Source organism: Planktothrix serta PCC 8927, assembly GCF_900010725.2.
GTDB lineage: Bacteria > Cyanobacteriota > Cyanobacteriia > Cyanobacteriales > Microcoleaceae > Planktothrix > Planktothrix serta.
Window position 1 is genome coordinate 57,672 of the sequence record NZ_LR734878.1, and the last position, 115,343, is coordinate 173,014.

Consider the following 115,343-nt stretch of genomic DNA (forward strand, 5'->3'; position numbering starts at 1 on the left):
CCACCGTCCGCAACGAAAGTTGGCTCAATTTGGAGATCAAATCAGTTTAATTTTTGGTGTATTTTTAACCAGTTTATCGATATTAAATCCAGCATTGCGATCGCTAAATTTATTAGCCTCTACTATTACTTTAGCTGTTATTACCCACCGTCGTCAACCCCTAAAACCCCCTCTGGTTTTAGCAACTCATATTTTAGGTTTAGTCACCGTTTGTAATCTGGTTTACTGGCAATTTCCCGCCTTAACCCTAGAACTTTGGGCGATAATTTTATTAGGATTAATGGTCGGTGAATTTTTATTATTTACGGTCAATAGTCCCCTAGAGAATATTATCCGCAAAGATGCCTTAAACCTAGGAATAGTATTATCAGAACTCAGTTATATGTTATTCTTAACTAACTTTTATTTTGTTAACAAAACCTTAGAAATTACTTGGTTAATCACACCCTTAGCCTTAACTGTTGTAGCAACAAAAACCACAGATACTCAACGAATAAAAGCCAGTCAATTCAGTTTTGCAGCTTGTGGTTTAGTTCAAATTTTAACCCTCCCCCATCCCCAAATCCGTTTATTTAGTTTAGGCTTAACAACACTATTAATGGTTGTTAATACTCAACTTCTAAAAACCCTATTTGCATCAGTTTTTACCATCGGTTTAGGATTAGGATTTTTATTATTATCAGTACAAGACTTAGTAACAAGAGAAGGATGGTTAATGCTATTGAGTTTAACCGTCACAGGATTATGGATATTTCGGTTAATGTTATGCCGTTATGGTTCAATTCAATCCACTATTATTAGACTTTATAAACAAGCCCTTGATGGTTGGGCAATTGCCTTATTAGGGTTTGAATTATCTGTCATCACCCTGCATTCATTTGGCTTATATTCGGCTGGATTTCCTGGAAATTTCAACCTAATTTCAACCCTGATTATTTTAATCATTGCCTTAATTTTTAGAGGGTTAAATTTAGGAGAACTGCAAAGAACGGCTGAATTTGGATTTTCCCCTTGGATATTATATAGTTTAGCTTGGACTGTCGAATTACTAATTGTTGAAATCCTGATTTTTAACGACCGTTCTCTTGTGAGTTTAGCCGTTGCTAATATTACTCTAGGACTAATGACGCAACTTTTGGGAGACTGGTGGAAGCGTCATTATAATATTCAAAAACTACCTAATCCTTTGCAAATTATTCCCATTGTTTACGGTATTTTAGGGGTTATTTTTCGCTTCCAAATTTTCGCCAATTGGACAGGATTAACCTCTCTCGGATTTGCCTTAATTTTAATCGGAATTGGACGGCGAAATCGTCAAACTAAAGCTCTTGTTTATTTAGGGCTTTTAGGAGTTTCTGTTTCTACCTATGAAATTCTATTCTATCAAATTCAGTCTCAATCTTTAGCAGAACAATGGATTGCTTTTGCTACATTAGGAACCAGTTTAATGTATATTTATCGGATTTTTAGTTCTGGGTTAAGCGTTTATTTACGACTTCCCGAAACTGAAATTAAACCGATTGCTCATCTTCACTGGTTGATCAGTAGTGTATGCTTATTATTAGCCAGTTTTAATCAAAGTCAATCTCAACCCCTTTTAGCCATTGGAACCAGTGTTTTATTAGTGCGTTATGCCATTTTTCAAGGTCGTCATAACCCCAACCTCAAAGCCTCCGAAATCTGGATTTATCTGGGTTTAACAGAAGCAACCGCCTTAATTATTTACCTGCAAAATCTATATAATTTAAACGGATTTTTTATTCCTTGGTCAGGGTCAATCGTATCAATTATATCCTGGTTCTTTTATATTCTGCCTTGGAATAGTTGGGGATGGTCGGTTAAACCTTGGAAAACAGTCGCAATTATTCTTCCTATCATCACGGTTATGAGTTCCCGTTTTCTCTTACAACCGGAACAACAGTTAACGTGGTATTTTTCAGCTACTTTTGCAATTTTATTCTATATTGCCTTATCCCACTTGACTCATAATATTCGCTTCAATTACCTGAGTTTAATTTTAATTAATTTCATCTTTTATGATTGGCTATTTTCAACCTTTTATCAATGGGATGCGTTTATTTTTACCCTCCCTCTAGCCTCATCATTGCTCTATTTTTCCCAATTTGAACCCATTTTAAACTTAGAACAAAATCGCCCTTGGCGTCATGGGTTTCGCCTCGGTGCAACGGGACTTTTGTGTGCAACTTCCCTTCTCGCTCACTCAGCCACAGGAATTCTCCCTGGAATTTTAAGTTTAATCATAATTTTTGCTGGGTTAGGATTAAAAATTCGAGCCTTTCTCTATATGGGAACCGCAACATTTTTGATCAACATTGTGAATCAACTAATTATTCTTAATTCCATTTATTCGTTTATGAAATGGGTAATTTCTTTTATTTTAGGATTAATTTTAATTTGGATTGCGGCTACTTTTGAAACCCGTCGTGAACAATTAATCACCCTTTGGAATAACTGGATGGCAGAATTAGAAACCTGGGATTAAGTCATAAATTTAGATTCGACTTTGACTCAAACCCTTATACAGAAGCATTTTTGGGCATAATAAAAAGTTAATCAAACTAAGAATAGCACGAACCCTATCTTTTTTGAAAAAAAAGTGTTAAATAATGTAAAGGAGTCTTTCTGCGAGTCTAAGTCTTAGGGATGACTTCTCAATCAATGCTGGACAGTAGATTAAGTGACGGTGCATTTAAACAGGAGTTTCCGCATTATGACATTAGGCTTAAATAGTCAACGCTTAAAACGCTTAATTTTATGGGGATATCCCCTACCTCAAACTGCAACTTTAGTCTTTCTAGGACTAATAACATTTATTAGTGTTATTACCATCGCTTGGTTTACGGGTGAACCCCATATCACAAAATTTTTTAGCATCCTTGGTGAATTTCAAAATAATTCCCCCTGGTGGTCTGAAATACCTGAATTTTCTCCTCAATATTTATTCCTACCCAGCTTGGTTTTTGTGGTGATTGCAGGTATCATTACTAAATTTTCTCCTCAACCTCAAACCGCAACCAGAACTCTAATTATTAGTATTAATTTAGCGATTATTATTCGATATTTATTATGGCGTTCCGTTTCTACTCTAAATTTAACGAATCCTGTAACAGGAACGTTAAGTTTAGGATTGTTTTTAACGGAATTAATTATGCTATCGGTTAGTAGTTTACAACTGTATTTATCCCTGAGAATCAAAGATAGAAGGTTCGAGGCTGAGAGAATGTCTCAAGCGGTTTTAGACCAAACTTTTACCCCTTCCGTTGATATTTTTATTCCTAGCTATGATGAACCAGAATTTATTATAAAACGCACAATTATCGGTTGTCAAGCCTTAGATTATCCTGATAAAACGATTTATCTTCTGGATGATACTCGTCGCCCTGAAATTAAAAATTTAGCTGAAACTTTAGGGTGTCAATATATTACACGGGTTGATAATCTTCATGCTAAAGCGGGAAACTTAAACCATGCTTTAATGCAGACAAAAGGGGAATTAATTGTTGTATTTGATGCCGATTTTATTCCAACTAAAAACTTTTTGACTCGAACTCTAGGTTTTTTCCAAGATTCTCAAATTGCTTTAGTACAAACTCCCCAAAGCTTTTATAATTTTGATCCTAATGCTCGAAGTTTAGGTTTAGAAAACCAAATGCTTCCCGATGAAGAACAATTTTATCGTCAACTGGAATTAATCAAAGATTCGGTAGGAAGTACGGTTTGTTCAGGAACATCTTTTGTGGTGCGCCGCAGTGCATTAGAAACCATTGGAGGATTTGTTACTGAATCTATTTGTGAAGATTATTTTACAGGAATTCGTTTATCGGCTAATGGCTATCGCCTGATTTATTTCAATGAAAAATTAAGTGCAGGTTTAGCCGCAGAAAATATTAACGCTCATTTAACTCAGCGAGAACGATGGGGACGAGGAACATTACAAGCCTTTTTTATTGAGTCTAACCCCTTAACAATTCCCGGCTTAACGCTATTACAACGGTTAGCTCATTTAGAAGGGTTAGTTAGTTGGTTTATGTTTGGATTCAGAATTTATTTACTGATGATACCGTTAATTTATGCCTTCTTTAATATCCTTCCAGTTCAGGCTTCTTTAAACGAATGGTTATATTTTTTTGGCCCCCTTTACCTATTCCAAATGATGGTATTTTCCTGGTTAAATTATCATAGTCGCTCTTTTATTTTTAATGAAATCTGCTCCGTTCAACATTGTTTTCATTTGGGTTTAATGGTATTTAAAACTTTATTAAGTCCTTTCGATAAAGGCTTTAAGGTCACTGAAAAAGGCATCGCTCAAAATCGCTTTGTGTTGAATAAAAATTTGGCTCTACCTTTAATTTTATTCTGGATATTAACAGCTTTAGCATTAGTTAAACTTTTGATAGGAGGAACACCAGAATTAGGAGAAATCAAGACAGAAACCGGAATTAGTTTAGGAGTGATTTGGAGCACTTACAATTTAATTATTATTACGCTCTCTATTTTTATGACAATTGATCCTCCTAAACCTGATGGTTATGATTGGTTTGAATTGCATCGGGTTATACAGCTTAATATTCAAAATCAAACCTTCTGGGGAATTACCACAAAAGTATCAGAAGCCGGTGCAGAAATTCAGATCATCACAAAACATAACCCTGATTTTCCTATTGATGAAAAGCTTAAACTCGATTGGGTTGAAGAAAATTTAAGCTTACAGGGACAGATCAAAACCTCTGAATATCAAGAAGAACAGTTAACGATACAGGTAGAATTTGAAGCCGTGAGTTTATCCCAATATCGTCAACTGGTTGAACTATTATTTTGTCGTCCCGGTCAATGGAAAAATCAAAAAGTTCCTGGGGAATTGCGATCGCTTTTTTTAGTCTTAAAAGCCTTGATTAAACCCAGATTTTTATTTGATAAAAACCCCAAAATTAAAGCGATGAAAGTCTCTCAATTTTAAATATTGTAGGGTGCGTAAGCTCCGCGCACGCACCCCAGAAGATTAAGGCTCTAATTGAGCCACTAACTTTAACCCATAGTTGGTTTCAAAGGCTTCTTTTTTCAAGCCCAAACTCCACAATTCTAAAGCACAATCATCCTCAGCATGGGTGGGTTTTAATTTTAAGTAAAATTCCCGTGTCATGGGTTTATACTCACAAACTACTTGGGAAATTGCCCCAATCATGCGCCGATCTAATGCCACTCCTAACCGTAATAAAGGATGTAATTGATCAATCACTTGTCGAAACCGTCGAGGCAAACTTTGATAGGCTTCGTGCTTCTTTTTGGGACTACTTTTGCGGTGATATCGGGCTAAATTTGCGATCGCCTCAATTTCCGTTTCAGCAAATCCTAATAACTCCCCATAGCGAATTAAATAATAGGAATGTTTGTGATGAGCAGAATGACTGACATATAATCCACAATTATGTAGAATACTTGCCGCCCATAATAACTCTCGTTCGGGTAATCCCCAATTATGTAATAACCCCTTCGTTTGATCAAATAAACTTAAGGCAAAACCAGCAACCCGTTGACTCGATTCTAAATCAACTTGATATTTTTGAGCATTTTTGATCACGCTTCTTTCTCGAACAGAACTACCATAATGGAGACGATCATCAATTAACCCATGAGTTAACATCCAATCGACAATTACCCCTTCTCGGAGACTGCGTTCACAGACCGTTAAAGAGCGCAGATTTAATAAAGTCATTGCTTCTTGTAAAATCAAAGCTCCGGCTAAAATAATTTCGGCTCGACGGTCAGCAACTCCCGGAATTTGTAATCGTTCTTGATAGGATAATTTACGAATTCGATTGACAAATTCCTGTAATTCTTCTAACGTTAATTCATACCCACCCAAACGAGTTGGGTCTATTCCTGATTTTTCTCTAACTTTAATTCCAACTAAGGTTTCAATCGTTCCAGAAGTTCCCACTAATCGAGGAGTTTCACCCGCTTTTAAACAGGAGGATAATTCATCAACAACCCGTTCTAATGTTCCTCGAATATAAGCTTGTAGATATAAAAATTCTGTGCGACTAATCGGATCAGTATTCACAAACTCATGGGTTAATCGAACAGCACCCACTTTTGTACTACTCAAAAATCGAGGTTCCCAACCATCTCCTAAAATTAATTCTGTAGACCCCCCGCCAATATCAATAATAATATGGGGTTGGTTGTTAAATTCCATCGCCGAAAGCACCCCTAAATAGATGCGTCGAGCTTCTTCCTGACCGGAAATTAAACTAATTTCTAAATTCAGTTCATCCGCAACTCGACGAATAAAATCTCGGCCGTTGGGCGCCTCTCGTACCGCACTGGTGGCGACAGCAACAATTTGTTCAGCGTTAAAAGTTTTAGCCACATCTTGAAACCGTTTTAAACAAGTAATGGCCCGTTCCATCACCTCCGGTTTGAGATTCCCCTTCTCTCCACAATCTCCCAAACGAACGGTTTCTTTTTCCCGTGCAATAATCGTAAATGTGGGCAGTTTGGGCTGAACTTTCGCCACAACCATGTGTAGAGAATTCGTTCCTAAATCAATGGCGGCTAAGATTCGATCTCGGTCATCTATGGGTTCAGAACTCTCCACCAAAGGCATTGATGTGACCATAATCACTCTCTCAGAAGCTATTCCTCTTAATTTTAGACCGATTGCGGATATGTGTTAAAAAATATTGTGAAGATTCAATCCAATTCTCTCGATATCAACGCGCAATGCTGACCCAATCTAATCCACCGGAACCGACTTGGCAAACGATTATTCGGCTGTTGCGATGGGATAAACCCGCCGGACGTCTAATTTTGATGATTCCCGCCTTGTGGGCAATTTTCTTAGCCACCCATGGCACACCTCCTCTGAGCTTAATTTTAGTGATTGTGGTGGGAACTCTGGCCACCAGTGCCGCTGGATGCGTGATTAATGATTTATGGGACAGAGATATTGACCCGGAAGTCGAACGCACTCGCACCCGTCCCCTCGCCTCCCGTGCGTTAACGGTAAAAACGGCTATTGTCATCGCTGGGGTTGCCTTTGCTTGTGCGGCGGGACTGGCTGTATATTTAAACCCCTTGAGCTTTGGGTTATCTGTGGCAGCCGTTCCTATAATTATTGGTTATCCCTTAGCCAAACGGGTGTTTCCTGTTCCGCAATTAATCTTATCAATAGCTTGGGGATTTGCTGTATTAATTAGTTGGACGGCGGCGGTGGGAAGTTTACAGACTGCCACCTGGTTTTTATGGGGAGCAACGGTATTATGGACGTTAGGATTTGATACCGTTTATGCTATGAGTGATCGAGATGATGATCAACGTTTAGGCGTAAATTCAAGTGCGATCTTTTTCGGGGAACAATCTGCCAATGCCGTTGGTATCTTCTTTTTAGGTACAGCTATTTTATTAGGAATTTTAGGAGGGTATTTTAATTTACATTGGGAATATTGGCTCACCCTGAGCATTTCTATTCTGCTTTGGTCTGAACAATATTCTCAACTGCGAAACCCTGATCTTCCTAAACCGATTTATGGTAAAATCTTCCGTAACAACGTGGGGATTGGTTTTGTTTTATTAGGAGGAATGATTAGTGGCTTTCTTCTGTAGAGACATTGAGGGGTAAGTTTTAACATTCAAGTTTCACTCCCCAAACCCATAATGTTTACAGGATCATACAATTAAGTTTGAATAAAATCGTGTTGAGGATATAAATCTCAGTGGCTAATCCGTTTTTAACTGTTAACGAAGAACCCATTCTGTTGAGTCAAGCTCTGAAATATTTGCAAACGGCTGGAAAATTACAGCCCTTGATAACAGATATTCTACGAGAATATATTCTGGATCGGGAATTGCAATCACGGTCTGATTTGGATATTCCTCCTGCTAGTATTGAACAAGCGGTGGTGAACTTTAGATTAGAACGTAATCTCAGTGACCCCCAGGCTTTTCAACAGTGGTTAGAAAGTAATCGCATGAGTTATGAAGCCTTTCAACAACAAATTGTTTCTGGGTTCAAACGAGAAAAACTTAAACTCTCCGTTGTCCAACCGCAACTTGAAGAGTATTTTCAACAACGTAAGCCCGCTTTAGATGCGGTGGTTTTGTCCCGGATTTCTTTAAATGATTATGAACTAGCAGAAACATTATCATTGCGTTTGAAAGAACAAGACACCCGGTTTGAAGAATTAGCAAAAGAGTATTCGATTACTAATGAACGCTCCTTTAATGGCATGATGGGAGCCGTTGCTTGGTCAACTTTACCGGATGCTCTCAAGGTTGTTTTACAGCAAACAACAGCCGGACAAATTGTTGGCCCCCTGGAAGTCGAAGGCGGCTGGTGTATCTTCCGCGTCGAACAATTTTTAGAAGCGTCCTTAGACAATCCTCAACTCAAACAACGGTTGCAAAATGAATTATTTGAACGGTGGTTAAATCAACAACTCCAATCCGCTAAAATCTCTCTGAATATTCAAGATTAATTCTCTAATAGTAGGGAACAGGGAACAATAAAAATAGAGGAGTTAGAATTAATTCTAGCTCCTCTATTTTTGCTGGATAGTTTAGTTGAGTGCAACGTTCGGAGTCAGTACGGATGAAGCTAATCCTTCTCTTTTCGGTTTCTTTCTCAAGAAATTCAGTAATATTACTGAATTTACGGGTAAAAATTTGACAGATTAATTGAGCAAAATTCAGTATTTCTTCTAATTGATTAAGTGGCGTATTCAAAGTTAATATTTTGTCTAATAAAAAGATTACGGAATCATTCACTAGGTCGGCGATTGGATTGCTCCTGATTTCAGGGCAATGAGTGCTGATGTCATCTTCTGAATCGCAAAACCAGCTTTAGGGTATAAGCGATTGTACGCCTAAATAGAAAAGCTTCTATGTTGCACTCTCATGTTGTGTTAAATCTAGGACTGACCCGATGAGTCGCTATTTCAGAGGGATTCTCATGCGTAACTTTTTGATTTTCTGTTTGGCTTTGGCTTTAGTTTTAGTAGGGCAAATAACGCATTTTCTGATGCCAACCGAGTTAAGTGCGACGGAAGATTTAGGCATGAAGAAATTCGCTAACTTGATATCTGTTGAATCGACTGACAGCAATGCAGTTGAAGTCGATGGTATCCGGTTTGAAAGCTTAATACCCCAACGGGTGCTAACTATCCCCCCTAACAGACCTGATGCCCAAATTCCCGTGCAACTTGGTCTTCGCATTACGAATCAATCCCAAAAACCCGTTCGCTTTACTCGGTATGATACCCTTTTCCCACTACTTCTAGAGCCGAATGGTCAACGATTACAGCTTGGAGGAGGTAGGAATTGGAGTGCCTCGCCTGGTGTATCCGATTGTCCGTTACTTCAGCCTCAAGAGAGTGTGACATTCTTTCTCGACGCAAGACTTTTCTGGCAAGATAATCTGCTTCGACTCGAATGGGCTGATGGATTTGGTGGTATTTGGTTTTTTGACGACCTCAAGCCGGGTACATATCGAATCGCTCTCGGTTACTCCAACTCTTCTACGCCAGTGCTATGGGCGTATGACCCAGAAATAAAGACATTTAGAAAATTAACCGATCTCTGGAGAGTTCCAGTAGCTACGCCCTTGGTAGAGTTTCGCTTAGTCCAACGCTGATTTGTGTAAAAAGGAACAAAAAATGCAATTACGACAATATCCCTTAGCTTTCTTGGCAACCACTTTGCTACTCACCATAACCGAGCAGCAAGGGTGCGATTAAAAAAATTATGTTTAGTAGGAATATGCACAAATTCAATTGAATCAATAGAGGAGGGCGGTCAACATGACATCTTTTGAGTCTACTAACAGCAATAGCGTTGAAGCAAATGGAATATCTCTAGAAATAGTAAATCCTAACTCAATGCTGTTTTCTACTAGGGTTTATCCCCTTCCCAAAAATGAGCTTGGGGCTACTACTAACATGGAATTTACTGTACGTATTATTAATAATACTTTAAATCCAATTCGCCTCAACCCATACCAGACATTTATTCCAGAGCTTTTAACAGCAGATGGTCAGCCCCTACAAAAACAAATAGCTACTGTGCAGCCTGTTAGCAACACTCAAACAAACGAAAATTGTTCATCAATACAACACCCCCATGAAACCAGAAAATTTACTCAATGGGAAGTCAAGCCTGAATTACCGACAACTACTTCTCTAACTGCTAAACTCTCTTGGCACGACAACTTGCTCCAACTTAAAATTCCTACTGTTCCTCATTTCTTGCTGAACTCTAATAACATCTGGTGTTTCAATTTAATCGAGTCAGCAAGCTATCAGTTTCGATTCATTTTGAACACTAACCACGAGACAACATCCATCGTGGAATCAAAAAGAAACGAAGTAAAAACTGCACAGCCAATTGGGTCAGAAGTCGTGGCAACACCTTGGATTAATCTTCGCCTAGTTCAACCCGTAGCGACTGATAGCAGTGCAATTGAAATTGATGGTCTCCAATTCAAAGTTGAGATGCCGGAGACTGTATTGACGATTCCCCCTAGATTACCTAGTGCACAGACTCCTGTAAAACTAGGTATTCGCGTTACTAATAATACATCAGCCGTTCTTCGCTTTGAGCAAATAGGTTCTCTTGGCTTCAATCTAATAGACTCCGACGGTAAAGAAATACAATTCACTGAGGCGCAATGGAGACGTTGGATAGACAAGGGATTAGAGTTTTACATCGTTCAGCCTGGAGAAAGCGAAATCTTAGTTTTAGATGCAACGCTTTCCTGGCATTGTTCTCAACTACAACTTGTAATTCCTAATAAAGCTGGTGGGTTTTATTATTTTCGGGGGCTAAAGCAGGGTAGATATCAAATACAAGCCATCTATCATACTTCTGAACACAGAGCAAACTACCTCAATGAAAAGGGAGTGGAAAATGTCTGGAGTGGCTGGATAGCGATGCCCTTTGTAAAATTTTGCATTGTTTAATAAACATCAAAAAGCTATGAAAATCTCATTAAGGCAACTTCTCTTTGTTGGATTTGTGTCAACCTTCACAGTTACGCTAACTGAACGTTCAACTGTTGCATTTACTCTTGTACCTGCACAACCAGGCGCTACTTCTAATTGGAGACCAGTTTCACCCTACCTTATACAAGATAATTTGGGCAACTTCTATGAAGGTAGTACAGAAGTAGATACTAGATTATGGATGCAGCCTATATCTCCAGGAGGAACTGGGACATTTAAGATCACGCTTGGTCTCTGGGCAACTGCCTCTGAAAGAGGATTTTTTGGGTGGAATTTTCAGCCAGCAGAGCAGGAATTAAAAGGTAGCTTTGATATCGTAAATTATCTCGCCTGCGGTTATAGCGTACTTTGTGGTATTGAAAACCCAGGGGAACCTGATCCCAGGGATAATGGAGTTGGCGCTACTTTTTATTTAAAGTATCGTCCAGCACCTGATGACCCTCAACCTGGACAACAAGGTAGACAACTCCATTGGATTCAAATGGTACGAGCTAACTACGGTGTAGGTTTCCCAGGTGGCCCTATTTTACCTGGTCTTCCGTTCATTGACAATTTGGCGAAAAGGGACGATCCATACTACGATACTGCGGCGTTTCCCGGTGAAGCAGGCGAAGACTTTTTTATGGACAGACCTTATAGCCCCGGTGAAATAGCAGCTTTATCAGAGAATTATTTCGAGGCAGAACTTTACCTAGTTGAGGAGACCACACCTGTAGGAAATCCGGTAAGGGAAGTCACAATTTATAATGGCATCAAATGGGGCTGGATAAATAAAATCTCCCCTATCTGTCCAAATAATACTATTAAATTTAACGGAGTCTGCCTTCCTCCTCAACCCACCCAAACATTTTCCGGCACTCTCACCGCCGGCTTCAACGAAAACCAACATCAAATCAACGGCTTAACTCCAGGAAACTACTTTTATGCCTGGACTAAAAATGACCTGCCCTCAAATCAATGCAATCCCAACACCTACTTAACTACATACAACAACAATAGCTCTTGGGATGACGACGACAGCAGTTTAGTCGGAGACGGCTTCGCTTCTGCACTCGCAGGTATCGTAGCCGATGACGGTACTATTAATCTAAGTGTCCGTGCAGCCAATCCAGGGGGTCGCGGAGAAGACAGCGGCGACTACGAACTTTATACCACAGTCTACGACTCTAACTCTGCCCCACCAGAGATCATCGTCGGAAGCAGTGGAGGTGGGGGAGTCGTCTTTCCAAGACCCCGGCCAGGTGGAACCCAACAAAATCCCATCCTACCCACCAGCAGTAGTTCTGGGGGTTGGCAAATCTTCAACAACGTACCCGGTTGTCGGTGGTATGACCCCCACACCACCTACGGTTTTGAATTTCAAGCCTTAGAAAATACCTTATTTACCGAAATTCTCGACTTCCCAGTGGGTCAGGACAACCGCTTCACTGTCTCGGTCGCAGACACTATTCTGGGAGAATTCAGTCCTGGAGATCGCCTCAATTTTGTCTCTCTATTCGGTGCAGGAGTTTCTAATTTTAGAATTACCGATATCGATCCCTTAATTGGTAATACAAAAGAAACTGCTTTTCCCATTCAGTTGGCATTCAATCAGCAAGTCGGCAGCTTCCAAATGCGTGCCATTGAAGAAACACCATCACCAAAGGAGATACCCGAACCTAAAGCAATTGTGGGTTTATTCATGTTGGGGGGATGGGGGATCTTTCAATGGCGAAAAATTCAGCAGGACAAAGAGCCATGAAACATCTCTATACTTTGTTGTTGGCTCTGAGTCTGATTCTGATTAATCCTTGGGGTGATAATCGAGGCGAAATCTGGACTTATCCCAAAGTTTTCGCGGTTCTACTGATAACGCTATTAAATCTTTCAATTCTCTGGACAGAAAGACTTGATTTAACGATTCCCAAAAACTGGAAAATTAGCAAATTGCTCTGGGAAATCTTTCTAGGTATTGGGTTACTTTCAACTCTGTTTAGTCCTTTTCCGCTTCGTTCCCTATTCGGTCAGAATGAGATGGGTGATGGATGGCTGTATTGGTTGCTGATTGCTGTATTTACCCTCAGCAATACCCTGGTGTTAAGACATAAATCCTCAATTCTGCGTTTCCAAATTAACGGTTTAATCATTGGTGGAGTTATTATAGCTCTCAGTATTTTTCCTCAAGTTATTAACTGGAAAATTGACTATACAGCCACATCAGGTCAACTTTTACAAAACAATATTTTAGCTAGTACAATTTTCCAAACCCATCAACCGATTGGTTTGTATTCCCATCGGGGACACGCTGCATTTGTGTTAGCAGCAGTGGCGGTATTAGCAGTCACCTGTTGGCAGAAAAGATGGCTCAGTCATCGCAGATTAGCAATTTCTCTCATCCCCATTATTTTAGCTTTATTGTGTACTCAAAACCGATCCGCTTTATTAGCTTTAATCGGAACAGTGATTTACCAACTCGGACGCAAATCTTATCAATTCTTAATTCCGGCTGTCCTAGTTGGTTTGCTAGTCATTGGTATGAATACAAGTACCCGTAAAATCGAGAATCTACCTTTAATCAAACAAGTTACATCAGGCCGTATTTATTTAGGGCAGCTATCAGGAGCGGGAATTGTTCAGCGTCCTCTATTGGGATGGGGAATGAATGGTTTTGGAATTGCTTATCCCTATATTTTCAATCCTAAGTGGAAACCGAGAATTGTTCATCTGGGTGATTTTAGTTTTGATTATGTGAATAAAAAAGGCGTAATTGACAGAAAAGCGATCGCATCCCATAAAGCTCACAATTTAATTTTAGATAGCTGTTTATCGGTTGGTATTTTGGGGATGGCGTGCTATTTGGGACTGTTTGGTTTTAGCTTATGGCAAGTTATGCAGTCACCTTACCGTGGAATGGAAGCCATGGCAATCTGTTATTTAATTTTTACTCTAACCTGGTTTGAATGTGCCCAATTTACCCATGTATTCTGGTGGGTGCTCAGTCTGTGGGGAGCTTCCTACTTTCAAAACTGCTCGAAGTCTTTCAACCCATCGCTTGAAGAATTTACACCCATAGAACCCCCAATTGAAAAAAGATTGTTGGGATATTAAAAAAAAAATGCGGTCGATGAATGATTTTATCAAGTAGCGACCGCTTTTTCTTTACTCTTTCTGACCCGACGCATGAAACAGCCCTATCCCCTGCTTACCCTGCTTTTTAATCCTCTTCCTTGGGCCCAAACACCATTTGCACGAGCATCGGTTCTCCTCCCTTTTCATGATATCGATCAGCCCATTGCCGAATAATTTCATCTAATTCTTCAATGGCTTGATCAATGCGATCGGGAGGAATATCTAATTCTTCTAAAACCCTCATTACCCTAGACTGACGTTCAGCCCAGTTCTTCATGAATTTGAAATATCTAGCCGTATCTTCAACCATAATATAAGTTCGTTCTTCCTGATCTTCTGGAGAATAGGAGGAACGGTTGAGGGCATAAAAAGGCATCCCCCAAGGAGATTCTATCTTAATTACCGTTTGAGAATAAGTTAAACGGCGCTTAATATGTTCCGCTAGGGCTTCACTTAAAGGCATTCTCCGATTGGGTTCTAAATCTTCCTGGGAACGCCTATGTAAAAACTCAATTAATTCCATAAATTGAAAGGAATTAACTAATTGAGCATCGGGTAAATATTTCGGGAGTTTACTTTCAATTAACCGCTTTTCTTCTAGGGTCAAACTACTTCCGGCAATTCGAGATCGCCCCGGTTGCCAAGGATAATGTTCTAACCAAACATAGGGAAACTGAATCAAATATCGAGGTTCTTGAGACCCCAACATTTTTAATAGTTTACCTTCTGTTAATGCTTGTTGAACTTCCTCAACAATCACCTTAACTCGCTTGGGTTCAATGTGGTGCAGGTGTCCTGTCATTCGCAGGTTTTTTCCCTGCTCCATATAAGTCATGTAGATAGCGCATTTTGCCGCAGTTGCGGCAGCGTCCAGGAAAGCCCCATGTCGATGTCCACTGGTTCGCATGGCGCTAAAAGCCAGATATAACATGATCTGATCCATGGCGCTGGGGCTAAGACTTTTGATCAGATCGGTATCTTTTGTCATAATCATCCCTGAAATCGCCTACCTTGGAGGCATGGTATCATCCTCCATTAATTGTGAGAAATTCTCTGACTTGGAAATCCTAAGTTTTTTAGGTTAAGTCAGTTTTCTACTCAATGTCCACCAGTTCCTATCCCTGAGATGAGTGAGGATTTGGCTCTTGAGTAGGGTCTGTTAATCGAACACCGGATGTGACTGCATCATTAGTCGATTAGCCCAGAAAAAATTAAGTAGATTATTTTGCACCCTTGGCACTCAGGGTTCCAATATTCATGGATGTGTCACACGACTCTATTATACAAGACTACTTGATTTCTACAAGAGAGAAAAAAAAGCAAAGCTTTGTAATTCGTTTAATTCTTAATAAAATTTCTACTTTTTTTGAAGGTCTTTAATCCAGAAGATAGATGCAATACTACCCATTTTAACTGTCGATATCAGATTGGGTCAGGGGTGAGATGGGTATAGGGTACAAAACGCCACTATACAATTGACGGGCTAATCATCGGACTTGATTTTATTTGATTTTATTCACAAAATCACAAGACCCCCCTAGGCTTATTCAGCCACTTAGGAGGGTCTAATGACTCTATAAATTGTTCTGAGCGAATCATTAAGAACGATTCATCTGACTGGCCATATCTGTAAACATTGCCATACTTGGCCCTGGGCCACGACGGGTGGTTGTGGGTTGGGGCATTAAATAGTCTGTCGCAAAGGTCATTCCGGCGGGTGTTTTTACCTGTCCGGGGTTGATGGATGCAGGTTCCTTCGCGGGTGCGGGTTTAGGAGCAGGGGGAGCAACGGCCGTGGTCTGGGGTTGCGCTACTGGAGAGGCTTTAGCTTTGGCAGCTTTAGCTTTGGCTGGTTTTACTGATTCCGTTTCCGCTTGAGGTGCGGGTTTAGACTCGGCTTGAGGTGCTTGAGCATCTTTAGAATCGCCAAACTCTACAACATATTCAGCTTTTTTAGAACCAAAAAGTTTATTTAACATTATGCTTACTCCGTCCGTATTTTTAACAAATTTAAAGCTTTAGCCCTAACGATAGATTAAGGAACAATGAAAGATTTGTCTATAAAATTTTACATTTCGTAATATTTTTCTCAACATAACCCCCAATATTGGGAATTTTTTAGCACAATCTCCTCAAATCTTTTCATTTGTTTACAGATTTCTCAGAATGACGGTTGACTGTTGACGGTTGATTGTGTAGAGACGTGCCATGGCACGTCTTTACTGAATGTTGAGGTGTTGACACCCGAAACCCGACAAATAACACCCAATTTCTTGAGTGTCATACAAAGTCAATCAACCATGGGCTGTGATAGTCTAAGTTGGAACCAGATTAATCCAGCATTGATTCTGATGAATAACAGCACCCTTCGCAATCCGGTTTTATTGATTCACGGTATTTTTGATACCAAAGCTATTTTTAAGACCATGACGGCCTATCTAACTCAACGGGGATGGAACGTTCATAGTTTGAATTTAATTCCTAATGATGGTCGATTAGGATTAGAAGTATTAGCCAAACAAGTTGCAGATTATGTGGCTCAAACATTCCCCTCCCAACAACCCATTGATTTAATCGGGTTTAGTATGGGGGGAATTATCACTCGCTATTATCTGCAACGGCTAGGGGGAATTGAACGAGTCCAACGTTTAATCACGATTTCCTCCCCTCATCATGGCACTGTAACGGGATACCTTTACCCCACATTAGCCGCATCTCAAATGCGTTCCAACAGTCCGTTTTTACAAAACTTAAATCAGGATATAGAAGTTTTAGACCGAATTAATTTTACCTCAATTTGGACACCCTATGATGGCATGATTGTCCCGGCTCAAAGTTCTCATCTACCCATCGGTCAAGAATTCACCGTTAATGTTCTGGTTCATGCTTGGATGGTGAATGATCTAAAATGTTTAGTTCGGGTAGAAGAAGCTTTAAATACCCCTGTAAAAACCCTTCCGAGTCCGGTATCACCCGCTATGATTTCAAATCATAACGGGTAACAAACAACAATTTAAGCGTCTCCGACTTGGGCGTATTCGTTACAACCGAACACCGCTTCGGGATAACAATAGTATTTGAACTCTAAAAGATTCTGAAAGGGATCTTCTAAGAAAAATGTGCGGTGTTCCGTGGGTAAGCTGGGAAAACGTCGTTTAGGTTGTTGGTAAAATTTGAGGTGGTTTTGTTGGGCACGGTTTAACAGGGTTTCCCAGTCGGCTTCGGAGGTAAAGACTAACCCAAAATGTCGGGGATAAATCCCGTTTTGGGGTGTTAGGGGTTCTTTGCTGACATGGGCAACAATTTGATGGCCATAAAGGTTCATAATCATAGAATTGGCGGTTTCTCGCCCCAGTTCACAGCCTAACCCTTCTCCATAAAAGGCTTTGGTTTCTTCAATATTGTTCACGGGAAAGGCAAGATGGAATAAAGTTTTGTTCATCGTTTTGAGATCCAGATCATGATTCATGAATTAGTGTGGCTTAATCCTTGGCTATTTGCGATCGCTTTAAATACAGTTTTAATTAGTATAGGGATACTTTTAGCCAAAAAGTTATTAACAACCGCCGGATGGCTTCATGCTTGGCTATTGGGGGTGTTAATTTGGGGGTGTTTAGGTTGGCAAGGTTATGTGATTGTTGTATTTTATTTTTTAGTGGGTTCGGGTGTGACTCGGATTGGAAAGGCCCAAAAGGAAGCGGCTGGAATTGCGGAAAAACGAGGAGGTGCTAGAGGGCCAGAAAATGTCTGGGGTTCGGCGTTAACAGGAATGTTATGTGGGTTAGGGGTATTTTTCCTCCAGAGGGTTTTTCCTGATGCGGTTGAAATCCTATCCTGGATTCCGTTATTATTATTAGGGTATGTTGCTAGTTTTAGTACCAAATTATCTGATACCTGTGGGAGTGAAATTGGCAAAGCTTATGGGAAAAGTACGTTTTTAATTACGACCTTAAAACCTGTTCCTAAAGGTACAGAAGGGGCGGTAAGTTTAGAAGGGACATTAGCAGGTGTTTTCGCTTCTATTCTGGTTTCTGTTTTGGGTTGGAGCCTAGGTTTAATTGATGTTTGGGGGATTCTTTGGTGTGTGATTGCGGCGTTTATTGCGACTAATTTAGAAAGTGTGATTGGGGCAACATTACAAACAAAGTTTAGATGGTTAACGAATGAAATTGTGAATTTTATTAATACTTTAATGGGTGCGATCGCTGCTATTATTTTCGCATATCTTTGGCAACTTTGATCACGGATTTAAACGGATTTGTAGGGGCGGGGTTTCCCCGCCCGTATCCGCTTATTCAATTCTTAAATTAAAGGGTAAACGAGTATAAATTCCTTTGGGATCATTCATCCCTTTGATAATAGATAATTCCTCTTGAAGTCTGAGAAATTCACGAGTTAAAGGATCAAGGGGAGTTGCTGTTACTGTGGTATTTTCTCCGGCTAAATTCTCTAAAATTCGTTCTTCTAAACTTCGGGGTTTTGGGGCTTCTTGTAATTTCCAATTATCCCCTAAATTGGCTTTTTTAACGGCCGCCGCGATGGCTGCATCTAAACCTCCAATTTCATCAACTAACCCGATTTCTTTCGCTTGTAAGCCTGACCAAACTCGCCCTTGGGCAATTTCTTGAACTTTATTTTTGGGTAATTTGCGATGGGTTGCTACGTTGGAAATAAATCGATCATAAATTAAGTTGACAATATTTTGTATTTTTGCTAATTCATCGGGGGTTTTCGGGCGACTAATTGTTTTAATATCGGCAAATTTACCCGTTTTAACAATATCCCAAGTAATCCCATTTTGATTAGAGATATCTTGAATATTAAATAACAATCCAAACACCCCAATTGATCCGGTAATGGTATTGGCTTCGGCAAAAATTTGATCCGCTCCCATTGAAATCCAATATCCCCCAGAAGCTGCAAAATTTCCCATCGAAACAATCACAGGTTTTTGCTTGCGTATCAGTTCTATTTCTCGTCCAATTACCTCTGATGCAGTGGCGCTTCCCCCTGGACTATTAACCCGGAAAACCACCGCTTTTACCTTCTCATCTAAGCGAAGTTTTCTTAATTCTTTGGCTAACCGCTCGCTTCCAATTTGAGTTGAGGTTCCTTTTCCATCAACAATTTCACCCTCAGCATAAACAATGGCGATTTTATTATCACTATTTTTATCCCCACTATTGTTTTTAGCAACTTCGGGTATTTTTGAATAGGAATTGATACTGATTTGACGAAATTGCTGATCTTTATCTGGGGATTCTTCGGTAATTTTTTTGAAGTTAGTAACCACTTCATCAACATAGGCGACCTTATCTACCAGTTTTGCTTTTAAAGCTGTATTTGCTAATAGAATCCCTTCGGTATTAGAAAATGCTTGTAACTGTTGGGGGGTAACTTTCCGACTGGGAGCAATTGTTCTTAACCATTCTCCCCAGAGTTCCCCTAATAATTGTTGGGTTTGTTCTCGACTTTCTGGACTGATTTTTTTTAGTAAAAAAGGTTCAACAGCCGCTTTATATTTCCCGACCCGTGTAACTTGCACCCCAATGCCATATTTTTCTAATGCACCTGTTAAAAACATGACTTCAGAACTTAACCCTTTAATATCTAAAGAACCTAATGGGTTAACAATTACTTGATTGGCAACGGAAGCTAAATAATATTCTGGTGCTGTCCATTCCATATCATAAGCAATAATGGTTTTTCCACTATCTCTAAACCGTTGTAAGGCTTGGCGAATTTCTTTTAAATTGGCTAATCCTGCGGAGGTGGGACTATTTGTTCCTTGCAAATAAAGGGCGACAATATTATCATCTTGGCTGGCTTGATCAATACTTTGAACTAAGGTTCTTAATTGAATTTCACTGGGACTATTTTCGGATAACAGTTGTTGTAATGCTTCCGAACTGGAGGGGTTAGGGCCAGTATCACTCACACTTAAGGATAAATCAAAAACTAATACGGATTTCTCCTTAACTTGTGGCCCTGAATCTTGACTCGCACTCATAATAATTAGGAAAATCAATCCGCCAATTCCCATAGTGGTAATCAGAACAAGTCCGATTAAGTTTCCTAATAAACTGGCAAATGTAAACTTGAGAAAATCTTTCATATTACGATTAATTAATTATGATTAATTTTAGGTTGGGTGTGTGAGCGTTGATGGAGTAGCTGACAGATGGGTTTATTTTTTCAGGGTTAATGCTCCTGATGTTTGCAATTGATCGAAGCTGCGATTATTGGTACAAAAGAGAACGGTAATCAGTTCGGCTTTTAAGATCTCAACTAAAGTATAGACGGCTGCTTCAGATTCCGCAGCAGCTTGTAGAAACGGCCATGCTAACCCGGCTAAATTTGCACCCAAAGCGATCGCTTTTGCCGCCTCTAAACCATTGCGTAATCCCCCGGAAGCAATTAACGGAATCTCAGGTGAAATTTCTCGAATATTGCTAATACAATCAGCCGTCGGGATTCCCCAATTGGCAAAGGTTTCTCCGAGGCGACGTTGCAGGGGGTCTTGAGCGCGTTCTCCTTCAATTTTAGCCCAGGATGTTCCGCCTGCACCTGCAACGTCAATAGCGGCAACTCCGGCTTCTATTAATTGTTTTGCCATCTTGGCATTAATTCCATTTCCAACTTCTTTGGCAATCACAGGAACGGGAAGTTTAGTACATAATTGTTCTATTTTATGGAGTAATCCTCTAAAATTAGTATCCCCTTCGGTTTGAATACATTCTTGTAAGGGATTAAGATGTAAAATTAAGGCATCGGCTGCTAATAAATCAATGGTTTTTAGACATTCTTCTAAACCATATTGATAATTTAACTGCACGGCTCCTAAATTAGCAAAGAGTAAAATATCAGGCGCGAGCGATCGCACTGCAAAGGTATCTGCAACATCAGGATTTTCTACCGCTACCCGTTGGGAACCCACCCCCATAGCAATATTATAATATTGAGCCACAGCCGCTAACCGATCATTAATTAATTTTGCCTGTTGTGTTCCTCCGGTCATGGAGGAAATTAATAACGGTGCTGCTAATATTTTGCCTAAAAATGATGTGGTGATGTCAATTTCACTCCGGTTTAAATCGGGTAAACAGCAATGGGTAAAATCATAACGTTCTAATCCCGTTGTTGTTTGTCGAAACTGCACATCTTCTTCTAAGCAAATCCGCAGGTGATCCGCTTTCCGGCTTTCAATTTGATTAGAACCAGTCATACAGATATTTCGTTTCAACAGGACTCAACTTTTAACAGTATCATTTATTTGGGTTGGCTGTTGATGGTTGAACGATGGTAATGGTGTGTGCGCTTGTCGCTTACACACCCTACACCCTAAGAACGATGGTAATGGTGTGTGCGCTTGTCGCTTACACACCCTACACCCTAAGAACGATGGTAATGGTGTGTGCGCTTGTCGCTTACACACCCTACACCCTAAGAACGATGGTAATGGTGCGTGCGCTTGTCGCTTACACACCCTACACCCTAAGAAATCGGAGATAACAACTCAACGGCGTCTCGTCCATCCAGGTCTTCTAAATAGACTTTCACCTGTTCTTCTTTGGCGGTGGGGAGTGTTTTCCCAATAAAATCGGGGTGAATGGGAAGTTGACGATGACCTCGATCTACAAGTACAGCTAACCCAATGGTTTCAGGACGGCCATAATCGATCACGGCGTTAAGGGCGGCGCGAATGGTTCTCCCTTTATAAATGACATCATCGACTAAAACAACGGTTTTCCCGGTCAAGTCAAAGGGAATGGTGGTTTTTTCTGGGGTTCGCATTCCGACTTGATCCAAATCATCTCGATAAAACGTAATATCTAACGCACCGACAGAAACCTGTACCTGTTCTAAGACTTCAATTTGGTGAGCCAAAAGTTCAGCTAAGGGAACCCCTTTGGTATAGATTCCCAGTAAGACTAAATTTTCTAAATCCCCATATTTTTCTATAATTTGGGAAGCCATCCGGGTGAGGGTTCGCCGGAGTTCAGCCGCAGATAGAATTTCAACAATTTTTGTCATATTGGATTAAAAATTAAAAATCTTGAGTTTTTTAAAGAGATTCGAGATTAGTTCCCAAGGTGCCAAAGGATAAATCCGACTGTAAATAATCCTAACTCGATTAAGAAACAGGATCGAGTTAGTTGTAATGCGTGTTCAATGGTGGTAGATGTAATCGGTTGTTGGGGATCTCCCAATAAAGGTTTGTGTTTGATCACGCCTCGATAGGAATTTTCTCCTCCGAGTTGTACACCTAATGCGGCAGCATAAGCGCATTCACTCCATCCAGCATTTGGACTCGGATCAAAAACGGCATCTCGTTGACAAATGTTTAAAACATATTTAGGTTTTCCTGATAAGATAGCAATCGTGATTACTGTTAATCGACAGGGAAGCCACGTTAAAACATCGTCTAATTTTGCACTAAACCATCCCATATCCTTGTAAGGTGCTTCTCGATAACCCACCATAGAATCGAGGGTACTGGTGGCTTTGTAGGCAAAAGCAAGAGGGACGCTACCGATTCCGGGCAGTACCGCACCAATTAGGGCATAAAATAAAGGAGCCATGACGCCATCGGTGGCGTTTTCTGTGACGGTTTCTAAAACGGCTCTAAGGATTTCTGACTCGGATAGGGTTTCGGTATCTCGACCCACATAACAACTTAATCGTTGACGAGCCGTGACTAAATCTCCTTGATCAATCCAGTATAAAACATCCTCTGCGGCATCCCTCAAACTTCGACCTGCAAAACAACTGGCCAAGAGAAGACTTTCTACTGTAATGCTCAAAATTGGATTCCAGGGAAATTGAACGACTAATGCTTGTACCCCATATCCAATTAAAGCCGTTGTTAAGGCACTCCCTAACACTACAATTAGGGTGAGGAATACCCCTGCAACCCGCAGAATTCTCGGTTGATTCAAGTGTTTAAAGAAAATTTGCGTATAGTGAGTAATTACCCACCCCATTACCTGCACTGGATGTAACCAATTTTGGGGATCTCCAATGAGATAATCTAATCCAGCTGCAATCAATAGAATGATCAGGGAATTAAAATCCGTCATGGACAATGGATAAATAGAACAGGACAAGAGATCTTTAGGGAAACTTCTAGGGCTAAAAATTCCCTAAACCACAAAGCTTGTTTCTTCCCCCTGTGCGGCTTGCCAACTGCGAGCATCATAATAGAGATCTTCGAGAGAAATCCCATACAGTGCTTCTTTCAGCTTTTGGTGTAAGCGATTCCACAGGGTAAAAGTTACCCAATCTTCTGCTTGTTCAACATCGGCTTGATGGCGGGGTAAAGGCTCAATAGTTTCTCCCACTGCTTCTAAGATCTGTCCGAGGGAGATCTGGGCTGGAGATTTTGCCAATAGATAGCCTCCTTGAGTACCTCGAACTGATTCAACTAACCCTGATCGTCGCATCTCAATTAACAGCTTTTCCAGATAGGGTGCAGGAATATTTTGGCGCTGTGCGATCGCGTTTACAGAAGTCGGCCCGATCCCTCGTTGTAAGGATAGATCGAGCAAGGCTTTAACGCTATAGTGTCCCCGTGTAGTTAACTTCATCCTGGGTAATAAAATAGATAACTTGGCAATGGAGTTTTAAAGGGTAAAGATGGTCTTGACAGATTCTACCAAGTTGAGCATACCTAAAGGGAATTCGTTACAACTTGCAGGAAAATGGCAGTACGATCCCCCTCTCAAGAGTTTAGTCTGGAGTTGATAACTTCTTATCAGTCTGGACAGTGAGTTTTTGATTTAAAGGGGGGTTGGACTTGATGTAATGGGGATTGATACTATTCTTGACAAGCTGATAGCTGAACGTGATCGGGAGTTGTTGGATGTCCCACCCTTCCACTCAACTGCTTGACTTGAATTAGATCTATTAAAAAATTTCAGAAATAGGTGAACAATTTCGTTAATTAGTGTATTATAGTTTTTCAAGTAGCGATCTAGCTAAACAATCTGGGCGACTTATCAGCCACCCAGGATAAAAGTCAAGACCTTTTGCAAAAAATTTACAGGAACAGTTAATGGCTAAAAAGAAAAGTTCTGATCCTCAACCTCAGCCTCTGACCGGAGAAGCTTTACTCGATAAAGTCAAAGGACTTGAACATCTGAGCAAAGAAGAGAAAGCTAGAGAATGTGGTTACTACACCCTGACTAAAAACAATGTTGAGCGCGTCAACATGATGAAATTCCTGAATGCTCTGATTGATGCAGAGGGAATTGAGTTAGATGGCAAACAACAAGGAAATGGACGGGGTGGACGCTCCGCTAGTTATCGAATTAGTGTTCAGTCAAATGGTAACTTGCTGATTGGTGCCGCTTATACAAAACAAATGGATTTGAATCCTGGTGATGAGTTTGAAATTTCTCTCGGACGTAAGCATATTCACCTCAAACAAGTGGAAGCTGGAGACGAAGAAGAAGAATCATAAGAGATGGTCTACAGCTAAATCCTGAGACTGAATTTAAACAGAGTTGTACGCGGTTTTAACGTACAAATTCTTTAGACTGGCAATGGCTCTTTTTAAGTCGCTGCCAGCTATTACTATGTTAATTCTAGATTTATAGTTAATCTATCAACTGCTATAATATTGGCGTACTAAGAATACATCCTCAATATGAAGCTTCACCAATTATTAGCCTTAATCCCAACTGTTAAAAACAAGGTCAATAAAGCCAAAACAGAGGTTTCCCATCTGATTCAGAAAACGGATTTGTTTAAAGGGTTGAACAGAAGCTATCAACCCCGCGAAGAGGAAGGGTTTGTCTACCCTTCTGAAAGTAAAATTGTTCAATTAAAAGCTATTGATTTAATTCAGAAGTTTAAACAAGCTAACCGAGAGTTAATTGATTTATGCGCCACTCAAGATTACACCAACTGCAATGCTAAAGCCAATGTTATAATTGATGGGATAACGATTCTTGAGAATGTTCCCGTCTCTCATTTGCTATTCCTTGAAAAACAAATCGAAGAAATCAAGACATTGATCCAGTCCTTGCCCACATTGGATTTAGATAAGGAGTGGGAATATTCGCAAAATAGAGGTTATTACACCTCTACCCCGAAAGAAACGGTTAAAACCAAGAAGATAACAGAATTTGTGGTAGCTTATGAGGCAACTAAGGAGCATCCCGCACAAATCAAGGAAGTCTCTAAAGATATTATTGAAGGGCTTTGGACTGCGATTGAGTTTTCAGGGGCATTGCCAGCAGATACGATTCGAGGATATCTTGAACGAGCCAACAAACTTTATGCTGCAATTGTGGTAGCCAGAGAAGAAGCCAACAGTATTGAAGTACAAAACCAACAAGTTGCTGATAGATTGTTCGATTATGTTTTTCCTGCTAATATGAATTAGAGCGCAAGTTCAAGTTTAGCGAATGGGGTGATTGTGTGGTTCAAATCCCACCCTGCCCCTATTCAATAAGGGCAGGTAGGCTAACTGGTAAAGCCACCTCTCGCATCAAGATTAAGTTTAGGTTCAAGTTATCGCTCCAGACTTAATCTCAACCCTTACTCTTTACATCGAACGCGACTAACAAGATTAGGGAACAACGGTTCAAATCCGTTATCCTGCTTTTAATTATGAATTATGCGGGATTAGTTTAGGGGTAAAACGCCCTAATATAAGTGTGATTAGTTCGCTACCGGAAATCAAAAAGTAAAGACAGTAAGTTTAATCTCTATCGCCCCGTCAAATGGATATTTTGGTGGGGCTTAAAGTTTTCGTGCAATTGCTTTAATACTTCACTTGCGTTCATCGGGCGGATAATTGGGATCACCCAGTCCCCCCACCCGGTCAGGGGGCCAAAAACGAACCGTTGCTCGACCGATAATATTTTCACGGGGGACAAAACCCCAATAGTGGCTATCGTAACTATTATTGCGGTTATCACCTAAAACTAAATACTGGCCTTCGGGAACTGTTCCTGGCCCCCAATTATATTCAGGTTTTTCCGCAATATACTTTTCTGGGAGAGGTTCACCATTGATGAACACCAAACCATTTTTGACCTCTAGCGTCTCACCGGGTAAACCGATGATTCTTTTAATAAACGCATCCTTATATTGTTTTTTCAGTTCGTCGGTGGGACTAAACACCACCACATCACCCCGATGGGGTTCTCCCAACCGATAACCAACTTTATCAATAATCAATCGATCATTAATTTCTAAAGTCGGTAACATTGAGCCAGAGGGAATGTAGCGAGCTTCAGCAACAAAGGTGCGAATGCCTAACGCCAAAAAGATACTCAAACTAACAGTTTTGAGGATCTCTACCCAAGGGTTCTCTTGTTGTTGAGGGGAAGGTTTAACTGGATCTGGCTCTTGATTAGGCAGGCTACTCATAAATGGTCACAAGACTAGAAACTAGATTCATCATATCAAATTTGTCCGAAATAGGGAGATGATAGTTCCCTATAATTAGAAGACAAATTCAAGGTTAAATAGTTTTATAGCAGATTGGATGAAGAAAATTATGTCTAATTCTGATGGTGTATTAATTAATCAAGCTCGGATTTTGTTACCGAATGGTGATTTTTTACTGGGAGATGTCGCCATTATTCAGGGTAAAATCGTTGAGATTGCTCCAGAAATTGATCATCACGCTCTGGGGATAGATGATTGGGAAATTATTGATGCCAAAGGGTTAACTTTATTACCCGGTGTGATTGATCCGCAGGTGCATTTTAGAGAACCGGGTTTAGAATATAAAGAAGACTTATTTACGGCGAGTTGTGCTTGTGCAAAAGGTGGCGTCACTTCGTTTTTAGAAATGCCTAATACTCGACCCTTAACCACAACTCAAGCCAATTTAGATGATAAATTAAGACGAGCTTCAGAAAAATGTATGGTTAATTACGGCTTTTTTATTGGAGCCACAGCCGAAAATTTACCCGATTTATTAGAAGCAAATCCGACTCCGGGGATTAAAATATTTATGGGGTCGATGCACGGAGATTTATTAATTGATCAAGAGGAAATATTAGAGACTATTTTTGCCAAGGGCGATCGCTTAATTGCAGTTCACGCCGAAGATCAAGCTCGAATTAATCAACGTCGTCAAGAATTTGCGGGAATTACTAACCCGGCAATTCATTCTACCATTCAAGATAATTTAGCAGCCTTACAAGCCACTCAACTCGCCTTAAAACTCTCTAAAAAATATCAACGACGGTTACATATTCTGCATCTTTCAACGGGGGAAGAAGCGCAATTATTACGTCAAGATAAACCAGACTGGGTAACAGCAGAAGTCACCCCTCAACATTTATTATTAAATATAACAGATTATGATAAAATTGGAACCTTAGCACAAATGAATCCCCCCTTGCGATCGCCCCAAGACAATCAAATATTATGGCAAGCGTTATTAGAGGGTGTGATTGATTTTATCGCAACAGATCACGCCCCCCATACCTTAGAAGAAAAGGCGAAAGGCTATCCGAATACCCCATCAGGAATGCCGGGAGTTGAGACTTCTTTACCCTTAATGTTAACACAAGCAATGCAAGGAAAATGCACAGTTCAACAAGTCTCAAATTGGATGTCTACGGCTGTAGCAAAAGCTTATAAAATTCCCAATAAAGGGAAAATCGAAGTAGATTATGATGCGGATTTAGTCTTAGTGAATTTAGAGAATTATCGTCCGGTATTGCGGGAGGAAGTATTAACAAAATGTGGTTGGAGTCCCTTTGAAGGCTGGGAGTTAACCGGATGGCCAGAATATACAATTGTGGGGGGAAAAGTTGTTTATGAAAATCGGAAAGTCAATACAGAAGTTCGGGGTCAGGCGTTAAGGTTTGAGAGTTAAATAATTATATTGCTGTCTGGGGTTTAATTGATTAAAAAGCCAGTCTAAATCAGTGTTAATTTAAGGAGTAGGGGCGGGTTGAGTGGGGTTGGTGTCAACTTAACGCCAAAAGCCCGGAACTAAAGTTCGGGCTAAAAGCTCAAACCCGTTAAAACGGGTTAAGAAAGAGAAGTTTTGAGTCATCTTTAGATGACTTTAGCTCTTAGCCCGAACTTTAGTTCCGGGCTAACATGGGTTAAGTTGACACTAATGGTTGAGTGGGGTTGCAGTTAATCAGGAAAGATCAAGCACTCCCGCCGCCCTTACACACTTGCTAGACGTTAATTGATCAGCCCTCTCTAAAACCACTTAATCCTAATAATTCTTGAGCAGAAGCTAAGAGTTTAATCGTTACTTCTTCAATTTCTCCCTGTTCAGTTAGTTCAGTTAAGAGAAATTGCCATCCCACATTGACACTAAACAAGACCGTTTGAACATTCCCCAATACTTGCACAACCTGTTGACCATTTTCTAATATTTTGATCTGAGCAGTGTTCGGTTTTAGCTTCATTCCTTTGGCTTCCGTTTCCAGATAATTTTGAATAGCCTCTTGACCTGTAATTAATTCGGCAAAGGGCGCGTAAAGTTTTCCCTGGGGAATAAATAAAGAAGCCGTTGTTACAAAATCTTCATCATTAAAGCTTTCAAAATAACGAATTATAGCGATCGCATTAACTCCATCAATAGACAATATAGATTGACAATCTAAGGATGTTGTTGTCATTTTTTTATCCTCAACCCTAAACTTTTTCTAAATTATAAATTTGTTTAAACCCTAAAATTTGCTAGAACTCAAAAATCTATCTATAGCATGACTATCTATTTGCTAAAATACAAACTGTAGTAATCAATAATCAGCCAGCCGTTAACCATCAACCGTCAACCAATATGGATTCAGAACAAATCAAGCAAAAAGCCCTATCTTTGGGATTTCATAAGGTTGGGATTGCTACTATTCCTGATAGGCAGGACAATAATCAACGGTTAAAAACTTGGTTAAATCAAGGATATGCTGCGGACATGGCGTGGATGAATAACCCCAAACGCCAAGATATTCGTCAATTGATGCCAGAAGTTGAGTCTGTTATTTGTGTAGCGTTGAACTATTATACTTCTGAACAATATCCTCAAGGAAAAGAATTTGCTAAAATTTCCCGCTATGCAAGAGGACGAGATTATCATCGAGTTCTACACAAAAAGCTGAAAAAATTTTCGCAATGGTTACAACAACAAGGAGAAGGAATTCAAGCGCGATATTATGCCGATACTGGGCCTATTCAAGATAAAGTTTGGGCACAACAAGCGGGTATTGGATGGATTGCTAAAAATAGTAATCTGATTACCAGAAACTATGGTTCTTGGGTATTTTTAGGGGAAATTTTAACAAATTTAACTTTAACACCCGATCCTCCCCATACTCAACATTGTGGTACTTGTACCCGGTGTTTAGAAGCTTGTCCAACCCAGGCAATTACTCAACCCTTTGTCGTCGATGCCAATCTTTGTATTGCCTATCATACAATAGAAAATCGGGCTGAAACCTTACCGGAAAATATTAGTAAAAAGTTAAACAGTTGGGTCGCAGGTTGTGATATTTGTCAAGAAGTTTGTCCTTGGAATCAACGTTTTGCTCAGGAAACAGACGTTGCAGAATTTCAACCCAATCCTCAAAATCTTGCCCCTAAATTAAGCGAATTAGCAGAACTTTCTGAGGAAGAATGGAATCAACGCTTTCGTGGGTCTGCCTTACGACGGATTAAACCGCAAATGTGGCGTCGCAATGCTAAGGCGAATTTAGAGTTTTAAAAAATTCTCTATTGCCTTAATTGATAACTTAGTGGGTACATTAGAAAATGTAAAAGTCCCCCTAAAAAAGGGAAATTTTTAGGATCTAATCTAATGTCTAAGTCCCCTTAATACTCCTTCTTTCTTTCTTCGTGTCTTAGTGCCTTTGTGTTTCCTTCTTTCCGATACCATTGAGATAATATGATCGGGGAAATTCCCCAATAATATCCAATAATCATGAATTGATTAATTAATGTCGTTTGAAAGACTCCTAATTTTTGCCACCGTCGTCCTGATGTAATTACAAAACTCGATAAAATCTCAATTTTCCCTAAACGATTTAAACGACGAATCAACTCAAAATCCTCCATAATGGGTTGTTCAGGAAATCCCCCAATATTCCAAAACGTTGAAGCCTTAATAAAAATAGCTTGATCTCCATAGGGCATTTGTAAATATTTTGAACGCCAAAACACCATTTTTTCAATTAACCTTAAACTCCATTCAGGCGCATTAATTTTTAATTGAAATGCTCCGGCAATTATGTTATAATCTATAAGAGTTTTTCGGACTTCTATTTCAAATTCTAGGGGTAATTGCGTATCTCCATGCAAAAACAATAAAATCTCACCCGTTGCTATCTTTGCTCCGGCATTCATTTGCAACCCCCGTCCTCGATGGGTAACTATCACATTCACCCCCAAATTTTGAGCTATTTGAACAGTATTATCCTGACTTCCCCCATCCACAATAATAATCTCTATATTTTCTGAATTTTGAATCCCAGAAATCACCGATTCAATATTTTCTGCTTCATTTAAAACGGGAATAATAATTGAAATTTTTGCCGATTCAGGATTAAAATTCATCAAGGGATCACTGAGCCAATTACGTCTATTTATAAAATCCTTGATAATTTATCACGTTTTCTGAGATAATAATAACGAGATCAAAAATGGGTTTACAGCGAGTAACAACGCTACAAAAAAACGTCGTTGAACCGTTGGAACATAACCCACAAGCAACAGAGGAACTATCAATGTCCGATAACGTTAGAAGTCAAGCCATTACCCAAGGAACCCAACGCACCCCCAACCGTGCAATGTTGCGGGCGGTGGGATTTGGTGATCAAGATTTTACCAAACCCATCGTTGGAATTGCCAACGGTTACAGCACCATCACCCCCTGTAATATGGGGATTAACAGCCTAGCATTACGCGCAGAAACCGCCCTCAAACAAGCGGGAGCGATGCCACAAATGTTCGGAACAATTACCGTCAGCGATGGCATTTCTATGGGGACTGAAGGGATGAAATATTCCTTAGTTTCACGGGAGGTAATTGCTGACTCTATTGAAACCGCTTGTAACGCCCAAAGTATGGATGCGGTTTTAGCCATTGGGGGTTGTGATAAAAATATGCCGGGGGCGATGATTGCAATTTCTCGGATGAATATTCCGGCGATATTTGTATATGGGGGAACGATTAAACCTGGACATTATAATGGGAAAGATTTAACCGTTGTTAGCGCTTTTGAAGCCGTCGGACAATATAGCGCTGGAAAAATTGACGATACCGAATTAATTGAAGTCGAACGTCGGTCATGTCCGGGGGCGGGTTCCTGTGGGGGAATGTACACTGCAAATACCATGTCTTCTGCTATTGAAGCGATGGGAATGAGTTTAATGTATTCCTCAACAATGGCAGCAGAAGATGAGGAAAAAGCCGAAAGTACAGAAAAGTCAGCTTATGTGTTACGAGATGCTATTAAAAACCGCATTCTTCCCCGTCAAATTCTAACTCGAAAAGCCTTTGAAAATGCGATCGCTGTAATTATGGCCGTGGGCGGTTCAACGAATTCAGTTTTACACTTATTAGCGATTGCAAATGCCATCGGAGTTGAACTAACTATTGATGATTTTGAAGTGATTCGGGCTAAGGTTCCTGTGTTGTGTGATTTAAAGCCCAGTGGTCGTTATGTGGCGATAGATTTACACAAAGCTGGGGGCATTCCGTTAATCATGAAAATGCTATTAGAAAAAGGCTTAATTCATGGGGATGCGTTAACAATAACTGGAAAAACCGTAGCCGAACAATTAGCCAATGTTCCCTCCGAACCCAGTCCCGACCAAGATGTAATTCGTCCTTGGAATAATCCCATGTATGCTCAAGGACATTTAGCGATTTTAAAAGGTAATTTAGCCACAGAAGGTGCGGTTGCTAAAATTACTGGCGTTAAAAATCCAGTGATTACTGGCCCAGCGCGAGTTTTTGAATCGGAAGAAGAATGTTTAGATGCAATTTTAGCCGGAAAAATTAGCGCTGGCGATGTGATTGTGATCCGTTATGAAGGGCCGAAAGGCGGGCCAGGAATGCGGGAAATGTTAGCGCCAACTTCGGCAATTATTGGGGCTGGTTTAGGGGATAAAGTTGGATTAATTACCGATGGTCGTTTCTCTGGTGGAACTTATGGAATGGTTGTCGGTCACGTCGCCCCAGAAGCAGCCGTTGGCGGGAATATTGGTTTAGTTCAAGAGGGGGATAGTATTACCATTGATGCCCATCAACGGTTATTACAAGTGAATATTTCTGATGAAGAATTAGCCCAACGTCGTCAAACTTGGCAAGCTCCAAAACCCCGTTATACGAAAGGAGTTTTAGCCAAATATGCGAAGTTAGTTTCATCTAGCAGTATTGGGGCTGTGACAGACTTAAACTTAAGTTAATTCTCCCCTTATTAATCCAGGCGTGAAACCTCGTAGTGAGCCCTTCAGGGCTCATTTAATTATTTACTCTAATTGTGTTACTAAAAATGGATTTATAATTATTGTTTTTTGTTCAATAAGTTGATTAGCTTGCATATCTTCTGAATATAAAATATTACAATTTTGTTGTAAAGCTGTAGCCAGAACCAGACTATCCCAATAAGTATAACCGTATTTAGAATTAATGTCTAACGCTGTGATCACTTTTAAAACATCTATTTCCACAATAGTAAAATTTGTCACCATTTCCAGAATAATCTGTTTAACTTCATCTTTGGGTTTTACCTTCTTTTTAGTCATAACATTATAGAATTCACCCAAAATCTGAGTGCTAACAATGATTGAGGTAAAGTTATTATTAACCAACTCTCTCACCTTAACAGACTTATTCGGTGAATTTTGGGAGTAAAGATAAACCCAGAGGTTAGTATCTAATAGAACCTTATTTTTCATAAAGTTCCTCTCTATTAAATTCATAGTTATCTGGGAGAGTAAAGGAATGTTGATCTACAAACTCAAAAAATCTTTGCTTTTTGACTTCAATTTCATCTGTTTCCACAAGAATAACTTTAAAACTTTTTCCTTCCCATTCATCACTCAACTTTTCAGAGAGGATCAAATTACCATTATTACAAGTTGCTTGGATAACTTTGTACATTGTAGTGATGATCTCCTTATAAAGCTTTATAAATATTTTTTCAGCCTTGTTTTGGGGATTAAAATCAGCTAAATCAACATCTCCCCGCATCAAACCCCTTATTCAATTGTAACCAATATCATCAATTCTTGTCAATTATAAAATAGCGATCGCCCCGATCTCCAGTTTAAAAAATTGGATTAAAGAGCGATCGCTATCAAACATTTATTATTAGGCTTTAGCCCTAAATTCCAAGAAACTACAGGCTAACAGCAGCACCCGTTGAAGGTTTAGCAGCTTCAGGAGATTTTGACCCCAACATCGTCTGATAAAGTTTCACTAATTGTTGTTCTTGTTCGGCTAAATGTTGTTCAATTTCGGTAAATAATGCCGTTGAAACGGGGTCAGTGGTTTGAACTCGTAAATTAAAAACATCGACAACCCCCGTTTGAATATCCCCTAATGCTTGTTTAGCGATCGCAATATCATCACTAGACTGTAACCAACTTTTTAACTTAGCATAAGGTTCCGCCATTGCTGAAGGTAAACTCGGTTTTTCTCCTAACTCTTGTAAACGAGTTTCTAACTGCTCAATATGTTGCCGTTTAATGGCAATAAAATCCTTCAACATTAACTTTAACTTCAGATAATCTGCCTTTTCTGAATACTGTTCTAACGCTTCTAAAGAATAATGTTCTCCCCCTAAAGCCGTATTCAACGCTTTAGTAATTTCTCCTTTGGTTGAACCTCCCCAAGCATCCGCTAATTTCCACCATTCCGCTAAATTATTATTTTCATCAGGAAGACCCGCCTGTTTTCCCAAACCTAATTTGTTTAAAATAGCAGTGGTAAAAATTGCTAAATCTCCCGGTTGACGAGAGGTAATTAAATTGCCATCAACCACTAAAGCTTTATTCAAATAAATCGCCCCAGAATTCATCATATCTTTGCGAATAGCGACAAACCCCGTCGCATTTTTTCCGCGTAATAAATCCCCTTCAATTAACAACTGGGGCCCATGACAAACCGCAGCCACCCATTTTCCTTGTTCCATCATTTTCTGCACAAATTTAACCGTATTCGGGTTACAACGCATTTTATCCGGTGCCATTCCCCCCGGAATAATTACAGCATCAAAGTCTTCTGGACGCGCTTCTGTGGTTGTTCCATCGGCGGAATGAGTCATTTTTCCTTGTTTACCTTTGTATTTTTCATTCATCCGAGAACCGAGAACAACGGTTTCTACTTCGGACATTTTCAAGGCATTATAAGGAATCAAAAACTCTGAATCTTCGACCCCATTCTCAATTAAAATGGCAACCCGTTTTTTAGATTTACTGTCATTGTTCAATGTCATGATCTTTCTCCTTTCAATGATGAATTCACTATTAAAGTTTGAATCAACAATCTGAGCTTTAAAAAGATTTTTTTTATGGCTCTATAAGCTCAATAGATTGATTAGCCATTTCGTTATTTTAATAATTTCAAACTCTAAGATTCATCTGTCAAAGGTTGGAGAAATGATCAGGGTGTAGAGTGCGTTGGCTAAAATCCCATAAATGAGTTAGGAGTTAGTTCGTGGAATTTAGCTTATACACCTTACTATTCTGATAATGATAATAATTCAGGAATGGTTACAAACCGATAACCTTGTTTTTGTAATTCAGGAATCATAATCTTTAAGGCTTCTATGGTTTGAAAACGATTTCCACCGCCATCGTGCATTAACACAATATCCCCTGGACGTGCTTGATTTAAAACGCGATTTGCTAAAATTTCAGCAGATGCTTGTTGATAGTCTTTCGTATCAATAGACCACATAATAACGGCATAGTTTTTACTGCGAGCATACTCCGCAACGCCATTATCTAAAATTCCTCCAGGGGGACGAAATAACCGCGTTTTTAATCCTGTCATTAACTGTAATTTTGCTGATGTATTTTCAATTTCGGCTTTAGCTTTTTGGGGTTCCATTTTGGGATAAGAATGTGTCCAACTATGATTCCCAACTGCATGATTTTCTTGAACCACTTGTTGTATAATTTCCGGGTATAATACTAAATTGCGACCTAAAATAAAGAATGTGGCTTTAACATCAAACTGTCGCAAAACCGCTAAAATTTTTAACGTTTCTAACCAGGGGCCATCATCAAAAGTTAAGGCGATTACTTTTTCTTGATTTCGGGGATAAACATTATGAACTGTTTTACCTTGATAGCGTTCTGGAATTAAAGAATAATAGGGTTTTTCCGGTTTCTTTAAACTCGGAGGGGGGAAAGGTTTTCTAGGAATAAAAGGGTCTGGTTTTCCTAACGGGGGAAGTGGTGGTTTTTCCATCCCATCTTCAGAAGAATTCATCGGTTGTATGGGAACCGAATTTTGAGCTTGCGCTTCAATAACAGACAAAGAGACAGCTACTTGTCCATGATTAAAGCTTAATATAAAAATTCCACTCACACCACAAAGTAGAATCTGTGAAAACCGTTTAGAATGTTGGGAACCTGTCATCGATTTTAAGCGTCAAAATAATCTGACTCTAGTTTACGAGACTTTCCCACAAACTCGCGTAAATCTTAATTAAATATGAGAATGTTCATGATCAGAAACAATCTCCGCTTTGTTGGGTGTTAATGCGATCGCAAATAAAAACGAGACTAACGGCCCTACAATAAAAATAGCCAATTCTAACCCTGTCATAATCTACCCCCTATGGGTTGCGGTATTTATGCAGCCCTATTCCCATTGAATGCAGCGTTAATTATTAGTCAGGTTTTTAACGAACCCAGGCTGAAAAACGGCTTCTGCATCAGAAAATTTGCTGATAATACTCTCTATATTCTTAAATATACTATAATCATCCTCATCCAGCACCCCTCTATAGGATCATAGGTCTTCCTTTAACTCAATCTTTATATTCAAAAAATCAACCTTTGCAAAGCCTAAATTTTATTCATAAATCTTTATATAGTAATCTTAAAAGGGAACAGGGAACAGGGAACAGGGAACAGGGGGAAAATAGTTGATTGTCTGGGTTTCATCGTGAGTCTATATTCTCACTTTTTTAGGATTTATTATATCTCGTTAAACCCAGAAAATAATAACTTTTTAGAAGATTGTAAAACTGAAAAATATAGATTAAAATCGGAAAACAGAAACAATCTCAGCCAAACAGAGGGGAGCAAGACCATGAGTGGCGAAAAACGGCGATATGTTAGTGTTGAAGAACAGGAATTGCGACGTCTGAAAGAACAGGAAAGTCGTTTGCGTTCTGTACAACAGGATCTCCCAGAACGGTTAAATGCAGTCCGAGAACAGGCGCGGCAAGAGTTCCAACAACGTTTTGCACCCCTCGAACAACGTGCCCAACGGCAGGAACAGGAAAGCCAACGTTTAAAAAGTAGTTTAGCCGATTTAGAACGCAATACCCAAAAGCGGTTACAGCAACAGCGTCAAGAATTTCAAACCGCAGTCCGAGACTCGGAAAAACGTCAACAACAGGCGCTACAACAGGAAACCAACCGTTTAGAAACTGCAATGCGTCAAGGGTTTCGAGAACAGCGTCAGGAATATTTAAAAATTACCCAACAACAACGTCAGGAATATACCCGTTTAATAACAGAACAGGATCAGAAATTCACTCAATTAATTATAGAAGAACGCAATGAACGTAAGCAAGGACAACGAATTTTACAACAACAAATTGATCATGTTGTCAATGATTTAAAACAGGAACGTCAACAAAAATCCCAACTTGCTCAAGATTTGTTAGCCGATGTAGAAGCGATTTGGCAACAAATTGATCGAGATTATCAACATCAGAAGTTTGCCCCTGGACGGTTAGCAGAATTGCATCGGGGATTAGAATTAGCGAGAACGAATATTCAAAATGGGGTGATGGAAGCTGCGATCGCAACTACCCAACAAACCTATTTAGAATTAGCGGATTTACGCTTAGAATTAGAACAAAAAGAGCAAGAATGGCTATTACTTTATCAAGCAGCTTTAGAAGATTTAAAAACTCTAATCACAGAGGTACAAGCAAATCGAAACTGTGAGGTAGAAGTGGGACAGGGAGATGAAACAGAAACCTTTAAATTAGAAGTCGATTATTGGGTAAATGGTCGATTAACCGAATATGAACAACAGTTAAAACAATTAGAAACTCAACTCCAAACCCAATCAGAAACCCTAACAACCGAACAGATAAAACAGTTAAGTGATCAAATTTTAGCCCAACAACCGATATTAGGAGAAATTGTAGAACAGGCGAAATTATCAATTTTAGGATCTCAACTCCGGGTAGAAATTGCCGACCGTGTAGTTGATGTTTTAGAATCTTTAGGATATCGTCTTCTTGATCCTGAATCTGATGCAGTTTACGAAGGTTCAGATCAACGTAATGCTTTTGTAGTAAAAGTTAAAAATGTTGCTGGTGATGAAGTGGTAACGGTGATTAGTCCTGAAGCCGAATTTGGTGCTAATTCAGTTTCAATTAATACCTTTAGTGAAATCTTAATTGATGAACAGACAACCACACAAAATGCCGAGGCAATTTTTACCGCTTTAAATGACTCCGGTGTCCAAGGAAATCGGCCGACAGAATGTTATGAAAAACCTCAAGACGACTATAAAGATTTGGAGAAAGTTAAACAGCGTAATCAAACACAAACCAAGGGTCTGTAGGGGCGGGTTCGAGTTAACCTTTGAAACCCACAAATAATTGATCTAAACCCGCCCCTGACCCTGCCCCAAAATTTCATCAGCAATTAAAAATTAATGGTGGGGTTGGGCGGGTTTATGATAGTTATTGGTGGAAATCATAAATTTGTACAGAACCCGCCCCTACGGGTTTAGGGAATATTTGATCACCCCGACAATGATATAATTTTATCTAAGATTGCAAACCCTAACGTTATGGCTAATTGTCCCATCTGTCAAACAGAATATACAGAAAATCAAGTTAGCTTCTGTACAACTTGTGGATGGGATTTAACGCCCTATCCCGTGACTTTCCCTGGACATATCCCCGATGAATTTAGAGCTAAGGAAAAAGCTAAATTCAAGTGGGCAAAACAAGCATGGTTAAAATTAAAAACCCAGCAAAAACAGTTAAAAGAACAACAACTTGCCTCTCAACAACAGTTAACCGAAATTTTAACTAAATTTGATCAATTTTCCCAAGTTCCCAGTCAACAATTAACAGAATCTATCTCTACTCTCACCCAACAGTTAGCAATAATTCAACAACAACTGACCACCGCCACCGCAGAACGTCAGCAACTCCAAACCCAAGTTAATCAGTTAAACCAATCTCAAATAGAATATCAGGAAAAATTAGCCCAAGAAATCGTTACCCCGCAAACCTTACTCAATTTTTTTACCCCCATTAACGAAAAGTTAACGGCGATTAAAACACAACTCGAAGCAGCTAAAATAGAAGCATCAATTCCTCAAAAAAAACCATCTTTAAAGATAAAACTGCGCGAAGTTAGCTTTGTAGGCGTTACTGTTAATCGTCAAGGACTAATTATTAATTCTCAACCTCAAAAAGCTCAAGAATTTCTGGAAGATTTAGACACAAAAAAAATGTTAGAAATGGTGTCTATTCCGGGTGGGACGTTCCTGATGGGTTCACCCCAGAGAATAGGAAATGACAGCGAAAAACCCCAACATCAAGTTACCGTTTCAGCTTTTTTGATGGGCAAATATCCCATTACTCAAGCCCAATGGAAACGGGTTGCTAATCTACCGAAAGTTCGCCGTGACCTAAAACCAGACCCTTCTAACTTTAAAGGCGAGCGCCGACCCGTAGAAAATGTCAACTGGGATGATGCGGTGGAATTTTGTGCCAGACTATACCAATACACAGGAACAGCCTATCGCTTGCCCAGTGAGGCGGAATGGGAATATGCCTGTCGCGCTGGAACTACGACTCCTTTCCATTTTGGCGAAACCATTACAGCCGATTTAGCTAATTATGACGCGAGTAATACTTACGACAATGGGCCAAAAGGAATCCATCGTCAACAAACTACCGTTGTGGGAAGTTTTCCCCCCAATGCTTTTGGTTTATACGATATGCACGGTAATGTCTGGGAATGGTGCGCCGACCCTTTGCATGAAAATTATCAGGGTGCGCCGACTGACGGAAGTGTTTGGGAGTCTGGGGGAAATACTGATTTCCGGGTGGTACGCGGAGGTTCGTGGTACGATAACCCCAGGAATTGTCGTAGTGCCAATCGTTTCAAGAGCGTGCCGGACAGTCGGAACTTGTACTTCGGATTTCGTGTTGTTTCCTCCCCGCCTGGGTGGACTTTGTAACCCTTTTTCCTAATTAAAAATCAATGGCGGGGTTGGGCGGGTTTATGATAGTTATCGCTGGGAATTATAAATTTGTACGGAACCCGCCCCTACGGGTTTAGGGAATATTTGATCACCCTAACGCCACCCCAAAATTTCATCAGCAATTGAAAATTAATGGTGGGGTTGGGCGGGTTTATGATAGTTATTGGTGGAAATTATAAATTTGTACGGAACCCGCCCCTACGGGTTTAGGGAATATTTGATCGCCCTGACCCCAGCCTAAAATTTAATCAGCAATTAAAAATCACTGGCGGGGTCGGGCGGGTTTATGATAGTTATTGGTGGGAATTATAAATTTGTACGGAACCCGCCCCTACGGGTTTAGGGAATATTTGATCGCCCGTAGGGGCGGGTTCGAGTTAACCTTTGAAACCCACAAATAATTTATCTAAACCCGCCCCTGACCCCGAAAGAGATCCCCCCTAACCCCCCTTAAAAAAAGGGGGGGATCAGAAATAAATCAAAGTCCCCCTTTTTAAGGGGGATTTAGGGGGATCTAATCTATCGGTTTTATTCCTATATTCATCCTTACTAATATGACTATTGAACGAATTACATCGGGGTTAAATTTAGATTCAGGCGATCGCTTTTTTATCTTCTACGGAACTAATACTAGCGATACCTTCTGCACTCCAGATTTATTATTACAAGATATTGAACAGGTTTTACATCGTTATTTACAATCTCAAGGTTATCAAAGAATCCTGTTTTATTCAGGAGTGGAAAAACTGTATTTCTTAGATCAACTATCCCGCGATCGCTGTCTTCCCCAAACTCAATCTAACAATAATTCTACCCCTTGTCAAGAACTCAGATTCTCCGGTTCATTAGGAAGAAAACGCGGATTATTAGGGCGAAAAACACCCGCCACCCCGACCGAAATTCCACCAACAACCCGCAATACTCCAACTCGATTACAAGATGTTAATATTCTGCCTATTTTTGAAACTGTGATGCAGGATATTAACCAAAAATCCGTAATTATTTTTACCAATACGGAAGATTTAGGACAATTTGATCATCGCCGCGAACTATTTGGGCGGTTTGTTAATTGGTTACGTTTACCGCCGCAAAATTCTAACCTGTGTATTTTTATTTCTCACCATGAAACCAGTGCTAAATTGCAAGAATATTGCGATCGCATTGGTTTCACTCTCCTATCTAATTATATCAGCAAACGAGATGATTCTACAACTCAATCTCTAAATTTAGTTCGCCTAGCATCTCCCGATATTCAAGAAATTAATAACTTACAACAGTATTTTAGGTTACAGGAACAAAAAACCCTAGTTTGGAAAAATCTTAATCAACTCTCCCAATGGATATCGGCGGAAAACCAATCTCTAAAGACTTGGTATCATCGGTTTAAAAGCGTTCCTGAAATTTCCCTAACTCAAGCAAAAGCAAAGCGTTGGTTTACTGCGGATATTAGCACCCAACCTGCTTTAGAAAGGTTAAATCAAATGATTGGTTTATCGAGTGTCAAAACCTTAATTAGTCAACAAATACCCCAGCTAATTGTACAACAACAACGTCAAAAACAAGGACAACAAACCGACCCACCCCGTCTACATTTAATCTTTACCGGAAATCCGGGTACAGGGAAAACCACCGTAGCGCGATTAATTGGGGAAATATATCGAGATTTAGGATTATTAAAACGGGGTCATGTTCGAGAAGTTGCTAAACAGGATTTAGTCGCTGGATATGTGGGACAAACCGCAATTCAAACTAATGAAGTAATTGATAAAGCCTTAGATGGGGTATTATTTATTGATGAAGCTTATACCTTAAGTCAAGGGGGAAATAATGATTTTGGTCAGGAAGCAATTGATACTTTGCTGAAAAGAATGGAAGATGAACGTCATCGACTGGCGGTAATTATTGCGGGATATCCTGATAATATTAATGAATTTTTGGAAAGTAATCCAGGGTTAAAACGTCGCTTACCTACTACGATTATTTTTGAAGATTATACTCCCTCGGAATTGTTAGCGATTTTTCAACAACGGTTATCGCGGGTACAATGTTCGATGACATCGGAATTAGAATTAGCTTTAGTTGGTTTGTTCACAGATTTGTATAGACGACGGGATCAAAATTTTGGTAATGCGGGGGTAGTGGAAAATTTATTTGATAAAATGGATCAATTGCGTTCTCAGCGTGTAATTCAGCAGAATTTAGAACCGTTACAAGAACCTTTTCAACTCCAAGATTTACCCCCAGAATATCGCCAAGAATCTCGAAAAAATGAGCAAGTTTTACAGGAGTTATTACAACAATTAGATCGGTTAACGGGATTAGATTCTGTTAAACAGAATATCAGAGAAATTGTGAATGAACAATTAGCCAATCAACGGTTAAGAGAAGCGGGAATTGCTATTAATGAAGGTCAGCAAACGCGCCATCTATTATTTACCGGAAATCCAGGGACGGGAAAAACAACGGTAGCGCGATTAATTGGACAAATTTTTAAAGCCTTGGGACTATTACAAAAAGGGCATTTTATTGAAGCAAATCGCAGTAATTTAGTCGCCGGATATGTGGGACAAACGGCTTTAAAAACTAAAGAAATGATTGAATCTGCGTTAGATGGGGTATTATTTATTGATGAAGCTTATGGGTTAAGTCGCAGTGATTCCGGTCAAGATTTTGGACGGGAAGCGATTGATACGTTAGTACCCATGATGGAAAATGAACGCGATCGCCTGATTGTTATTTTAGCAGGATATACCCTAGAAATGCAAGGGTTTATGAATGCAAATTCGGGGATTAAATCTCGAATTGGTAATATTATTGAATTTCCTGATTATACCGCAGAAGAATTACATCAAATTTGTTTAGGAATGGGTCAGCAAGGGGGGTGGATAGTTACCCCAGAAGTATCGACAAAATTGTTAACTATATTTCGAGATCTGTATGAACATCGGGGGCGAAATTTTGGCAATGGTCGAGAGGTCAGAAACCTTTATGAAAAAATGGTACAACGTCTAAAAAGTCGGATTGTTCGAGAGCATTTATCTGGGGAAGGGATGAGAACTTTTAGATTAGAAGATATTCCCAATTATGAAGGGAAAGAATTATAGGTTTTTTTGTTAATCACTAATATTTGATTTCTTAACCCGCGCACCATCCGGGTTTTGTCTGTGTAGCGACAGATTTCAATCTGTCGGAGGGGAACTAGGGGGAATGGTGCGTGCGCTGCGCTTACGCACCCTACTTGGTGGCGGTATCGATAGCAGTTTTAAAATGATTGGAAAAATTTAGAGGGGGAACACCAACCATTAAGGCTTCATTGGGGCGCAGATGAATTTCTACATCTCGCTGACGTTGTGTAAATAAACTGGCTTCGGGTAAATGACGAGAAGTTAAAAAATGTACGACTTGATTTGATGAACCTCGCCAACCTTGATTATCATTTAATTCAGGAAGATATTGTCCATCAATTAAAACATCAATTAAGGTTAAAATTTGATCAATAGTAGGGTTGTTTTGGGCTTGCAGTTGTGTTAAAGTAAACCCAGTAAAACAAATAATAGAAATATCCCGTTGTTGACGTAAATTATGGAATAATTCACTCAATGCTGATGCTTGTAACATCGGTTCACCCCCGGAAACGGTTAACCCTTCTGTACCCGGAATTGATAATATATAATTAGCTAATTTTTGGGGATCAATTTCTGTGGCTTGTTTCTGGGGTATCCACTCAGGAGAAACACAACCCCGACAGTTAAAACAACATCCCTGCACCCAAATTACAAACCGTTGACCTGGGCCAAGGGTACGAGTTGAAGGGCAAATTTCAGCAATATTAATTAAGGTCATGTTTGAATGTTATTTTTATTTAATTATAATTAAACAGAGCCCGCTTTAGGAAGAATTCTAATGACACTGCAAGAATTACAAAACCAAGCATTACAATTACCAATTAGCGATCGCTGGCAGTTAGTCCAGTCTGTTTTAACTTCAATTCAACAAGAAACTTTGTTATCTATTTCTCCGACTCCAAGCGTTGAATTTATTACCGATCTTGATCCTTGGACTCAAAGTTTGATCGGTGTAATTCAACTCAATGCAGATGATTCTATTGAGTCCTATAGCACTACGCATTACAGTTAGGACATTTCTAAATCATGAAACTTCTTTACCGCTTACTGTTCCCTGTTCCCTGTTCCCTGTTCCCTAGTGCTATATTAAAAAGTAAAGCGAGTTTTTTGTTGTATCTGTTCTTGTTTTTGTCGAGATGTTGATAATTCTTGGTCAATTTCTGCTAAGGTTTCCTGTACGGTTTTGAGCAGATGATCAATTTTTTGACAATTCACAGGTAAGAGTTTTCCTAATACCGCATTGGTTTGATAATGGCTATTTAAAATCGTGATTAATTCCTGGGTTATTGTTTGATAAGTTTCAAAATCAGTTTGAGTTTGTTGGATTTGTTGCTGCACTTGGGTATAGGTTTCTTGTTGTTGAATGAGTTGTTGTTTCTGAGTTTCTAAATGAGCTAATTCTTCGGCGAGTGCTTCTGATAATCGTTGACGTTGAAGTTGGGTTAGGGTGATTAATTCTGATAGGGAATTGCGGGTACTTTGTTCTAAATAATTTTGTCGAGATTGCCAATAGGTGATTTCTTCTTTTAATAGGGTTTGTTGTTGTTGTAAGGCGGTAATTTGGTCGTCTAATTGAGTTTTTTGTTGTTGTAAATCAGTGAGAATTTGTTGTTGGGGTTCTAGTTGGGCGGATTTTTCTGCAATCGTTTTCTTGAGTTGTTCTAAGTTGGTGGTTTGCAATTTTGCTTCTAGGGTCGTTAACTGTTGAATTTTAGATTTTAAGGTTTTTAATTCTTGAGTTTCTTGACGAATTTGTTGCTCTTGTGATAAAATTAAGTTAGCTGATTTTAATAGTTCTGATTTTTCAGTAATTAGGGTTTTTAGGGATTGATTGCGATCGCTAATTCTTTGTTTCAAATTGACAGAAAGCGGAAAAGAATCTAGTAGAGGTTGCCAAGAGTTAAGTAGTTCTAATTGAGTTCCTAGGGTTTTAGAAAGAGCGATCGCCCAAGCTTCTAAGGTTTCCGGCTCCGTTTCTGATAACTGTTTTAAGACTTCAGGAGGAAAGGTTAATTGACAGTCCTCCAAGAGTGATTGAATTAACTCAAAGGGTAGGGAAATATGATCAAATTCCAATAAATTTTGACAGGTTTTAATTTGTTCAATTAAGTTCAGACTTTTTTGATTTTGCAGCATAATTTCTATTTAATATAATTTAATAAAGTAGTGCGAGCGTCCCCGCTCGCTAGAATAGCGTCCCCGCTCACTCCGATATTATTCCATCAATTAAAACATGACCAGGGAACATCTCAGAAACGACATTTCCCAAGGGATATTCTAATCGGTTTCCGCTTCCGAGTTCTTCGAGAACTAAATAAGCAATTTGAGATCGATCGACTTTCATTCCGATTCGATATTTAGCATCAGGTGAACAATAGGGTAACTCAATCATATCAGGAAGGGGATGTTGATGTTTCTTTCCTTTCGATAATAATTGTAGCCAAAGGGTGATCGAAATTTTATGATCAATGGGGGTAAGGGGTTGAGAATAAAAATTAGGTTGTGCTAAATCTTCTAAATTCGACCCTCCTTTAATTAACGAAATATCTAATTTTTCGAGTTCATGGGTTTGAGTATTGATTGTTTCTAAAATAACTCCTACAGTATGAACATATTTTTCAATGGGATTAACTAACCCATTCGCAATTAAACAAGCTCCGTAGGAAATTGCATAAGCACTGTTAGTAATATTAAAACTGCGATCAATTCGAGGATCATTTTTATCAATTTTTAGAGCATCCATAATCGCTCTTTGCACTAAAATAAACTGACAAAATCCTCCCACCATAAACAGTTTATCAATCTTGATATCCTGTTGTTTTAGATAGGATTGAACTCGGTTTAGTATTGTTTCAATTCCTTGTTTAATCGGTTGAAATGCCTCCTCAACTTCTCCAAAAGTTACAGAATAGCCACTAAATTTATAAACTTCATTAGCTATTTTATCTTGCTTATCTTCCAGATTTAGATAGTTAATAAACAATTTTGTAACCCGATCATGAGTATTAATTTTAACTCGTTCAAAATCTCCCATTAAACTCATCAATTTTGAATCAGATTCTTTTAAAAATTGACCCTGTTTTTTACTATAAGCTTGCTGAACAATTCGACGATCAAAAGCGACTCCGGCGGATTCTAATCCTTTATCTCCTTGTCCATCAAAATAGAGAACTTCAACTTTATGATCTCCATAAATCCGACAAAGACTAACATCAAATGTACCGCCTCCCATATCACAAACTAGCAAATTTCCCTGAAAGGGTTGACTGTTTTGTTGATCAGCAGAGCGTTGATTCATCCAAGCATAATAAGCCGCCGCAGCTACGGGTTCACTTACCAGTTGTAAGAGTTGTTTTTCTAATCCTAATTCTTGTTTAATTAAAGTTTGTAGACGTTCCCGACCTAAATTATAAATATCTCGTTGCCAAATTTCAGGAACAGAAACAACTAGGGTTTTAATTTCACCTTTTTGACTCCTAAAACTATAGGAATTGTCAACAGAAATTAATAGTTCTTGTAGATAATCTGTTGTTACACTTATGGGCGTGCGATCGCAGGAAAAATATTGAGAAAATTCAGATGAATCTAAAGGTAATCGCATCTTAAAATGGCAGTAAGTTTCGACTTGGGGGTCTTGAGTTCCCGCATTGCAAGCCGCATTACCAATTTCTATATAATTATCATCATGATAGGCAATAAAAGAAGGAATATATTTAGAACCATCTGGAGGAGGACAGGAATAAGCTTCTGGTTCTCCATTGGAGTTGAGATAGGAAATAATCGAGTTAGTTGTACCAAAATCTAAACCGATATTAGACATTTTACTAAACTGGAGTGCTTTTCGATTTTATTATACTCCTGCCTAAGAAAAAAGAGTATAAAACCCCAAAAATTCGGTAAACTTGAATACTATTAATCAGCCAAATCCCCTAACTGCTTTCCCGTCAATCTCTGTCCCTCTTGCCTTCAGATACCAATTAATGTTATAGGATGACAGAACATTTTAATCTGGCTGAGAATCTAACACAGATGAACAAAAAACTTGCTGTTTCTCTCTTGAGTCTTCTCTTTAGCGTTAATTTTCCCCTTGCGGGTTGGGCCGAAACCGTGTTAGAAAAAGTAAACCGGACGGGGGTACTGACAGCAGGGGTGAGGACGGATGTGGCTCCCTTTGGCTATACGGACAAAAATAACGCCTTACAAGGGTATTCTGTGGATTTAATTAAATTAATTCAACAGCGCCTGGAAAAACAATTGAATAAACCGATTAAATTAGAATTAAAAACTGTTGACTTGAAAAACAGATTTAATCAGGTAGAAACAGGTAAATTAGATATTGTTTGTGAAGCCACCAGTATTACCCCAGAACGAGAACAAAATGTTGATTTTTCCGTTCCTTATTTTACCACTGGAATTCAACTTTTAGTCCGAGAAGCTGATGGGGAACGTTTAGATCCAACTAAAGCCTCAGAAACGCAATTAGAAGCCGTCAAAGAAAGTAATATTACCGTTGGATTTTTATTAGGAACAACGACAGATGATGAATTTCGTCCGATTTATCCTGAAGCGAAATGGCAAGTTGTCGGAAGTCGTGCGGATGGAATTCGTCGCTTAAGAGCAGCAGAAATTGATTTAATGGCGAGTGATGGAATTTTATTGTTAGGTGAATTGTGGAAACAACAGCTAGACTTTAAAGAATTTCGTTTACTTCCCGAACAACCCCTAACTTTTGAAGATTACGGTTGTATTTTACCTAAAAATAGTTCTCAATGGGGAACAATGGTTAACCAAACGATTACCAGTGAAGATAATACTCAACTGTGGAATAAATGGTTTGACGCTAAAACTGGGCGTTTTCCCTATCAAAGGTTTCAAACCAGTGTCAAACCTTAAATTGCTGAAAATATATAGCAATTCTATTTGATCTGAGTAGTAGAGACGTTGCCTAAAACCACAGTAGAGACGTTGCATAGAACGTCTCTATTACTCAATCAACAACGTGAATTAGTCCTCGTCGCAGCCGTTCAAATACTTGATCAATGTATGAATGTTCTTCTAAACTTAATGCTTCTTTAGAAAGTAATAACGACATCAACACCCGTTGGTCATGGCGGGTAATTTGGCGGGAACAAAAGATGTGATTGACCAATTTTTCGACACTAACTGTGGGTTCACTCACTAACATGGGCATCACCTACAATCTAAATGCACCTAATCTTAACCGTTATTATCCCCTGAATTTTCCCCCTTGGCAGTGACAGAAAAACTCAAATGCGTGTGATTAAATTCACTCCTTAACTGTGATTGTGATCAATATCTCTTACCCAGTCTACCCTCCTTTCCCGACAAATAAACTGACCCCAGGCAGAAAAAAGGGGTAATTTGTGGTATAATTTAGGCGGTTAATTGAAACTCCGACCCCACAAAAACTCAGTGGAAATAGGGATTAAGTAATGATCAAATTTATCAAAAAGAGCATTATAACGAGTGTTTCCTTGTTAGTGGCACTCAGTCCTCTAACTCCAGCAAAAGCAGAAAATTTAGAACAAACCCAACAACTTCTGGCGACGAAACAATGTCAGAGTTGCGATCTCAGTGGGGCGGGTTTGGTACTGGCGAATTTAGTCGGTGCGAACCTCAGTAATGCGAACCTGGTGGGGGCAAACCTCAGTCGAGCGAACCTTACAGGTGCAGACCTGCGGGGGGCGAACTTAACGGGAGCCAGCTTATTTGGGGCGAACTTAACCGGAGCTAATTTAACGGGGGCGAACCTCAATGGTACAGATTTAAGAAGTTCCTATCTCACTAATGCGATGTTGGATGTCCAAAGCCTGAACAACGCTCAATTAGTTGGTGTGGTAGGACTTTCGGCGAGTAGTGGGAGCGCTGAAGATTTTTATCGCTTTGGGGTGACGGAAGCAAAAGCGGGTAATTATGTGAATGCAATTGATTTTTATAATCAAGCTTTAAGATTAGACTCGAATTTAGCCGCTGCCTATTTTGCTCGGAGTATGGCTAGGGCTGATTTAGGGGATTTAGGATCGGCTATTGCGGATGCCAAACAAGCCCAACAACTTTATAAAACCTTAAATTCCCCAGAGGGAGAACAACTATCTCTCCAATTAGTAGAAGTTTTGGAATATCGACAAAATCCCGAACAAAATAAACCTAGGGGTGGATTTTTGGGAATGTTAGAATCAGCAGCCCCGATGTTATTAAAATTACTATTCTAAGGAAAAAACGCCTAAAATTAGGATGAAGTTCAACTATATTGATCAGCGCTTCAAGGGAGTGTAAGAGGGAGTTAATTAATGAGCGATCGCAAACATAAAAATAAACCGCTATGGAGTTCTATTACTCAAAAAGCCGAGGGTTGGAAAGACAGTGTAAGTCAAAAAGCAACAAATGCCAGCAAATCTCTGACGGATAAAGCGACAGAAGCGGCAAAACATTCCGTGTCTAATGTGGGAGAAGCCATTAGCCATAAAGCCACAGAAGCCGGGAAAGCGTTAACAGAAAAAGCCACAGAAGCCGGAAAAACGATTCGGGATACCACAACCCATTCGGTAGAATCTACTTGGAAAAAAGGTCAAGATTGGATGGATTATTGGGGTGCAGATGGGGAAGAACCCTTATCTAATTCTAATGCGCCGGATTGGAGTTTAGATGAACTCTATCATATTTTTGTGGCTTATCAAACCGCCTATCAAGGGGGAAGTCAAACCGTTACATTAAAAAGTGGAAAAACCTACACGGTTAGAATTCCTCCCAACCGCACAGAAGGGGAAAATTTACGCCTTAAAGGAGCAGGTATTCAAGGAAATGATGCCTTTTTAGTGCTGCATAGTTTTTATAATTCGGAAGTCAATTTAGATCGACAGGTGAATCGTTTAATTAATCAGGCTCCGGTCTATGAACAAACTAAAATTAGATGTTTAGAAGCTTATAATCGTCTAAATAATGTGCAAGCAACCCAAGATTTTATGGCGTTGGATTTGTTGGATTATTTAGTGCTCACGTCTAAACTCTATTCAGATATGGGTCAACGCTATATTATTGCGAGTCATCATTCCCGTTCTTTAACGTTAGAACAATGTTTAGGAAAAGCGTTAGAAACCTCGGATTTAGATTTAGATGAAAAAATACGATTGAAAGGAATCTATCAATATGTTCGTTCTGGGGAACCCGTTTCTGATTTAGAAGCGTTAACAAAAATTGATGCTATTATTCTGAATTCATCCTTGAAACCAGATTTAAAAAAATACTATTTACGGGGAAGTGTGACCTCCAGAGTCTTAACTTTGGATATTCTGATTATTAATACAATTTATAATCAATCCCTGTTGTCGGAAGCGGATAAAAAAAGATACGCTAAAACCTATATTCAACTGCGAGAAGGACAAACTGTTGTCGATACGTTAACCTTAGTAGCGTTAGATGAATGGATGATCAAGGCTGAAATTCCTGCTATTGGGAAGGTGATCTATCAGTTAATCCGTCAATCGAATTCAGCCTTAAATAATGAGTTTGATAGTGATGATTATTTAGAAGCTTTTAAAATCATTCAAGAAACCCTACAGTCTATCTTGAATAATACTCAAGATTATCCCGCAACGGGGATTCAAACAATTGATATTGCTGAAGTCAAAATTGACCGATTAGCAGAAAAATGCTATAATTCTGTTGCCCGAGGCGGACTGGGATTATTATCAGGAAATATGATCATTAAAGGCGCCGTTTCTTTAGTGGAAATGACCGCAAAAGTGGCGATCGCGCAAGTCGCCCAAGGGTCAATTCCAGATAAAATTAAATTAGGAATTCCGGCGGTTTCAGAAACGGTAAATCAGTCTACAGCCATCGGAAACAATTGGATGGCGGTGGGTTCCTTTGGAGACGGTGAAAAACCGATTCATCATTTATTGGGGGCTGCATTTTATCGGACAATTATGGATGATATAGATGGGGTGAGTGGTTTGGCTGAACCCGCAACTAATAAATCCATTCCTCAAGGGTTAGGACTGTTAAAACTGTTAAAAGGACAACCCGATAAACAACGGGTGATCAAAGACTTAGAAACTCGAATGTATCGTTAAACTTTTCACGGTAGAATAGGAAGGTTTAAAGATTAAATTGGAATTATCTCATGTCTTCAGAAGCTAATACAACCCCTGAATCAACAACGGGCGCAGATGCAATTGATGTGGCGATCGCCAAAGGAATTGACTTTGATGGTACACCCATTCCTCAAGTTAAGCTCGATCTTTATAATCAAGTTATGGGATTAGAAGCCGGACGTCAACGCAGTGGGGTTAGTAATACCATGCGTTCTCGAATTGTTCGCATTGGTGCTAAACATATCGCTCAAGATGAACTGAATCAACAGTTAATTGATGCGGGATTTCAAGGGTTAAAAGATAAAGAAATTTTGTTTTATTATGGGGGGAAATAATAGGGAACCACAAAGACACGAAGACACGAAGAAGATCATCTTTATAAAGGAATATTAAGATTTTCCGGGTTTATAGGAGGTTTTGACCCTGATTTTATCAGTAAATTGGGGTGAAGCGTCCTATTTGATTAAGCTTAAATGGCAGAAACTTTTCCTGCGGAAGAGAACATCTAATTTGTCAATGTATAAGTCCTAAAATGCTCAGGATTGATTATCCACTATTTTGAAGCCAAACCATAGGTTTTAACAATTTCTGTTACTTCTTCTTGGGGACTCACTTGATCGAGTAGAAGCAACTGGATAACAGTAGCTGCAATATTGCGGAACATTTTTTTAGAAGAACTAATTTCTCCGTGTGCAGCTTGTTCTATTTTGATTATTCCTGAACCTAGAGTTTGTATCATTTGATTATTGAGAGAATTGACGATTCCGTCGATAACACTCTGGCTATACTCTTCTGGCAATCCAATTTTTACTGTATCAAATTCGGCAGCAATTGAACTGGGAAAAATGGATTCATTTTCGGTTGATACTCGTACCTCTACAGATAGTTTCCCCAAATTATTGGGGATAAATTCTGCACCTAAAAGTCCATAGCAAACTCTAGGCCCCACAGGGATAATGATTTCCAGGGCTGTTTGTCGGCTGCCTGGTTTGCAGGCTAAACCCGTTTGTATATCTTTAGTAATCATATCCAGAGTAATAATATCCAGGGCTGGATATATGATAGATGGGCTATCTTTTAGCCAAACACGCGCTTTACTATGAAAGTCTAAATTGATAGTTTGCATTTTATGTAATTCCCCAAGCTCTTTCCCAATTTTTATTAAATTCATCAGGGCAAGCCCTAATTACGTCAGGATGATAGACACTAAAAGGCGATACTTCATAATCTTTTAAAGCTTGTTTGTGAGCTTCATTATAAATTAATCCTTGCTCCATTAATTCAGCTTCTCTTAATTCATGGAAATAAAAACTAGCATCAGCACCCGATATTTTTTTATGACCATTCAGAGCTAATTCTAGCCTCTTAATCATCATTTTATTGGGGTGATAATCATAAAAATTATCAGCAATGTGTTGTTTGATCATTTCTAGTTTTTCTTGTTCAACTATGAATTCTTGACCTTCTAATTTACCAAACAAAGTGCTTTTGAGATTATGGAATACAGTTATTTAGGCTTGGATACATACTGCTAAAGGTTTATTACTAACTATACCACTAATATTAATTATAAGCAGTTCATCAGCATCCTGCCAAGGAGTGAAAACCATGAAAAGAATCTGTAAGCTAGGCTACGGTTTAATATTTAGCAATCTGAGTCAGTAAATCTAATCCGGTAAGCGGAGAGAATGATAGGGGTGTTAGTTTCTACCTTTTCCCCACCAGGGAACGGAAACATAAAATATCTTATACAGTCATCGCTTAGGTGCTAGAATACAATGATATGTTAGTTTTTAACTTTTCCTCACAAACGGGTAAAAATATGTAGTTTTTATTAAAACCCTTATGACATCACCCCAAAAATTTGATTGGATTACTTTTATTGCTCGATTTGGCTGTGGTTTTGTGATTGGCGGCTTTTTGTCTGCGTTGCGGTTTCCTCAATCTTTTCTTATCGCTTTTTTGATCGGTGGACTCCTCTGTGGCTTTTTGGCTTGGCGTTTAGGCGATCGCTTCTGGACATCCCGTTGGTGGTGGTAGTATTAGATAGAAACAAGAATTTACCCATTACAAATCAGCCGTTAACCTATTTATTTTTCCCATAAAAGCGCGATCGCAAATCGAACTAATTCCCCCATTACTGATACTCGCTCCGTTGGACTTGCGGTTTGTTCCCAACGAAATAAATTGTCTTTAAATAGGGGTTCCTGTTGAGCGCGTTGAACAATTCCTTGAATAATCACTTGATGTTGAAGATCTTCGAGTTCTACGCCATTTTTAGTTAGGAAATCTAATAGTCTTTGGACGCTGATTACAAATTTTTCAGGTTCCTGCGATCGCAAAATCGATTGAATTTGACGAGAAATTTCTTTATACAAAGCTTCATGGTTCTGACGTCCTACCAGTGGAGGAGGTGGTAAAGCGGGTGCGGGAATCTGTTTCAAATCGATTGAGGCGTTGAAAATAGGAACTTCTAAATTTAATAGCTCCAAAATCTCGGATCGCTTCTGTACAATCTTCTCCTTCATGGACAGATAAGAGGTTAAAATTTGTTCCGCCAGTAGTTTAGAATTGACTAAATAATTGGCTTGAACTTGTAGTAAAAATAGATCCGGTTGGGTTTCAAACCCTTGAATGATTAATTGCAATTCCGGGCTATTCTGTTCAACCTTAACTAAGGTATAGACTAACGCTTCCCAATTCGGATATTCCGTAAATTCCACCGTAATTAAATTACTATCTTCCGGTGATTCATGGGCTAGTTCTCCGGGTAAAAAATCTCGATCACTGGGATAACGATTTTTAGGCTTTTTAGTGGTATAATCAAACTGAGTATACACATAATCACACTCAATTTTTGCCAGTTCAACGTCCGATTTTTCCCAATTATGAATACAACATCCGGTTAATTTCGCCCCTTCTAAATTCGTGCGAATCAAATGGCTTTCAATTAATAACGCTTCGCGCAAATCTGCTTCACTTAAAATAGTATCGCTTAAATAAGCTCCGCTTAAATCCGCCTTGCGTAAGTTCGCCCCCCTTAAGTTAGCTTCACTTAAATCTGACCATAAGAGATAGACTTCCTCTAAATTTGCTCGTAATAAATAAGCTTTCTTAAAACTAGCTTTTAATAAGTAAGCTCCCATTAAATTTCCTCGACTTAAATCGGCACTATCAAGAACAGCTTCCGTTAAATCTGCCGCCGTTAAAATAACCCGGTGCATATCAGCCCCACTTAAATTAGCAGACCGCAACATAGCCCCGTTTAAATCCGCCTCGGTTAAATTTGCCTGTGTTAGAATTGCATCTTTTAAATTTGCACCACTTAACCGTGATTCTCGTAAATTTGCTTTGGTTAAATTCGCAGAAATTAAACTCGCACGAGTTAAATTCGCCTCCATTAATTCTGTTCCCATTAACAAAGCATGATTCAATTTAGCTTGTTCTAAATTAATTTGATCTAATTTCGCGCCTGTTAAATCTGTATTACTTAAATCGGCTTCTATCAAAATCGCCCAATTCAAATCCGCTTGTTTTAAGGTTGCGAACCGCAAATCCGCTTTGGTGAGATTTGCACCACTCAAATTGCTTTGATTGAGATTACTCCTTGTTAATACTATATTGCGTAAATCAGCCCGACGAAAACACGCCCCGACTAACTGAGTTTGGTTTAACACCGCCCAACTTAGGTTTACGCCCGTCAGGTTCGCGCCTGTGAGGTCAATCTCTTGCAAATTGACACCGCTTAAATTTGCCCCACTTAAGTCGATATAGGTAAAATTGCGCTCCCCCGCTTGATATCGATCCAAAAATTCTTGTCTGTTCATGGGACAGCTTCAGAAGAAAAAGGCTAAAAAGGGTTAGCTTACAGTCTATCTTGAATTCGCATGAGGACTCTCGTTACCGCGTCAGCTTAACGGTGAAGGGGAATTGTGCCTCCTAACAGAAATTTTTTGAGTCAACCCCTAGACGTGCGGAGAATGATCTGTTAAGATGTTTAATTGTCGATCCTGGAGAGGTGGCTGAGCGGTCGAAAGCGACAGATTGCTAATCTGTTGTACGGCAGGTAACTCCGTACCGAGGGTTCGAATCCCTCCCTCTCCGTTGATAAAAGTTAAGCAAGAAACCTTGAGAAACCGGGTTTCTTTTTCCATGTCTAATTGCTCAACCCTCAAATTTTTGCCAGAAACCCGGTTTCTTTACCGAGAATAGAGCCAATCTTGAATTTCCTGGGTTAACCAGGCGCACTCCTCGGCCACAAAGACTTCACCAAGGCGGTGAGTTTGGGAAGTGGTGCGAATTACCACCTCATATTTAGATTGTTTTTTTTCCATAAAAACCCCAATAATATTGGATAGAGAACCTGACTGTAAACGATATTGAATTCCCCTAGATTTTCGGATAATTCTAAACTCATAGTGATCAAATTCAACAAATGTTTTTTCATCAATTAAAAAGAATAACCACAGGAAGCCTGAAGCGAATAGGAGACAACATAACAGCCAAAATAAAGAGGGATTTGTTAAGGACATTGACATAAAAACAGAAAACAATAAACTACAGGAAAAATAAATGATGAATAAGTGCAAACACCCCATTTCTAAATGAAACAATTTCCCCAACCCTTTAGGAGGAAGATAAATATCTAAACGATTAGAAGTTTTATGAAGATAAAGGGTACTGTGAAACGGTTTATGGAGTTTTTGAATTAAAGCGGTTTGGGGAGTGGTATTGGGATTTTTTCGATGACGAATTTTGTCTGATTTTAACAATTCTAAAGCTTCCCGTGCAGTTTGTAAACGTTTTTCTAAAGAAATTTCGGTCATTTGTTCAATCCATAAAACAAAATTCCGATTGACACTCACCCGATCTGCAAATAGAATTCGAGCATTTTTTTGTGGTAAATCCGCCGGAGAAGTATTGGTTAATAAATGAATTAATGTGGCTCCTAACGCATATAAATCTGATGAAGCAACCGCCCGTCCCCAAAATTGCTCTAAGGGTGCATAACCACTGGTTCCAACAACGGTAAAGGTTACGCCTGTAACACTGGCTTGCGCTTGTACGGCTCCAAAATCGACTAAATAAATTTGTTCTGAATCATCTAAAATTAAATTACTCGGTTTAAGATCTCGATGTAAAACCGGAGGACTTAATTCATGCAAATAAATTAAGATTTTTAAGATATCTTTAGCGATTTTTTTGACTTGAGCTTCTGTAAAACGATGTCCTTGATCTAACAAGTCTTGTAAGGATGAACCGGGGATATAATCTTGTACTAATCCAAACCAAGGTAAACCCCCCCCAACACTTTGATCTAGGGAAAAATAATCTCGATAACGGGGAATTCGAGGATGATTTAAGGCTTGTAAAACCTGCGCTTCTCGTTCAAAGAGTTTTAATTCTTCCCATGCCATTTGGGGGCTAAAGGCTAACAACTTGATGATCACTTCTTCTTGAGTTTGTTGATCCGTTGCTAACCAAGTTTGACGTCCGGCGGCAGTACGTCCACATTGGCGTTGTAGTTGATAGCGGTCTTGGATAAGTTGCCCTGAGTTTAACATATTCAACTCAAAATCAAGCGATCGCATTATGTTTAGGGTAACACGCGATCGCTGAATGTCAAAACAACTTTCTCCAAGATTTGGGTAGTATAAATAACACGATCAGGTTGTTAGGTGAATTCTGAGTCTTCCTACAATTTATTACAAAACTTTACAATTATTTCCAGCCCTGAGTTATCAACCCTTGGTTAATATGCCATTTCTGGTTAAAATATGTGGGATTTTAATACAGCAAAATCACCCTTGCTGTAGCTTCCCATAACACCTCTCAAAGATGAAACAGGTTCAGAAAGTTGTCGTGCAATTTCTCGTTGCGGTCACAATTGGTTGTTTAGGATGGTATGCTACATCACCATCAGTACCCATTGAAGCCGCATCCCCCCAAAAGGTAACTCCCCCCTCGACCCCTCGCCCTCCTCAACCCGCTCAACCCCCCTTACCCCAACCCGTCATCGAACCCCAACCGGAAGCGTTACGCAATAAACATCGAATTGTGGTCGTTGGGGATAGCATTACCCAAAGTGGAGGACAATATGGCGGTTATGTCTGGTTACTACAACGCTATTTGAATTTTTTGTATCCTCAACAACCCCTTGAAATCATCAGTTCAGGAGTTTCTGGTAATACCTCAACCCAACTGTCGGAACGATTTAAACGAGATGTTTTAGATCAAAAACCCGATTTAATTACAATTAATATTGGGGTGAATGATGTTTTGCAAAGTTTTCAAACCCCAACCCCAGCCAGACCGAGTATTCCCACACCCCAAGAATATCGGCAAAATTTAACCGCAATGGTAGACATAGCCACAGCAAAAGCCATTCCAGTTTTGTTATTATCGCCAACCATTATTTATGAAGATCTAAGCGGTCGAGAAAATCAACGAATTGCAGAATATATTGCCGTTATGCGGGATGTCGCCTTACAATATCGCTGTCAATTTATTGACTTAAATATTCCCTTTCGTCACGTTATTAGTACCTATCAGCGTTATGGGGGACAAGGACAAAATCTGTTAACTCGTGATGGAATTCACCCCAATATTGCGGGTCATCAAATCATTGCCTATACTATTCTTAAAGGCTGGGGTGTTCCTGAACCCAAAATTCAAAGCCTAAAACTCAATGATTAATAAATTTAGGTTTTATCCTGATTTGAGCCTATATTTTCACAAAAGAACAGTTAACAGTTAACCGTCAATCATTAAACCTTATCCCACTTGGGAATCTGGATATTCTTTGAGAATTGTTAATTTTAGGAGGGGAGTACCCAATTATGCTAATCTACAGGATAATCATTAACCTCTGAAAATTTCAGAAGTATTGAGGGGTCTAAACCCACAGAACTCCAGTCAAGTTATTGCATCGTCATTTATTTTTGTCAGCATCTAAATTTATAGCATTCATTACTGAATATGAAATTACAAGACATCCTAGGAACCGAACAACGTTATGATGTGAAGGTGATCTCAACTGATGAGGAATTAACTCGTCAAATTCAAGTTATTTTAATTAATTTGACTTTGCTTGATCCTCCAGCAGATGGCAAATTCGGCTCGAAATCTACCGCAGCTTTGCATCGATTTCAAACCTTAATGGAATGTGCAGAACCCGGATTTTTGGGATTAAAAACCGCCAAAAAACTGATTGAAACCAAGCCAGAAGAAATTCCGACCGATGTTCCGGTACTTAAAATTACTAAAGAAACTATTTTAAAACTTAGACCCGTTGCTTCCTCTCAACTGAGTGATACAGAAAAGCAAGGAATTAAACCAGGTCAAGAATTTAAACTCCTCGCCTATGAACCCCTACGCGGTCATATTCGAGTTGCGTTTCGGGGGGATGAATTTGGAGAACAATCTGTTTGGTATGTCTTTGATCAACACGGGGAAATTTATCAAGGGAAAAATTTAGTTTATCCTAAACCCCGTCCTAAAAGTATCAAACTCGCTAATTTTCCCTATCGATCTCAACTCGATAACTTTTATAATCCTACAGGTTCCTGTAACGTCACTTCCATCGCCATGTGTTTGCAATATTTAGGCGTTCGTCGGCGTACCAGTAGCGGTCAATTTGAAGATGAACTCTATGAATATGCTTTACAAAAAGGCTATAGTCGTTGGAGTCCTTATGATTTAGCTAAAATTGTTAAAGATTATGGCGCCAAAGATTACTTTTCAGAACGGGCGACCATAGAGGAATTACAAGACTGGTTAGCGGATGGTAAACCTGCGGTGCTTCATGGTTATTTTACCGCCTTTGGTCATGTTATGCCAGTGGTGGGTTATGACGAAAAAGGTTTACTGGTACATGACCCCTATGGAGAATGGTTTTCATCAGGATATCGTACAGATTTAAATGGTGCTTATTTACGTTATACCTACAATTTAATCCGTCGAGTTTGTATGCCGGATGGAGATTTTTGGGTACATTTTATTACAACTTAATCTATCAGAAAAATGGGTTTAAAACCTCGTCCTAGAAGGACGAGGTTTTATTAAGATCAATAACTTTTACATTTGATTACGGATGCGTTCTAAATAGAATTTAGCAACTCGGTCAGTGGAATTTAAGATTAAGCACGCTTCAAATTTTTCTATAGCTTCCTGATAGTTTTGGAGATTATAAAAAGAAACAGCTTCTTCAAATATTGTTTTAGTCGCTAATTTTCCCGCCTTAATTTCAGGTAAATCTGCATCAAATACTTCAAAAACAGACACCATTTCCGATTTGCCTTTAACATTAACTCGACCCATTAACCGAATTGCATAGAGATCGGGATTTTTTAACGCTTTTAAAGTATATTCAGAAATCAATAAGGGTACACCAAAATATTTTGTTACTCCTTCAATTCGAGATGCTAAATTAACGGCATCACTAATCACGGTACTATCCATTCTATTTCCTCCCCCTACTGTTCCTAACATCAAAGATCCCGTATTAATGCCAATTCCAATCGCAACTTGAGGTCGTTCAGGCCGCCCTCTTTTAGAATTATATTCAGTCAGTTCTGTTAACATGGTAATTCCGGCTTTAATGGCATCATCTGCACCCCCATTAAATAAAGCCATAATCGCATCGCCGATATATTTATCAATAAACCCTTGATGTTGCGTAATCGCAGGTTCCATACGCGAAAGATAGGAATTAATAAATTGAAAATTATCTTCCGGGGTCATCTTTTCACTGATGCTGGTAAAGTCGCGGATATCGGAAAATAAAATTGACATTTCATGCTGTACACCTTCTCCTAACTTGACTTCTGCAATACTGTTATAACCCAGCAGAGATAAAAATTCTTGAGGAACAAACCGAGTCGCTGCTTCCGTTAATTCTAACTGGGTTTGCATGGCGATTTCTAAATTACTATTAACTTCAAATAATTCTTCAATAAACTGTTGGCGTTCAACTTCTGCCTTTTTTCGTTCTGTAATATCAGCAATAAATCCCTGATAATAAAGTAAAGTACCTTCGGCATTAAAAACAGGTTTAGCACTAGCAGAAATCCAGATTTTCCGAGAATCAGCCCGGAAAATTTGAAATTCAAAATTAGAAACCGTTTCTTGTTCCTTCATTAAATTAATAAACTCAGTATGACGTTCAGGTTCTAAATATAAAGGATAACTAGAATCGCGTAAAATCTGCATCAAAGATTGAGGAGAATCATACCCATAAATCCGAGCCATAGCTGGATTGACATTAATATAGGAGTATTGAGGACTATACTGAAAAATTCCTTCTAACGCATTTTCATAAATACTTCGATAGTTTTCCTCTGCAATTCTTAGAGCTTCTTCTGCTTGACGACGTTCTGTAATATCAATTCCTACCGCAACGATCGCAGCACCTTGCTGATATTTTTGCACCACAATTAAATAGTAACGCCGTTGATCATTTTGGATAATGGGCAAAATTTGAGAGGCTGACTGTTCAGGACTGGCTAGAAACTGACGCAGGAATTTAACATAGTCTGAACTGTTTTGATAAAATCCGATTTCTTGACCAATAATTTCTTCCGGTTGCAAACTTAAATGATCTGCTAAATCCCGATTAACTCCCAAATAAATCCCCTCCGCACTCATCCAAGAAATTGATCCCGGTACCGCGTTTAATACCGCTTCTAACTGTTCTTTGGCAGCAGATAAGGCTTCTTTTGCTTGTTGTAAGTCAGCATTTTTAGCTTCTAATTTAGCAAAGGATTCTTGCAATTGATAAGTCATCGTATTAAACGAACTGGCTAAAATTTCCAGTTCTGTAATTCCTTTAGCTTCAATATGTTGATCTAACTTCCCTTCAGCAATGGCTTTCGATGCACTACTTAATTTGAGAATAGGTTGAGAAATCCAACGAGAGGTAATCATACCCGCTAAAATAGCGATCGCTAACGCCACAAAACATAAAAGAATTGTCAGACGATTACTCGCATTAATTTCATCCATAAAATCAGTTTCTGGAATCACAACCACAATTAACCAGTCCAGTCCCCGACCATCTTTAAAGGGTAAAACTTGAATAAATTGTCGTTGATCATTCAGGAAAAACTCTGTTTGTAAGGGTTGTTCTAAGGTAGAAAAACTGCCATATTGATCAAGAAGTTGTTGAGCAGCGGCTCGAATTAAGGGATTTTGACTTTTTGTTGCTGGGAGCAATTTCGCCTGCTTCCCGTCGCCGACGGTGAGGGGTTCATCGGTGGAACTGGAAAGTAATTGACCCGTGCGATCGCTCACAAACGCAATACCCGATTTTCCGATTGATAAACTCGATAGAAATTTACGAAAATCATCGGGAAGTAGTACATCCGTCGCACAAACTCCCAACAGATCCCCAGTATTGGAATCATAAATCGGTTGACTGGCGGTAACGGTAGGTAATCCTGTGGAGAAGGCTAAATAAACATCACTCCAAACCGGACGTCCGGTTATTTTAGCTTTTTCATACCAAGGGCGTTTTCGGGGGTCATAAATCGTGCCACTATCCCGATGTAACGTCGTGGGTCGTCCCTCAGCATCAATGTTGTAGAGGTATAAATGTTGTTGCGTCCAGGGGTTCGCTGTCCACAGACCCAAGGAATTATTCTCTAAAATTCGCACCGCTCCTAAAAATTCTCCTTGGGAGTTGCCACAATAGATGGCGTATAGTAGCGGAGATATTTTCAATTGTTCCAATAGGGGCGGAACACTTTCGATATTAGTAACATCAAGTTCCCCGCGCAGAAACGCACGACTATTAAGTTGATTCAGTCGATAGGGATTCTCAAAATAGCTTTTGAGTTCCTGTTGAATTCGGGCGCTAAGTTCGCTACGCAGTTGAGAGGCGAGGGTATTAACGGCTTTTTGAGCATTTCTAAAGGAAAGATACCCAACCAATCCAACAGCGGCAACAATTTGAACGACAAAGGTAACGACTAGAGTTGTTCGCAAACGCACTTTAGGTAATTTTTGGGGGACAGTACGGGGTGCAGACAAAGTGAATCTCATGGGTGATTGGTCAGAACAATGGATAGATCATGACTTTATTCTTAATTCTGAGTCTTTCAACAGACATTTTAGAGACAGCACCCCCAAGATAAAGGGATCATAACTCATCATAAACCGTCTGCAAGCGAGGAAGTGTTTATCATCTATTTCCTATAAACAATTCTGCGCTTGTTGTAGCAGTTCTGAAATAGCAGCGATCAAATCATTGGGTTCGATCGGTTTGGAGAGATGACGTTGGAATCCTGCGGTTAAGCTTTTTTGTTGATCGGCTTCTGTGGCGTAGGCGGTGAGAGCGATCGCCGGAATTTCTCCTCCTTGATCAGCAGGCAAACTTCTGATTTTACGAATTAACATATATCCATCAATCACAGGCATTCCAATATCAAAAATGCAGAGATGGGGCTGAAACGGAGATAAAACTTGTAAGGCTTTTAGGGGGGAGGGTACAGCTTCTACCGTTGCCCCTTGTTGTTGTAAAATAAAAGCGACAAGATCCCGTGTATCAGCTTCATCATCGACTAATAAAATTCGGGTTCCCCTCAAAACTAAAGGGTCTGAGAAAACATCATAATTTTGTCCCGCATTAGGTTGAGGAATTAATTCTTGTTTTTGGGGTCGATTTAGTAAGGGGAGTCTGACGGTAAAGGTTGAACCTTGATTGTCACCTGGGCTTTCTGCACTAATTGTGCCTCCATGAAGTTCAACTAAATGACGAACAATGGCTAATCCTAATCCCAAGCCTCCATATTGACGGGTAATGGCGCCATCAGCTTGACGAAAATAATCAAAAATATAGGGAAGAAAATCCGGTGTAATTCCTTTTCCGGTATCAATAACTCGAATTTGAGCATAGATATCGGGAGTATGAATAACGCTGAGTTCAATTTTAATTTCACTGTTTTTGGGTGAAAATTTGACCGCATTGGAGATGAGATTCCACATAATTTGTTGTAATCGCCCGGAATCTCCTGAAACCAGAAATTGTGGGGGAATGGTTAGCTTTTTTTGTAAATATTGCGGTAAGTTAAGATCGAGAAAAATAGGGGTAGGACTGGGACAACTTTCCGAGTTTTCCTGAATAATAAATTTTAAATCAATTAATTTAGCTTGGGCTGCCAGTTGTACCGTTTCAATCGCAGATTCAATGATACTAATTAAGTTAATCGGAGTAATGGTTAAATGGAGTTTCCCTTGTAAAATTCGAGAAACATCTAATAAATCTTCAACCAGTTGCACTTGTAGTCTAGTATTTCGTTCAATGATTTCTAAGGCTTTTTGTTGAGTTTCTTCATCATATTTGCGAGTTCTGAGTAATTTAGCCCAACCTAAAATCGGATTTAAAGGAGTTCTTAATTCGTGGGAAAGAATCGCTAAAAATTCATCTTTAATCCGGTTTGCTTGTTGTGTTTCTTGATAAAGACGAGCATTATCAATCGTAGAAGCCGCACGACGGGCGACATCTTCGGCTAAGGATAAATCCGAGGGTTCATAATAACGACCGGATTCTGACATTGCAAAGGAAATTGAACCAAAAATTTTGTCCCGACATCGTAAAGGAACGATAATTAAAGAATTGGCATTTAAACGCTCTAATAATTGTAAATGTTGATGATCTTGAGCAATTTCCTCTAGCAAAGATGGGGGAATTTTAGAATAAAATAAGGCTTTCCCTAAACGGATTTGTTGAACAAAGGGATGTTGTTGATTTGAATTAGGAGGATATTTCTGCCTCATTTCACAGAGTAAGGCTTGTTTTTCGGGTTGGAGACAAACAATCGCCAACTCTTGCATGATGCCATCATCTTTAAGAATATCAACAATGCACCAATCTCCCAGCAGAGGAACGGCAAGATAAGCTAACTGGATTAATGTGGCTTCATAGTCGAGAGAAGAAGCTAAAATTTGGCTGGCTTCGACTAAAAATTGTTGGGCGGCTTCAACTTTTTTGCGTTCACTAATATCTTCAATAATCTTAACCGCATATTTGGGTTCTCGCGTGAAGTCATCCCAAACAACTGATAAAGTTAAATTCACCCAAGTCATGGAATTATCTTTGCGAAGATAACGTTTTTCTAAAGAAAAACCTGGAATTTCTCGCGCTAAAACTTGCTTTGCTAATGCCCAATCTTGGACTAAATCATCGGGGTGAGTAATCTCTTGAAAGTTCATTTCCCTCAACTCTTGATGGCTATATCCAGTGATCTTACATAACGCCGGATTAGCTTCAATAAATTTCCCCTCTACAGTGACTTGGGCAATTCCCACCGCCGCTTGATTAAAAGTGGCTCGAAAACGCTGTTCACTTTCTCGAAGGGTTTCTTCCATTTCTTTGGGTTCTGTAATATCAAAAGAAACGCCGAGAAATCGTTCCGGTTCGCTTTGAGGATTAAAATAAACCCTACCTTGGCTTCGGAGCCAGCAAATTGTTCCATCGGGTTTGATCAGTCGATATTCTATTAGATAGAGATCTTGGGAAACGACCGCATTCCTAAACACTTGTAGAACAGACTCTCGATCATCAGGGTGAATTAAGTTGAGGAAATCTTGATAGGTTCCCTGTTTAAATCCCCAAATTTCTTGGGAATTTTCCGAACAAACGACTTGTTGGGTGGTGAGATCACAATCCCATACCATCATTTTGGCGGCAGTTAATGCTAACCCCAGACGCTCCTGAGTTTCTTGTAAAATTTTTTGAGTTCGTTTGCGATCGCTAATTTCTTGAAAATATACCGCCAGTCCCTCTCCTGAAGGATAAGCATGGCCAATAAACCATCGTTCTGAATCATCATTCACCTGTCCTTCAACTGTAACAGGGGTTTGATTCGCAACCGCTTGATGATATTGTTTATAGAATATAGAATTTACGGTTTTGGGAAATTTCTCCCAAATACATTTTCCTAATAATTCGGTTCGGGAGTATCCAGCAACTTCTTCAAACTTTCGATTAACATAAGTAAATCGCCAATCTCGATCTACTGCAAAAAAAGACTCTGTAATATTTTCTAAAATTTCGCTAACTTGTTGATGGGCTAATTTTAACTCTTGTTCGGTTTGTTTGCGTTCGGTAATATTAATCGCAACACCCGTAATTCCGATAATCTGTTCTAGGGATTCTCGGATGGGTTCAATAATTAATTCATAATAATTCAAGGTTTCATCGGAAGAAAGACAAATTTCTTCCCGCGCCGGAATTCCCGTTTCCAAAACTCTGCGTTTAATGGCTGTTAATTGATCGGCGATCGCCGTTGTCCATAAATGATAATCTGATTTACCGATAACCGCTTCTGGCAAGTTCGATCCGACGGGATTATGTATCCACTGATAACGCAAAGATTGATCTTGTTGAAAAACAGTAATATTAGAATTACTAAAGGCTAAATTCCATCGTTCTTCACTGAGTTTGAGTTGGCGTAAATTAATTGTTGCCCGTTGTTTTTCAAGTTTCCACGCTTCACACAATAGGCTAATACAAATCCCCTCAAGGATAAAAATCATCGTGCGGATGAAATCAGGCCAAGTGATTCCCCATTGTTGAAGGGGGTACATAAAAAAATATTGACTCAGTGTCGCCGATAACGCCGTTGCTAAGAGTCCCGGCTTTAACCCTCCATACCAAGCACTCAGAACAATAGCTCCAAAAAACAGCAGGAAGGGTGTTGTTTTCATACCCAACCACTGATCAAAACCCAACATCAAGGCTAGAGCTAATACCACATTAGCTACAGCTACTGTGTAGGGCCAAAACTGACGACGGGCGAGGTTAGCCATAAAGGGGAGATGAACTCAAGTGGATGAGAACTGTACCTAACCTATGATAGACCGGAAAAAATGGCTACTCTTCTAGGGGTAGATTTTTGGAGTGGACTGTTAACTTTTATAGCAGGTCGCGCTGGCTTGTTTACAAGGGTCAAGCCTTGAATATTACCACCAAGACACAAAGACACAAACAAGTTGTAAACAATTAACCTGCTCATTGCTATAGCGCTACTTGAACAGGGAACAGTAAGAAGTGAAAGGGTTTCAGGATTTAGAAATGTCCTAACTGTAATGCGTAGCGCTATATAACACCTCAGCAAGGGAGGGCGTAGCAATTGCTCACCCCCCCTCCCGCAGCGATCGCTTAAATCCTCCTAATCTCTATTGCTGTTGACTATTAGGAGCGGTTTCGGGTTGTTCTGAATTATTATTGATTACAGGTTGAGCATTGTTATCTTGAGGTTCAGATTGAGCTTCTTCTCCCGGTTGAGCCGGAGCAACGGCAACATTAACTACAACTTGCCGCACCCCTTTAATTTCTTTGGCTAAAGGATCAATGCGCTCATATTGGGGTTGAGTTGGCACTGTTCCGGCTACCGTTACAACTCCATCTTGAGCCGCAACTGTGAGTTGACTTGCGGGTAAATTCGCTTCTAATTTCGAGCGAACTTCACTTTCTAAATCACGATCGGCTCGAATGGCATCACCCCCGGTAATATTATTGCGTTGTTCACGAGCGCGAATATCTTGATTCAGCTGACGTCTTCGCAGTTCACTGGTGGCATCTTCCTTAATTTCTTGGGCTTGTTCTGCTGTTGGGGCTTCTGTTGTTTGATTCGGCCCTGCGGGTGCGCCTGGGCTGGTCTTAGCAACATTACCACAGCCGACAGCACCGAGTAATAAGAAACTACCCATCAGTAAAGAAGTTAATTTTTTCATGATTGAAACTCCTAAGTAAATATATAAAAATCGTGTTGAATTTAGAAACCCATGAGAATTGAGGAATTAGGAACGAAGCCTTAAATTTTTGTCGTTCCTAATTCTTGAATTCAGGGCTTTTACCAAGTAGAATTCGTGCGATCGCGTTCAACGGATTTAGAAGTCGGACGAGGGGTATAAGGGTTGGGGTGGGAATCAGCACTAACATCGATATCAGTAGCATCATAAATTCCCCATTCATGAATGCTATGACGTTTGAAAATGGGTTCGGCTCGTCGCAGTTCTTCTTCAAAGCCATCAACCATAATCAGGTAATCTCCTCGGTTGAGGTGCTCGTTATAAACGTGAGCGCGATTTTCCGGCACACCTAAACCGACTAATCCTCCTGTCGCACCACCGGATAAGGATGTGGCGAGGGCTGTAGCTGCGGCTCCCCCAGCAATTACAGGGCCAACACCGGGGAGGGCTAAGGTTCCCAGACCGACCACTAAACCGCCTAAACCGCCGAGGGCTGCGCCAGCTTTTGCCCCTTCGTCGGCTTTATTCCCATGAGTTCGACGATTGAGATCAACGCCTAAATTGTGCTGACCTGCACTGGTGAGGGGGTGATGACCGTCGATATCTTTAACAATGACGGAAACACGTCCCATCGGGAAACCTGAATCTCTTAAATCGGTGAGGGCTACCTCGGCATCATGGCGATGATTGAACACCCCAATAGCTCGTTTATAGGGGTGATGGCTTCTCTCGGTTCCGGGTGTTTTTGCTGTTGTGGGAGTGACTGGATAAGCGGCTGGGCTAGAAACAGGGGCAACAGGAGCGACCGGATTAACCGGAGTCACTTTAGTCCCCTTGGAATGATGATGTTCTAAGGGTTTGGAACTTTCCAAAGGTGCAGACATTTCCACAGGTCGGCTGTGTTCTACGTTCGCTGTTGAAGAAATCACCGTTGGATCATAAACCTGCCATTGTTCAATTTTGTGACGGCGTAAAATTGTCTCAGCTTGACGTACTTGCTCTTCTGTGCCACTGACAATCACAATATTGTCACCTTGATCCAAGCGATCATGATAGGCTCTAGCCTGTTCAACGGGGATACCATATCTCATCGCCTCAAAGCGATCGCGCAGATCAATGTCTGTAAAAGCGTTTCGTCTGGGGTGACTTGACACTAAACTAATCTGGCTTAAGGGGAAACCTGCATTTCTTAAGTCATTAATGGCTTGTTCGGTATCAAGAGAATTGGAGAAAACACCGATGGCGTGTTTATTCTGGCTCACAGCACCGGAATGCTGATGATGATGATCAGGAGTAATATCTTGGTTCAGGTGCGCTGGGGTCATAGAAGCAACACCAGGGGCATCATAAACCCTGTATTCTTCTATATTATGGGTTTGGAGGATTTGATGGGCGTGGGCAATCTCCGACTCGTTGCCATCGACAATAATCAGATATTCACCGCGACCGATGCGCTCGTTATAGATTTTGGCATCTTCTTCAGGAATTCCTAAGCCAATTAGTGCTCCCAATAAACCTCCGGTCGCCGCTCCAATGGCTGTTCCCGCTAAGGTTGTAGCCAGCGTTGTTGCGGTGGCTCCCGCTAACATAATCGGCCCAATTCCTGGGATAGCGAGAGTCCCTAAACCCACTAATAACCCGGTTAGTCCGCCTAAAACGCCCCCGGTTGTGATTCCAACTGCCGCGCCTTCTTCGGCTTTGTTATCGACGTGGTTGGCTGTCCGATGCTCGGAAACCGAATCTTTGACATCGGCTCCGGCGATTTCTGAATCCTGAAGGTCATCTCTGGTAATCACAGAAACATGATCCATGGGAAAACCAGAATCTCTTAAGGCATAAAGGGCTGATTCCGCAGAACGACGGTTAGGAAACATACCGACAGCACGCCGATTTTGACCCTTAACGGGATTAGAATGACTAATCATAATCTTCTTCCTTGAAAATATTTTATTGGTGTTTGTAGTTTCAACCCGATCAACTCAAATTATTGGGTTTTAGTGCTAAAATAAAACGACAAATTCTATCGCTCAAATTAACACTAAAAACTTGTTTCTAAGTGATCTCATCTCCTCAAACAAAGGTCTGAGGTTAACAGGCTTTCACTCATCAGTTTTAATTTCAATACTTACTACCTTAACGAGATTAGGGATCTTTGTCCTCTGTCTTTTGAAGCAACTTGTTGAGGGAACAGGGAACAGCTTAACGGAGAACAGGAGGGAATATAATCTTTAGACTTTAGATAGAAGTCGATTTAGAGAAAGGCTGATAAACTAAGCAGAAGTTGAATCTTGGGGATTATGACTGCTCAAACCGATTCGTTTCCTTCATCCCATCGACGCAAGGAAATTCTTCGAGGTGTTCTGGCAATTTCACTAATTATTGTTGGGATTACTCATTTTATTCGACCCGAACAATATGCTCGGATTGTTCCTCCTGAATTACCCTATCCTGTAGCATTAGTTTATATTAGTGGTGGATTTGAAATCTTAGGAGGAATTGGGTTATTAATTCCGGTCATTAGTGTAGCTGCTGCTTGGGGAATTATTGCTTTATTTATTGCCGTTTTTCCCGCTAATATTAATCAAGCAATTCACAGTATCCCCATAGACGGAATCCCCCATCATCCTCTATTATATTGGGCGAGATTGCCTTTTCAAGCCGTTTTGATTGCTTGGGCTTGGTGGTATACCCGTCATCCCGAAGAACAACCGGGAACCCCCGATGTTATGGCTACAATTGAATCTCAACTCAATCATTAGAGGGAATAGGGAATAGGGAACAGGGAACAGTAAGCCGTGAGGATTTAGAATTATAAAACACTTTAATGCGTAGTGCTATAATTGCTAAATGAAGACTCAAAACTCAACCCAAGTTCCTGAATTAGGATTAGTTTGTATTACGGCTTCTCAAGAAGTCAGATTTCGAGCGTTAACCCGAAAACGATTATTACAATTAACCCTCCCAGAACAAGAGCAAACTTTGAGAACGCTTTATACAGAAAATCTCAAACGTTTAAATAAAGCTGTTGAGTTTTGTGCGCGGGAAAATATCCATTTATATCGATTAACTTCCGCTTTATTTCCCTTTGCAGATGAACCTATTGGGAAGGGTATTTTAATGGAATTAGCCGAGGAAATGGAGTTAATTGGAAAACAGGCGCACTTGTTAGGACTGCGTTTGGTTTTACATCCCGATCAGTTTGTCGTTTTAAGTTCAGACCGTCCAGAAGTGATCGAAAATAGTATTAAAATCCTGAAAACCCATGCTCTGATTTTAGATTTATTAGGGTTGCCGCGATCGCCTTGGTCACTGATGAATATTCATGGGGGAAAAGGCGATCGCGCTCAACGATTAATACAAGTCATTCAAGATTTACCGGACGAAATTCGCCTGCGTTTAACCTTAGAAAATGATGAATATGCCTATAGTTCTCAAGACATTTTAGAAGTGTGTCACGCTGCTCAAATTCCAATGGTATTTGATGCTCATCATCATGTGATTCATGAAAAATTGGAGAGTTATGATCATCCCAGTGTAGAATTTATGTTAGTAGAAGCTCAAAAAACTTGGACAATTCCTGAATGGCAATTGGTTCATATTTCTAATGGAGATCAATCTTTTGCCGATCCCAAACATAGTAATTATATTAGTTTAATGCCAGATTGTTATAAAACAGTTCCTTGGATTGAAGTGGAAGCCAAACAAAAAGAATTAGCGATCGCTCAACTCCAAAAAAATTGGCTGGGTTCCAGAAGTATTGAGAGTCTAATTTAATTAGAATAGATGAATTTGTTAATCATAATCCTAACTTTAGGAAGATGAATCTAAAAATTCAAACCTTTACAGTGATCAAAAATAAGACGTTTAATTTAATCAAAGTTGAATGTTATACGATTTCAAGTTTTTTCAACCTAAAAATGGATCAAAAGTATGGGCCTATTATCAGTTGATGAACTTAAAACCTTAGTTGATCAGTCAGAAAGCTTTTGTGTTTCACTCTATATGCCGACTTATCGAGCCGGAACCGAAGTTCAACAAAATCCAACTCGGTTTAAGAATCTGATCAAACAAGCTGAAACATTACTACAGGAAAAATATGATCTTGATACAACAGAAGCCAGAGCATTTTTAAAACCAGCAATGGATTTAGATATTGATGACTTTTGGCAATCTCAAGATGAAGGTTTAGCGATTTTTATGGCTCAGGATTTCTTAAAATATTACTGCTTACCTTTAAAATTCAATGAATTTGTTGGTGTGAGCGATCGCTTTCATCTTAAACCCTTAATGCCTCTATTAACCGGAGATGGAACCTTCTATTTATTGGCATTAAGTCAACAGCAAATTCGATTTTTTGAAGGCAGTCGTTATAATATTAATGAAATCGAATTAGAAGATGTGCCAACCAATATGGATGATGCACTTCTCTATGATGAAACCGCAAAAGCGGGTCAATTTCGCATTAGTACCTCCAAAGGGGGAACGGGTAATCCTGTTCCTGAAGCCGGAAGTTATCATGGTCAAGGTAGCCCAGATCGGGATAAACCCCAAGAGAGAATTTTACAATTTTTCCATCTCGTTGATCAAGGGTTACATAAATATTTAAACGGCAAAACTGCACCTTTAATTATTGCTGGAGTCGAGTATCTTTTTCCTATCTATAAGGAAGCTAATACTTATCCTCATTTAGTGGAAGATATTCTTTCCGTTGATAATTTAGGCGTGGTCAAACCTGCGGAATTTCATCAAAAAGTGTTACCCCTTGTTGAACCTTATTACACCCAGGAAAAACAAGTAGCGATTGAATATTATCGCAATTTAATGGGAACGGGGAAAACCTCAACGGATTTACAAGAAACCATAGCCGCCGCGTATTACGGACGAGTTGAACGATTATTTGTAGCGGTAGGTGTTCAAGAATGGGGAAATTTTAATCCCGAAGCCAATGAGTTACAAATTCATCCAGAAGCTCAACCTGGGGATGATGATTTGTTAAATTTGGCAGCCGTTCAAACCTTATTAAATGGGGGCATAGTTTATGCAGTTCCCCCAGATTCGGTTCCCGATGAAGCGAGATTAGCCGCAGTATTTCGCTATTAGTTTTAACCAGGTTAATTTTAATATTTAGGAGAGTTTAATCATGACGAATCAAAATCCTGATCTCAGTTCAACTGTTGATTCTGAATTAAGACATACTAAACATCAACCTGATCAATCGGTTCAACCCGAATCTGGTTCTAGTTTTCCTGAAGATAAAGACCGTATTCTTCAACGCAGTGAAGAAGGAAATCAACGGATAGAAGAAAATATGGGAAATTCTGTTGGACAAGCATCCGAAGAAGCCTAGAAAATTGATGATCTCTTGTGCAAATTCTGAATTATTTCTAAGAGGATAAATTATGACAGATACAACGGTAGTTAAAGTTAATTCTCAATCTTCACCAACCGGAAAGATGGGTCAAAAGTATTTAGCATCGGGGGTTAAACTTTCGATGCGTCTCTGGGAAGCAGAACAACCTGGAGAAGCAAAACCCGAAACAAAACGGAATTATGAAACCGTTGGTTATGTGATTCAAGGACGTGCAGAATTACATTTAGAAGATCAAATGATTCTATTAGAAACAGGAAGTTCTTGGGTAGTTCCTTCCGGGGCGAGTCATACTTACAAAATCCTCGAACCTTTTACCGCCGTCGAAGCGACATCTCCTCCGGCTGAAGTGCATGGAAGAGACGAATAAAGGAGGGTTAACCGTCAACTTTTGAAAAAGGGCGAGAGTCAAACACAAACTGTTGTTAAAGTCAAGCTACAATATACTCATAATCTAACTCCCCAATCTTCTAAACCACACAGGAAAGGGGAGTTATTTTTATAATTAAAGGAGGATTAAATTTCATTAGAGTACAGCTTATTTATAGTTTTTTTAAGTTCCCCCTAAAGACGGATGACTTTCCTTATAATTTAGTTTATAATATAATCTAAGCTATTTTAATTTTAATTAAAATAATAAATTCCACCCTTGATCCAATCCTTGAAAAAAATGCAACAGAATAAACTCTCTGATGATCCCTTATGGTTCAAAGATGCCATTATTTATGAAGTTCCGGTACGGGCATTTGCCGATAGTAATGGGGATGGCATTGGAGACTTTATAGGATTAACAGAAAAATTAGATTATTTACAAGATTTAGGAGTGACAGCCTTATGGATTCTTCCGTTTTTTCCCTCCCCTTTGCGAGATGATGGCTATGATATTGCCGACTATATGAATATTAACGGGATTTATGGGAATTTAGAGGATTTTCAAACCTTTTTAGATGCAGCCCATGAGCGCGGAATTCGGGTAATTGTGGAATTAGTAATTAATCATACTTCCGATCAACATCCTTGGTTTCAACGAGCCAGACGAGCACCCAAAGGAAGTAAAGAAAGGAATTTCTATGTCTGGAGTGATACCCTAGAAAAATATCCTGAAGTCCGAATTATTTTTAAAGATTTTGAAACCTCAAACTGGGCTTGGGATAGTGTAGCAAAAGCCTATTATTGGCATCGGTTTTATTCTCATCAACCGGATTTGAATTATGATAATCCTGAAGTGATCAAAGCAATTTTAGAAGTCTTAAACTTCTGGATGGAAATGGGAGTTGATGGAATGCGACTCGATGCCATTCCCTATATTTTTGAACGGGAAGGAACTAATTGTGAAAACCTACCCGAAACCCATCAACTTTTAAAACAATTACGGACTTATTTAGACGCTAATTATAGTAACCGAATTTTCTTAGCAGAAGCCAACCAATGGCCGGAGGATGCGGCGGCTTATTATGGGGAAGGAAATGAATGTCACTTGAATTTTCATTTTCCTTTAATGCCTCGATTATTTATGGCATTACGGATGGAAGATAGTTTCCCCATTATTGATATTTTAAATCAAACTCCGGCAATTCCTGATAACTGTCAATGGGCATTATTTTTAAGAAATCATGATGAATTAACCTTAGAAATGGTAACAGATGAAGATCGAGATTATATGTATAAAGTTTATGCCCAAGATCCCCAAGCTCGAATTAATTTAGGAATTCGACGTCGGCTTGCACCCTTACTGGGAAATGATCGCCGCCAAATTGAATTAATGAATAGTTTATTACTCTCCTTGCCCGGAACTCCCGTGTTATATTATGGGGATGAAATTGGCATGGGAGATAATATTTATATCGGCGATCGCAATGGTGTCAGAACACCGATGCAATGGAGTCCAGATCGCAATGCTGGATTTAGTCTAGCCAACCCTCAAAAACTCTATTTACCCTTAATTTTTGATTCTGAATACGATTATGAAGCGATTAATGTAGAATCCCAAAGTAGAAATCCGAATTCCTTATTATCTTGGATGAAACGGATTATTACGATGCGAAAACGGTTTCAAGCCTTTGGACGAGGAACCTTTGAATTATTGCATCTTGAAAACCGCAAAGTTTTAGCTTTTACCCGCACTTATCAGGGAGAACATCTTTTAATTGTTGCTAATTTATCTCGATTTGTCCAATCAGTTAATTTAGATTTATCCGCCTTTAAAGGCATGGTTCCCGTTGAAATTTTTGGCCGGACAGAATTTCCTAAAATCAGTGATTCTTCCTATTTTATGAGTTTATCTCCTTACGGATTTTACTGGTTTATGCTCCAGTTTGATCCAAAAGTAGCTTTACTTCCTCGACCTCAAACTCAATTACCCGTTTTTACTGTTCAAAATAGCTGGCAAGAAATCTTAACAGAACCCTCTTTAAAAAATAAATTAGAATCTATTTTACCCGAATATCTCTATCGATGTCGCTGGTTTATGGGGAAATCTCGAATTTTACAATCCCTCAAGATTACAGAAGCAATTACCATTCCTTATAAAGACGCAAGAGCAATAATTATTTTATTGCAAACCGAATATACAGAAGGATTTCCTGAAACCTATCTATTTCCTTTAACTTATATTAGCGGAAACTTGACAGAACTGTTGACAATAGAAATGCCCCAATTTATTTTAGGGACGATAAAAATGGAGGCAGAAACCGGAATATTATTAGAAGTGGGACAAAATATTAACTTCTTAAGTTTACCCTTAGAAATGATTATCAATTCTGACCGTTATTCCGGTCAATTTGGTAACTTAGTCGCTACGACAACGGAAGCTTTAAAACAACAGGATTTACAACAACGATTAGACCCCCATTTATTAAAAGGGGAGTTTGATAATTCCTTTGTTGTTTATGGCGATTGCTTTCTATTTAAACTATTCCGTCGGGTCGAAGAAGGCATCAATCCAGAGTTAGAAGTTCGTCACTTTTTAGAACAAAAACAACACTTGGAATATACAACCCCTTTAATGGGGGGATTAGAATATCGTCGCCATCGAGGAGAATCAATCACATTAGGGGTTTTACAAGGCTATATTCCCGATGCAATTAATACTTGGAATTATACCTTAGATAGCTTACGAGATTACTTTGATCGAGTTATCTTACAACCTAGCCAAGACTTAGAAGCTTTGTTTTCAACCCATTCTTTATTTGATCTCTATCAACAACCCTGTCCTGAAGAAATTTTATTACTGATTGGTTCCTATTTAACCAATGCAGAACTTTTAGGACAACGTACCGCCGAATTACATATTATTCTATCGAGTGATGCTGATAACCCTGATTTTGCTCCTGAACCCTTTTCTACATTTTATCAACGATCAATTTATCAATATTCTCGCAATTTAACGGGGCAAGTTTTGCTAAAATTAAAAAAACAACTAGAAACCTTACCCTCAGAAATTAAGCCCATAATTCAACATATTTTAGGCGATCAAAATTACATTTTAGGACGATTTCAAAGTTTATTAAATCTAAAAATTACAGCCCTTAGAACCCGATGTCATGGCAACTATTCCTTAATGGATGTATTGTATACGGGGAAAGATTTTGTTATTATTGATTTTGAAGGAGAATCCTATCGGTCATTAAGTGAACGAAGAATGAAACGTTCTCCGTTACGAGATGTCGCTGGAATGTTACAATCCTTTGATTTTGCCACCCGTTTTGCTCTCCGAGAAGAAGTTAATAATGGCATGATTCGCCCTGAAAATTTACCCCTGATGGAACAGTGGGGGCAATTATGGTCAAATTGGGTGAGCGCCGCTTTTCTCAACCGTTATTTAGAAACAGCGTCCATAGATAGTTTTTTACCCCAAGGAAGACAAGAACTGACGGTTTTATTAGATTGTTATTTATTAGAAAAAGCGATTCAGGAATTAGGCTATCATTTAGATTATCGCCCCGAATTATTAGATCTCTCACTCAAAAGATTAGTGTCCGTTGTCCGCTAGAATTTCTCCCCTTTGAACACTATCAATTGCAGTAATTACCGCAGAAACGGAGGGCGTTTAGTATCGGTATCGGGTTTATTTTTGGCCGACTCAGCGAGGAACCGTTTTAACGCTTTTTCACGGTTTTTCATAAAAGCCCCCCAAAAGCCCGGTTGAAACTCATCCATCGTTTTAGCCAAAGCCCAAACATCAATGGCGAGGATATTGTACATTCGTTCATCTTCGCATTTGAGCGTGTTAATTTGCTCTAGGAGTTTGCGTTTAATACTAGCAGTTGATTGATCTTCGTCGTTAGTTGTCATGTTAAATATGCAATGCGCGGTATATCCAAATCCAATAAACCATTAAATAGAGCGTTATATTCCATCCTTTAATGTTTGCTACAAATACTTGATCGGGTGGCTAATAACTTTTTTCTATTCCCTATTCCCTATTCCCTCCTGTTCCCTGTTCCCTGTTCCCTGTTCCCTTACCAACATCTGTAGCACTAATTTAAGGATTTCATATTAGATTAAAATCAGAGAATGAATTTTCGCGGACTACTTTTTATTTATATGTTACGTCAAACTTCTCTGGGCGCACTCGGTTTAGTGGTCGGTGGAATCTTAACTGTAGTAGGTTTTGCGGCTTATTTTGCTGATAATGCCACATTGAACTTAGCTGGATTTTTCTATGGTATTCCCCTATTGTTGGGAGGACTCGCCCTGAAAGCAGCAGAATTGAAGCCCATACCCTTGACTCAAGCGACATCCTCTGAGGTTCTGGCCCTCCGAGAGCAACAAGCTACAGAAACTCAAAATCAAGTTCGCCAAGATGTCACCCGTTATCGCTATGGCCAAGAAGCCCATTTATCCGATGTCTTAGAACGTCTAGGACTCAGCCCCAACCGCGAAGAACGTCCCTCCCTCCAAGGTATCCGAGAAACGATTATTGATGGGTCTTATACACTGATTTTACAGTTTTATTCTCCCTTTATGCCTCTGAACACTTGGCAACAAAAACAAGATAAAATCACTCAGTTCTTTGGCCCTGGTCTAAAAGTCGAAATCACTCAACCTCAAGAAGAACAGATTGATGTGGCTTTAATTGTAGAAGTTTAGATATAGCAGAGAATAGGGAACAGGGAACAGGGAACAGGGAACAGAGAATAGGTAGGAAAAGAGGGGTGTACAGTTTAGGTTTTAGCATCAGTCTATGTCCTAACACCCCAGGCGCGACTGCTATAGCTGTTGGTTGTTGGCTATTGGCTGTTAACAGTTAACGGTCAACGGTCAACGGTCAACGGTCAACCGACAACCGACAACCGACAACCGACAACCAAAACCCTATTTTTCCAATCTAACGGCGTACCATTGCAGATATTGACCGGGGTTAAGGTTAAGGTCACAGCTTGTATTGACAAGGTGTTGAGCTTGTTCCTCCAGGGTGGTAAAGCGTTGTAAATCCTGGGGTAAATTGTCTTGAGATTCTGATAAAACGGATTTGAGCTTTTCGAGGAGTTCTGCAACCGTCATAAACTGTTCGGGTTGATGAGTTTCTAGTACCACAAAGGTATCCTCATCGTACATTAGCGCATCTGGCATAGTAGTTTTCTCTCAAACTGTTATAGCAGGGAACAGGGAACAGGGAACAGGGAACAGGGAACAGGGAACACCGGAGGAAAAGATTTAACCGTCTAGGTTTCAGTATCAGTCTATATCCTAACTGCCTTGACGGTTGCTATAAATAATCATTCTCTCTCAAGCCGGAGACGGCCATAATACGGGACAATTGTGACTATCCCCATGTTACGATCAAATTTAATACCGATAATTCCGACCGAATTACTGGGGATTGAAAACAATCGGGTTGAACTGGGGTTGAGTACAACCCAACCGTTGAACCCGTAAAGGTTTTTTATTGAAATAGGTATCAGAAGCTCATGACTCTATCCGAAACACCTCCCAAAGTTAGTAAACCCTCAAAAGTAGAAGGGCTGAAAGAACGCAGCAATTTCTTGCGGGAACCCCTGGCTACAGAATTGTTGAATGAGTTGAACTACTTCTCAGAGGATGCGATTCAAATTCTCAAGTTTCACGGCTCCTATCAACAGGATAACCGAGATAATCGAGTTAAGGGGCAGGAAAAAGACTATGGAATGATGCTGCGAACCCGCAGTCCTGGGGGGTTTATTCCACCTCAACTGTATTTAACCCTGGATAGCTTATCCGATGAATATGGCAACCATACAATTCGGGCTACCACTCGTCAAGGGTTCCAGTTACACGGAGTTTTAAAGAAAAATATTAAGACGGTTTTGGCTTCTATTGTTAAGAATATGGGGTCAACTTTAGGGGCTTGCGGCGATATTAACCGCAATGTTTTAGCACCTCCGGCTCCTTATAAAAATCGCTCTGATTATCAATATGCCCGGACTTATGCGAATAATATTGCTGATCTGCTCACTCCTCAAGCTGGAGCCTATTATGAAATCTGGTTAGATGGGGAAAAAGTGATTACCGCCGAAGAAGATCCAGAGGTAAAAGCCGCCCGTCTTCGTAATACAAATGGTACGAATTGTACCGACTCCCCAGAACCAATTTATGGCACTTATTATCTGCCCCGCAAGTTCAAATGTGCGGTAACAGTTCCAGGGGATAATTCCCTTGATATCTATATCCAAGATTTGGGTTTAGTGGTGATTACTAATGCGGCGGGAGAGTTAGAAGGGTTTAATATTTTAGTCGGAGGAGGCTTAGGACGGACTCATAATAAAGAAGAAACCTTTGCTCGTATTGCCGATGAAATTGGCTATGTTGATAAAGAGGATATTTATGATGCGGTAAAAGCCATTGTAGCCACTCAACGGGATTATGGCGATCGCAGCAACCGACGTCACGCCAGAATGAAATATTTAATTCATGATTGGGGTGTGGATCAATTTCGGGAAAAAGTCGAAGAATATTTCGGAAAATCCTTTAAACCTTTTAAACCTTTACCTGCTTGGAATTATCAAGATTATTTAGGATGGCATGAACAAGGGGATGGCAAATTATTCCTGGGAATTTCTATTGAAAATGGTCGGATTAAAGATGAGGGAAATTTCCGCCTGAAAACCGTTTTACGCCAAATTGTAGAACAGTTTCAAATCCCGATGTTAGTCACGGCCAGTCAAAATGTGATTCTGTATGAGATTTCCCCAGAAGTTCAGCCCAAAATTCAAACCCTGCTCAAAGAACATGGGATTAAAACCGAAACGGAAATTGACCCCCTAGAACGCTATTCTATGGCGTGTCCGGCGTTCCCGACCTGTGGATTAGCAATTACAGAATCAGAACGGGTCATCCCTAGTCTATTGGGACGGATTCGGGTATTGTTGGACAGTGTAGGTTTGCAACAAGAGCATTTTGTTATTCGGATGACGGGATGCCCTAATGGTTGCGCGAGACCCTACATGGCGGAGTTAGGCTTTGTTGGGATTGTCCCCGATACCTATCAAATTTGGCTAGGTGGCTCTCCTAATCAGACACGATTGGCTCAACCGTTTGTGGATCGGTTATCGGTTCACGATCTCGAAACTTTTCTGACTCCGATCTTAGTTTATTTTAAACAGGATCGGAAACCTGGGGAGAGTTTTGGGGATTTTTGCTATCGTGTCGGCTTTGATGCGCTTCGCCAGTTTATAACCTCTTACTCAACGACGGCCTCAATGAACATTGAAACTCAAGAAGCACCTGTTTTTACAGGTGGCCAGACCTTACCAGAGATTAGCGATTCTGATACCCCCCTAGATCCGAGCAAAATCCGGCATCGGGTTAGTGTTCGGGATTCCATTTATAATCAGTTAAAAGCTGAATCTAAACGTTTGGGGAAACCAGTGGTTGAGTTAGCCACTCAAGCAATTGAAGAATATTTAGAAAAACTGAAAGTCCTGTAGTTAGGTTGAACTGGAAGGATTTTAGGTTAGAGTATCTAACCGAGTCTTTAATCCGTTTTACCGATGGTTCAACTTCAACGCCTTGCGATCGCTCCTGAACAAATTCAAAACGAACACCTAGATTTAACGGCTGAACAACAGCATTATTTGGGTCGAGTGTTACGGTTGAAACAGGGCGATCGCTTTATTATTATTCAGGATAAGGGTCAATGGTGGATAGCAGAATTAATTGTTAATTTACCTGCGGCTTCTCCCCAAGCTAAATTAATAGAAATTGTCTCCATTCAGACCGAATTACCCCTAGAAATTATATTAATAGTAGCGTTACCCAAAGGGGATGGATTTGAGGAGATTGTGCGCTGTTGTACAGAGTTAGGCGTAACCCAATTTATTCCGGTTATTAGTGCGAGAACAATGTTAAAACCCAGTTCTCAAAAAGTGGAACGGTGGCGAAGAATTGCTACGGAAGCGACGGAACAATCAGAACGTCAAATTGTCCCGACTATTGGTGATCCGGTTTCGTTTAAATCCGGTTTATTGACCGTTCAATCTGGTTATCAATATATTTGTGAAGCTAGGGGAAATTATCAATCTTTAATGCAAGAATTAATATCATTTGAAACTGGAGAAATACCGAATAAAATGATCATCGCAACGGGGCCAGAAGGGGGATGGACGCAGGAAGAAATAGAAGATGCGATCGCCGCAGAATTTCAACCTGTTTCGTTAGGGAAACGAATTTTAAGGGCTGTTACAGCGCCAATTGTAGCCGTTTCTCAAATTGTGGGAATCATAGAAATAGGGAACAGGGAACAGGGAACAGGGAACAGTAAGCCGTGAATGAGTTTGAGGATTTAGTAGAGACGTTGTATGCAACGTCTCTACATGGCTCGTCTGTACAACTGTAATGCGTAGTGCTATATGAATTATGGAATTAATGCAGGTAGGTATAACGTCTCAAACTGCGTTCATAGTTTTGTAATAGCAGTTGAGATTCTTCTAAACTAATCCGTTTTTGTTCTAAGGCTTGTTCAGTTTGGCGACGAATACTTTCAATTAAATCCTCCGTATCATACTGTACATAACCTAATACTTCGTTCATCGTATCCCCTTTAATTACAGATTCAATTTGATACCCTTGGGGAGTTAATTTGATATGAACAACGTTAGTATTACCAAATAAATTATGTAGATTTCCCATAATTTCTTGATACGCTCCCGCTAAGAACATTCCCAAATAATAGGGTTGTTTTTCCTGGGGAGTTTGAGCCGAATTTGTGGGATGTTCTAAAGAATGTAATTCTAAAACATATTTCACATCGCGTAAATCAATAAATTGATCAATTTTGCCATCACTATCACAGGTTAAATCCGCTAAAGTTGCCCGTTTTGTGGGTTCTTCATCTAAGCGATGAATGGGAAGAATGGGGAATAATTGATCAATAGCCCAGGTATCTGGGGCGGATTTAAACACTGAAAGATTGACATAATAAATCGAAGCCATGATCTTTTCTAAGTCTTCTAATTCATCGGGAATATAATCAGAATTTCTGACAATTTCTAAGATTTTTCGACAACAAGCCCAATGAAGTTTTTCAGCTTTGGCGCGATCGCTTAAACTCAAATAGCCAAACCCAAATAAACTAATGGCTTCTCCTTTAAATTGCGCCGCATCGTGATATGCTTCTTGATAGTTATCTTCATTAATTGATTGATAAGTATCATCCAAATTCCTTAAAATTAGATGATCTTTTTCAACAATAATTGGCGGTTCTCCCATCGGGATATCACTGGTTCCTAAAACATCAAAAACTAAGACCGATTGATGGGATGCGATCGCTCGTCCACTTTCACTAATTAATGTTGGAACCGCTAATTTTCGCTCCTCACAAGCCTCTTTAACCTCGGCTACAACGTCATTCGCATAATTCTGCATATTGTAGTTTTTAGAGGCGTGGAAATTGGTTTTAGAGCCATCATAATCAACACCTAAACCTCCCCCCACATCCAAATATTTCATGTTAGCCCCTAATTGAGCTAATTCTACATAAATTTGACTCGCTTCTTGCAGGGCATCTTTCAGTACACTAATCGAAGAAATTTGAGAACCAATATGAAAATGTAACAGTTGTAAACTGTCTAACATTTCGGCTTGTTTCAGCTTTTCAACGACTTCCATAATTTCAGGAATCGTTAAGCCAAATTTAGCGCGATCGCCTGTTGATCCGCCCCAACGTCCCATGCCTTTTGTACTCAATTTAGCTCGGACTCCGACAATGGGACGAATGCCTAATTGTTGACTCGCCGCTATGACTAAATCCACTTCTTCAATTTGTTCTAAAACAATAATCGCCGTTTGTCCTAATCGTTGGGCTAAAAGGGCGGTATTAATATATTCTTGGTCTTTATAGCCATTACAAATTAACAACGAATCAGGATTTTTTAATAAGGCTAAAGCAATTAATAATTCTGGCTTTGAACCCGCCTCTAAACCAAAATGATAAGGTTGACCAAACCGGACTAAATCTTCCAGTAAATGCCGTTCTTGATTACATTTAACCGGATAAACTCCCCGATAAACCCCTGGATAACTATAACGAGCGATCGCTTTAGCAAAACAAGCATTTAAGCGTTCAATTCGGTCTTCGAGAATATCAGGAAACCGAATTAATAACGGTAACTCAATATTGCGACTTTTGAGAGATTCAACTAATTTTAATAAATCTAAAGATCCTCCTCGGTTGGCTTTCGGGGAAACCGTGATATGACCTGCGGCATTAATGGAAAAATAAGGATCTCCCCAGCCTTGAATGCGATAGAGTTTTTCACTGTCTTCTATTGTCCAGGTTTTTTGAGCTTTTCCGTTGGGGGAGTCCGTCGAAACCTGGGGTGTTTGTGTTGTGGGGGTAAGTGCGTTGACGTCCATATTTTTTATAAGAATAGGATGGGAGTTTGAAAACGAGCGTGTCTTCAGACCTGAGATGAAAAACGACTCAGGGGAATTTATTCCCCGTGAATATTTTCCTGATTTATGTTAACATATAAACAGGTCGAAAACAGGAGATTTCCATGATAGTTTTAGAATACAAAGTTAAAGGCAAGCTTGAGCAATACAAAGCGATTGATCAAGCAATTCGTACAACTCAATTCGTTCGCAATAAAGCGATTAGATATTGGATGGATAATTCCAGAGAGTTTAAAATTGATAGATTTGCCTTGAACCGATATTCCACAACTCTCAGAAAAGAATTCTCTTTTGTTAATGACCTGAATTCAACGGCAGTCCAATCCGCAGCAGAACGGGGATGGTCTGCCATTAGTCGTTTTTACGACAATTGTAAGAAAAAGATTTCTGGCAAAAAAGGATATCCTAAGTTCCAGAAAGATTGCCGTTCCGTTGAATACAAGAAATCAGGATGGAAGTTACACCCAACCAAAAGGCAAGTTACTTTTACTGATAAAAATGGTATTGGTAAACTTAAATTGTTGGGAAAATGGGATATCCATACTTACGATGTTAAAGACATCAACCGAGTGCGATTAATTCGTCGTGCTGACGGCTATTACTGCCAGTTTTGTCTTAATATTACCGTTACCGATATTCAACCCAAAACAGGAAAGGAAATTGGACTTGATGTTGGCATTGAGTCGTTTTACACAGACTCTAACGGCTATCAAGAACCTAATCCTAAATTTCACCAGAAAGCTGAACAATCAATTAAGCAATCTCAGAGACAAATCTATAAAAAGGTTAAGGGTTCATCGGGTAGACGGAAAGCTAGAAAAGTTTACGCCAAAAAACACTTAAAAGTAAGTCGGCAACGGAATGAACACGCTAAAAGAATTGCGCGTAACGTATGCACATCAAACGATGTAGTCGCCTACGAAGATTTAAGTGTTAAGAATTTGGTTAAAAACCACTGTTTAGCTAAATCAATTAGTGATGCCAGTTGGTATTTGTTCCGACAATGGTTAGAATATTTTGCAGCTAAATTTGATAAATTAGCAATTCCGGTTGCACCTCATTACACTTCACAGAAATGCTCTAATTGTGGGGTAATAGTGAAAAAATCTCTATCAACTCGCACCCATGTTTGTAATTGTGGATGCGAACTTCATAGAGATACAAATGCTGCAATAAATATTCTCAATCTTGGTAAACAAACTAGGGATGGGCAATCCCGAAGTAACGCTACAGGAGTTGGAATCTCTACTCTGGTTGGTGAAAACCTGCTAGAGCAAATTCTGACGTAGAATGTAGAATCCCCGTCTCTTCAGAGCGGGGAGTGTCAACCTTGGCATTGACCAACCATCAGACAGTGTAACGGGTTAAGTTCCCCCTTGACTAGCAATCTGTCACCAAGGATACGGTAATCTTAATTGTGAACTTTAATGACAGTTAAGGAGATTCCCTTGGAACGGACATTTATTGCGATTAAACCCGATGGCGTTCAGCGTGGACTCGTGGGCGAAATTATTCGGCGTTTTGAAACCAAAGGGTTTACCCTAGTGGGGCTGAAACTGCTCATCCCCTCTCAGGAATTAGCAGAAAAACACTATGCAGTCCACAAAGAAAGACCCTTTTTCTATAGTTTAGTGTCTTTTATTACTTCTGGCCCGATTGTGGCAATGGTCTGGGAAGGAGATGGTGTGGTGGAGTCTGCGCGTAAAATCATCGGTGCTACGAATCCGTTAAACGCTGAACCCGGAACCATTCGGGGAGATTTTGGGATCAATATTGGTCGCAATATTATTCATGGTTCTGATGCCCTTGAAACCGCACAAAACGAAATCAGCTTATGGTTTAGTGATGCCGAATTAGCCAATTGGGAACCGACGATTAAACCTTGGTTAGTTGAATAGTTTTCTGGGTGTTAGCGGTTAACAATCAATCGTTAACCGTTAACGATTAAGAATTACTGGGAGACTCCTCAACTCGTTGAGAAAATCCCCAAACAAATAAACTCAGGGTTAGGACAACCATTAACCATTCCGGCGGTACTAAAGCTTGATCAATCACTCGTAGTAATAATCGTAATCCGACTAAACCAACGGTTAAATATCCAGCCGTTTCTAAATAGACATATTCTTTTAACCACCGAATAAATAAACTCGCCATAAATCGCAGGATAATAATCCCCACTGTTGCCCCGGTAATTACCAGCCAAGCTCGATCTGAAATAGCGATCGCGGCAGTAACACTATCGAGGGAAAAGGCAAGATCCGTAACAGCAATTAGGAGTAAAACTTGCCAAAAAGAGTGATAACGCACGTCTTCTTCTGAGTCATTTTCCTTGCTTTTTTTGGTAAAATATCGGAAGACTAGCCAAAGTAAGTACAAGGCTCCTAATAACTCAAATTGCCAATATTTAATTACCCAGGTTGCTGTTAAAATTAAAAGAATTCTTAAAATAAATGCTAACAATAACCCAATATTCAGAGCTTTATTTTGAAGTTTTGGATCTTCTAATCCGCAGGAAATAGAAGCGAGGGCAATAGCATTATCAGCAGACAATACGGCTTCTAGGGCAATTAAAATCGGCAGTAATACAAGTAGATTTAACTCTAAATTCCGAGAAAATTCAAAAACGTGATCAAGATCTAACATTAACGATTGATAATTCCTATAGTGTCCTTATTTTAGATTATATTGGAGTTTGACATTTTCGGGGCTGGTTAGGGGGAGCACCGGGAGCAGGGGGAGCAGGGGGAGCAGGGGGAGAAGAGGAGAAGAAGTGCTACGTCAACAACCAACAGTCGTAGGGGCGGGCTAACCCCCAAGGAGTGTCAACTTAAGTCTCCGAAGCCCTGAACTCAAGTTCGGGCTAAAAGCTAAAGTCATCTTTAGATGACTAAGATCATTCTTCATTAACCCGTTTTAACGGGTTTTAGCTTTGAGCCTGAAATTTATTTCCAGGCTTTTAGCGCGATTCCGCCCCTAGCCGTCAACAGTCAACAATTAACAGTCAACAGCCTTTTTCAACTTTTTGTTACAATACCCTTCCCAAAATGCCCAAATTAGTTGACATTGGGGAACGATTATCTCAATTTATGAAGGAGCTATTCAAAAATGGCATTAACAGATACTCAGGTGTTTATTGCCCTGGTTGTTGCCTTGATCCCTGGAATTTTAGCTTTCCGTCTGGCCACAGAACTGTATAAATAGAAATTTGGAACTTACTGGTCAGCACCCCGCTCTAAAGAGACGGGGCTTCATGCCTCTGATTTGGATAGCTGACCAGCCTAAGCCTTAACTGGCTACGTTATCGGGAAGCGTTAAAGTTCTTACCTTGGGATGCGTAGCTAGTCCCAAGCTCTAAAACTTGAAAGTTAAACAGTTTTACGAGGGGTAAGACAGTGCTTTCGAGAAAGTACCGACTGATAACATTGGCGAAGCTAACATTACCTGAGAAATCAGTGGGGTAGAAATACCAAAAAAACCAGGAATCGGCAAATACAACAATTTTTGTCGATTCCTAATCTAGTATTCACGGAGAATAAATTCTCCTGAGTCGGTTTTCCTCCTCGCTCGCTTATAGACGAGGCTTCCAACCTTCCCATGTTTTTCTTGTGACTTAAAAGATCATGTCTGCGATTCGACCTGTTCCCCAAAAGATTCAACCTGTTTCCCCCTCTAGTCGTCGGCGTGCGCCTCGAATTTCACAGCACCGACTCAGCCGTAACCGTCGCCTCCTGACTGTTGAAACTACCGTCAAGTTAGGAGTGAATTTGATTTTATCTGCCTTTTCCCTATCTGCACTCATTCAGATATTGCCTCAACATCGTTCAGCCTCAGAAAAAGTTCAAGATATTCGGGCTGAAGTGAAAATGACAGAAGAACGGGTAATCAAAGAAAAGGAAGAATTTAGTCGCTATTTTGATCCGCAGCAAACTAAAAGTATTATGCAGGAACAAGGCAACCGAATTGATCCGAGTCAAAAGCCGATTATATTCTTAGAACAACGTCCAACGGAAACGGCTGAATTAGCAGATGAACCCACCAACTATGCCGATTTGGAATAGAAGTTATATAACAATCCGTGTAGGATTTGTGAAAAAATTCTGTAGGGGTGATGTCCCTCCAAACCCAGATATAAAGAGGGTTTGGAGGGACATCACCCCTACAATAAAATATTAAAACCTATTTAGAACTGCTATATAATTTGGCGTAAATCTAAGGTTAAAGGATATTCAGGATTTAAGTGTAAAGATGGAATTTTCATCAATCCTGGAGTATGACCCATCGCGATAAATCGTTCTAACATTCGGCTTTCTGCTTCTCGATGATTAACCGGGAATTGTTGATAGCTTTTACCATTGGGAGAATTCCCAAAATAAGTACATCCGCCAATAGAACGGTCTGCCCAAGTATCAACAATATCAAAAATCAAGGAATTTTGGGGATCAATAGAGGGATGTAATAAAGATGTAAATCGTCGCGCCCGAAATCGCACGGCTCCCACATATTCCCCCGGATTTCCAGTAGATTTTAAAGGAATCGGACGACCCTGACAAGTGACAATATATCGAGCCGAATAACTATCAATATTGGCAGAATTTCCTAACGCATTTTTTAATTTAACTTGTAGTCTTTCCATCGAAGAATCGACATAACGGGCGGTATTTCCCGATGCGGTTTCTTCTCCTAAAACGTGCCAAGGTTCAATAGCATGACGTAGTTCTAACTCAACCCCCTCTTTTGTGATTTCTCCACAACGCGGAAAACGGAATTCAAAAAATGGGGCAAACCAATCAAAATTAAAGTCATATCCAACGGTTTTTAAATCCCCTAGAATCGCTTTTAAATCTTCTCCTAAATAATGGGGTAACATAAATCGATCATGTAGAGTTGTTCCCCAACGAATTAACGGATAGCTGTAAGGTTTTTCCCAAAACCAAGCGACTAACGCCCGAATTAATAACAGTTGTAATAAATTCATTCGGGGATGGGGAGGCATGGCAAAAGCTCTAAATTCTAATAATCCTAATTGATTTCTAGGGTTTTCAATCGGATACAATTTATCAACACAAAACGCTGAACGGTGAGTATTTCCGGTGACATCAATTAACAAATTTCTTAATAATCTATCTACTAATTCAGGAGAAATTTTCTCTTGAGAATTTAACTGTTGAAAGGCGATTTCTAAATCATATAAACTCTCATGTCTGGCTTCATCTACACGCGGCGACTGACTGGTCGGCCCGACAAATAAATCGGAGAATAAAAAAGATAAACTGGGGTGATTTTGCCAATAAGTAATTAAACTTCTTAATAAATCGGGACGACGTAATAAAGGACTATCATCAACGGTTTTTCCGCCTATCGTAACATGGGCACCTCCCCCCGTAGGAATTCGTCGTCCATCTAATAAATATTTTTCTGTTCCTAAACGACATAATCTCGCTTCTTCATATAAAATTGTGGTAATTTCCACTAATTCTTCCCAGTTAGAAGCCGGATGAATATTAACTTCAATTACTCCTGGGTCTGGGGTAATTTGAAAGCCGATAATTCCTGTATTAGCTGGGGGTGTATATCCTTCTACCATCACCGGATATTGAAGCTCGGAGGCAGTCTTTTCAATCTCGGCGACTAAATCAACCAAACTTCGCGCCGAGCTTATAGGAGGTAAAAAAACGTGAATTTTTCCCTGTCTGGCTTCTACACTTAAAGCCACTCGAATAGAATTAATGGGAGATTCTAAGGGTTCAAAACTGGGAATAATCGGCGAATGAGTTAAGGGAAGAACCGCCTCCTGTTCGAGTTGATCATCTTGCCAATTTAAAGCACTTAAGGGTAAGCGAAATCCTATCGGAGAATTCCCAGCTAAAAGTTCGATTCTGTTGGGGGTAGGAAGTCGCCATTGACAACTACTCCAATGAATATTTTCGCCTTTAAATATTGATAAAATCGGTAACGTATATCCGGCTATAGTATTAGATTCAGCTTCATAAGCTTGAATAATACAGTCTGATTTTACTCCTAAATTTTTAACTAATTTTTCAATAAAAATCTGAGCATTCTGTTGTGTATAACCATAATTTTGATCCTCTTGAGCATAGAGTTCTGGATTTTGCCATAAAGGAATTCCATCTTTTCGCCAATAACAGCCTAACGCCCAACGGGGTAAGACTTCCCCCGGATACCATTTGCCTAATCCATAATGAAGTAATCCGCCTTTTTGAGTAAATTTATCTTGTAAACGGGTCAGCAATTGTCCGGCTAATTTACGTTTTTCTTCTCCTAATGCAGCAATTCGCCATTGCGAAGATTCAAAATCATCAATTGAAACAAATGTCGGTTCTCCTCCCATTGTTAAACCGATATTTAAACGTTGTAAATTTTCCTCTACTTGTTCACCTAAATGGTTAATTTGTTGCCATTGTTCTTCACTATAAGGTTTAGTTACCCTGGGAATTTCATGATAGCGAGAAACCGTTACCGAAAAGTCTAATTTTGATTCACAAGGTTCAAAGGTTCCCTGAACCGGACGAGCTTCTAGGGGGTCAGCAACACAGACTAAAGGAATATGACCTTCTGCGGTAATTAAACCCGATGTCGGGTCAAATCCCAGCCAACCTGCACCGGGTAGATAAACCTCCGCCCAAGCGTGTAAATCAGCATTATCATGAATCGGCCCCGGTAGTCCATCTAAAGGCGGAATATCATTACTGAGTTGGATTAAATATCCCGAAACAAATCGAGCCGCTAATCCATAATGACGTAAAATTTGAACTAATAACCAGGCTGTATCTCGACAGGAACCCATTTGTTTCTGAAGGGTTTCTTCACAAGTTTGGATTCCGGGTTCAAATCTAACTTGATATTCAATATTTTGGGCTAACTTTTGATTCAAATCTAGTAAAAAGTTAAGGGTATAAATATCATTTTTTTGATGAATTTTAACCCACTCATTCAGTAATTCTCCCGATTCCCTAATCTCTAAACAGGGAATAAGTTCTTGAGCAAGGCGCGGTTCATATTGAAACGGATAGTTTGAAGCATCGGGTTCAATAAAAAAATTGAAGGGATTAATCGGTTGAATTTGGGCAATTAAATCAACTTCAATTTTTAAAGAATCAGTGGTTTGAGGAAAGTTAACTCTAGCCAAAAAATTGCCATCATGATCTTGTAACCAAGTCAGTTGATGGTCAGAAGGAAAAATATTGAGGGAATAACTCAAAATCGGTGTCCGACAATGGGGAGATGGACGTAACCCAATCGTCTGAGGGCCCAGAATAACAGAACGTTCAAACTGATAGGAAATCTGGTGGTTCAGACTAACTTTAATAGACATTTTTGTTGACGGTTGGCTGTTGACGGTTAACGGTTGACGGTTGACTGTTAAATGATTACTATCCCCTATTCCCCATTCCCCATTCCCTATTCGTAATTCGTAATTCGTAATTCGTAATTCGTAATTACTTATAATTGATGTCCACAATTGGAACAAAATCGGTCTTCTGGTTTTACCGATGTTCCACATTGACTACAAAAACTCTGTTTATTCGGTGCAGGTGAGTCCATTCGCAGTTCCATATTTCCCATTCGCATTTCCATCGGGTTCATGCTCATCTGCATATCCCCCATTTTCAGGTTCATGGGTTTCATGGGTTCCATGGGACTCATTTTCATGGGACTCATGGGTTCCATCGGTTCTATTCCCGGCATGGGGGAAACGGGTAAACTGGTGACTTCATGCACAGGCAGTTCTTCTGAGTCTTTCTGTGATGGCGTTCCACTGATGATAGTAACGCTACTGCCTTGAATTTGTAACGTTTTTTCCCCCTGTTCCGATGTCAATTTCAGCACCATACCATGAGGAGTTTGGAACACCTGGGGGGGTGAACTCCAAACTCCTGTTGTAAAACTGCTACTGGCTTGCTGCTGTTGTCCTGGACTACTACTAATCAGGGTGACAAGGGTTTGTACACCCTGATTTTCTAAATAAACTCTTTGACCCGCCCCTAGTTCGCACAGATATGCCATAGGAAGGCTCCTTTGTCAATTTTATTGTTCTACTGTGCATTGTAGGGTCGTGTTTCTCAAAGGAGCAAGGTTCTTAACAATTGTATTAGAAATTGCCGAGAGCAAAAGTTATTCAAAAGTGTATTCTGAACCGTCGCAAACCTCTTGTTTGGTGACAATCACTTCATGACCATCTTCATAAACGACTCGGAAGTCATACAAACAGTCTCTTCGGCCATCATTAATCGTGATATTTACACTCTCCCCAGGTGATAGAACATCAGTACCGAGAATATCTTCTTCCCAATCTGATGTACTGGGAGGGGAGGCATAAAACTCTGTAATCACTTGTTTGCTGCCATTGGACATTGTAAATGTTGAAGATTTCGATTGTGCGATCGCTTTTGAAGCTGTTAGGCTGATTCCTGGGGCAAATATTGTTGCCGATAGTAACAAGATAGAAACGAATTTATTGATCCCCAACTGGCTCATGATCATGGGTTCCTCTCCTAAAAATCGAATTGTCATAAAATTATATTTACCTTGACGAATAATTTTGTCAAGCGGGAGAAATTTAAGTTTAATTAAAGTTCAGAGTAAAGACGATCCAATCTCCATCTACAAGGGCGATCGCCCCTCCAGGAAACGGGTCTGTTTGGCTACGGTTGGGGGCTGAAATTAAAGCATTTAATTTTTCAATTTGTTCAAAGTTAGGGGTTGTTGACATAACCTGTTGTAAAACTTTACGGCTAACTCGACGTTGTAAGGCTTCATGGGTTTGACGTAAAGCCAAACGATTGATTTTTAATATTTTTTGACTATCTGTTTCCAAGACAACAACCTGTTGAAATAGAGTTTCTGTTAATGAGTCTAAATAGTCAACTTCTGCTCGTAATAATTCGGCTGTTTGTGCGAGATGAGATTCAACTTTAGGGTTGAAGTGGGTTTGTAAATAAGGTAAAAGTTCTTGCCGAATTCGGTTGCGAGCATAGTGTAAATCATCATTGGTACTGTCTACCCAAATTTCTAACCCTTTTTCTTGACAAAACTGCCCGGTTTGTTCACGAGTAATCTCTAATAAAGGGCGAATTAAGGTTATATAATTTGCCGATAATGAATTCAGATCAGGGCATTCTAATTTGAGAGAACGTCGCCAAGTTAAAGCTTGTAAACCATCGGAACCACTGCCTCGAATTAAATTATAAAGTAGTGTTTCAGCGCGATCGCTTTTCGTATGACCTGTAACAATATAAGCATAATTATTCCTTTGGGCAATTTGACTAAAAACCTGATAACGCCATTGTCTAGCGGCGGCTTCTGTAGGCGGAATAATATCGGCAGTTTCTCGATAAAATGGAACCCGTAAACCCTGAGCCAATTGTTCAATATAATCCGCATTGGCTTGAGAGTCAGAACGCCAACGATGGTCACAATGAACGATGGCAATTTGCCACTTCCACTTCGGTTGTAAATCTAATAATAATTGAATTAAACATAACGAATCTTGTCCCCCCGATACCGCCACTAATAAACCTTGAGATTCAGGTAATAGTTGACGAGAGCGAAGGGTACGATGGAGTTGAGTATGTAATAAAGTCCACATTTTATAGTCTGCTAAAAACAGGTTAATCTAGGATTAGGAAAAATTTACTATTGTAAATCTCTATGAAAAGTTTATACACAGAAATTCAGATTGAAGCTTCCAAACGAAAAGTTTGGTATGCCTTATATCAAAAACAATATTGGTTTAACTGGAATACATTTCTATGGGATCGAGATCCCAATCAACCGTTTATTTTAAACCAAGAAGTGACCTTAGCGGTGCGTCGGAGTCCCCAGGAAGAAGAAACAGTATTTCAACCGTTGGTACAGGTGTTACAACCGGAAATCTGCTTAGGTTGGAGGTCAGAAATTCCGGGGTTTCGTAACCAAAGCCGATTTGAACTTCAAGAAATTGGCATCGGACGGACTAAATATATTCATCACCAGGAGTTTTCTGGGTGGCTGACCCGTGTATTTTTACCGTTTATTCAAGGGGATGAAAAACGGGGGATGGAACGCATGGCCCATGAGTTAAAAGAGTATGTGGAACGACGGGGAAGTGGAAGTCGTTAAGGTGAGGGTTAACGGTTGACGGTTGACGGTTAACTGTAAAAAGTTCCGTGTCAATACGGGTTAACACTTGTTGATCGGTTTCAGTGCTAACCTCTATCTTTACAAAATCTTTACAGAAAAACGGCTGAAATGTATTAATTCTTCACAAAAACCCCGTGACTTTTACGGAGGATCGAGGATAGGATTAACACCTGAGTTAGATAATACCCGTACCCTGATCTCCCAAAAAAAATAAAAGCCCAGAGGAAAATATCCCTAAAATCAGGGTTAGTTCCTGCTGAATCTTTTAATATGATCTCTGACTCCAGAGGTTCTACAATCAATATCAAATACCCCCTATTTCTTCCTCTTAAATTCAAGTAAAGCGGTTAGATAAAAGGGGTATAGTATCAGTAGAGTTAATCTTCACCGGACTCAGAAACGTTGATTTATGATGACCTCAACTAATCCAACGCAACCCATCTGGGCTGATGCTCATGTTCATATTTATGACTGCTATGACCTAGAGCAATTTTTAGATGCGGCACTAAAAAATTTTAATGCCACGGCTCAAAATTCTGGGTATTCCCAAGCAGAAACAGCCCTGCTATTTTTAACAGAAACCGCTCAGGATCATTATTTCCAAAAACTGATTCAATCGACAAAGCAAGAGGGAAATTCCAACCTAATGCTCAAAGATTGGAGCCTTTTAGGAACAGAAGAAAACTGCTCTGTCTACGCCAAACATTCAACGGGACAGGGTATTTTTATTTTTGCGGGTCGTCAAATTGTCACCGCCGAGAATCTGGAAGTTCTCGCCCTATTAACGGCTGACGAATTTGCGGATTGTTTACCCATTGATTCCACAATTCAAAAAGTCATTGATAAAGGCGGTATTCCCGTTCTGCCTTGGGGTTTCGGGAAGTGGATGGGAGAACGGGGAACGATTATTAGCCGTTTATTAGAACAAAAAGAATCCTTTCCTTTATTTCTAGGAGACAACGGCGGCCGTCCTACGTTTTGGACTCAACCTGTTTATTTTAAACAAGCAGAAAAACAGGGATTAAAAGTTTTACCAGGAACTGATCCCCTCCCTTTTGCTTCCGAATCTTGGCGACCGGGAAGTTTTGGATTTGCCATTCAAGGATCAATTGATCCCCATAAACCCGCCCAAAGTATTAAGGAAATTTTATTAGATCCTAATACTCAACTGCAAAACTATGGAACCCAGGAAACTCCTCTGCGTTTTATTCGCAATCAAATTGCGATGCAACTGGTTAAACGGATGAGAAAAAAAGGATAAAATGATGAAAGCATTAGTGATTTCGCCCCAACCCTTTTATACCCCTCGTGGGACTCCTTTTAGTGTCTATTACCGCACCTTAATTACAGCCGAATTAGGGGTTGATATTGATTTACTTACCTATGGCGAAGGTGAAGACGTAGACATTCCAGGGGTTCGGATCATTAGAATTCCCAGTTTTCCGATGTTTGGAAATGTTAAAATCGGCCCTTCAAAACTGAAGTTATTTTTAGATATTTTCATTACCCTATGGACGTTGGCATTACTGATCAAAAATCGCTATGATTTTGTTCATGCTCATGAAGAAGCTATCTTTGTTTGTGCGTTATTTAAACCCATTTTTAAATTCCGCCTAATTTATGATATGCACTCTAGTCTTCCTGAACAGTTAACAAACTTTCGATTTACCACCTCTCAATGGTTAATTGATTTATTCAAGAAAATGGAAGATGCTTGTTTACATACCTCCGATGCTACTATTACCATCTGTCCCAGTTTATATAATTATGCAGTGGGAGTTATTGGGGATAAACAAAAAGTTTTCTTGATTGAAAATTCGATCTTTGATGAAGTGAAAGTTTCCCAGAAAACCACTTAAATTTTATCGTTTTAACCCTTTCAAACCAAACGTTAATCACCAGGAGAGCAGCCCATGACCTTATCAGATGTGGAAAAAGCATTAGGAATTTCACCCACTATTTTCCAAAAACATTTAGTTGTTTATGCGGGAACTTTAGAGTCCTATCAAGGCATTGATCTTTTACTTCAAGCCTTTGTTTCTGTGGTTAACGCTGATCCCGAAGCCTTTTTATTAATTGTAGGTGGAAGTGCTGAACAAACTCAATCTTTCTCCAATTTAGCGACGGAATTGGGTATTACAAAACAATGTTTATTTACAGGTCGGCTTGAACAATCTTTAGCTCAAAATTATGCCAACCGTGCTAAAGTTCAAGTATCACCCCGTCGCAGTGGAACCAATACCCCGTTAAAAGTCTATCAACAATTAGCCAGTGGAATTCCCTTAGTCGCCACTCGAATTTATTCTCATACTCAGGTTTTAGATGACACTGTAGCCTTCTTAGTTGAACCCGAACCGGAAGATTTAGCACGGGGAATTATCGAAGCATTAAGCAATGAAACTGAAGCTCAACAAAAAGCTAAAAATGCTCAACGCCTGTATCAAGACAAATATTCTCGTGAAGTTTATACCCAGAAAATGATTAATTTATTAGAATTTGTCACGAAGACTCCCCTTAAAAAACCTGAAAATTCTAAAAGTTCAGAAACTCCATCGGCTAATAGCTTGAATTTAAAATCCAGCTAAATAGAAACCCGGTTTTGGGTTAGTTTCTGGCTAAAATCACGATGGAATGTTAAGAAACTCGGTTGCTTTGATCTAAAAAGCTTGCCGAACCCATTAGTTTTAATTAAAATAGAGCAAACTTAGGGGAAATTCCTTAACCTTAAGTTTTGAGTCCATTCGTTTTAAATACAGATCCGTTGGGGGATTAAAATCGATGTGTGGAATAACAGGCGTCGCGGCGTTAAATGGCTCACCTCACCCCACCTTGGAACAGTTAAAAACCATGTGTGATAGCATCTTCCATCGGGGGCCAGATCAAGATGGGATGCACGTTCAAGACGGGGTTGCATTAGGAATGCGGCGGTTGTCAATCATCGATTTAAGTGGCGGACGACAACCCATTTTTAATCAAGCTCGCACAATTTTAACGGTTTTTAATGGCGAAATTTATAACTTTCGTGAACTCCGTAGCAAACTAGAAGCAAAGGGCTATACTTTCGCGACCAAAACCGATACAGAAGTGATTGTCTATGCGTATGAAGAATATGGGCTAGACTTTCCCAAATATCTAAATGGGATGTTTGCCATCGCCCTCCATGATACTGTTAAGAAAAAACTGTATTTAGTGCGGGATCATTTAGGCATTAAACCTCTCTATTATGCCTTTGATCAAAACTATTTAGTTTGGGGTTCAGAAATTAAAGCCATTCTAGCCAGTGGACTGGTTAAAAAAACTTTAGACCTCGATGCGTTAGGAGAATATTTAGCCTGGGAATATGTTCCGGGGAAAGCAACACTTTTTAAAGAAATCCGGCAATTAGAACCCGGACAAATGTTAGAAATTGACCTCGAAAATCCCCAATGTCAACCCCAAACCTATTGGGATATTCCCGCCACTGGAGAAATAGAATTATCAGATCAAGACTGGGCTGATAAAGTCGAAGATCAACTCAGAAAATCCGTGACAATGCAACTGGTGAGTGATGTTCCTTTAGGTGCATTTCTCTCTGGGGGAGTTGATTCTTCCCTGACCGTTGCTTTAATGGGGAAAGCCCAAACCTATAGTATTGGGTTTGATGATCCCTCCTACAATGAGTTGAAATGGTCGGAAAAAGTGGCGACTCATTTAGGCGTTGAACATATTAACGAAGTGATTAAACCCGATGTGGTGGAATTATTTGAACATTTAATGTATTTCCTCGATGATCCCATCGGAGATTTTTCAATTTTTCCCACCTTTTTAGTCTCTAAATTAGCACGAAAATATGTCACGGTTTCTCTGAGTGGAGATGGTGGCGATGAACTATTTGGAGGGTATGAAACCTATTTAGCCGATGAAAAAGCCCGACAATATCAGAAAATTCCGGCTATTTTTCGTAAGAATTTAATGGAACCCTTAATTAACTCTCTGCGTCCGCGCCCGGAGAAAAAAGGGTTAGTTAATAAAGCCAAACGCTTCATTGAAGGGTTAGAAAATCCCGTTGATTTATCCCATGCGCGTTGGCGAATTTTCGCCGGGGATACGGTGCGATCGCAATTATTTACCGCCGAAGCAAATCAAGAATTAGTCACACCCTCAGCGTCTCATATTATTGATTTATTCAATAAAGCAGGCGACCGTCAACCCCAAAATCGCAGTATGTATGTGGATGTCAAAAGCTATTTAAGCGATGACATTTTAGTCAAAGTTGATCGAATGTCAATGGCGGTTTCCTTAGAGTCACGAGTTCCCTATCTTGACCCGGATTTAGTTGAATTAGCCTTCCAAATTCCTGATCGGTTAAAATTAGCAAATGGTGAAACTAAAGTTCTGTTAAAGTCCATCGCAGCCCGTCACGTTCCCCCAGAATGTGTGTATCGTCCCAAGGAAGGATTTAGTATTCCGATTAAAAATTGGCTCTGTAATGAATTCCGGCCGTTAATGGAAGAATTACTCAGTGATCAAGCCATTCGAGAGCAGGGAATTTTCCAAGTCAATACAATTAAGCGACTCAAACAGGAACATTTAGCGGGAACCGCCAACCATAGCCATATTTTATGGTCATTAATTGTGTTTCAAAGTTGGTATAAACGCTGGCTAAAAAGCTAATCGGTTTTTTGTTTAATTTCGATTATAAACCCTCTATTTACTATGACAACAATTACCAGAAATCCCTCAACAGCAGCCCAATCTTCCTATGATTTAATCATTATAGGAGGAGGAATTTATGGAGCAATGCTCACCTTAGAAGCGGCTCGGAGAAATTTGCGATCGCTATTAATTGAAAAAGCCGATTTTGGCGGAGCAACCAGTTATAATAGCCTCCGTATTGTTCACGGAGGATTTCGCTATTTACAAACCCTCGATTTACCTCGATTTTATGAATCCGTCGGAGAGCGGAAATGGTTTCTTAAAACCTTTCCCGACTTAGTAAAACCCCTCTCCTGTTTAATGCCCTTATATGGTAAAGGATTACGTCGTCCGCCGATTTTATTAACAGCTTTAAAACTCAACGATACCCTATCCTTTACTCGTAACCAAGGCATTCGTCCAGACCGTCATTTACCCCCCGGAAAAGTGATCAAATCTGAACAGGTGAAAGAGCTTTTTCCCGGTGTTGATACCGAAGGATTGCAAGCTGGAGCGATTTGGCACGATGCCTGTATGCCCGATTCTCAAAGGTTAGTGATCGGAATTTTACGTTGGGCTTGTTCCTTGGGAGCAACAGCTTTAAACTATGTAGAAGCCCGAGATTTATTAAAGGTAAATCAAACGGTTTCTGGGGTTATCGCTCAAGATCAATTAACCGGAGAAACCCACGAATATCAAGCTAAAATTGTGGTGAATGCGGCGGGGCCTTGGTGTCGAGAAATAGCAGCCCAATTTGATCAAGATGTTCCGAATTTATTCTATAAATCCATTGCTTGGAATATCCTATTTGATCGAGAAACCTTATCGGATTTTGCCTTAGCCGTAGAACCCAAAAAACCCAACGCCCAAACCTATTTTCTCCATCCCTGGAAAGGGCGACTGTTAGCGGGAACTATTCATAATCCTTGGGTTAAAGAAATTCAAGCTAACCCCATCCCAGACCCCTCAGAAATTAGTGAATTTATTGATAATCTCAATTTAGCCATTCCGGGGTTAAACTTAAGCAAAACCGAAATTCTTCGCGTTTTTTCCGGTTTACTTCCGGCTGACAAACCTGATAGTAATGAACTGGCTGTGAGGGAAGTAATTTTAAATCATGAAACCCTGAATCAAGGGATTAAAGGATTGTATAGTATTTCTGGGGTAAAATTCACAACGGCTCGTCTGGTTGCAGAAAAAACAATTCAGCAAATTTTTCCCCAACTTCCGCCCGTTGATTCAACAGAAATCGCGCCTTCGCAAGCACAACGTCCCCAAGGATTGTATGATTATCATTGGTATCCTCAACCTGAACTCGCAGACTGTTTCCAGGAACTCCAGGATATTATTGAAAATGAAGCCGTACAGCATTTAGATGACTTAATTCTGCGTCGGACAAGTTTAGGAGATAATCCCAAACGGGCGTTAAAAATTGCCCCAATGGTTTGTAAACTGTTTAATTGGGATGAGCAAAAATCTAAACAAGAAATCCAGCGTTTAGAAGACTTTTATCAAAGGTGTGGAATGGTAGAATTAACTAAAATTTGATCCATAAAACCTGTTTTTAATAGTATTAAAGGGAGCAACTTTTTATGAAAGCTTTAGTCACAGGAGCCAACGGTTTTACCGGAAGTTACCTCACCAAACATTTACTCGATAAAGGCTATGAAGTGCGGGTATTAGTTCGCAAAAATTCTAATCAAAGTGCCTTGGAAGGATTACCCATTGAATATGCTTTTGCCGATATTGCCGATGATAACCCCTTAGAAGATACGGTGATGGATGGGGTCGATGTGGTTTATCATATTGCAGCATTATATCGGGCGGAAAATGTACCCAGAGAGTATTTTTGGGATGTGAATGTTAAAGGAACTCGCAAAGTTTTAGAAGCAGCAAAAAAAGCTAATGTTAAACGGTTTGTTCATTGTAGTACCGTTGGAGTTCAGGGGGAAATTAAAACCCCTCCTGCCAAAGAAGAAGACCCTTATTCACCGGGAGATTATTATCAAGAATCTAAAATGGATGGCGAATTGTTGGCGTTAGATTTCTTTAAAAAAGAAAATTTAGCGGGGTGTGTAGTTCGTCCCGTTGGTATTTATGGCCCTGGAGATTTACGGTTTCTAAAACTGTTTAAATATATCTACTCCGGCAAATTTAAAATGATTGGGAGTGGGGAAGTTCTCTATCATCTGACCTATGTGGAAGATTTGGCCGCAGGTATTGCGTTAGCGGGGGAAAAAGAAGCCGCCATCGGTGAAATTTTTACCATTGGTGGGAATGAATTTGTCACGCTTAATCAATTGGTTCAAAAAATTGCTGATATCTATAATAAACCCGTTTCTAAGTTGAGAATTCCCGTTTGGCCTGTCTGGTGGGCGGGTTATTTATGCGAACTGATTTGTCTACCTTTAAATATTTCTCCGCCTATTTATCGCCGCCGGGTTGATTTCTTTATTAAAGACCGAGCTTTTGATATTTCTAAGGCGCGAAAATTATTAGATTATGAACCCAAAGTTCCCTTAGATGAAGGGTTAAGAAAAACAGCCCTTTGGTATAAGGATTCAGGGTTATTGGAATCGTCATCTGCCTTGAAATCTTAGACTTTGATTTGTTGATAAACCTTTTAGTTTGGTGGGCATAGCCCACCCTACGAATAATGATTGAAAATCGCAAAATTATTACCAAAGTTTCTCTGTCTGAACAACTGAATCAATCTGAATCTTCTTTGTTAAAACGCTATCAAACGAAAGCATTGGGAACGGATGATTTAGGGCATTTTATCCAATATGAATTAGCTAACTTTTTGTTCGGAAATTTATCAGGCGCGTTGGGTTATGTCGCCCGGAAATCAGCTTATAAAGGATTATTTAAAAGTACGGGTGGAGGGATTATTTTAGGCAAAGGGATTGTTTTACGTCATCCCAAAAAAGTCACGTTAGGCAACCGAGTTGCTATTGATGATTATGTTTTAATTGATGCTAGTGGTGCGGGAGAGGAAGGCATAACTTTAGATGATGATGTCATTATTTCTCGAAATTGTGTCATTCAAGGCAAAATCGGAGGAATTTCGATTGGTAAAAAAACCGATTTAGGCTGTAATACAATTCTGTCTTCTAGTGGAGGAATTTCTATTGGTAATTCCGTTTTAATTGCAGGTAACTGTTATATTGGGGGAGGCAGATATATTACAGACCGTTTGGATATTCCGATGATGGAACAGGGGGTTTATACTAAAGGTGCGGTGGTGATTGAGGATGATGTTTGGTTAGGGGCGGGTTCAACGGTTTTAGATGGGGTAAAAATTGGCAAAGGTTGTATTGTCGGGGCGGGTGCAGTGGTTACAAAAGATTTACCAGAATATGCCATTGCTGCGGGTGTTCCTGCTAAAATTATTAAAATGAGAACGGAAACAAACGATAGTTTAAATACCCCTTCTAACCATCATGCCCAAACCTAAGTTATATCCCTTTCTCGCTCAAACCTATCCCATTTTTAAACCTTTATATCAACTGTTGAGATACCGCTATCATCAACTGAATCTGTTAAAACAATCATCCTTGAAGGAACTTCATAATATTCCTTATAAACCCACAAAAACTGTATCTTTTTTTGCAGGGGATTTAAAGTTAAAAGGAGATTTATATTTACCTGAAAATGCTGAAATAGCCCCAACCTTGATTCTCTTGCATGGGTCTTCTATGTTAGGCAGAAAATTGCCGATTATGCCCGCCCTAGGTGAAGGGTTTCAACAGCAAGGATATCGAGTTTTTGCCTTTGATCTTCGCGCTCATGGAGAATCTGAAAAGCCTCAAAATTATACAACAGCAGCGTTTAATTTTGCTCAAGATGTAACCGCAGCTATTGATTATTTAAACGCTAATTTTCCGAGTCAAAATGATCAAATTTATGTTTTAGGTCATTCCTTTGGGGGCGGCGTCACGATGGCAGCCCAAGCCCAAGACCCGCGAATTTCTAAAGCGGTTGTTTTTGCGCCGCCCCGTCGTTTGAAAGAACGTTTTTTAAATCCAGAAGCCCAGGAAAAAGAAAAATTAATGTTTCGTTGGCAAGTGGATATGCAGCTTCCCAAACCCCTAGAATTTTCTTTTTGGGAACCTATAATGGCAGCTTTAGATATAGAAACCTATTTAAAAGATTATACCCAACCCGGACATATTCCTTTATTATTATTAGATGCGGAATTTGAACCTGCTGAGGATTTAGCCTTTTTAAGAAATTTATCTCAAAAAATGGTTCCTCCTGTTGAGTATTGGACAGTTCCCCAGGCTGATCATTATTTGAATACCGGATTGATTTTGAATCAGGGATTTGCTCAGGGTACAGCAATTTCAACCTTTATTAACTATGTTGATAATTGGTTGAAAAAAACTCATTAAGCTTTTTTAGGTATAACATAAATAAAAGAGTTTATATCAGATCTTATTATTCGGGGTGAATTTGAGCATGAAACCAAATGTTTTGAACCTCACAGATTTTTGTAAGGGACTAGCCATCGCACTTGTCGTTTTAGTCCATTATCGAGGCGGGTGGTTTGGTTGGCAAGGAGTCCATATTTTTATTGTTTTAAGTGGTTTAGGGTTAGCCTATTCCTGCGCCAAACAACCTCAAACATTTTCCTGGGTTGATTGGTTTATTCGTCGGATGAGACGAGTTCTCCCCGTGTATTGGATAGCGGTGATTTTTTCGTTTCCGCTATTAGCCTATTTAACCACATTGAATTTTGCTGTTACTCGGACTATTTTAGATTTTTTTCTTTTAACCAATGTTTTTGAAGATTTTCGCGGAGAAGCTACGGGAGCTTTTTGGTATATTCCCTTTATTATTGGGGCTTATTTGCTGTTTCCAATCTTATACAATCGATTCCAAAAATATTCAACTTGGCAAGGGTATTCAATAATTCTATTGATTACGATAGCCATAGAATTTATTTATCGAGGAATTGCTATTTATTATTTAGATGGACTTCCCATTGCTCATACCGATAAATTCTTAGATATTTTTCCAACAACAGTTAAGGCACTAAACCATTATCCAGACTGGTTTTTTGGCTTCTTTCAACGGCGATCGCCCTTTGGGTTCATTCTCGCTCGAATTGGAGAATTCACCCTGGGAATGGTGGCAGGATTAGTTCTCGCTAAAAATAGTAATCTTTTTCATAAAATCATTATTAATCCCTATATGGGATGGTTAGGGTTTTTGATTTGGCTCGGTGGACAATCCTTGCTTTATAGTGGATTATGGGGGTGGATTTTTACAGATTTTGTGATTGCTTTAGGAATGATTCTTTGGATTATTAATCTAGCTGATTTTACCCATAAAAAAATCCCTCTGCTGTTCAAAGCTGTCAGTTTAATCGGGATTTGGTCGTATTATATTTACCTGACCCATCAACCTTTTACCCGGCTATTTCCCCAAATCAAACATTATATTATGCCCCATGATCCCAACCTACTCACCGACCTACTAACGGAATTTTTGTTTTTAGGGACAACCCTAGTTACTATTTATTTTGCGAGTGATTTAGCTCGGAGGTTTGATCAATCTAAAATACCCTCTAAAATGATTGTTCAATTTACTCCGATGTTAAATTATTTATTAGCCGCTTTTAAAAAGCTTTGGTTTGCTAAAAATTGGTAATTTTTAACTCAACTCAACTCAACGGAATAATAATTATGAGCAGTTATCTTCCCACCCCATCAAGCCTGAAACGGATGATTTTGAATGCCACTTTAATGAGTTTAATCCTCGGTTGTCGCCCTGCTCCAGAAGCAAATTCTCAGCCAGATGCTATCCTAGAACCTGTTAATTATACGCCCGTTGTCAGTGCGGGATTTCCCCAAGTTATTCCTCCTAAAAACTCGGTTCAACTCTATGGAAATGTAACTTATTTGGGAGACTCAAAGGATCTAAAAACCCAATGGCAAAAAATTAGTGGCTCTGGAAAAGTTACCTTTAGTAATGATAAAATTCCTAATACAACAGCGCAATTTTCTCAACCCGGAACTTATGTTTTACAGTTGAAGGCAACAGGTGCGGAACATTCTAGTCAAGATGAAGTTATTGTTCAAGTTAATCCTATTTCTCAACTACAAATTCCGGCTTTGGGTATTTTTGAACAGGGATTTATTCATTCGGGAAACTATCAAAATCCTTATACTGAAGTTGAAGCGATCGCAACATTAACAACACCTCAAGGTCAAACTCAAACGATTCCTTTATTTTGGGATGGGGGAAAAACTTGGAAACTGAGATTTTCTCCTAATATTGAAGGCATTTGGAAATGGTCTATTAAATCTAATGATCCCGGATTAAATAACAAATCAGGCTCTTTTAAAACCAGTCCAGCCCAAAACAAAGGCGGAATACAAGTTAACCCTAAATATCCCCATCATTTTATTTATCAAGATGGAACTCCCTTTTGGTTATTTGGAGATACCCACTGGACATTATATAATCAGATTCCGAAAGAAAAATTAGATCGAAATTCGGTTCAAGAATATATTGATCAACGAGCTAAACAGGGGTTTAATTATATTCATTCTAACCTGCTATCCAGGGAAAAAAACGAAGGAGGATTAGCCTTTGAGAATCTGTCGGAAGAAACCTTAAATCCGGGTTATTGGCAAGAGGTTGATTCTCGGATTAAATACTTAAATAAAAAAGGAATAACGCCGATGTTATTCTTAAGTTGGGCAAAAGATGGAGGCTCAAAACAGGATTGGAGAGCCTTTCCTAATCAGGAAGCTCGGTTGCGATATGCCCGTTATATTATGGCTCGTTATAGTGCCTTTAATGTGGCATTTACCGTTGCTGGAGAATGGAATGAATATGGCGATAAATCCATGTATGAAAACATCGCCCAAGAAATGGTTAAATTTGATCCCCATCAACGATTAATTGGGATTCATCCGGGGGAAAGAAGTTATACTGTAGCTGAATTTGCTAAAGAAGATTGGATGTCTTTTGCTGATTACCAACAAAACTATACTAAATTACATGAACGAATTTTAGAGAAACTTAAGTATAATAAACCTGTAATTAATTCAGAATATGCCTATTATTTACGGGATCAAAATGAGGATGGAAAAGTTGATAAACCCAATAGTGCAACCCTAGATGAAATTCGTCATGGCAGTTGGGATATTGTTATGGCAGGGGGCTATTTTGTCACGGGATGGGGAACAACCTATTTTGGGGGAATTCGTGATCCGGGGGGATTTAATGTCAATGACCCTAAAAATGATGATTGGGAAGTCCAAGTTCAACAGATTCCTAAACTGTTTAAAAGTTTAGATTGGTGGAAATTTAAACCCTTAGAAAAACGGATCAAAGGAGAGGGAACACACTATTTATTAGCAAACGAAAATCAACAGTATATTGTTTATGTTCGAGACACTAAAAAACCCCTCTCCTTAGCCTTAGAATCAGAAACAACAGTTTCCTACAGCATTCAAATTTATAATCCTCGGTTGGGTAAATTTTCTGACCTGCCCAATTTTACCGGAACTAATTCAATTACTCTACAACCTCCCACTCAAGAAGATTGGGTATTTGTTCTGAAAAAATTAAACCCATGAGGCAATTTTTATAAAGTGATTTCTTCCCCCTGTTCTGTAAAAATGACCTGATTAATTTTCCAGTCAGGATTAGTGGTAATGGTTTGGCGTAAACTCCCAAATAACGCTAATTGTTCACAACTAGATAAAGAATTAAACGTCCGTGCAGCCGTTGTAGGAACCCGAAAATCAATCGTAACAAGTTTTTGACTTTTATCAACATTTATGCGATAATTTAAGGGGAAATCAGAACTGCTTTGTTGTTCTAAAACTTCAGTAATTGCCGTTTCTAAGGCTTGCTGTTTCGGAACCGTAATTTGACGAGGAACCAACTCAGAACATTGACTATCCACCTGATAAATGGTCACAGGAACGGTGTTAGCCGGGGAAAGTGCTTGTTTTTGAGGTTCAGGAGTGGGTTGAGGAGAAATTGTTGCTTCAGGAGGGGTTTGCGGTTGGGTTTGGATATCAACCGGAGGGGAACTACAACTGCTTAAGCTAAGAATAGTAACGGCAACGATACAACGGGTCAGAAAGTGTTGGATACTGTTCATGGTTCAAAGGAGATTTTGGCAATAACGGTTAGCTTATTATTCAAGGGTTAAAGTTCCGATTCCGTTTTGAACCCTCACCGAGTATGATTAAATGTTGGATTAAAATTCTGATGATTTTAGAGATCAAGTTCTGATTCTAAAATCTCTTCACCTCTAATTATTTTACAATGGCTACTGCTCCCTGGACTCGCCGCCATATTTTATCCCTGGCTGATTTTACGGCGACGGAATATAACACTATTCTACAAACTGCAACCAGCTTTCGAGAAGTATTAGGTCGTCGCACGAAAAAAGTTCCCGCCTTACAAGGTCAGGTGGTGGCAAATTTATTTTTTGAGCCTTCAACTCGGACTCGGAATAGTTTTGAACTCGCTGCAAAACGACTATCGGCAGATACGTTAAATTTTGCTCCTGGGACTTCCTCTCTAAGCAAAGGAGAAACCATTCTGGATACTGCGAAAACCTATTTAGCCATGGGAACTGATATGATGGTGATTCGTCATAAAGAAGCGGGAGTTCCCTTTGCGATCGCAGCAGAATTAGATCGTTTAAATGCGAAAGTAGCCGTTTTAAATGCCGGAGATGGTCAACACGAACACCCCTCCCAAGCGTTACTCGATTTATTTACAATTTGTCGAGTTCTTAACCCCGAACAGCCTAAAATTGAACTGTTAAAAGGAAAAAAAATAGCGATTGTTGGGGATATTTTACATTCGAGGGTTGCTCGTTCTAATATTTGGAGTTTAACCGCCACGGAAGCGGAATTACACTTAGCAGCACCTCCGACATTATTACCTAAATTATTTGCTGAATTTGGCAAAAATCGCCCTGGAAAATTGTTTTTACATTGGAATTTAGAAGCGGCTTTAGAAAATGCCGATTTTGTCATGACCTTGCGGTTACAAAAAGAACGGATGACCGCCCATTTATTACCCAGTTTACGCGAATATCATCAATTATTTGGTCTTACCCATGAACGGTTAAAATCCTGTAAACCCGATGTTAAAATATTGCATCCAGGGCCAGTGAATCGCGGGGTAGAATTAAGTTCAGAATTAATGGATGATCCCGAATTAAGTTTAATTTCTCAACAAGTTACCAGTGGCATAGCGGTGAGAATGGCACTATTATATTTAATTGGAGGAGGAAAACCCAATTAAGCAGGATAGAAGGCGGGTTCGAGTTAGACTTTTATATTAACAAAAAATCTATAAAAACCCACCCATCCCCTAAAAATTCAGTCTACTCTAGTAACAATAAAAAAGAGGATTATGATTCAAGCAATACCCAAAACCGTAAGCTTTGACGAATTTATTGCTTGGTATCCACAAGGGTCGGGATGCCACTACGAACTACACAACGGAGAAATTGTAGAGATGCCCAAACCCACAGGTAAACATTCGCGGGTTGCTGGTTTTTTGATTGCTGAACTTAACTTTGAAATTAGACGGCTAAAACTTCCTTATTTTATTCCCAAAGAAGGTGTGATTAAATCTGTCCGCGATGAATCTGGATATGAGCCTGATGTAATTGTAATCGATGAGCGACAAGTTACAGATAATCCCCGATGGGAAAAAGAATCTATTATCACTCAAGGAAGTTCTGTACCCTTGGTGATTGAAGTTGTTTCCACTAACTGGAGTGATGATTATGCTTTAAAACTAGAAGAATATGAGATTTTGGGTATTTTTGAATACTGGATTGTCGATTATTTAGGATTAGGAGGAAGAAGATTTATCGGGAATCCTAAACGACCGACTATTTCCATCTATCAGTTTGTTGAAGGAGAATATCAAGTTTGTCAGTTTCGAGAAAATCAACGAATTGAATCGCCGATTTTCCCAGAGTTAAATTTGACAGCTTTGCAAATTTTTCAAGCAGGTCAATGAGCCAGTAATAGGGTGAGTTTTTAACAATTATCTGTGAGAAACATAAATTATTACTGCATTCGATCAATCGTTCGATATTGAATAGCCTCAGCAACATGGGGGGGTTTAATATTATCTTCTCCGGCTAAATCTGCAATCGTTCTCGCTACTTTTAAAATGCGATCGCTGGCTCTTGCAGATAACCCTAATTTTCTAATGGCATTTTCTAATAAACTCTGTCCAATACTATCTAATTGACACCATTTTTGAATATGACGACTTTGCATTTCTGCATTCGATTTTAACTGGGGTTCATCTTGAAACCGTTGACGGGTGCGTTCACGCGCTAGGATGACTCGTTCTCGAATACTAGCAGAACTTTCGCCTTGAGATTGTTGCAGAATTTCTTCCGGTTTTAAACGATTAACAGCCACTTGTAAATCAATTCGATCCATCAATGGCCCCGATAATTTTGCCCAATATTGTTCTCGTTGACGAGGGGAACAAGTACAGGGTTGAATCGTATCTCCATAATAGCCACAGGGACAGGGATTTGTACTGGCTACTAAAGTAAATTTAGCCGGAAAAATAACCGATTGTTTGGTTCGAGAAACCGTTACAAATCCATCCTCTAACGGTTGTCTTAAAAACTCTAATACATCCCGCTTAAATTCTGTTAGCTCATCAGCAAACAAAATACCTCTGTGAGCTAAAGAAATCTCCCCCGGTTTCGGATAGGTTCCTCCCCCAACTAAAGAGGGGCCAGAAGCGGAATGATGGGGACTTCTAAAGGGGCGATCGCTAATTAATGTGCCTCTATTTTTTAATAGTCCAGAAACCGAATAAATCCGAGTCACTTCTAAAGATTCTTCAAAACTTAAAGGCGGTAAAATTCCCGGTAAACGACGGGCTAACATGGTTTTTCCGCTCCCCGGTGGCCCGACAAAAATTAAATTATGTCCTCCCGTTGCTGCAATTTCTAACGCCCGTCTCGCGTGAGCTTGTCCTTTAACTTCACTTAAATCTAAGCCAATTGTTGTTTTTTGAGCGAATAAATCCGAGGCTGTTAATTTAACAGGTTGGTAATGTTGGGGATGATTTAAAAAATCAGCAACATCTAATAAACTTTTAAATCCATAAACCGATAATCCCTGAACAACAGCCGCTTCTTGAACATTATCTTCAGGAACCACTAACCCCATAATTCCCATTTGTGCAGCCGCCGCCGCGATCGGAAGTACACCCGCAACGGGTCTTAATCCTCCGTCTAAACTCACCTCACCTAAAAATAAAAAATCTCCTAATAAATCGGGTTTAATTTGTTCCGATGCGGCTAAAATTCCGATACTAATTGGTAGGTCAAAACTCGGCCCCTCTTTGCGTAAATCCGCAGGGGTTAAATTAATCACAATATTACGCATCGGGAAAGCATATCCAGCATTTTTTAAGGTAGCTTTTACCCGTTCTCGTGATTCCTGAACCGCCGCATCGGGAAGTCCCAACACCGTAATTTTAGGCAGTCCCCCGGAAATATCGACTTCAACCCCGACTTTCACCGCATCAATCCCAACAATACAGGCACTCCAAACCCTGGCTAACATGGTTTTTAACTCTGATAATTTGTTCTGTTTCTATCTTCTCCTATGATTGATACAGTACGGTTAGCTATTAACTGCAATTTTTTCAACCCCACAACAACCTATGGCTGATACAATTTTTAGCAAAATTATCCGTCGGGAGATTCCGGCCGATATTGTTTATGAGGATGATTTGTGTCTCGCCTTTCGGGATATTGCCCCTCAAGCGCCCGTTCATATTCTAGTGATTCCCAAAAAACCCATTCCTAAACTCGCCGATACCACATCCGAAGACCATGCACTGATGGGGCATTTGCTCCTGAAGGTTAAACAGGTCGCTGAAGAAGCGGGACTGGAAAATGGCTATCGGGTTGTGATTAATACGGGGGTCGATGGTGGACAAACCGTTGATCATCTTCATCTGCATATTTTGGGTGGTCGTTCAATGGAATGGCCTCCTGGTTAATTAAATACTTTGGGCGAGGTTGTCTCGCCCCAGGAGCCATTTTACTGCTTTAATAGTTCATCCATTGAGCAACAACCGCAGGAATAGGTAATAGAATTAATAATAATAATCCCAAGGTTAAAAAACCGATAATATCCCGAATATCATCTAGTTCAGTGACATCATTTAAGGCGGGTTCATCTTGTAAGGGAAAAAAGAATAATAACAAAGCTAAAACTAAAAATTCACTGTGCATTAAAGCTAAAATCAGAATTAAAAACCGAGCCACTTGACCAATGATTAGACTGGTTTTTTGACCAAACATGGCATGAACAATATGACCGCCATCTAGTTGTCCAATAGGAATTAAATTAAAGGCGGTGACAATTAACCCGATATATCCAGCGATCGCCATCGGATGTAAATTTATTGCTTGTTCAGATGTTAATGCAGCACCTAATGTTAATTTACTTAATAATGTGAGTAAAAACGAAAAACTAGGATTCAAGGATTCAAAATTTAAAAATCCAGAGGTTTTGGGATCAAAGGGAACAACGGTTGACTGATTTAACCCTAAAATTAAGAGCGGTAAACTGATGATAAATCCCGCCCAAGGGCCAGCAATACTAACATCAAATAATGCTTTACGGTGGGGAAATGGCGATCGCATTTGAATAAAAGCGCCAAAGGTTCCTAACCAAAACGGAATCGGCATAAAATAAGGTAAAGTCGCTTTAATCTTATACCAACGAGCCGTTAAATAATGGGCAGATTCATGAATTCCTAAAATTGCTATTAAAGCGAGACTATAGGGTAATCCTGCTAATAATAAACGGGGGTTTGCTTGCCAAGCGTCCAGAGGAATATCTACCATCTGAACACCCGCTACCGTTGTTGTAAATAAAGTAATTAATAATAGAGCTAAAGCTAGAATTGGACGGCTTAAAGGATCAGTTTTAAAAGAATTTTCGGCTGTTTCTTGATAGGGATTTGGCACTAAAGCAAAAAAGGGTTTATCTTTAAGATCCTGTTGAAAAGCAATTAGAAAGCGATCGGCAAATTTAGCCTTAATATTATCTCGAATGGTTTGATAAGCGACATCAGGATTAGACCGTAACTGACCCCGACAAACCACCGCCTGTAATCGATATTCAATATTATGCAGGGGAAAGACTGTCCAAGGAAAACAAGTGCGAAGAATGTCTTCTTCCTGTTGATCCAAAGGACGGGGTAAGGTCTGTTTTTCTAGGGGAAGAACGGGTTGTGTTGGCATTGTGGCATCTGATTGAGAAGGTTGAGAAGGAAGACGACCCCATTGCACTAAAAACCAGTATAAACACGGACAAACAATAAAGGGAATAATTACTAACTCTGCGGGAATCGGTTTTTGATTATAGACCAATATCCACGTTCCCCAAATGAATGCCGGGGTCATCATCACCAACCACAGCAACCAAACAGGAGTACGGGTGATTTGAGCCACACCCTGTTGTAGTAGCCAGTAAGTCATTACCCCTAAAATTAGTAACCAAAATAGCATAATCATCCGTAGTTTGAGCCCGATGAACAACTTGGTTTACAATCGAAAATCGCACGGTAAAAATTCATAGAACAATATGTCACAGGAGCGTTCTGTTCCCAAACAACCCCGGCTTGTGCTGGAAAATATTTATGCTTTCCCACCCAACCGGGACACCTTGGGCGGAACTGCCTATTTTATTGTAGAGAACCAGATGAACATCTTGATCGATACGCCTGATTGGAATCCCACAAATCAGCAATTTCTGGAGCAACAGGGGGGCGTTCAGTGGTTATTGATCACCCATCGAGATGCCATTGGAAAAGGGCCAGAGATTCAAAAGACCTTGGGATGCAATATTCTGATCCAAGAACAAGAAGCCTATTTATTGCCTGAGTCAACCGTAACCACCTTTGAGCATGAGTTAACGCTGAGTTCCCAAAGTTCGGTTTTTTGGACACCTGGACATTCTCCGGGTTCATCCTGTCTCTATTTTAGTGGTCAATTCGGGGTTTTGTTCACTGGACGTCATCTATTACCGAATCTCCAAGGTCAACCTGTTCCCCTCCGCACCGCCAAAACCTTCCATTGGCCACGACAATTAAACAGTGTTCAATTAATATTAGAACGCTTTAATTCTCATACCTTACACTATATTTGTCCGGGAGCAAATACAGGGGCATTAAGAGGGGAGCGCATGATTAATCATGCTTATGAAAAATTAGCAATGCTTGATTTAGAAGCTTGTTTGTTGACGGAAGCTATTTTATAGCTAAGAAAGAGTGTAACTTAATAAACAAGATTTGTCTGGGGTAATTAACACATTGAGCAAATTTGAGTTTATAGTAGATGGGCCACCAGTATCACAACAGACTCGTAGACGAGAGCGTCTCAGAGAATGGAAAGCAACAGTACGACAGGAGGCGGAAAAATACTGGTCTTCAGAACAACAAACCGCTACTGGATTGGTTATGCTGCAAATAACTTATTTCTACGATTCTGTGGCTATAGATGTGGATAATATAGTTAAACCCATTCAAGATTCAATTATCGGGTTAGCCTATGTCGATGATGGTCAAGTAACCGATATTATCGTTAGGAAGAGGAATTTGTCGGGTAACTTTAAGATAGAAAATATAACCTCGACATTGGCAGAAGGCTTTGCCCGTGGGAATGAATTTTTGCATATTGTCGTACTTGATGCTCCTGACCAAGAGGTACTTACATGATGTCAACTTTAACTGCCAACCATGAAAGAGAACAATTACTCAAATTAGCCGAGAATTATCGCCAAAAAGGTTACGAGATTTTTCTTCATCCAAACCTTGAAGAATTACCTGAATTTCTGAAAAGTTATCGTCCTGATCTGATAGTCCGCCAGGGCGAAGAAGCAGTCATTATTGAGGTTAAGTCACGCGCTTCACTCAACTCTTACTCTGATCAATATTTACAAAATTTAGCTCAAGCAGTAGAAAAACATCCGGGCTGGAGGTTTGAGTTTGTGATGGTTAACCCGGAGGATATAACCTATTCCCCGAAAGCAGAAGGTTCGTTGCAAAAAGATGAAATTGAATCACAATTGCAAGTGGTAAAGCAACTAACAACGCAACATTTAGAATCAGCAATGTTATATTGCTGGTCTTTAGTTGAGGCAACTTTAAGGTTAATTACAAAAAAAGAAGAGTTAAGTTTACAAAGACTTGAGCCACTTTACTTAGTCAAACAACTAGCGACTGAGGGCGTAATTTCCCAATCTGAGTATCGGTTACTCATGGATGCGATTTCATTCTGTAATGCCATTTTTCATGGTTTTAAAACGACACAACTTACGCAAAATTTTGTCTATGAACTAATTGAAATTACGGAAAAACTCTTGAAAGATTTGCAGACAAGTGATGAATTAATTAACTGAATATCGCCAATTACTCCCATTAAAACAGGAATTGATAAAAATTGAACCCAAACGCCCGAATAATGAGAAAATAGGAAAACTAGGATCACCCAGATCACAGTAAAACGCACTCATTCAGGATTTTATAAGGGAAACGCTCAAATGTTCAAACGAATTTTGGCAATGGCTTTAGTCTGTTTTAGCCTTAGTTTAACAGGTTGTATATCCGTTGGTGTTGGATTAAATAGCTTTGTTGATACCGCAGACGGCTATGAATTTGTTTATCCTAATGGATGGACGCAGGTGAGTGTCTCTAACGGCCCCGATACGGTGCTACACGATATGATTGAACAAAGCGAAAATGTTAGTGTGGTGATTAATCCGGTTTCTAATCCGAGTCAAACCTTATCGGAAATTGGTACTCCTACTGAAGTCGGATATACCTTAAGCAAAAAAGCGATCGCTCCCGAAGGTTCAGGACGCACCGCCGAACTGATTAATGCAGAATCTTATGAAAAAGGATCAAACCTTTATTATTGGTTAGAATATGCGGTACAACTCCCTAATCAACAAAAACGCCATGATTTTGCTAGTGTTACCATTAGTCGGGGAAACCTGTATACATTAAATGTTTCTACCACTGAAAAACGGTGGGAAAAAGCTCAACAACTTTTAAAACAAGTTGTTCAATCTTTTAAGGTGTATTAATTTAGTTCCATTGCGTTTATGACTCAGCCAAATCGAATCACATTTATTTTAGCGTCTGCTTCTCCTGCGCGGAAACGGTTATTAGAAACGGTAGGAATTCAGCCCATCATTTCCCCCAGTGATTTTGATGAATCTCAAATCCAAGATTCTAATCCAGTGCAGTTAGTCCAAAAACTCGCCCAAGCTAAAGCAGAAGTTGTTACCCAAACTTTAATTAATTCTCCCAAACGAGAAGGGGAAATTATATTGGTTTTGGGATGTGATTCGGTTCTGGCGGTTGAGGGAGAAATTTATGGCAAACCTGCTAATATTGAAGAAGCGATCGCTCGTTGGCAAACCATGAAAGGTCAAGTCGGACAACTCTATACAGGTCATGCTTTAATTAATCTTTCTACCCATCAAACCTTGGTGTATTGTCAAACTACGAATGTCTATTTTTCTAATATTTCCGATAGTGAAATTGAAGCTTATATTGCTACTGGAGAACCGTTAAACTGTGCCGGATGTTTTGCTATTGAAGGAAAAGGGGGTTTATTTGTAGAAAAATTAGAAGGATGTCATACTAATGTGATTGGTTTGAGTTTACCTTTATTAAGAAAAATGATTCAGGAGTTTGGATATAATATTACTGACTTCTGGTAGTTGGGAAGAAACCACAAAGACACGAAGACACGAAGACACGAAGAAGAATAATTAACGGGGTATATTGTCTGACTGCATAAAACGTTGATTTTGTCAAGTCCCCTATTTTCGGTTTAATCTTCCCCTCCCAAAACCCGTGCATCGCCAAGCAGAAATTTCGTCAGAAAATCAAGATATTTTACGACAGCATAAGGGTTTTAGCCCCCAATTTGACCTATAGACATAGTAACCCCTTGGATGAAATCTTTTTAAGTCTACCACAACCCCGATAATCTCGTCAACTATTTGACAGCAATTTTCAATAAAATATCAAGATTCCCTGACAATCTTTTAAAAAACAAAACCATTTCAAAAAAATGATTAGAAAAACTTAACCTATTCTTCGTGTCTTTGTGTCTTTGTGGTTACTTCCAGAGTTAAATTAAGTCAATAAGCAGGAGAGGGGAAAGATTAAATATTCTAGGAAAAACAGTTTCCAAATAAATTGATAAAATTGAGCGATAGATTGTTTCTGGCTTAAATCAACGGTTTGACTACGCCACCATAATAGACTCAATAAGATTAAATGAGTTAACCCTAAAAATAGGGGATTAACAGAAGATTTTAAAAACCAACTTCCTAGAATCATCCCTAGATAACAAAGAGTGAGTATCCATCGGGATAAATTAAAGACCGTAACAGTTCCTAATTTTATCGTTAAGGTGTTAATCTGGAATTGGCGATCGCCTTCTAAATCAGGAATATCCTTAAAAATTGCGATCGCTACGGTAAACACTAAAATAAATAACGTTAACGCCCAAACTGAAGGCGGAATTATCGGAATTAAGGATAGTGATTTTCCCGATAAAATCCAGCTAAAGTGTAAATATAACCCTAAATTAACAATAATTCCCCTAACGGTAAAAATACAGAAAGCCGCCCAAAAGGGAAAGCGTTTTAAGCGAATAGGGGGTAAAGAATAGATTGTCCCCAATAGC

At 39.6% G+C, this 115,343-nt stretch carries 98 protein-coding genes and 1 tRNA gene (2 of these 99 cut by a window edge); 59 read left to right on the top strand and 40 right to left on the bottom strand.

Annotated features, from left to right (window positions below):
• Both PL8927_RS19770 and PL8927_RS19775 read left to right on the top strand, forming a co-directional pair.
• On the top strand, positions 1-2,503 hold the 3' portion of the coding sequence (locus tag PL8927_RS19770) for a hypothetical protein (RefSeq protein ID WP_083624987.1). The gene continues 1,277 nt to the left of window position 1, outside the view; only the last 2,503 of its 3,780 coding nucleotides appear in the window; its start codon lies off the left edge, out of view; the stop codon is at positions 2,501-2,503.
• Between the two features lie 228 nt (positions 2,504-2,731).
• Positions 2,732-4,978 carry a glycosyltransferase gene (locus PL8927_RS19775; protein ID WP_083624989.1) on the top strand — a complete coding sequence of 749 codons (2,247 nt, stop codon included), beginning with the start codon at positions 2,732-2,734 and terminating at the stop codon, positions 4,976-4,978.
• 42 nt (positions 4,979-5,020) lie between these two features.
• Here the strand turns inward: PL8927_RS19775 and PL8927_RS19780 are convergent, their stop codons facing one another.
• Positions 5,021-6,640 (bottom strand): Ppx/GppA phosphatase family protein, encoded by a 1,620-nt coding sequence (locus tag PL8927_RS19780; RefSeq protein WP_083624991.1) that lies wholly within the window; start codon positions 6,638-6,640, stop codon positions 5,021-5,023.
• Positions 6,641-6,744: 104 nt separating this feature from the next.
• Here PL8927_RS19780 and PL8927_RS19785 point away from each other — a divergent pair, with 104 nt between their 5' ends.
• The 6 genes from PL8927_RS19785 (at position 6,745) to PL8927_RS19810 (ending at position 14,105) form a co-directional block, all read left to right on the top strand.
• Positions 6,745-7,626: a 4-hydroxybenzoate solanesyltransferase gene (locus PL8927_RS19785; protein ID WP_083624994.1), complete on the top strand. Its 882-nt coding sequence runs from the start codon at positions 6,745-6,747 to the stop codon at positions 7,624-7,626.
• A gap of 110 nt (positions 7,627-7,736) precedes the next feature.
• On the top strand, positions 7,737-8,498 hold the full coding sequence (locus PL8927_RS19790; protein WP_083624997.1) for a peptidylprolyl isomerase: 762 nt from the start codon (positions 7,737-7,739) through the stop codon (positions 8,496-8,498).
• A 473-nt stretch (positions 8,499-8,971) separates the two neighbouring features.
• On the top strand, positions 8,972-9,652 hold the full coding sequence (locus PL8927_RS19795) for a hypothetical protein (protein ID WP_083625002.1): 681 nt from the start codon (positions 8,972-8,974) through the stop codon (positions 9,650-9,652).
• Positions 9,653-9,818: 166 nt separating this feature from the next.
• Positions 9,819-10,976 carry a hypothetical protein gene (locus PL8927_RS19800; RefSeq protein ID WP_083625004.1) on the top strand — a complete coding sequence of 386 codons (1,158 nt, stop codon included), beginning with the start codon at positions 9,819-9,821 and terminating at the stop codon, positions 10,974-10,976.
• Positions 10,969-12,759, top strand: coding sequence for a hypothetical protein (locus tag PL8927_RS19805; RefSeq protein WP_197047490.1), 1,791 nt, complete (start codon positions 10,969-10,971; stop codon positions 12,757-12,759). Before PL8927_RS19800 ends, PL8927_RS19805 begins: the two co-directional genes overlap by 8 nt.
• The gene (locus PL8927_RS19810; RefSeq protein WP_197047491.1) at positions 12,726-14,105 is read left to right on the top strand and encodes an O-antigen ligase family protein; all 1,380 of its coding nucleotides are present in this window, start codon (positions 12,726-12,728) and stop codon (positions 14,103-14,105) included. Before PL8927_RS19805 ends, PL8927_RS19810 begins: the two co-directional genes overlap by 34 nt.
• A 106-nt stretch (positions 14,106-14,211) precedes the next feature.
• On the opposite strand, the gene hetR is transcribed toward PL8927_RS19810, so the two are convergent.
• Both hetR and PL8927_RS19820 read right to left on the bottom strand, forming a co-directional pair.
• Positions 14,212-15,114 (bottom strand): heterocyst differentiation master regulator HetR, encoded by a 903-nt coding sequence (gene hetR, locus PL8927_RS19815; RefSeq protein ID WP_083625419.1) that lies wholly within the window; start codon positions 15,112-15,114, stop codon positions 14,212-14,214.
• A gap of 610 nt (positions 15,115-15,724) precedes the next feature.
• Positions 15,725-16,105 (bottom strand): hypothetical protein, encoded by a 381-nt coding sequence (locus PL8927_RS19820; RefSeq protein ID WP_083625006.1) that lies wholly within the window; start codon positions 16,103-16,105, stop codon positions 15,725-15,727.
• A gap of 372 nt (positions 16,106-16,477) precedes the next feature.
• Here PL8927_RS19820 and PL8927_RS19825 point away from each other — a divergent pair, with 372 nt between their 5' ends.
• On the top strand, positions 16,478-17,128 hold the full coding sequence (locus tag PL8927_RS19825; protein WP_083625420.1) for a lipase family alpha/beta hydrolase: 651 nt from the start codon (positions 16,478-16,480) through the stop codon (positions 17,126-17,128).
• Between the two features lie 11 nt (positions 17,129-17,139).
• On the opposite strand, the gene PL8927_RS19830 is transcribed toward PL8927_RS19825, so the two are convergent.
• Positions 17,140-17,568: a VOC family protein gene (locus tag PL8927_RS19830; RefSeq protein ID WP_083625421.1), complete on the bottom strand. Its 429-nt coding sequence runs from the start codon at positions 17,566-17,568 to the stop codon at positions 17,140-17,142.
• A gap of 18 nt (positions 17,569-17,586) precedes the next feature.
• Here PL8927_RS19830 and PL8927_RS19835 point away from each other — a divergent pair, with 18 nt between their 5' ends.
• Entirely contained in the window at positions 17,587-18,366 is a 780-nt protein-coding gene (locus tag PL8927_RS19835) for a TIGR00297 family protein (RefSeq protein WP_083625008.1), read from the top strand.
• A gap of 51 nt (positions 18,367-18,417) precedes the next feature.
• On the opposite strand, the gene sppA is transcribed toward PL8927_RS19835, so the two are convergent.
• The 5 genes from sppA to PL8927_RS19860 all read right to left on the bottom strand — a co-directional run bounded on the left by sppA (position 18,418) and on the right by PL8927_RS19860 (position 23,713).
• Positions 18,418-20,241, bottom strand: a complete 1,824-nt coding sequence (gene sppA / locus PL8927_RS19840) for a signal peptide peptidase SppA (protein WP_083625010.1) — start codon at positions 20,239-20,241, stop codon at positions 18,418-18,420.
• Positions 20,242-20,313: 72 nt separating this feature from the next.
• Positions 20,314-21,351: a type 2 isopentenyl-diphosphate Delta-isomerase gene (gene fni / locus PL8927_RS19845; protein WP_083625011.1), complete on the bottom strand. Its 1,038-nt coding sequence runs from the start codon at positions 21,349-21,351 to the stop codon at positions 20,314-20,316.
• A gap of 269 nt (positions 21,352-21,620) precedes the next feature.
• The gene (gene pyrR / locus PL8927_RS19850; RefSeq protein WP_083625012.1) at positions 21,621-22,160 is read right to left on the bottom strand and encodes a bifunctional pyr operon transcriptional regulator/uracil phosphoribosyltransferase PyrR; all 540 of its coding nucleotides are present in this window, start codon (positions 22,158-22,160) and stop codon (positions 21,621-21,623) included.
• Between the two features lie 47 nt (positions 22,161-22,207).
• On the bottom strand, positions 22,208-23,206 hold the full coding sequence (gene cbiB, locus PL8927_RS19855; protein WP_083625014.1) for an adenosylcobinamide-phosphate synthase CbiB: 999 nt from the start codon (positions 23,204-23,206) through the stop codon (positions 22,208-22,210).
• Positions 23,207-23,269: 63 nt separating this feature from the next.
• Positions 23,270-23,713: an Rrf2 family transcriptional regulator gene (locus PL8927_RS19860; RefSeq protein WP_083625016.1), complete on the bottom strand. Its 444-nt coding sequence runs from the start codon at positions 23,711-23,713 to the stop codon at positions 23,270-23,272.
• A 467-nt stretch (positions 23,714-24,180) separates the two neighbouring features.
• Between PL8927_RS19860 and PL8927_RS19865 the strand changes: the two genes are divergently transcribed.
• Positions 24,181-24,588, top strand: coding sequence for an AbrB family transcriptional regulator (locus PL8927_RS19865; protein ID WP_083625018.1), 408 nt, complete (start codon positions 24,181-24,183; stop codon positions 24,586-24,588).
• A gap of 186 nt (positions 24,589-24,774) precedes the next feature.
• On the top strand, positions 24,775-25,515 hold the full coding sequence (locus tag PL8927_RS19870; protein ID WP_083625020.1) for a DUF7873 family protein: 741 nt from the start codon (positions 24,775-24,777) through the stop codon (positions 25,513-25,515).
• Positions 25,516-25,904: 389 nt separating this feature from the next.
• On the opposite strand, the gene lepB is transcribed toward PL8927_RS19870, so the two are convergent.
• Positions 25,905-26,507, bottom strand: coding sequence for a signal peptidase I (gene lepB / locus PL8927_RS19875; protein ID WP_083625022.1), 603 nt, complete (start codon positions 26,505-26,507; stop codon positions 25,905-25,907).
• Positions 26,508-26,637: 130 nt separating this feature from the next.
• Here lepB and PL8927_RS19880 point away from each other — a divergent pair, with 130 nt between their 5' ends.
• Positions 26,638-27,972 carry a dihydroorotase gene (locus PL8927_RS19880; protein WP_083625024.1) on the top strand — a complete coding sequence of 445 codons (1,335 nt, stop codon included), beginning with the start codon at positions 26,638-26,640 and terminating at the stop codon, positions 27,970-27,972.
• 328 nt (positions 27,973-28,300) lie between these two features.
• Here PL8927_RS19880 and PL8927_RS19885 read toward each other — a convergent pair whose 3' ends face one another.
• Positions 28,301-28,735: a Cif family virulence factor gene (locus PL8927_RS19885; RefSeq protein WP_083625026.1), complete on the bottom strand. Its 435-nt coding sequence runs from the start codon at positions 28,733-28,735 to the stop codon at positions 28,301-28,303.
• Between the two features lie 164 nt (positions 28,736-28,899).
• Between PL8927_RS19885 and queG the strand changes: the two genes are divergently transcribed.
• Positions 28,900-29,817, top strand: coding sequence for a tRNA epoxyqueuosine(34) reductase QueG (gene queG / locus PL8927_RS19890; RefSeq protein WP_083625028.1), 918 nt, complete (start codon positions 28,900-28,902; stop codon positions 29,815-29,817).
• A gap of 107 nt (positions 29,818-29,924) precedes the next feature.
• Here queG and PL8927_RS19895 read toward each other — a convergent pair whose 3' ends face one another.
• Positions 29,925-30,665: a TIGR04283 family arsenosugar biosynthesis glycosyltransferase gene (locus tag PL8927_RS19895; protein WP_083625031.1), complete on the bottom strand. Its 741-nt coding sequence runs from the start codon at positions 30,663-30,665 to the stop codon at positions 29,925-29,927.
• 170 nt (positions 30,666-30,835) lie between these two features.
• Here PL8927_RS19895 and ilvD point away from each other — a divergent pair, with 170 nt between their 5' ends.
• Positions 30,836-32,521 (top strand): dihydroxy-acid dehydratase, encoded by a 1,686-nt coding sequence (gene ilvD, locus PL8927_RS19900; RefSeq protein ID WP_083625422.1) that lies wholly within the window; start codon positions 30,836-30,838, stop codon positions 32,519-32,521.
• Positions 32,522-32,584: 63 nt separating this feature from the next.
• Here the strand turns inward: ilvD and PL8927_RS19905 are convergent, their stop codons facing one another.
• From PL8927_RS19905 to PL8927_RS19920, 4 genes are all read right to left on the bottom strand, one after another.
• Positions 32,585-33,013 carry a PIN domain-containing protein gene (locus PL8927_RS19905; RefSeq protein ID WP_197047492.1) on the bottom strand — a complete coding sequence of 143 codons (429 nt, stop codon included), beginning with the start codon at positions 33,011-33,013 and terminating at the stop codon, positions 32,585-32,587.
• Entirely contained in the window at positions 33,003-33,311 is a 309-nt protein-coding gene (locus PL8927_RS19910; RefSeq protein WP_156093260.1) for a hypothetical protein, read from the bottom strand. Before PL8927_RS19910 ends, PL8927_RS19905 begins: the two co-directional genes overlap by 11 nt.
• Before the next feature lie 145 nt (positions 33,312-33,456).
• Entirely contained in the window at positions 33,457-34,554 is a 1,098-nt protein-coding gene (locus tag PL8927_RS19915; protein WP_083625037.1) for a DJ-1/PfpI/YhbO family deglycase/protease, read from the bottom strand.
• Positions 34,555-34,799: 245 nt separating this feature from the next.
• Positions 34,800-35,705: a polysaccharide deacetylase family protein gene (locus PL8927_RS19920; RefSeq protein WP_083625040.1), complete on the bottom strand. Its 906-nt coding sequence runs from the start codon at positions 35,703-35,705 to the stop codon at positions 34,800-34,802.
• Positions 35,706-36,383: 678 nt separating this feature from the next.
• Between PL8927_RS19920 and PL8927_RS19925 the strand changes: the two genes are divergently transcribed.
• The 3 genes from PL8927_RS19925 (at position 36,384) to PL8927_RS19935 (ending at position 42,646) form a co-directional block, all read left to right on the top strand.
• Positions 36,384-37,880, top strand: a complete 1,497-nt coding sequence (locus tag PL8927_RS19925) for a coiled-coil domain-containing protein (RefSeq protein WP_083625041.1) — start codon at positions 36,384-36,386, stop codon at positions 37,878-37,880.
• 231 nt (positions 37,881-38,111) lie between these two features.
• Positions 38,112-39,518, top strand: a complete 1,407-nt coding sequence (locus PL8927_RS29030) for an SUMF1/EgtB/PvdO family nonheme iron enzyme (protein WP_083625044.1) — start codon at positions 38,112-38,114, stop codon at positions 39,516-39,518.
• Between the two features lie 578 nt (positions 39,519-40,096).
• Entirely contained in the window at positions 40,097-42,646 is a 2,550-nt protein-coding gene (locus PL8927_RS19935; RefSeq protein ID WP_083625046.1) for an AAA family ATPase, read from the top strand.
• Positions 42,647-42,776: 130 nt separating this feature from the next.
• Here the strand turns inward: PL8927_RS19935 and PL8927_RS19940 are convergent, their stop codons facing one another.
• On the bottom strand, positions 42,777-43,385 hold the full coding sequence (locus PL8927_RS19940; RefSeq protein ID WP_083625048.1) for a 4Fe-4S single cluster domain-containing protein: 609 nt from the start codon (positions 43,383-43,385) through the stop codon (positions 42,777-42,779).
• Positions 43,386-43,445: 60 nt separating this feature from the next.
• Here PL8927_RS19940 and PL8927_RS19945 point away from each other — a divergent pair, with 60 nt between their 5' ends.
• Positions 43,446-43,679 (top strand): hypothetical protein, encoded by a 234-nt coding sequence (locus PL8927_RS19945; RefSeq protein WP_083625050.1) that lies wholly within the window; start codon positions 43,446-43,448, stop codon positions 43,677-43,679.
• 74 nt (positions 43,680-43,753) lie between these two features.
• Here PL8927_RS19945 and PL8927_RS19950 read toward each other — a convergent pair whose 3' ends face one another.
• Positions 43,754-44,803: a coiled-coil domain-containing protein gene (locus tag PL8927_RS19950; protein WP_083625052.1), complete on the bottom strand. Its 1,050-nt coding sequence runs from the start codon at positions 44,801-44,803 to the stop codon at positions 43,754-43,756.
• Between the two features lie 67 nt (positions 44,804-44,870).
• Complete coding sequence (locus PL8927_RS19955; protein WP_083625054.1) at positions 44,871-46,487, bottom strand: Hsp70 family protein; 1,617 nt, start codon at positions 46,485-46,487, stop codon at positions 44,871-44,873.
• 209 nt (positions 46,488-46,696) lie between these two features.
• On the opposite strand from PL8927_RS19955, the gene PL8927_RS19960 reads away from it, so the two are divergent.
• Positions 46,697-47,560: an amino acid ABC transporter substrate-binding protein gene (locus PL8927_RS19960; RefSeq protein WP_083625056.1), complete on the top strand. Its 864-nt coding sequence runs from the start codon at positions 46,697-46,699 to the stop codon at positions 47,558-47,560.
• Positions 47,561-47,654: 94 nt separating this feature from the next.
• Here the strand turns inward: PL8927_RS19960 and PL8927_RS19965 are convergent, their stop codons facing one another.
• Positions 47,655-47,852: a hypothetical protein gene (locus tag PL8927_RS19965; RefSeq protein WP_231506077.1), complete on the bottom strand. Its 198-nt coding sequence runs from the start codon at positions 47,850-47,852 to the stop codon at positions 47,655-47,657.
• A gap of 280 nt (positions 47,853-48,132) precedes the next feature.
• Between PL8927_RS19965 and PL8927_RS19970 the strand changes: the two genes are divergently transcribed.
• The 3 genes from PL8927_RS19970 (at position 48,133) to PL8927_RS19980 (ending at position 51,116) form a co-directional block, all read left to right on the top strand.
• Complete coding sequence (locus tag PL8927_RS19970) at positions 48,133-48,900, top strand: pentapeptide repeat-containing protein (RefSeq protein ID WP_083625423.1); 768 nt, start codon at positions 48,133-48,135, stop codon at positions 48,898-48,900.
• A 78-nt stretch (positions 48,901-48,978) separates the two neighbouring features.
• Positions 48,979-50,760, top strand: coding sequence for a hypothetical protein (locus PL8927_RS19975; protein WP_083625059.1), 1,782 nt, complete (start codon positions 48,979-48,981; stop codon positions 50,758-50,760).
• 50 nt (positions 50,761-50,810) lie between these two features.
• Positions 50,811-51,116, top strand: a complete 306-nt coding sequence (locus tag PL8927_RS19980; protein ID WP_083625061.1) for a small RNA NsiR4-regulated ssr1528 family protein — start codon at positions 50,811-50,813, stop codon at positions 51,114-51,116.
• Between the two features lie 218 nt (positions 51,117-51,334).
• Here the strand turns inward: PL8927_RS19980 and PL8927_RS19985 are convergent, their stop codons facing one another.
• Together PL8927_RS19985 and PL8927_RS19990 are read right to left on the bottom strand one after the other, a co-directional pair.
• On the bottom strand, positions 51,335-51,952 hold the full coding sequence (locus PL8927_RS19985; RefSeq protein ID WP_197047494.1) for a hypothetical protein: 618 nt from the start codon (positions 51,950-51,952) through the stop codon (positions 51,335-51,337).
• A complete protein-coding gene (locus PL8927_RS19990) occupies positions 51,909-52,262 on the bottom strand; it encodes a hypothetical protein (RefSeq protein ID WP_197047495.1) in 354 nt (117 codons plus the stop codon). The genes PL8927_RS19985 and PL8927_RS19990 overlap by 44 nt, the downstream gene beginning before the upstream one ends.
• A gap of 364 nt (positions 52,263-52,626) precedes the next feature.
• Here PL8927_RS19990 and PL8927_RS19995 point away from each other — a divergent pair, with 364 nt between their 5' ends.
• Entirely contained in the window at positions 52,627-52,821 is a 195-nt protein-coding gene (locus tag PL8927_RS19995; RefSeq protein WP_083625065.1) for a hypothetical protein, read from the top strand.
• 50 nt (positions 52,822-52,871) lie between these two features.
• On the opposite strand, the gene PL8927_RS20000 is transcribed toward PL8927_RS19995, so the two are convergent.
• Positions 52,872-54,608, bottom strand: coding sequence for a pentapeptide repeat-containing protein (locus PL8927_RS20000; protein ID WP_083625069.1), 1,737 nt, complete (start codon positions 54,606-54,608; stop codon positions 52,872-52,874).
• Positions 54,609-54,793: 185 nt separating this feature from the next.
• Between PL8927_RS20000 and PL8927_RS20005 the strand changes: the two genes are divergently transcribed.
• Positions 54,794-54,885, top strand: a tRNA-Ser gene (locus PL8927_RS20005).
• 95 nt (positions 54,886-54,980) lie between these two features.
• On the opposite strand, the gene PL8927_RS20010 is transcribed toward PL8927_RS20005, so the two are convergent.
• The gene (locus tag PL8927_RS20010; RefSeq protein WP_083625071.1) at positions 54,981-56,345 is read right to left on the bottom strand and encodes a serine/threonine protein kinase; all 1,365 of its coding nucleotides are present in this window, start codon (positions 56,343-56,345) and stop codon (positions 54,981-54,983) included.
• Positions 56,346-56,619: 274 nt separating this feature from the next.
• On the opposite strand from PL8927_RS20010, the gene PL8927_RS20015 reads away from it, so the two are divergent.
• Both PL8927_RS20015 and PL8927_RS20020 read left to right on the top strand, forming a co-directional pair.
• Positions 56,620-57,477: an SGNH/GDSL hydrolase family protein gene (locus PL8927_RS20015; protein ID WP_083625072.1), complete on the top strand. Its 858-nt coding sequence runs from the start codon at positions 56,620-56,622 to the stop codon at positions 57,475-57,477.
• A 282-nt stretch (positions 57,478-57,759) separates the two neighbouring features.
• Complete coding sequence (locus PL8927_RS20020) at positions 57,760-58,791, top strand: C39 family peptidase (protein WP_083625074.1); 1,032 nt, start codon at positions 57,760-57,762, stop codon at positions 58,789-58,791.
• A gap of 66 nt (positions 58,792-58,857) precedes the next feature.
• Here PL8927_RS20020 and PL8927_RS20025 read toward each other — a convergent pair whose 3' ends face one another.
• From PL8927_RS20025 to PL8927_RS20040, 4 genes are all read right to left on the bottom strand, one after another.
• On the bottom strand, positions 58,858-61,809 hold the full coding sequence (locus tag PL8927_RS20025; protein WP_197047496.1) for a PAS domain S-box protein: 2,952 nt from the start codon (positions 61,807-61,809) through the stop codon (positions 58,858-58,860).
• Between the two features lie 162 nt (positions 61,810-61,971).
• Positions 61,972-65,589 carry a hybrid sensor histidine kinase/response regulator gene (locus PL8927_RS20030; RefSeq protein WP_083625080.1) on the bottom strand — a complete coding sequence of 1,206 codons (3,618 nt, stop codon included), beginning with the start codon at positions 65,587-65,589 and terminating at the stop codon, positions 61,972-61,974.
• A 369-nt stretch (positions 65,590-65,958) separates the two neighbouring features.
• Positions 65,959-66,516: a BON domain-containing protein gene (locus PL8927_RS20035; RefSeq protein WP_083625082.1), complete on the bottom strand. Its 558-nt coding sequence runs from the start codon at positions 66,514-66,516 to the stop codon at positions 65,959-65,961.
• A gap of 119 nt (positions 66,517-66,635) precedes the next feature.
• Complete coding sequence (locus tag PL8927_RS20040; RefSeq protein ID WP_156093261.1) at positions 66,636-68,459, bottom strand: histidine kinase; 1,824 nt, start codon at positions 68,457-68,459, stop codon at positions 66,636-66,638.
• A 372-nt stretch (positions 68,460-68,831) separates the two neighbouring features.
• Between PL8927_RS20040 and PL8927_RS20045 the strand changes: the two genes are divergently transcribed.
• The 6 genes from PL8927_RS20045 to treS all read left to right on the top strand — a co-directional run bounded on the left by PL8927_RS20045 (position 68,832) and on the right by treS (position 75,893).
• Entirely contained in the window at positions 68,832-69,293 is a 462-nt protein-coding gene (locus PL8927_RS20045; RefSeq protein WP_083625084.1) for a DoxX family protein, read from the top strand.
• Positions 69,294-69,381: 88 nt separating this feature from the next.
• The gene (uvsE, locus tag PL8927_RS20050; RefSeq protein ID WP_083625087.1) at positions 69,382-70,308 is read left to right on the top strand and encodes a UV DNA damage repair endonuclease UvsE; all 927 of its coding nucleotides are present in this window, start codon (positions 69,382-69,384) and stop codon (positions 70,306-70,308) included.
• A gap of 156 nt (positions 70,309-70,464) precedes the next feature.
• Entirely contained in the window at positions 70,465-71,634 is a 1,170-nt protein-coding gene (locus tag PL8927_RS20055) for a baeRF3 domain-containing protein (protein WP_083625090.1), read from the top strand.
• A gap of 40 nt (positions 71,635-71,674) precedes the next feature.
• Positions 71,675-71,881 carry a hypothetical protein gene (locus PL8927_RS20060; protein WP_083625091.1) on the top strand — a complete coding sequence of 69 codons (207 nt, stop codon included), beginning with the start codon at positions 71,675-71,677 and terminating at the stop codon, positions 71,879-71,881.
• A gap of 52 nt (positions 71,882-71,933) precedes the next feature.
• On the top strand, positions 71,934-72,272 hold the full coding sequence (locus PL8927_RS20065) for a cupin domain-containing protein (RefSeq protein ID WP_083625093.1): 339 nt from the start codon (positions 71,934-71,936) through the stop codon (positions 72,270-72,272).
• A gap of 300 nt (positions 72,273-72,572) precedes the next feature.
• Positions 72,573-75,893 carry a maltose alpha-D-glucosyltransferase gene (gene treS / locus PL8927_RS20070; RefSeq protein WP_083625096.1) on the top strand — a complete coding sequence of 1,107 codons (3,321 nt, stop codon included), beginning with the start codon at positions 72,573-72,575 and terminating at the stop codon, positions 75,891-75,893.
• 35 nt (positions 75,894-75,928) lie between these two features.
• On the opposite strand, the gene PL8927_RS20075 is transcribed toward treS, so the two are convergent.
• Positions 75,929-76,195: a hypothetical protein gene (locus tag PL8927_RS20075; protein WP_083625099.1), complete on the bottom strand. Its 267-nt coding sequence runs from the start codon at positions 76,193-76,195 to the stop codon at positions 75,929-75,931.
• Positions 76,196-76,447: 252 nt separating this feature from the next.
• Here PL8927_RS20075 and PL8927_RS20080 point away from each other — a divergent pair, with 252 nt between their 5' ends.
• On the top strand, positions 76,448-76,993 hold the full coding sequence (locus tag PL8927_RS20080) for a DUF2854 domain-containing protein (RefSeq protein WP_083625426.1): 546 nt from the start codon (positions 76,448-76,450) through the stop codon (positions 76,991-76,993).
• A gap of 225 nt (positions 76,994-77,218) precedes the next feature.
• Here the strand turns inward: PL8927_RS20080 and PL8927_RS20085 are convergent, their stop codons facing one another.
• A complete protein-coding gene (locus PL8927_RS20085) occupies positions 77,219-77,476 on the bottom strand; it encodes a chlororespiratory reduction protein 7 (RefSeq protein WP_083625102.1) in 258 nt (85 codons plus the stop codon).
• A gap of 338 nt (positions 77,477-77,814) precedes the next feature.
• On the opposite strand from PL8927_RS20085, the gene sir reads away from it, so the two are divergent.
• On the top strand, positions 77,815-79,809 hold the full coding sequence (sir, locus tag PL8927_RS20090) for a sulfite reductase, ferredoxin dependent (RefSeq protein WP_083625104.1): 1,995 nt from the start codon (positions 77,815-77,817) through the stop codon (positions 79,807-79,809).
• A 63-nt stretch (positions 79,810-79,872) separates the two neighbouring features.
• On the top strand, positions 79,873-80,649 hold the full coding sequence (locus PL8927_RS20095) for a 16S rRNA (uracil(1498)-N(3))-methyltransferase (protein ID WP_083625106.1): 777 nt from the start codon (positions 79,873-79,875) through the stop codon (positions 80,647-80,649).
• Positions 80,650-80,743: 94 nt separating this feature from the next.
• On the opposite strand, the gene speA is transcribed toward PL8927_RS20095, so the two are convergent.
• Positions 80,744-82,735 (bottom strand): biosynthetic arginine decarboxylase, encoded by a 1,992-nt coding sequence (gene speA, locus PL8927_RS20100; RefSeq protein ID WP_083625108.1) that lies wholly within the window; start codon positions 82,733-82,735, stop codon positions 80,744-80,746.
• A 143-nt stretch (positions 82,736-82,878) separates the two neighbouring features.
• Between speA and PL8927_RS20105 the strand changes: the two genes are divergently transcribed.
• Both PL8927_RS20105 and ndk read left to right on the top strand, forming a co-directional pair.
• On the top strand, positions 82,879-84,063 hold the full coding sequence (locus PL8927_RS20105) for an RNA-guided endonuclease InsQ/TnpB family protein (protein ID WP_083625110.1): 1,185 nt from the start codon (positions 82,879-82,881) through the stop codon (positions 84,061-84,063).
• 159 nt (positions 84,064-84,222) lie between these two features.
• A complete protein-coding gene (ndk, locus tag PL8927_RS20110) occupies positions 84,223-84,672 on the top strand; it encodes a nucleoside-diphosphate kinase (protein ID WP_083625427.1) in 450 nt (149 codons plus the stop codon).
• A 46-nt stretch (positions 84,673-84,718) separates the two neighbouring features.
• On the opposite strand, the gene PL8927_RS20115 is transcribed toward ndk, so the two are convergent.
• Positions 84,719-85,417: a DUF475 domain-containing protein gene (locus PL8927_RS20115; RefSeq protein ID WP_083625112.1), complete on the bottom strand. Its 699-nt coding sequence runs from the start codon at positions 85,415-85,417 to the stop codon at positions 84,719-84,721.
• 462 nt (positions 85,418-85,879) lie between these two features.
• Here PL8927_RS20115 and psaM point away from each other — a divergent pair, with 462 nt between their 5' ends.
• Together psaM and PL8927_RS20125 are read left to right on the top strand one after the other, a co-directional pair.
• Entirely contained in the window at positions 85,880-85,975 is a 96-nt protein-coding gene (gene psaM / locus PL8927_RS20120) for a photosystem I reaction center subunit XII (protein ID WP_083625114.1), read from the top strand.
• Between the two features lie 419 nt (positions 85,976-86,394).
• On the top strand, positions 86,395-86,832 hold the full coding sequence (locus tag PL8927_RS20125) for a slr1601 family putative cell division protein (protein WP_083625116.1): 438 nt from the start codon (positions 86,395-86,397) through the stop codon (positions 86,830-86,832).
• A 131-nt stretch (positions 86,833-86,963) separates the two neighbouring features.
• On the opposite strand, the gene PL8927_RS20130 is transcribed toward PL8927_RS20125, so the two are convergent.
• The 4 genes from PL8927_RS20130 to tilS all read right to left on the bottom strand — a co-directional run bounded on the left by PL8927_RS20130 (position 86,964) and on the right by tilS (position 92,381).
• The gene (locus PL8927_RS20130) at positions 86,964-90,107 is read right to left on the bottom strand and encodes a transglutaminase family protein (RefSeq protein WP_083625428.1); all 3,144 of its coding nucleotides are present in this window, start codon (positions 90,105-90,107) and stop codon (positions 86,964-86,966) included.
• Between the two features lie 128 nt (positions 90,108-90,235).
• Positions 90,236-90,799, bottom strand: coding sequence for a zinc ribbon domain-containing protein (locus tag PL8927_RS20135; RefSeq protein WP_083625118.1), 564 nt, complete (start codon positions 90,797-90,799; stop codon positions 90,236-90,238).
• 108 nt (positions 90,800-90,907) lie between these two features.
• Entirely contained in the window at positions 90,908-91,306 is a 399-nt protein-coding gene (locus PL8927_RS20140) for a hypothetical protein (RefSeq protein ID WP_156093262.1), read from the bottom strand.
• Between the two features lie 52 nt (positions 91,307-91,358).
• On the bottom strand, positions 91,359-92,381 hold the full coding sequence (gene tilS, locus PL8927_RS20145; RefSeq protein WP_083625122.1) for a tRNA lysidine(34) synthetase TilS: 1,023 nt from the start codon (positions 92,379-92,381) through the stop codon (positions 91,359-91,361).
• A gap of 62 nt (positions 92,382-92,443) precedes the next feature.
• Between tilS and PL8927_RS20150 the strand changes: the two genes are divergently transcribed.
• From PL8927_RS20150 to PL8927_RS20200, 11 genes are all read left to right on the top strand, one after another.
• Positions 92,444-92,893 (top strand): SRPBCC domain-containing protein, encoded by a 450-nt coding sequence (locus tag PL8927_RS20150; protein ID WP_083625124.1) that lies wholly within the window; start codon positions 92,444-92,446, stop codon positions 92,891-92,893.
• Positions 92,894-93,323: 430 nt separating this feature from the next.
• Complete coding sequence (locus tag PL8927_RS20155) at positions 93,324-94,175, top strand: hypothetical protein (RefSeq protein WP_083625126.1); 852 nt, start codon at positions 93,324-93,326, stop codon at positions 94,173-94,175.
• A 1-nt stretch (position 94,176) separates the two neighbouring features.
• Positions 94,177-94,773, top strand: coding sequence for a glycosyltransferase (locus tag PL8927_RS20160; RefSeq protein ID WP_083625127.1), 597 nt, complete (start codon positions 94,177-94,179; stop codon positions 94,771-94,773).
• A 54-nt stretch (positions 94,774-94,827) separates the two neighbouring features.
• A complete protein-coding gene (locus PL8927_RS20165; RefSeq protein ID WP_083625130.1) occupies positions 94,828-95,499 on the top strand; it encodes a glycosyltransferase in 672 nt (223 codons plus the stop codon).
• Positions 95,500-95,692: 193 nt separating this feature from the next.
• The gene (asnB, locus tag PL8927_RS20170) at positions 95,693-97,567 is read left to right on the top strand and encodes an asparagine synthase (glutamine-hydrolyzing) (RefSeq protein ID WP_083625132.1); all 1,875 of its coding nucleotides are present in this window, start codon (positions 95,693-95,695) and stop codon (positions 97,565-97,567) included.
• A 42-nt stretch (positions 97,568-97,609) separates the two neighbouring features.
• Positions 97,610-99,136 carry a glycerol-3-phosphate dehydrogenase/oxidase gene (locus PL8927_RS20175; protein ID WP_083625134.1) on the top strand — a complete coding sequence of 509 codons (1,527 nt, stop codon included), beginning with the start codon at positions 97,610-97,612 and terminating at the stop codon, positions 99,134-99,136.
• A gap of 44 nt (positions 99,137-99,180) precedes the next feature.
• Positions 99,181-100,188 carry an NAD-dependent epimerase/dehydratase family protein gene (locus tag PL8927_RS20180; protein WP_083625137.1) on the top strand — a complete coding sequence of 336 codons (1,008 nt, stop codon included), beginning with the start codon at positions 99,181-99,183 and terminating at the stop codon, positions 100,186-100,188.
• 56 nt (positions 100,189-100,244) lie between these two features.
• Positions 100,245-101,045 carry an acyltransferase gene (locus PL8927_RS20185; RefSeq protein ID WP_083625140.1) on the top strand — a complete coding sequence of 267 codons (801 nt, stop codon included), beginning with the start codon at positions 100,245-100,247 and terminating at the stop codon, positions 101,043-101,045.
• Positions 101,032-101,982 (top strand): alpha/beta hydrolase, encoded by a 951-nt coding sequence (locus PL8927_RS20190; protein WP_083625142.1) that lies wholly within the window; start codon positions 101,032-101,034, stop codon positions 101,980-101,982. The genes PL8927_RS20185 and PL8927_RS20190 overlap by 14 nt, the downstream gene beginning before the upstream one ends.
• A 67-nt stretch (positions 101,983-102,049) precedes the next feature.
• Positions 102,050-103,243, top strand: a complete 1,194-nt coding sequence (locus PL8927_RS20195; RefSeq protein ID WP_083625144.1) for an acyltransferase family protein — start codon at positions 102,050-102,052, stop codon at positions 103,241-103,243.
• Between the two features lie 35 nt (positions 103,244-103,278).
• Positions 103,279-105,183: an apiosidase-like domain-containing protein gene (locus PL8927_RS20200; RefSeq protein ID WP_083625146.1), complete on the top strand. Its 1,905-nt coding sequence runs from the start codon at positions 103,279-103,281 to the stop codon at positions 105,181-105,183.
• 8 nt (positions 105,184-105,191) lie between these two features.
• Here the strand turns inward: PL8927_RS20200 and PL8927_RS20205 are convergent, their stop codons facing one another.
• Positions 105,192-105,716, bottom strand: a complete 525-nt coding sequence (locus PL8927_RS20205; RefSeq protein WP_083625149.1) for a GerMN domain-containing protein — start codon at positions 105,714-105,716, stop codon at positions 105,192-105,194.
• Positions 105,717-105,883: 167 nt separating this feature from the next.
• Here PL8927_RS20205 and PL8927_RS20210 point away from each other — a divergent pair, with 167 nt between their 5' ends.
• Positions 105,884-106,876, top strand: coding sequence for an aspartate carbamoyltransferase catalytic subunit (locus tag PL8927_RS20210; RefSeq protein WP_083625150.1), 993 nt, complete (start codon positions 105,884-105,886; stop codon positions 106,874-106,876).
• Positions 106,877-106,987: 111 nt separating this feature from the next.
• A complete protein-coding gene (locus tag PL8927_RS20215) occupies positions 106,988-107,605 on the top strand; it encodes a Uma2 family endonuclease (protein WP_083625153.1) in 618 nt (205 codons plus the stop codon).
• Between the two features lie 50 nt (positions 107,606-107,655).
• On the opposite strand, the gene PL8927_RS20220 is transcribed toward PL8927_RS20215, so the two are convergent.
• Entirely contained in the window at positions 107,656-109,185 is a 1,530-nt protein-coding gene (locus PL8927_RS20220; RefSeq protein ID WP_083625156.1) for a YifB family Mg chelatase-like AAA ATPase, read from the bottom strand.
• Positions 109,186-109,285: 100 nt separating this feature from the next.
• Here PL8927_RS20220 and PL8927_RS20225 point away from each other — a divergent pair, with 100 nt between their 5' ends.
• Positions 109,286-109,627 (top strand): histidine triad nucleotide-binding protein, encoded by a 342-nt coding sequence (locus tag PL8927_RS20225; RefSeq protein WP_083625158.1) that lies wholly within the window; start codon positions 109,286-109,288, stop codon positions 109,625-109,627.
• Positions 109,628-109,676: 49 nt separating this feature from the next.
• Here PL8927_RS20225 and PL8927_RS20230 read toward each other — a convergent pair whose 3' ends face one another.
• Positions 109,677-111,152, bottom strand: a complete 1,476-nt coding sequence (locus tag PL8927_RS20230; RefSeq protein WP_083625159.1) for a site-2 protease family protein — start codon at positions 111,150-111,152, stop codon at positions 109,677-109,679.
• Positions 111,153-111,222: 70 nt separating this feature from the next.
• On the opposite strand from PL8927_RS20230, the gene PL8927_RS20235 reads away from it, so the two are divergent.
• The 5 genes from PL8927_RS20235 to PL8927_RS20255 all read left to right on the top strand — a co-directional run bounded on the left by PL8927_RS20235 (position 111,223) and on the right by PL8927_RS20255 (position 114,366).
• Entirely contained in the window at positions 111,223-111,897 is a 675-nt protein-coding gene (locus PL8927_RS20235) for an MBL fold metallo-hydrolase (protein WP_083625161.1), read from the top strand.
• Between the two features lie 52 nt (positions 111,898-111,949).
• Positions 111,950-112,354, top strand: a complete 405-nt coding sequence (locus PL8927_RS20240; RefSeq protein ID WP_156093263.1) for a RusA family crossover junction endodeoxyribonuclease — start codon at positions 111,950-111,952, stop codon at positions 112,352-112,354.
• A complete protein-coding gene (locus tag PL8927_RS20245; RefSeq protein ID WP_083625163.1) occupies positions 112,354-113,037 on the top strand; it encodes a hypothetical protein in 684 nt (227 codons plus the stop codon). Before PL8927_RS20240 ends, PL8927_RS20245 begins: the two co-directional genes overlap by 1 nt.
• A gap of 141 nt (positions 113,038-113,178) precedes the next feature.
• Positions 113,179-113,724, top strand: a complete 546-nt coding sequence (gene psbP / locus PL8927_RS20250) for a photosystem II reaction center PsbP (protein ID WP_083625164.1) — start codon at positions 113,179-113,181, stop codon at positions 113,722-113,724.
• A gap of 18 nt (positions 113,725-113,742) precedes the next feature.
• Positions 113,743-114,366 carry a Maf family protein gene (locus PL8927_RS20255; protein WP_083625167.1) on the top strand — a complete coding sequence of 208 codons (624 nt, stop codon included), beginning with the start codon at positions 113,743-113,745 and terminating at the stop codon, positions 114,364-114,366.
• Between the two features lie 421 nt (positions 114,367-114,787).
• Here the strand turns inward: PL8927_RS20255 and PL8927_RS20260 are convergent, their stop codons facing one another.
• A protein-coding gene (locus PL8927_RS20260) for a homogentisate phytyltransferase (RefSeq protein WP_083625170.1) crosses the window boundary here: on the bottom strand, positions 114,788-115,343 show its 3' portion. The gene runs 425 nt beyond the window's last position; 556 of the gene's 981 nt are visible here — the last part of the coding sequence; its start codon lies beyond the right edge, outside the window — the gene reads right to left on this strand; the stop codon is at positions 114,788-114,790.

Excerpts from the sequence above, each read along its gene's own strand:
- PL8927_RS19775 (WP_083624989.1), top strand. The coding sequence starts at position 2,732 with ATGACATTAGGCTTAAATAGTCAACGCTTAAAACGCTTAATTTTATGG.
- PL8927_RS19780 (WP_083624991.1), bottom strand. The coding sequence starts at position 6,640 with ATGGTCACATCAATGCCTTTGGTGGAGAGTTCTGAACCCATAGATGAC.
- PL8927_RS19785 (WP_083624994.1), top strand. The coding sequence starts at position 6,745 with ATGCTGACCCAATCTAATCCACCGGAACCGACTTGGCAAACGATTATT.
- PL8927_RS19795 (WP_083625002.1), top strand. The coding sequence starts at position 8,972 with ATGCGTAACTTTTTGATTTTCTGTTTGGCTTTGGCTTTAGTTTTAGTA.
- PL8927_RS19800 (WP_083625004.1), top strand. The coding sequence starts at position 9,819 with ATGACATCTTTTGAGTCTACTAACAGCAATAGCGTTGAAGCAAATGGA.
- PL8927_RS19810 (WP_197047491.1), top strand. The coding sequence starts at position 12,726 with ATGGCGAAAAATTCAGCAGGACAAAGAGCCATGAAACATCTCTATACT.
- hetR (WP_083625419.1), bottom strand. The coding sequence starts at position 15,114 with ATGACAAAAGATACCGATCTGATCAAAAGTCTTAGCCCCAGCGCCATG.
- PL8927_RS19820 (WP_083625006.1), bottom strand. The coding sequence starts at position 16,105 with ATGTTAAATAAACTTTTTGGTTCTAAAAAAGCTGAATATGTTGTAGAG.
- PL8927_RS19825 (WP_083625420.1), top strand. The coding sequence starts at position 16,478 with ATGAATAACAGCACCCTTCGCAATCCGGTTTTATTGATTCACGGTATT.
- PL8927_RS19830 (WP_083625421.1), bottom strand. The coding sequence starts at position 17,568 with ATGAACAAAACTTTATTCCATCTTGCCTTTCCCGTGAACAATATTGAA.
- PL8927_RS19835 (WP_083625008.1), top strand. The coding sequence starts at position 17,587 with ATGATTCATGAATTAGTGTGGCTTAATCCTTGGCTATTTGCGATCGCT.
- sppA (WP_083625010.1), bottom strand. The coding sequence starts at position 20,241 with ATGAAAGATTTTCTCAAGTTTACATTTGCCAGTTTATTAGGAAACTTA.
- fni (WP_083625011.1), bottom strand. The coding sequence starts at position 21,351 with ATGACTGGTTCTAATCAAATTGAAAGCCGGAAAGCGGATCACCTGCGG.
- pyrR (WP_083625012.1), bottom strand. The coding sequence starts at position 22,160 with ATGACAAAAATTGTTGAAATTCTATCTGCGGCTGAACTCCGGCGAACC.
- cbiB (WP_083625014.1), bottom strand. The coding sequence starts at position 23,206 with ATGACGGATTTTAATTCCCTGATCATTCTATTGATTGCAGCTGGATTA.
- PL8927_RS19860 (WP_083625016.1), bottom strand. The coding sequence starts at position 23,713 with ATGAAGTTAACTACACGGGGACACTATAGCGTTAAAGCCTTGCTCGAT.
- PL8927_RS19865 (WP_083625018.1), top strand. The coding sequence starts at position 24,181 with ATGGCTAAAAAGAAAAGTTCTGATCCTCAACCTCAGCCTCTGACCGGA.
- PL8927_RS19870 (WP_083625020.1), top strand. The coding sequence starts at position 24,775 with ATGAAGCTTCACCAATTATTAGCCTTAATCCCAACTGTTAAAAACAAG.
- lepB (WP_083625022.1), bottom strand. The coding sequence starts at position 26,507 with ATGAGTAGCCTGCCTAATCAAGAGCCAGATCCAGTTAAACCTTCCCCT.
- PL8927_RS19880 (WP_083625024.1), top strand. The coding sequence starts at position 26,638 with ATGTCTAATTCTGATGGTGTATTAATTAATCAAGCTCGGATTTTGTTA.
- PL8927_RS19885 (WP_083625026.1), bottom strand. The coding sequence starts at position 28,735 with ATGACAACAACATCCTTAGATTGTCAATCTATATTGTCTATTGATGGA.
- queG (WP_083625028.1), top strand. The coding sequence starts at position 28,900 with ATGGATTCAGAACAAATCAAGCAAAAAGCCCTATCTTTGGGATTTCAT.
- PL8927_RS19895 (WP_083625031.1), bottom strand. The coding sequence starts at position 30,665 with ATGAATTTTAATCCTGAATCGGCAAAAATTTCAATTATTATTCCCGTT.
- ilvD (WP_083625422.1), top strand. The coding sequence starts at position 30,836 with ATGTCCGATAACGTTAGAAGTCAAGCCATTACCCAAGGAACCCAACGC.
- PL8927_RS19905 (WP_197047492.1), bottom strand. The coding sequence starts at position 33,013 with ATGAAAAATAAGGTTCTATTAGATACTAACCTCTGGGTTTATCTTTAC.
- PL8927_RS19915 (WP_083625037.1), bottom strand. The coding sequence starts at position 34,554 with ATGACATTGAACAATGACAGTAAATCTAAAAAACGGGTTGCCATTTTA.
- PL8927_RS19920 (WP_083625040.1), bottom strand. The coding sequence starts at position 35,705 with ATGACAGGTTCCCAACATTCTAAACGGTTTTCACAGATTCTACTTTGT.
- PL8927_RS19925 (WP_083625041.1), top strand. The coding sequence starts at position 36,384 with ATGAGTGGCGAAAAACGGCGATATGTTAGTGTTGAAGAACAGGAATTG.
- PL8927_RS29030 (WP_083625044.1), top strand. The coding sequence starts at position 38,112 with ATGGCTAATTGTCCCATCTGTCAAACAGAATATACAGAAAATCAAGTT.
- PL8927_RS19935 (WP_083625046.1), top strand. The coding sequence starts at position 40,097 with ATGACTATTGAACGAATTACATCGGGGTTAAATTTAGATTCAGGCGAT.
- PL8927_RS19940 (WP_083625048.1), bottom strand. The coding sequence starts at position 43,385 with ATGACCTTAATTAATATTGCTGAAATTTGCCCTTCAACTCGTACCCTT.
- PL8927_RS19945 (WP_083625050.1), top strand. The coding sequence starts at position 43,446 with ATGACACTGCAAGAATTACAAAACCAAGCATTACAATTACCAATTAGC.
- PL8927_RS19950 (WP_083625052.1), bottom strand. The coding sequence starts at position 44,803 with ATGCTGCAAAATCAAAAAAGTCTGAACTTAATTGAACAAATTAAAACC.
- PL8927_RS19955 (WP_083625054.1), bottom strand. The coding sequence starts at position 46,487 with ATGTCTAATATCGGTTTAGATTTTGGTACAACTAACTCGATTATTTCC.
- PL8927_RS19960 (WP_083625056.1), top strand. The coding sequence starts at position 46,697 with ATGAACAAAAAACTTGCTGTTTCTCTCTTGAGTCTTCTCTTTAGCGTT.
- PL8927_RS19965 (WP_231506077.1), bottom strand. The coding sequence starts at position 47,852 with ATGTTAGTGAGTGAACCCACAGTTAGTGTCGAAAAATTGGTCAATCAC.
- PL8927_RS19975 (WP_083625059.1), top strand. The coding sequence starts at position 48,979 with ATGAGCGATCGCAAACATAAAAATAAACCGCTATGGAGTTCTATTACT.
- PL8927_RS19980 (WP_083625061.1), top strand. The coding sequence starts at position 50,811 with ATGTCTTCAGAAGCTAATACAACCCCTGAATCAACAACGGGCGCAGAT.
- PL8927_RS19985 (WP_197047494.1), bottom strand. The coding sequence starts at position 51,952 with ATGAATTTAATAAAAATTGGGAAAGAGCTTGGGGAATTACATAAAATG.
- PL8927_RS19995 (WP_083625065.1), top strand. The coding sequence starts at position 52,627 with ATGACATCACCCCAAAAATTTGATTGGATTACTTTTATTGCTCGATTT.
- PL8927_RS20000 (WP_083625069.1), bottom strand. The coding sequence starts at position 54,608 with ATGAACAGACAAGAATTTTTGGATCGATATCAAGCGGGGGAGCGCAAT.
- PL8927_RS20010 (WP_083625071.1), bottom strand. The coding sequence starts at position 56,345 with ATGTTAAACTCAGGGCAACTTATCCAAGACCGCTATCAACTACAACGC.
- PL8927_RS20015 (WP_083625072.1), top strand. The coding sequence starts at position 56,620 with ATGAAACAGGTTCAGAAAGTTGTCGTGCAATTTCTCGTTGCGGTCACA.
- PL8927_RS20020 (WP_083625074.1), top strand. The coding sequence starts at position 57,760 with ATGAAATTACAAGACATCCTAGGAACCGAACAACGTTATGATGTGAAG.
- PL8927_RS20030 (WP_083625080.1), bottom strand. The coding sequence starts at position 65,589 with ATGGCTAACCTCGCCCGTCGTCAGTTTTGGCCCTACACAGTAGCTGTA.
- PL8927_RS20035 (WP_083625082.1), bottom strand. The coding sequence starts at position 66,516 with ATGAAAAAATTAACTTCTTTACTGATGGGTAGTTTCTTATTACTCGGT.
- PL8927_RS20040 (WP_156093261.1), bottom strand. The coding sequence starts at position 68,459 with ATGATTAGTCATTCTAATCCCGTTAAGGGTCAAAATCGGCGTGCTGTC.
- PL8927_RS20045 (WP_083625084.1), top strand. The coding sequence starts at position 68,832 with ATGACTGCTCAAACCGATTCGTTTCCTTCATCCCATCGACGCAAGGAA.
- uvsE (WP_083625087.1), top strand. The coding sequence starts at position 69,382 with ATGAAGACTCAAAACTCAACCCAAGTTCCTGAATTAGGATTAGTTTGT.
- PL8927_RS20055 (WP_083625090.1), top strand. The coding sequence starts at position 70,465 with ATGGGCCTATTATCAGTTGATGAACTTAAAACCTTAGTTGATCAGTCA.
- PL8927_RS20060 (WP_083625091.1), top strand. The coding sequence starts at position 71,675 with ATGACGAATCAAAATCCTGATCTCAGTTCAACTGTTGATTCTGAATTA.
- PL8927_RS20065 (WP_083625093.1), top strand. The coding sequence starts at position 71,934 with ATGACAGATACAACGGTAGTTAAAGTTAATTCTCAATCTTCACCAACC.
- treS (WP_083625096.1), top strand. The coding sequence starts at position 72,573 with ATGCAACAGAATAAACTCTCTGATGATCCCTTATGGTTCAAAGATGCC.
- PL8927_RS20075 (WP_083625099.1), bottom strand. The coding sequence starts at position 76,195 with ATGACAACTAACGACGAAGATCAATCAACTGCTAGTATTAAACGCAAA.
- PL8927_RS20080 (WP_083625426.1), top strand. The coding sequence starts at position 76,448 with ATGTTACGTCAAACTTCTCTGGGCGCACTCGGTTTAGTGGTCGGTGGA.
- PL8927_RS20085 (WP_083625102.1), bottom strand. The coding sequence starts at position 77,476 with ATGCCAGATGCGCTAATGTACGATGAGGATACCTTTGTGGTACTAGAA.
- sir (WP_083625104.1), top strand. The coding sequence starts at position 77,815 with ATGACTCTATCCGAAACACCTCCCAAAGTTAGTAAACCCTCAAAAGTA.
- PL8927_RS20095 (WP_083625106.1), top strand. The coding sequence starts at position 79,873 with ATGGTTCAACTTCAACGCCTTGCGATCGCTCCTGAACAAATTCAAAAC.
- speA (WP_083625108.1), bottom strand. The coding sequence starts at position 82,735 with ATGGACGTCAACGCACTTACCCCCACAACACAAACACCCCAGGTTTCG.
- PL8927_RS20105 (WP_083625110.1), top strand. The coding sequence starts at position 82,879 with ATGATAGTTTTAGAATACAAAGTTAAAGGCAAGCTTGAGCAATACAAA.
- PL8927_RS20115 (WP_083625112.1), bottom strand. The coding sequence starts at position 85,417 with ATGTTAGATCTTGATCACGTTTTTGAATTTTCTCGGAATTTAGAGTTA.
- psaM (WP_083625114.1), top strand. The coding sequence starts at position 85,880 with ATGGCATTAACAGATACTCAGGTGTTTATTGCCCTGGTTGTTGCCTTG.
- PL8927_RS20125 (WP_083625116.1), top strand. The coding sequence starts at position 86,395 with ATGTCTGCGATTCGACCTGTTCCCCAAAAGATTCAACCTGTTTCCCCC.
- PL8927_RS20130 (WP_083625428.1), bottom strand. The coding sequence starts at position 90,107 with ATGTCTATTAAAGTTAGTCTGAACCACCAGATTTCCTATCAGTTTGAA.
- PL8927_RS20135 (WP_083625118.1), bottom strand. The coding sequence starts at position 90,799 with ATGGCATATCTGTGCGAACTAGGGGCGGGTCAAAGAGTTTATTTAGAA.
- PL8927_RS20140 (WP_156093262.1), bottom strand. The coding sequence starts at position 91,306 with ATGACAATTCGATTTTTAGGAGAGGAACCCATGATCATGAGCCAGTTG.
- tilS (WP_083625122.1), bottom strand. The coding sequence starts at position 92,381 with ATGTGGACTTTATTACATACTCAACTCCATCGTACCCTTCGCTCTCGT.
- PL8927_RS20150 (WP_083625124.1), top strand. The coding sequence starts at position 92,444 with ATGAAAAGTTTATACACAGAAATTCAGATTGAAGCTTCCAAACGAAAA.
- PL8927_RS20155 (WP_083625126.1), top strand. The coding sequence starts at position 93,324 with ATGATGACCTCAACTAATCCAACGCAACCCATCTGGGCTGATGCTCAT.
- PL8927_RS20160 (WP_083625127.1), top strand. The coding sequence starts at position 94,177 with ATGATGAAAGCATTAGTGATTTCGCCCCAACCCTTTTATACCCCTCGT.
- PL8927_RS20165 (WP_083625130.1), top strand. The coding sequence starts at position 94,828 with ATGACCTTATCAGATGTGGAAAAAGCATTAGGAATTTCACCCACTATT.
- asnB (WP_083625132.1), top strand. The coding sequence starts at position 95,693 with ATGTGTGGAATAACAGGCGTCGCGGCGTTAAATGGCTCACCTCACCCC.
- PL8927_RS20175 (WP_083625134.1), top strand. The coding sequence starts at position 97,610 with ATGACAACAATTACCAGAAATCCCTCAACAGCAGCCCAATCTTCCTAT.
- PL8927_RS20180 (WP_083625137.1), top strand. The coding sequence starts at position 99,181 with ATGAAAGCTTTAGTCACAGGAGCCAACGGTTTTACCGGAAGTTACCTC.
- PL8927_RS20185 (WP_083625140.1), top strand. The coding sequence starts at position 100,245 with ATGATTGAAAATCGCAAAATTATTACCAAAGTTTCTCTGTCTGAACAA.
- PL8927_RS20190 (WP_083625142.1), top strand. The coding sequence starts at position 101,032 with ATGCCCAAACCTAAGTTATATCCCTTTCTCGCTCAAACCTATCCCATT.
- PL8927_RS20195 (WP_083625144.1), top strand. The coding sequence starts at position 102,050 with ATGAAACCAAATGTTTTGAACCTCACAGATTTTTGTAAGGGACTAGCC.
- PL8927_RS20200 (WP_083625146.1), top strand. The coding sequence starts at position 103,279 with ATGAGCAGTTATCTTCCCACCCCATCAAGCCTGAAACGGATGATTTTG.
- PL8927_RS20205 (WP_083625149.1), bottom strand. The coding sequence starts at position 105,716 with ATGAACAGTATCCAACACTTTCTGACCCGTTGTATCGTTGCCGTTACT.
- PL8927_RS20210 (WP_083625150.1), top strand. The coding sequence starts at position 105,884 with ATGGCTACTGCTCCCTGGACTCGCCGCCATATTTTATCCCTGGCTGAT.
- PL8927_RS20215 (WP_083625153.1), top strand. The coding sequence starts at position 106,988 with ATGATTCAAGCAATACCCAAAACCGTAAGCTTTGACGAATTTATTGCT.
- PL8927_RS20220 (WP_083625156.1), bottom strand. The coding sequence starts at position 109,185 with ATGTTAGCCAGGGTTTGGAGTGCCTGTATTGTTGGGATTGATGCGGTG.
- PL8927_RS20225 (WP_083625158.1), top strand. The coding sequence starts at position 109,286 with ATGGCTGATACAATTTTTAGCAAAATTATCCGTCGGGAGATTCCGGCC.
- PL8927_RS20230 (WP_083625159.1), bottom strand. The coding sequence starts at position 111,152 with ATGATTATGCTATTTTGGTTACTAATTTTAGGGGTAATGACTTACTGG.
- PL8927_RS20235 (WP_083625161.1), top strand. The coding sequence starts at position 111,223 with ATGTCACAGGAGCGTTCTGTTCCCAAACAACCCCGGCTTGTGCTGGAA.
- PL8927_RS20245 (WP_083625163.1), top strand. The coding sequence starts at position 112,354 with ATGTCAACTTTAACTGCCAACCATGAAAGAGAACAATTACTCAAATTA.
- psbP (WP_083625164.1), top strand. The coding sequence starts at position 113,179 with ATGTTCAAACGAATTTTGGCAATGGCTTTAGTCTGTTTTAGCCTTAGT.
- PL8927_RS20255 (WP_083625167.1), top strand. The coding sequence starts at position 113,743 with ATGACTCAGCCAAATCGAATCACATTTATTTTAGCGTCTGCTTCTCCT.